The sequence below is a fragment of the Streptomyces sp. NPDC051963 genome (assembly GCF_044593495.1).
GTDB lineage: Bacteria > Actinomycetota > Actinomycetes > Streptomycetales > Streptomycetaceae > Streptomyces.
In genome coordinates this window covers 344,276-457,438 of sequence record NZ_JBIUCC010000003.1, presented here as the reverse complement: position 1 = coordinate 457,438, position 113,163 = coordinate 344,276, and the positions used below count along the sequence as shown (strand labels likewise).

Genomic DNA, 113,163 nt, shown 5'->3' with positions numbered 1-113,163 from the left:
GGGAGGGGACGTACACGGTGTCGAACTGCTCCAGCTCGGTCACCTCACCGTCCACCCACACCTCCGCCTCCCCGTCGAGGATCGTCACGTGCTCATCGCAGTTGTGCGAGTGCAGGGGCGCCCCGGAACCCACCGGATACACACTCATCCCGCTGGTGATCCGGTTCTCCCCGCCCGCCGAGGGCGTGGTGATCAGCGGTGTCGTCACGACGGACCCGCCCCGGTCGAGCGGGGGCACGGACGCGACCTTGATGATCGTGGTCATCCGGAAAATCCTCTCCACGTCAGGGTGATGCGTCGAACGACGTTAGGTCGCGCCCCGGCGAATGGGTGCCCTCCGGCGTGCAGGTTTACCTTGCAATCCAGGCGGGGGTGAGCACCTCGCACCCGGCTGTACCGTCGGCACGCATCGCACGGCGTCCCGTTCCGTGCCCGCAACGCGCCGGAAAGAAAAGGCAGGTACGGCCAGATGAGGCTCCCCGTTCTCAGCGATGAGGAAATGACCCCGCGGCAGCAGGAGCTGGCCGCTCGTATCGCCGGCCGGCGCGGTGCCGTCCGTGGTCCGTTCCGGGTCTGGCTGCACAGCCCGGAGATGTGCGAACGGGCCGAGTCCCTCGGTGCGTTCGCCCGCTTCGACTGCTCCCTGCCGAAGCACCTGCGCGAACTCGCGCTGCTGATGGCCGCCCGGAACTGGGACGCGCAGTACTCGTGGAACGCCCATGTGCACCAGGCCGTCGAGGCCGGTGTCCCGCAGGCCGCGGTCGACGCCGTCGCCGAGAAGCGCGAGGCCGTCCTCGACAGCGAGCCGGACCAGGCCTTCTACCAGTTCTGCCGCGAGGTCCTCGACGACCACTTCGTCTCGGACGAGACCTTCGCCCGCGCCCACGAGCACTTCGGCGCCAAGGGACTCGTCGACACCATCGGCGCTCTCGGCAACTTCACCATGCTCGGCATGTGCCTGAACGCCTTCCAGGTGGACCTCCAGGCCGACAAGGAACCGCCCTTCCCCGACGTCCGTGGCTTCGCGCGGGTGGCCGTCGACGACGATCGGGTGCGGTCGTGACACCGCTGGTCCGAGTGCGCGGCGTCAGCAAGAGCTTCGGCGGAGCGGCCGCCCTCAAAGGCGTCGACCTCGACGTCCACCCCGGTGAGGTGCACGCCCTCATGGGCATGAACGGCGCCGGCAAGTCGACACTGGTGCAGGTCCTCTCCGGCATCCACCAGCCCGACGCCGGCACGGTCGACGTCGACGGCCGGGAGCACTCGGGGCTGACCGTGCGCAGGGCCCGCAAGCTCGGCATCTCCTCCGTGCCGCAGCGCCGCGAGCTGGCGATGGGACTGACCGTCGCCGAGAACGTCATGCTGGGCGATCTGCCCACCCGGCGCGGCACGGTGGACTGGACCGCGGTCCGGGACCGGGCCCGCGAGGCGCTGCACGACCTCGGCATCGACATCGACGTCCAACGCGTCGCGGGCTCCCTCACCGTCGCCGAGCAGACCATGGTCGAGGTGGCGCGCGAGGTCCGCCGCGGCGGCCGGATCCTGATCCTCGACGAGCCGACCGCCTGTCTGAGCGCCGGGGACGCGGACCGGATCCGGGCGCTGGTACGGCTGTTGCGCGACGAGGGCGTCGCCGTCGTCTACATCTCGCACTACATCGACGAGGTCATGGCCGTCGCCGACCGCCTCACCGTGCTGCGGGACGGCGCCGTCGTGCGCACCGCACCCGCCGCGGAGCTCGACCCGGCGTCGCTGGTCCGCAGCATGGTCGGCCGGGACGTCGTCTCGCACCGGCCCGAACGCCCCGGCCCGAAGGACGAACTCGGCCTGGCCGTACGCGGACTGAGCCAGGGCCGGGCCGTCCAGGACTTCACCGTCGAGGTGCGCAAGGGCGAGATCGTCGCCGTCCTCGGCCCCGCCGGCGACGCCCAGTCCCGGCTGTTCGACCTGCTGTCCGGGCGGCAGCGCCCCGACTCGGGCGAACTGCACGTCGACGGCCGCCCGGTGCCCTTCGGCCGCGTCACCGCCTCGCTCGCCAGCGGCCTGCGCTGCGTCACCGGCGACCGACGCACCCTCGGCCTGGTCCCCGGGCTGTCCCTCGACGAGAACCTGATGCTGGCCGACGACCGCTTCGCCCGCCGCCGACTGCACCGCCGTACCGAACTCGCCCGTCGCGCCCGATCGCGGCGACAGAGCTACGGCGTGGTCGCGCTCGCCGGAAACCCGCCGGTGAGCGCGCTGTCCGGCGGCAACCAGCAGAAGGTGCTGCTCGCCAAGTGGCTGGAGACCCAGCCCGTCGCCTGCTTCCTCGAAGACCCCACCAACGGCGTGGACGTCGCGGCCATGGCCGACATCCACAGCCTCGTCGACGACCTCGCCTCGCGCGGCGTGGCCGTACTGCTCGCCTCCTCGTCCGCCGAGGAGGTCATGCGGCTCGCCGACCGGGTCGTCGTCGTCAGCGCCGGCCGCACGGTCGCCGAGCACCTCATCACCGCCATCACCCGCGACGAGCTCGTCGCCACCGCTCTCGGAGGTCGACCCCAGTGAGCCTCAAGACCCCCTCCGCCTCCCCGGACGCCGTGGCCCGCTCGTCCGAGGGCGGCGTATCCCGGCTGACACCACGGGCGCTGTTGCGGATGCCCCACGGTGGACTGATCGTCGTCCTCGTCCTGGTGTGCGTGTTCACCGCCCTCAACGCGGACGCCTTCACCACCCAGCAGAACCTGCTCAACGTGCTGCGGCAGATCAGCGTGACCGCCGTCATCGCGGCCGGGCTGACCCTGCTGATGACCGCGGGCGGCATGGACTTCTCCATGGGCAGCAACGCGGCCGTCACGGTGTCGGTGGGCGCCGTCCTGCTCTCCGACGGCCACTCCACAGCCGTGACGGTGGTCCTCACCCTGCTGCTCGCCACCCTGATCGGCCTGGTGAACGGCCTGGTGGTGACGTTCACCAGGGTCGCCCCCTTCGTCGCCACGCTGGCCTCCGCGATGCTGCTGGACGGCGTCGCCCTGCTCGTCCTCAACGGGGAGAGCATCACCATCGGGGACAAGCTGTTCGCCCTCGGCAACTCCAAGTTGCTCGGTATTCCGTACCTGTTGATCGTCGCGATCCTCGTGCTCGCGGTCATCGGTCTGGCGATGCGGTTCACCACGTTCGGCCGCGACGCCTTCGCGATGGGCGGCAACGAGCAGGTGGCCCGGCTCAGCGGCATCAACGTCCCCGCGCGCAAGCTCGCCCTGTACGCCCTCGCCGGCGGCCTCGCGGGTCTGGCCGGGCTGATGCTGCTGTCCCGGCTCGGCGCCGCCGCCCCCAACACCGGTGGGCTGCAGACCCAGTTGACCGCGGTCGCCGCGGTGGTCATCGGCGGCACCTCGCTGGCCGGCGGTCACGGCACGATCTTCGGCACGGTCCTCGGCTGTGTGCTGCTCGGGGTGGTCGCCAATGCCCTCAACCTGCTCCAGGTCAACAGCTATTACCAATACGTCGTGACGGGCGGAGTGCTGCTGATCGCCGCCGTCGTCAATGAATTCCAGCGCACATCCGCGCCGCCCGGACATTGAGGCACCGCTCCCGAATTGCGTATATGCACCTTCTCTTCGATGACGCAGGAAAGGCGTAATCCATGATGCCCACCACCCGATCCGCCCGCGTTTGTGCGGCCGCGCTCGTCAGCACCGCAGCCCTGGTGCTCTCCGGTTGCGGCTCGGCGAACGGCGCCGGCTCAGCCGACTCCGTTTCCCTCGGGTTCGTCAACGGGGCCAACACTCACTTCCACACCTGTCTGCTCAAGGCGATCGAGCAGACGGCCAAATCGGACGGGGCCACGGTCTACTCAGCCAACTCCAAGCAGGACGCCGGGACCGAGCTGTCCAACATCGAGGACATGATCGCCCGGAGCGTGGACGCCCTGATCGTGCAGACGGTCAACGTCGATGCCCTGGAGGGCGACATAGCCAAGGCCAAGGCCGCGGGCATCCCGATCTATCTGACCTCCGTGGCCACCGACGACATGTCGGACGTCCTCGGCGTGGCCAAGGTCGACCTGAAGAAGGTCGGTGCACTGGACGCCGGGTGGATCGAGAAGGACGCGGCCGGCAAGGACGTGACGGTCGGCATCGTCGCGGGAGCCCCCGGCGCCGCCTCCGACCTGCTGGTGGGCGGCTTCACCGACGCCCTGCCGGACACCGCGAAGGTGGTCGCGAACCAGCCCGGCATGTTCAACCCCGTCAAGGCCCAGGACGTCGCCGAGAACATGATCCAGGCCCATCCGGACCTGGACTACGCCTTCGTCGCCAACGAGGAGATGGCCTTCGCGGTCCGCAAGGCGTTCGACGCGGCGGGCGCCGAGGACGTCAGGATCGTGTCCGTCAACGGCACCGAGGAGGGCGTCGCCGCGGTCAAGGACGGCCGGCTCTCCGCCACCGTGGCCAACTCGGCGATGACCATCGGACAGACCGCGGTCAAGAACACGATCGGCCTGCTCGACGACGACAAGACCGTTGACAAGATTGCCAACATTCCTCTTGTCTTGGTCGACAAGAACAACGTGAGCGAAGCACCCCAGTACTGCCCCAAGTAAGGGGCCCCCACCGGGAACCGGTGCTGCCCGGAGGAAAACATGGATCGTCTGCTCCTCATGCACAGCTTCGTCACAGTCGCCCAGGTGGGCAGTTTCAGCGGAGCCGCCAAGAAGCTGGGCTCATCGGGCTCACTGGTGTCACGGCACGTCGCCGAACTGGAACGGCAGGTCGGCGTCCGTCTCGTCAACCGCACCGCCCGCTCCGTGAGTCTCACCGAACCGGGCCAGCGATACGCCGAATTCGCCGCCCGCATTCTCGACGAGATCGAGGCCGAGGACGCGGGCATAGCCCAGCTCCACGACCGTGCCGAGGGAACCCTCAGCATCATCTGCCCGAAATGGATCGGCAGCCTGGATCTCGGTGACGCCATCGCCGCATTCTCGGCGGCCCATCCGAAAATCCAGGTCAGATTCGAACTCGGCGGAATGTCCGACCGTACCTACGACTTCCTGGACGGCGGATTCGACATCGCCTTCCACACCCGGGACCTGCGGGACTCCAGCGTCCGGCTCAAGAAGATCGCCTCACTGCCCTTCGTGCTCTGCGCATCGGAGGAGTACATCAAGAACCGGGGCTCGCTCGCCCACCCCAACGACATCGCCGCCCACGACTGCCTGGTGCACGTCAACGACCCGGTCTGGCGCATCGGTCACGGTCACGCCAGCACCCTGCACAAGATCCGCAACATCGCCTTCTCGTCCAACTCCTACCTCGCGCTGCAGAAAGCGGCCGTTCACGGGCGGGGCCTGGCGCTGCTGCCGCAGCGTCCGGCATACGACGACCTGGTCTCCGGTGCCCTTCAGGTGCTGCTGCCCGAACTGGCGGTGCCCGACCGCCCGCTCTATGCCATCTACGGGCCGGGGGCGGACACCCCGCGTAAGATCAGCGTCTTTCTGGACTTCCTCGCCGAATGGTTCTCGCAGAATCCCATTCCCGCGATCCGACCGTCGACGAAAGAAACGATTGCGTAGTAAGAAATGAGGAACCATGGGAATCCAGAGAATCGAATCGGTAACCTATGGCATCAACGACCTCGATCAATGTGTCAGGTTCTTCGACGACTTCGGTCTGTTCCTGGTGGAACGCACCGACGAGCACGCGGTGTTCGAGACACTCACCGGCCAGACCCTCCATCTGGACACCGACCCCGGCTCACTGCTGCCACCCCCCGTGGAAAGCGGCCCCACCCTGCGCGAGGTCGTATGGGGTGTCGACACTCCGCAGGCACTGCACCGCCTCGCGGCCGAGGCGGGCCGTGACCGCAAGGTCATGGCGAGCGTCGACGGCGTCCACCACACCGTCGACGAGACCGGCTTCGGCGTCGGCCTGACCCTGGCCCGTCCGAAGCCCGCACCCGTCACGCCCCGCCCGGCCAACGCGCTGGGCAGCGTGAACCGCTGGAACACCGCTCTGGAGGCGATCACCCGGGTCCGTCCGCTGCGCATGTGCCATGTGGCACTCAACATCCCCAAGGACGGCAAGGACGAGGCCGTCGCCTTCTACACCGACCGCCTCGGTTTCCGCCCGACCGACGTCGTCGAGCCCATGGGCGTCTTCATGCAGGCACCGGGCGACGACGACCAGCACACCATGCTGCTCTGCCACCGCCCCGACAGCGCCGGCGTCAACCACATCGCCTACGAGGTCCCCGGCTTCGACGACGTGGTGGAAGGCGGCAACCACATGATCGAGCACGGCTGGCGGGAGGCCCGCAGGCTCGGCCGCCACACCATCGGCTCGAACGTCTTCCGCTTTCTGCACGCGCCCTGCGGCGGCCGGGTCGAGTACGCCGCCGACATGGACCGGGTCGACGACCGCTACGAGACCCGCGTCCACGAGACGACCCCGCCCCACCACATCTGGGCCCTGCGCACCAACCGCGACCAGGAAGCCCCTGCCCGGTCCTGACCCTGAGAGGGCACCCATCCATGACCACCGACCACGGCTACCCCGCCGTCCGCATGTACATCGCGGGCGAGTGGTGCCAGGGCGGCACCGGACGTACCGCCCCGATCGTGAACCCGGCCACCGAGCGGGTGATCGGAGAAGTCCCGCTCGCCGACACCGCCGACCTCGACCGCGCGCTCGCCGCCGCCGAACAGGGCTTCAGGGCCTGGCGTGACACGCCCATAGCCAGGCGTACGGCGATCCTGCACACCGCCGCCGACCTGCTCACCGAACGCGCCGCCGAAGTCGGCCGGATCATGACGACGGAGCAGGGCAAGCCCCTCGCGGAGGCCGCCGGTGAGGCCCGCCGGGTCGCCGACACCCTGCGCTGGCACGCCGACGACGCCCGGCGCGCGTACGGCCGTATCGTCCCGTCCGCGCCCGGCACCCTGCTGACCGTGCGCCGCGAACCGATCGGCCCCGTCGCCTCGTTCGTGCCGTGGAACTTCCCGGCGGGCGGACCGATGCGCAAGATCTCCTCGGCCCTGGCCGCCGGCTGCTCGATCATCATCAAGGCCTCCGAGGAGACCCCGGCGACCGCCTGTGCTCTGGTGCGTTGCTTCGCCGACGCCGGTGTCCCGGCCGGGGCGCTCAACCTCGTCTTCGGTGAACCCGCGGAAGTCTCCGCCCACTTGATCGCCTCGCCGGTCACCCGTCTGGTCGCCTTCACCGGCTCGGTCCCCGTCGGCAAACTCCTCGCCGCCGCGGCCGGCCAGGTCATGAAGCCCTCGCTGATGGAGCTGGGCGGCCACGCCCCGGTCATCGTGTGCGCGGACGCCGACCCGGCCACGGCCGCCCGCCGCGCCGCCCGGGCCAAGTTCGTCAACGCCGGCCAGGTGTGCACCTCCCCGAGCCGCTTCCTGGTCCACGAGAGCCTGGTCGAGGACTTCACCGCCGAGTTCGTGCAGGCCGCCGAGGCGGTCGTCGTCGGGGACGGGCTCCACGAGGGCACGACCATGGGGCCGTTGGCCAACGAGCGCCGGCTGACAGCCATGGAGCGCCTCACCGCCGATGCCGTGTCCCGTGGCGCCAAGGTGCTCACCGGCGGCGAACGCCCGGACCGCGCCGGGTACTTCTTCGCGCCGACCGTCCTGACCGACGTACCGGCGGACGCGGAGCTGATGCGCGAGGAGCCGTTCGGGCCACTCGCGCCGATCGTCCCCTTCACCGACCTCGACGAGGCGCTGCGGACGGCGAACGAGCTGCCGTACGGCCTGGCCGCCTATGGCTTCACCGAGTCCGCCGCGACCGCCGAACGGCTGGTGAGCGGGCTGGAGGCCGGGATCCTCTCCGTCAACCACTGCGGTGGCTCCGTGCACGAGGCACCCTCGGGTGGCGTCAAGGACAGCGGATACGGCAGGGAGGGCGGGCCCGAGGCACTGGACGCCTACCTCGTCACCAAGCGCGTCTCCCACCTGCTGGCGTCATGAGGTACACGCGCGTATCGGTCGACGGCCGTCCGACGTGGGGGCGGGTGGGGGAGGAGGACATCGAGCTGCTGTCCGGCTCCCCGCTCGAAGGCGAACCGACCGCCGTCGGAACGGTCCCGCAGGCCACCGCCCGCTGGCTGCCGGTCGTCGTCCCGCCCGTGTTCTACGCGGTCGGCATGAACTACCGGCGGCACATCGAGCACGCGGGCGCCGAGATGCCGAGCCGCCCCGAGGTCGGCTACCGGGCCAACAACGCGCTCACCGGCCACCGTTCACCCATCGTCAAGCCGCGCGAGGTCGAGGGCCGCTTCGAGGCCGAGCCGGAACTCGTCGCCGTCATCGGCAGCACGGTCCGGCACGCGTCGTACGGCGAGGCGCGCGAGTGCGTCTTCGGCTGGACGATCGGCAACGACATCAGCGCCCGCACCTGGCAGCACCAGGACCGCACGTTCTGGCGCAGCAAGAACAGCGACACGTTCAAGCCCATGGGCCCCTGGATCGAGACCGACGTCGACGCGCTCGCCCAGACCACCACGCTCCGCGTCAACGGCGAGGTGCGCGCAACCTTCCCGACCGGCGACATGGTCTTCGACCCCTTCACCTACATCGTCGAGATGACCAAGCACCTCACCCTGCACCCCGGTGACGTGCTGTGGATGGGCGCCGAGGCCACCTGCCGGCTTCAGCCCGGGGACACCGTGGACGTCGAGATCAGCGGCATCGGGGTGCTGTCCAACCCCGTACGACTCGAAGGGAATCAGTGATGAGCAACGCACCCCGCTACATCCACCACGTCAACTTCCCCACCACGGACCCCGATCGCACCGCCGAGTGGTATACGAAGGTCTTCGGCATGAAGCGGATCATGCCCAAGTCCAACACCCGAGTGGTGCTGATGACGCGCGGCAACTTCGACCTGCACTTCACGCCGGTCGAGGAGATGGAGCGCATGGCGCCCTACCACTTCGCCGTCGAGGTCGACGACTGGGACGACTTCCTCGCCCACCTCCAGGACCTGGGCATCCGCCACACCCGGCCGATCGAACGGCCCGAGAACCAGTCCAAGTTCTGCTACATCCACGACCCGGACCACACCATGATCGAGCTGGTGTACCACGGCCGCCGCCCCAACTGAGCGCCGAGATACGGGAGTTCACCCTCATGCCCTTTGCCGACTCCGACGGCACCTCCATCTACTACGAACGCCACGGCAGCGGTCCGGCCATCCTCCTCGTGCACGGCAGCGGCGGACATCACGCCGCCTGGTGGCAGCAAGTGGCCGCGCTGCGCGAGGAGTTCACCGTCATCACGCTGGACCTGCGCGGCTTCGGCAAGTCCGACACCCCTGCCCGTCCGCACTCCTCGAAGCCCGAGTTCGACAGCCAGGACTTCCCCGGCGACGTCGTGGCCGTCATCGAGGCCGAGGACCTCACCGACGTCATGCTGGTGGGCCAGTCCATCGGCTCCGTCGCCGCCCTGCGCGCCGGACTGCTCCGCCCCCAGCGGGTCTCGTCCGTCGTCCTCGGCCACTCCCTCGGCGGCATCAGCCACCCCGAGGTGAAGGAACTGGCCGCCGCCGACCGCGCGGAGGCCGTCAAACTCCCCGTCATCGACCGCCTGTTGACCAAGCGGTTCCAGCAGGAGCGCGCCGACCTCACCTTCCTCTTCCAGCAGATGGGCACCTTCAACGTCGCCAAGATGGCCGACCTGCGCAACCTCGACACCGACGGCCCCTCGCTGGAGGACATCCGGAAGTCGGGCGTCAAGGTCGCGTTCCTGGCGGGAGAGAAGGACGCGGTGCTCAGCGTCAAGACCGTGACCCGCGCCCACGAACTGCTGCCCGGCTCCCATCTGGAGATCGTCCCGGACGCCCCGCACTCCATGTACTGGGAGACGCCCGAGCCGTACAACGCGGCGGTCGCCCGGCTGCGCCGCACCCTCAGCACACCGAAGGAAGCCGTATGAAGCTCGATGCCGCCGAAGAGATCATCGATGCCGCCGTCAAGCGTGCCCGGTCCGTCGGCAAGGCGGTGAGCGTCGCGGTCGTGGACGCCGGCGGCTTCCCGGTCGCCATCCGCCGCTCGGACGGGGCCCGTCCGCTCACACCGGACATCGCGCGCGCCAAGGCCTACACCGCGGCCGTGATGCAGCGCCCCGGCAAGATGCTGAAGAAGTGGCAGGAGAGCCAGCCCGTCTTCTTCGCCCAGCTCTCCCAACTCCCCGGCGCGGCCCTGCCGATCATGGCCACCGAGGGCAGCGTCACGATCAAGAAGGACGGCGAGATCATCGGCGGTCTCGGCATCGCCGGCGGCACCGCTGACGAGGACCAGCAGATCGCCGACGACGTCCTTCAATCCCTGGGCTACGAGCTGGAGTTCGCCGCCTGGGGCGTCGCGGGCAAGCCGGCCACGTCCGGAGAGGACTGATCACCATGGCGGACACGTTCAACTACCGCATCGACCACCACGGCAGCCTGGTCCGGCCCGTCGGCCTGTCCCTCGACGACCCCGAGGCCGTGGAGACGGCCGTACGAGACGCGGTCGCATACCAGCGCAAGCTGCGCTCCACCGTCGTCACCGACGGGGACTTCCCCCGCGACGACTTCCGCAGCGCCGTACTCGACTCCGTATCCGGTTTCCGTCGCACCGACGCCTCCGTCGACGGCCTTCCGCGCTGGGTCGCCGAGGCCCTCCCCAAGGCGAGCGGCCCGCTGCTGGCCGACCGGGCCACCCTGCTCGCCCAACTCACCGTGATCGCCCCCAAGGTCGCCCTGCCGTCCCCGGCATACCTCGCGGCCACCACCTTCGAGCCGGGCCTCGGCCCCGCCTCGGCCCGCGAACTCGGCGAGGCCCTCGCGGAGATCGTCCACACGGAGATCGAGCTGCTGGTGTCCCAAGGCGTCCGCCTCATCCAGCTCAACAACCCGCTGCTCCTCGACCCGCCCGCCGACAGCCCGCTCTCCTTCGAGGACGCCCTGGCCGTCGAGGCGTTGGCGGTACGGCTGGACGAGCGCCCGGAAGGGGTACGCATCGGCGTCTGCCCGGGCTGGGCGGCGCCCGCCACCGTGGACCGCGCACGCGTGGAACGCCTGTACGCCGATGTCCCCGCCGACCGCTGGATCCTCCCGTACGACCAAGGAACCGACGCCGAACGCGACCTGCTCAAGGCGCTGCCCGAGGACCGAGACGTCTGCCTGGGCGTGGTGGACGCGACCGTCCCTGAACTGGAGGACATCGACACGGTGCTGGCGAGGATCGACGCGGCAACCGAGATCAAGGACATCGAGGACATGGCCGTATCCCCGTCGAGGGGCTTCGCGGACCAGGCGAACAGGCCCCTGCTCACATCCGAGGAGCAACGACAGAAGCTGATCTTGGTAGAGACAATCGCCCGCTACTGCTGGGGCAACGAGTTCTAAACCCACCCAGGGGCGCGGGGAACTGCGCGACCAGCCACAATGCACCCGCACCCGCCAACGCACACAAACCCCGCAGACGCTACAGCACCTCGCAAAACGTAACCGTACGTTCGACCAGCAGCGGCCGCACAGTCTCCACAACCAGCTCGACGAAGTAGCCCGCGGCAGCGTGTGCATCGAACCCGGCACGGTCGACGTACTGCTCGTACAGCACGAACCCTCCGGGCTCGCCCTCCTCGGCGTGAACCTCGTACACAAGGTTCCCCGCCTCGGCACGGGTGTGCTCGCGCATCTTCAGCAGCGCGGCACGCACCGTGCCCTCATCGGCGGGCGCGCAGCGGTAGTGGGCGACGACTGCATAGGGCATGGCGTGTCTCCTCGCTGGATCTCGGCCTGCCGATTCCAGCATGGATCACTCCACCGCCCACCCGCGCACGGCGCAATCAATGCCTGCCGCCGATGGACTGGTGGCCCCTTCCCACATGGTGTGTTCTCGCATCCGGCCCGCACGGCCACCCCCTGAACAACTCGCGGCCAGCGGACCGCGGACGAAGGAAGTGATCTTGATGCGTTCCCTGGAAACCCTCTCCGGCGGGGGCTGGGTGACGACCGGCGAGTGGATCGACGTCCATGACCCCTCCGATCTGCGCACCCCCGTCGCCCGCGTCCCCGCGCTGAGCGCCGCGGACGTCACCCGCGCCTACGATCACGCCGAGCAGGGCTTCACCGTCTGGAAGCGCACCAGCCCCTTCGAGCGGGCGCGGATCATGACCGAGGCGGCCCGGCTGCTGCGGGAGCGTGCCGGGGACATCGCCGTGGACGTCACCACCGAGATGGGCAAGACCCGTGCGGAGGCCACCGGCGAGGCGCTCAAGGCCGCCGACTTCCTGGAGTACTACGCGGGCATCGCACGGCAGGGCTACGGCACGCTCGTGCACGACGTACGCCCCGACACCCGCACCAGCCACCACCGTGAGCCGATCGGCGTGGTCCTCGCGATCACCCCGTGGAACGACCCGCTGATCACCCCGGCGCGGAAGCTGGCGCCGTGCCTCGCGGCGGGCAACGCGGCCCTGCTCAAGCCGGCCACCGACACCCCGCAGTCCGCCCTGCACTTCGCCCGCGCCCTGCATGACGCGGGCCTGCCCGCCGGGGTACTGAACGTGGTCACCGGCCGGGGTGCGGAGATCTCCGAGGCACTGATCACCGACCCGCGCCTCGCCGCGCTCACGTTCACCGGCAGCAACGAGGTCGGCGAGGCGCTGCGTGGCCGGCTCGCCGCCCGCAACGCCCGTTTCCAGGGCGAGCTGGGCGGCAAGAACGCCACCGTCGTCCTCGCGGACGCCGAGCTGTCCGCCGCCGCGAAGGCCGTCGCCGCGGCGGGCTTCGCGCAGGCCGGGCAGCGTTGCACCGCCACCAGCCGGGTGATCGTGGAGCGGTCGGTGTACGAGGAGTTCACGTCGCTGCTGCTGACGGAGGCCGCGGCCCTGCGGGTCGGCCCCGGTCTCGCCGCGGGTACGACGATGGGGCCGCTGGTCAGTGCCCGACAGCGGGACGGCGTCCTCTCCGACATCGAGCGCGCCGTCAAGCAGGGCGCGCGCGTGCTCATCGGCGGCGACCAGCCGCGTGACGAGGCGCTGAGCCACGGCTGCTACGTCAATCCGACCGTGCTCGGCGAGGTGACGGCCGAGATGGACATCTGGTACGAGGAGGTCTTCGGCCCGGTCGTCGCGCTGCTCGCCGTGGATTCCTTCGAGGAGGCCGTCGCGGCCGTCAACGACTCCGACTTCGGGCTCGCGGCCGCCGTGTTCACCCAGAACCTGGGTGCCGCGTACCGCTTCGCCGACGAGGCCGAGTGCGGGCAGATCGCGGTCAACACCACCACCTCCGGCTGGGACGTCCACCACCCCTTCGGCGGCTTCCGGGACTCCGGGTCGCCGTTCAAGGAGCAGGGCGAGGAGGCCCTTCGCTTCTACACGCGCGTGAAGACCGTCGCGATCCACTTCGGCTGACGGCCCGAAGCAAGGAAAGGAGGCCGCCGATGGCAGACGAGACGATCGGCATCGTCGGCGCCGGCATCGTGGGCCTGGCCACGGCTCGCGAGATCGCCCTGCGCCGCCCCGGCACCCGGGTCGTGGTGCTGGAGAAGGAGCGGCAGGTCGCCGTCCACCAGACCGGCCACAACTCCGGTGTGGTGCACGCCGGGATCTACTACACGCCGGGCAGCCTCAAGGCGCGGCTGTGCACCCGGGGCATGGGACTGATCCGTGAGTACTGCCAGGACCGGCACCTGCCCTACGACGAGTGCGGCAAGCTCGTCCTCGCGGTCGACGACGCCGAAGTCCCGCGTATGGAGGCGCTGTTCGCCAGGTCCCTGGAGAACAAGGTGCCCGGCGTGCGCCGTGTCTCCGCGAGCGAGATCCGCGAGATCGAACCGCACGCCATGGGCAGGGCGGCCGTCCACTCCCCGCGCACCGCCATCACCGACTACACCGCGATCGCGCAGTCCTTCGCGAAGGACATCGAGGAGGCCGGCGGCGAGGTACGGCTCGGCTTCCCCGTCACCCGGATCACCCGGCTCACCGGCGGCGGCATCGAGGTCGCCGCCGGCGACGAAACGCTCACCGTCGACCGGCTCGTCCTCTGCGCCGGACTCCACAGCGACCAGGTCGCCCGCCTCGCCGACGACGGCGACGAACCGCGGATCGTGCCCTTCCGCGGCGAGTACATGACGGTCTCCGCGGAGAAGGCGCACATGGTGCGCGGCCTCATCTACCCGGTGCCCGACCCGCGTTACCCCTTCCTGGGCGTGCACTTCACCCGTCGGGTCGGCGGCGAGGTCGAGGTCGGCCCCAACGCCGTCCTCGCCTTCGCCCGCGAGGGATACCGCCTCTCCACCATCGACCCGCGCGAGCTGCGCCGTATCGCCGCCTTCCCCGGCATGTGGCAACTGGCGAAACGGCACTGGCGCACCGGCATCAAGGAGATGCGCGGCTCGCTGTCGGTGAGGTCCTACATGAAGGACGCCATGGCGTACGTCCCCGGCATCCACGCCTTGGACGTCGTACGCGGCGGAGCCGGTGTACGGGCCCAGGCGCTGGGCCGGGACGGCTCGCTCGTGGACGACTTCGCCATCCACCGCATGGGCGCCGTCACCGCTGTCCGCAACGCCCCCTCGCCCGCGGCGACTTCGTCGATGGCGATCGCGGAGCACATCGTGGACGCCGCCTTCCGAACCACCTCCGAAGAACTCTGAACCACCTCAACGAAAGCGAGCTCACGGCATGTTCGTCGTCGACACCCAGATCCATATCTGGAAGGAAGAGACCCCGGACCGCCCCTGGGTCCCGGGCGCCCGCGAGCGGATCCGTCTGAACGGCCACCGCGAGGACCCCTTCTCCTACGAAGAGGCCCTGGAGCTCATGGACGAGGCCGGCGTCAACCGGGCCCTGATCCTGCCCCCGTCCTGGGAGGGCAACCGCATCGACTACGCCCTTGAGGCCTGCGAGGCCCACCCGGACCGCTTCGGCATCATGGCCCGCGTCCCGCAGGACGACGAGGCCGAGGGCACGGCCATGCTGAAGGACTTCGCCGAGAACCCGCACATCAAGGGCACCCGGCTCACCTTCCACCGTCCGCAGGACCGCAACTGGATGATCGACGGCACCAACGACTGGTACTGGCCGATCGCTGAGGAACTCTCCATTCCCACCATGGTCCACGCCCCGATCTGGAAGCGTGAGCTCGGCCAGATCGCCGCCGGGCACCCCGGCCTGAAGATCATCATCGACCATATGGGCATCATGGCCCGCTGTGTCGACGACGCGATCGGCTACTGGGTCCAGGAGACCGCCGACCTGCACGTCCACCCGAACATCTACGTCAAGGTCTCGGCGCTCCCGGGCTACTCCACGCAGCCCTTCCCGAACAAGAACATCGAGAAGTACGTGCGGGAGATGGTCGACAGGATGGGCCCGCAGCGCTGCTTCTACGGCACCGACATCACCCGCCTGCTCGGCCACGGCATCACCTACACCGACACCATCGAACAGTTCACCAAGCACTGGGACTTCACCCCCGAGGAGCTCGAGTGGATCATGGGCCGCGGTATCTCCGAGGTCCTGAACTGGCCGATCGAGGGCTGAGATGACCGACAACGACACGTCCTACGGCGACGGCGGCGATGCCTTCGTATCCGCCTTCAACGCCGTCGGCGCGGACTACGTCTTCTGCGCATCGGGGTCCGAATGGGCTCCGGTGTGGGAGTCCCTGGCGCGCCGTCACCGGGACGGCGCACCGGCGCCGGAGTACCTGGATCTGACCCACGAGACGGTGGCGGTCGGCATGGCCACCGGCTACGGTCTCGTCGAGCGCCGCCCCCAGGGTGTCGTGCTGCACGCGGCGCCGGGCCTGCTCCAGGGCTCCATGGCCGTCCACGGGGCGCTGCTCGCCGGTGTCCCGATGGTGGTCACGTCCTCCGAGTCCACCACCTACGGCGACGGGCCCGGCCCCGACCCGGGCGGCCAGTGGTACCGCAACCTGTCCGTCGTGGGCGGCCCGCACGGCGTGGCGCAGCCGTTCACCAAGTGGTCCACCGAGGCGGCGAGCGTGCACACGCTGCCCACGATGATCACGCGGGCGGCGGAACTGGCCTGGCGCGCCCCGGCCGGTCCGGCGTATCTGAACATCCCGCTGGAGATCCTCCTTGCGGAGTGGGACGGCCGCGAGGCCAAGGCGATCGTCCCGCCGGGCTCCACGCACAGCTCGCCCGAAGAGGTCGACGCCGTCGCCCGGATGATCCGCGAGGCCGTACGCCCCGTGATCGTCACCGAGACCGCGGGCCGCGAGAGGGGCGGCTTCGAGGCACTGGTCGCCTTCGCGGAGGCCTGGAGCATCCCGGTCGTCGAGCCCGAATCGGCGGTCTGCGGCAACTTCCCGCGCACCCATCCGCTGCACGCCGGCAGCGACATCGGCCCCTGGATCGACGAGGCGGACCTGATCCTCCTCGTCAACTGCCGGGCGCCCTTCTACCCGCCGTCGCGCCGCCCCGCCAAGGCGAGGATCGTCGTCATCGACGAGGTGCCGCAGCGCCCGCACGTCGTCTACCAAGTCCTGTTCGCGGACCGGTACTTGGAGGGCAACGTCACCAACACCCTGCGCCAGCTGGCCAAGCGGGCGAAGGGCCTCGACGAGGCGGCGGTGACGACGCGGTACGCGGAGCAGGCGCAGCACCATGCCGAGGAGCAGACCGCCGTCGCCGCCGCCGAAGCCAAGGCCGAGCAGGCCGAGGGCATCGATCCGGTACTCGTCGCCGCGACCCTGCGCACCCTGCTCGACGGCAACGACGCGATCGTCGTCGACGAGACCATCACCCACAGCCGGGTCCTCAAGCGGCACCTCCGGACCGACGCACCCGACTCGTACTTCTACGTACAGGGCGGTCTGGGCCAGGGCATCGCCGTCGCCCTCGGCGTCAAACTCGCCGCCCGGGAACGCCCGGTGGTGCTCACCATCGGCGACGGCGCCTTCGCGTACAACCCGGTCATCCCGTCGTACGACGCCTCCAAGACCTACGAACTCCCGTTGCTGATCGTGGTGTTCAACAACCGCGCCTACAAGTCCATGAACCTCAACCACCGCAGGTTCTATCCCGACGGGGCGGCCGCCGAGACCGGCGAGTGGCTCGGTACCGATCTGCACCGGCTGCCCCGACTGGACCGGTTCGCCGAGCCGTTCGGGATGCACACCGAGTGCGTCGACACGCCCGGGGCGCTGGCGCCCGCGCTGGAGCGTGCCCTCAAGGCCGTGACGGAGGGCACCACGGCCGTCGTCGACGTCCTCGTCACCCGATGAACCAGGAGGCATCCGCCACCATGTCCGACACCCCCAAGAAGGTCCTGGTACCCGCCGACGACCTGCGGACCTTCTCCGCCGCACTGCTTCAGCAGGGCGGCCTGAGCCCCGAGCACGCCCGCACCACCGCCGATGTGTTCGTGTGGGCCGCGCTGCGTGGCGTCGACTCCCATGGCATAGCGCGCGTCCCGGCGTACCTGGAGCTGCTGGCCAAGGGCGTGGCCAACGCCCGGGCCGAGATCACGGTCGAGTCCACCACCCCGGCCGCCGCCGTCCTGGACGCCGACCGCGCGCCCGGTCCGGTCGCGCTCAGCGCCGCCGCCGACGAAGCCGTCAAGCGGGCCAAGGCGACCGGCATCGCGTCGGTCGGCGTACGCCGTACCGTGCACACCGGAGCCATCGGCTACTACGTGTCGAGGATCGCCGAACAGGGCCTGGTAGGGCTCGGGTTCGTCGCCGGCATGCCCAACATGGGCTACACCGGCGTCAAGGGCGCCGCGGTGGCGACCAGCCCGCTCGCCATCGCCGTACCGGCACAGAGCCACGCCCCCCTTGTCCTCGACATGGCCACCGCCACGATCGCCCTCGGCAAGATCCGCCAGGCCAGGGCGAGCGGCACCGCGCTGCCCGAGGGCGCGGCCGCCACCGAGGACGGCACGCCCACCACCGACCCGGAGCAGGCCGTGATGCCGCTGCCGCTGGGCGGCGCCAAGGGCTCCGGCATGTCCCTCGCGTTCGAGCTGCTGACCAGCGTGCTGGTCGGCGCGCCGATCTTCTCCGCGTTCCATTCGGACGATCCGCAGGGCCGCGGGCACCGCCAGAACGCCCTTCTCATCGCCGTCGACCCGGCGGCGTTCGGAGACCCGTCCGCGTTCACCGCCGCCGTCGACACGACCCTGGGCACGCTCAAGTCCCTGCCGGTGACGGACGGGGCGGACGGGGTGTTCTACCCCGGTGAGCGGAGTGCGGCGGTGGCCGTGGAGCGGGGGGAGAAGGGGGTGCCGGTGACGCCGAAGGTGTGGCGCGAACTGACGGAGAGCGCGGCGAAGTTCGGCGTCGAGGTGCCGTCCGTCTGAGGTTTCAGATGCCGACGGCCTGGCGTATGTGACGGGCCATCAGGGAGTAGGTGTCCTTGGCCCGTCGGTCGTCCTGGTCGTCGTATCCGTGGTCGGCGCCCGGCACGTCGTGATGGCCGGCCAGGGCGCCCGCCGTACGCAGGCGGTCGGCGTAGGCCACGGCCTCGGACTTCAGGAGGTCGTACTCGGCCGTGACGATCAGCGCCGGGGCGATGCCCTTCAGGTCCGTGGTGTCCGACGGATGGGCTGGGGAGGCGAGCCGGTCGGTGCGCAGCCGCGGGTCCGGGACGTACGACGAGTTGAAGACGTCCGCCATCCACGGTCGTAGCATCGGCCGGTCGATCGCGGCCCGCTTGTTGCGTGCGCCGGTCGCCAGATCGAGCGGGGGATAGTGCAGGACCTGGAGGGCGATCGGGGGGTCGCCCTCCTCCAGCGCCTGGCGGGCCACCGCCGCCGCAAGCCCGCCGCCCGCGCTCTGCCCGCCCACGGTGAGCCGCCCGCCGTCCCAGCCCTGCTCGGCCCCGTGCCCCGCGACCCAGCGCGCGACCTCGAAGGCCTGGCGGGGCGGCGCGGGAAACGGGTGCTGCGGGGCGACGGCATAGTCCACGTTCACCACGGCCACGCCCGCCTCGGCGGCGAGGAAACGGCACAGCGGATCGTCGATCTCCGTCACCGCCATGACGAAGCCGCCGCCGTGGAAGTTGATGTGCACGGGAGGAGTCCGGTCGGCCGACGGCAGGTACACCACGGCGCGGGCCGGTCCGACCGAGGTGGGGATGGTCAACTCGCGGACCTTGCGGGGGTATTCGGGGAAGCGGGCGTGCCAGGCGGCGTCGGAGCCACGGCCGCCCGAGCGCCGGGCCGCCGCCCGGGTCGCGCGCTGCATGGTCTTGGCGACGAGTGCGGCCACCGCGGGCCGGGCCAGGAGGGACATGCGGCTCCGTTCGCATCGACTGAGGGGACCGGGCCCGACAGAGACGATTACTTGAGTAACGCAATCGTACGACAGGGTGGCCTGGTCGGGGGAGTGCTTCAGTCCCTGGCGCGCACACCGTCGAGCGCGACGGTCAGCACCCGGTCGCGCTGGGCCTCGTCGAGGAAGTTCGTCGCGGAGATGCCGGAGATCATCCGCAGCAGGTCGTCGAAGTCCAGGTCCTTGCGCGCCTCGCCCGCCTCCTGCGCCCGCGCGAACAGCGGGCCGCCCGCCGCGAACATCGACTCCCGGCAGGCCAGGAAGATGTCCGACTCGTCGTTGAGGGCCTCGCGGATGGCCCGCTTGGTGACCGTGTAGTCGACGAACCGCCGCAGCCACGAGGTGAGCGCCCCCCACGGCTCCTGGTCCGCCACCTCCTCGGCGGCCCGGCACAGCTCGTTCACCTCGGTCGCGTACACGCTCTCGAACAGATGGCGGCGGGTCGGGAAGTTCCGGTACAGCGTGCCGATGCCGACGCCCGCCCGCCGTGCGATGTCCTCCAGCGAGGCCTCCGCGCCGTGCTCGGCGAACGCCTCACGGGCGGCCGCCAGCAGTGCGTCGTAGTTGCGCGCGGCGTCCTTACGGTGCGGCCGGCGCGACGCGACGATCTCGCTGACGGGGTACGGCTGGGCCGTCACTGGTGCCTCCCGGGTGGGCGCGGTTGAAGCGGAGGGTGGCCTCCGCTAAAGTGGATGGATACCTCCACTTTAGCAGTGCGGGGTCCGTTCGCCGTGGACGCGTGACGTCACCGGCGCGAAGCCCCCACATGCCCGTCCGCGACCGACGCTGTCGGCCGCACCCTGCTCGAATTCGGAGAGGCTCTCCATGCCCCGCAACTCCACCCGTCTCACCTTCGCGGTCCTCGCGAGCGGAGCCGGTGTGTTCTCGATGCTCCAGTCGCTGATCGCGCCGGCCCTGCCGACCGTTCAGCACGCGCTCAACACCTCGCAGTCCACCGCGACCTGGGTGATGACGGCGTATCTGCTCTCTGCCTCGATCTTCACGCCGATCCTGGGCCGCGTCGGCGACCTGATCGGCAAGAAGCGCACACTCGTCGCCGTCCTCTTCGTCGTGGCGGTCGGCTGTCTGGTGGCCGCGCTCGCACCGACCATCGGCGTACTGATCGCCGCGCGAGTCATACAGGGCGTCGGCGGCGCGCTGTTCCCGCTCTCCTTCGGCATCATCCGGGACGAGTTCGCCGCCTCCCAGGTCAGCGGCAGCATCAGCAACCTGTCGGCCGTGATCGCCGCGGGCGGTGGCGTCGGTATCGTCGCGGCCGGACCGATCGTGTCCGCGCTCGACTACCGCTGGCTGTTCTGGATCCCCGTCGCGATCGTCGCCGTCACCACACTCATAGCCCTGCGCTATGTGCCCGAGTCGCCCAACCGGGCAGCGGGCAACGTCAATTGGCTCGGTGCCGGTCTGCTCTCGGCCTGGCTCGTTGCGCTGCTGCTGCCGCTCAGCCAGGCGAGCGTCTGGGGCTGGGGCTCGGCCCGGGTGATCGGCCTGTTCGCCGCCGCCGTCGTACTGTTCGCGCTGTGGTTGCTGACGGAGGCCCGCTCCCGCACGCCACTGATCGACCTGCGGGTGATGCGGCTGCCCGCCGTGTGGACCACCAACACCGCCGCGTTGCTGTTCGGCGCGGGCATGTACGCGATCTGGTCCTTCCTCCCCGGATTCGTACAGACCCCCAGCTCCGCCGGATACGGCTTCGGATCGAGCGTCACCGCCGCCGGACTGCTCATGCTGCCGATGCTCGTCGCGATGTTCTTCTCGGGTGTGCTGAGCGGCCGCCTGGAACCCGTCCTGGGCGCCAAGACACTCCTCACGACCGGTGCGGCGCTCGGCGCGCTCGCCTGTGGCTTCCTCGCCCTGTGGCATGACGAGCAGTGGCAAGTGGCCTTCGTGGCAGGCGTGTTCGGTCTCGGCATCGGACTGGCCTTCGCCTCCATGGCCAACCTGATCGTGGGCAGCGTCCCCGCCGACCAGACCGGCGCCGCGACCGGCATGAACGCCAACATCCGCACCATCGGCGGATCCATCGGCGCCGCGATCACCAGCGTCCTGGTCACCGGCCACCTCCAGCCGTCCGGCCTGCCCCACGAGTCCGGCTACACCCACGGTTTCGCCCTGCTGGCCGCACTCCTCCTGGCCGCGGCACTGGCGGCACTGCTGGTCCCCGCCCGGCGGGCCACGGCCCTGACCGCCCGCGCACGCGCCGCCTCCACGGACCCGGCAACAGAACCCGTCCGCGTGCGTTAGGGTTGACCTGCGTGTTCTCGCGGGTCACCGCGGGGCGCGCGCCGGGACGTGGCGCAGCTTGGTAGCGCACTTGACTGGGGGTCAAGGGGTCGCAGGTTCAAATCCTGTCGTCCCGACTGAAGACAGTCGCAGATCAGGGCCGGTTTCGGAGGCATCCGAAACCGGCCCTTGATCGTGATCGCGACGGCCGAGAGCCACTTCCCGCACCGGATCGACTTCTCGGACGCCGAGTTCGAACCGCGCGACTCCGCAACGGCCCTGCGCCGGTACCTGCCATGCTGAACGGGTTCGGTTCGATCCGCACACCTCGGAGGTTCTGATGCGTGCAGGTGTCGTCGTCGCCGCGCAGCCCGGTGTGGAGGAACTCGCCGTGCGGGCCGAGGAGTTGGGCCTGCACAGCTTCTGGATCAACGACACCCCGATGGTCCACGGCGACCCCTTCGTCGCCTTGGGCCTGTGTGCGAAGGCCACCAGCCGCATCAGGCTCGGCATCGGTGTAACCTCACCGGCGCTGCGCTCGGCCCCGGCCGCCGCGAACGGGCTCGCCAGCCTCAACGCCCTGGCACCGGGCCGGATCATCTGCGGAGTCGGCACCGGGAACACCGCCCGGCGCACCCTGGGCATGCGGCCGACCACGGCGGCCAGGTTGGAGAACTTCACCGTCGCACTCCAGGACCTGTGCGCCGGACGTTCGACCGAGTACCGCGAAGGCGACCGGGTCCGCGACATCCGGTTCCTGCACGCCGGGGCGCAGGTGAACACCGCCGACCCGATCGAGTTCGTCGTGGCCGCGCTGCTCGGACCGAAGGCCGCCTCCGTCGCCGGCCGCCGCGGCACCGGCCTCATCTCCTTCGGCCTGCTGGACCCCACCGCCTGGCGCGCACTGCACGACACCCGCCGCCACGCCGCCCAGGGCACACCCCGCGACCCCGACTCCTACGTGGTCACCTCGCTCCACCTGCTCGACGAGGACGAGGACCCCCACGGCGAGGCGGCCCGGGACGCGACGGGCCATCTCGTCCTGTCGCTGCTGGCCTTCGCCGCCGACACAGCCGCCGACACACACGCCTTCGCCGAGCAACTCGGCCCCGAGGAACGCGAGGCGGTGCGGCGGCTTCTCGACCGGCGTGGCACCACCGCCACCGCGCCGGACCGGCACACCAAGCTCTACCCCAACTACCTCGGACGCATCGCACCGCAGGACCGGGACCTGGTCCTGCCCTCGCTGATGAACACCCTGGCCCTGGTCGGCACCCGCGACGACCTCCTCGCCCGCATCACCACCCTGGAACAGGCCGGCGTCGACGAACTCCTCATCCAGCCGGTGATCGACCCGCCCACCGAGATGGCCCGGCTCGCGAAACTCCTTACCTGAGCCGACCCGAACGGATCGGTTGGGATCCCGCTATGCGGTGCGCAGCGCGCCGATGCCGCGGAGCTGCCAGTTGTGACGGGCCTTGGGGTCCACGGCGGTGGCGGCGCCCGGGGCCTGCGGGCGCTGGAGGTAGCCCTCGCGGACGACGCTGCGTTCGGTGTAGGCGTCCTGGGTCCACGGGATGAACTCGACGAGCGGCGGTGCCGCAGACAGGCCGACGCCGACGAGGTGCTGATGGAGTTGCATCATGTCGCCGGCGTGCGGTGCGACGCGCAGGCCACGGGCGGTGGCGAGCCCGGTCACCTGAAGCCATTCGGTCACGCCGCCGAGCCGGGTGGCGTCGGGCTGGACGACACGGATGGCGTCGTGGGTGATGAAGCCGTTGAACTGCTGGTAGCTGTAGATGCTTTCACCGGCGGCGATGTCCAGGCCGGTCGACCGTTGCAGGGCGGTATGGCCGTCGAGGTCGTCGGCGTGCAGCGGTTCCTCCACCCAGTCCATGCGGGTCTCCTCGAGAACGGGCATGATCCGGTTCGCGGTCGACAGGTCCCAGCGCTGGTTGGCGTCGCACATCAGGGTCACGTCGTCGCCGAGTGCCGCGCGCACCGCCCTGAGCCGGGCGGCGTCCTCCCGCCAGTCCGGCTTGCCCACCTTGACCTTCACCCGCCGCCAGCCCTGGTCGAGGAGAGCGGTCAGACCGCGGATGAGCTCGTCGACGGGGGCGTTGAGCCACCCGCCGTCGGTGTTGTACGCCTCGATGGGATCGGCGGTGCCGCCGAGGAGCCGCCACAGCGGGACGCCGGCGCGCTGTGCGGCGAGGTCCCAGAGCGCGATGTCGACCATGCCGAGCGCCATGTGCACGGGGCCGGCCCGGCCTATCCAGTGGGTGGGCAGCCAGTACAGGCGGTTCCAGGTGCCGAGGATGTCCTCGGAGGAGGCGTCGAGCAGGGTGGGGGCGTAGTAGTCGTCGATGACGGAACACAGCAGTTCGGAACCGGTGTGGACACCGGAGATGCCGGTGCCGATCAGGCCGTCACGGGTGCGGATCTCGACGACGGGGACTGTCCAGTGGTCCATGGCCACGGTGGCATCCGCGATGGTCCGCGCGAGTGGCACGGCGAGCGCGTACGTCTCCACCGAGACGATGTCGGCGCCTGCGTCGCCGTGGATCAGGTCGCTGAGACCGGGCGACAGCACACCGAGTATCTGCGGAGCATCGTCGGGCATGGGGTGTTCTTCTCCTTCGCTGTGGGGCGGAACGGCCTGCGGCGAGTTCATTGCAGCCAGCACCCTTGTCGCCGGGCAATAGTGGATCGCGGATGGCGGCCATCCGTGATCCGAGGGACGCCCGGCTATGCGCTCGGCGGGACCGGCATCGTGCCCGCCGGCAGCGGTGCCGCCACGACCAGGTCGATGAACGCCTTGGAGGCGCGGGGGAGCGGCCGTTCGCCGTGCCACCAGACACCGACGTCGCGATGGCGGTGCAGGTCGCGGATCGGACGGTGCTCGAGCCCGTCCTGTCGGACCATCGACGCGGCCAGCAGGTTGACGACGCCGACACCGAGCCCGGCGCGGACCATGGCCGCGAGCGTGGCGGGCTGTTGTGAGACCTGCCCCATCGGTACCTCCACGTAGCTGGCGTGCAGTGCGGCCTCGGCCTCGTAACCGAGGTAGGAGTCGAGCAGGGGGTTTCCGATGGTGATGATCCGGGAGCCGGTGAGCTGTTCCAGCGCGACCGTCTTCTCGGCCAGCAGAGGATGGCCGGTGGGGAGGAGGACGACGAACGGTTCGCGCCACAGCGGGAGACAGGTGAGGGCGCGGTCCACGGGTTCGGGGCGCAACGGCCGTAGTGCGACGGTGACACGGCGGTCGGTCAGCGCGGTCTCGATGGACTGGACGTCGCCGTCGAAAATGCCGACCTCCAGTCCCGGATGGTCCGTTCGCAGGTGCCGTACGACGGTCGGCAGGAAGGCGTCGCTCGCGCTGGCGAAGCTGGCGACCTTGAGCAGGCCGGTCAGCTGGTCCTGACCGTGACGGTGGGCGGTGAGGTCGTCCACCGCGGCGAGCACGGCCCGCGCCTTGGGCAGCAGGGCGCGCCCGTCCTCGGTGAGGGCGAGCGGCCGGACCCGGCGCTCGATCAGTGTGCAGCCGAGCGCCCGCTCCAGGTTCGCCACATGCGCGGAGACACGCGGCTGGGAGAGGGGTATGGCTTCGGCGGCTCTGGCGAAGCTGCCGGTGTCGACGACGTCGAGCCAGGTCTTCAGCCAGACCAGCTCTATGCCCATGGTGATCTCCGAATCAGGACTGTGCGGCCAGCTTCCCCTTGACCAACGCCTGGATCGCCGAGGCCGCGGAGCCGCGCGCCCAGTCCTCGAAGGTGTGGGATTTCGCGACGATGGTGCAGGCGCCGGCCGAGCCGAAGACGTGCGCTTCGAAGGCCTCGCGCAGCCGCAGGTCGAAGAGGTCGTAGTTGGCGACGGACTCGCCGGCCACCAGGATGCTGCTCGGGCCGACCAGGTTCGCCACGGTGGCCAGCGCGAGTCCCAGCACGGATCCGGCGCGCTCGAATGCGCCACGGGCCACTTCGTCGCCGCCGCGCGCCAGTGCGACGGCCTCCCGCATGGTGAGCAGCGGATCCTGCCGGGCGGTGCGGATGGCGTGGACGATGGCGCTCGTCGAGGCGACCGTCTCGACGCAGCCGTGCCGCCCGCAGGTGCACAGCAGGTCGCTCGGGCCGAGCGGCAGATGGCCGATCTCGCCGGCCACCCCGTGATCGCCCGTGACGATGTCGCCGTTGACGTACAGTCCGCAGCCGATTCCGGCGCCGATGGTCAGGATGGCGAACGAGTTCGCGTCGACGCCGATGCCGAACCACTCCTCGGCGACGGACAGTGCCCGGACGTCGTTGTCGACCAGGACAGGCAGATCCCGGCGTTCGCGGACGAGGTCACGCAGAGGTACGTCCGTCCAGTTGAGCCTCGGTGAGTTGCGGACGATCCCCAGCTCGCTGTCGACCTCGCCGGACACCGCGACACCGGCGCCGAGCACCCGCTCGGCGTCGGGGCCGAGTTCCGCGAGGAGCAGGTCGATCACGGTGGCCACGCTGTCGGCGACCGCCGCCGGAACCGTGCTGGGGAGCGGACGGTGGATCGAGTGCCGTACGTCGGCGCGGAGCGTGGTGACCACGCCGAAGATCGCGTCGACGCGGACCGTGATGCCGATCGCAAGGGCCGCCTCCTCGTGCACGCTCAGCGGCTGCACCGGACGACCGGGTGCCGACGAACGGCGGTGGTCGTGGGCGGAGATCAGACCGTGTTCGGCGAGGCGGGCGACCGCCTTGGTCACGGCGGTCTGGGACAGTCCGGCCCGCCGGGCGACCTCGATGCGCGGGATCGGGCCGCGCTTGAGGATCTCGGTCAGGACCGTCGTCACGGCGGGGGCCGTGGGCAGCCGGCCCCACTTGAGGGCCGGGGGGACGGTGGCGTCGTCGCCGGTCGTCGCGTCGTTGTCGCGGGCTGCTGGCACATCGCTCATGGTTCATCCCCGGTGTCCGCTACGGCAACGTCCTGCCCCGGACACCTTAGTTTCGTTTGCCAAGTAATACAACGGATTACTTCCAGCATCGAGCAACACAATTACTGGACAGGGGAATGTATTGAACCTATGGTCGCCACACGTCGGTGAGCCGCCGACGTGCTGCCCAGGGGTGGCTGCTCAAGGGAGAGTTCATGGCAACGACGCTGAGAACCCGGCCGGGAGGGCGTGAACGTGCCATCCGGCGTGGACAGTTGCGCAACCCGACGCACCGCAACGACTGGCGGCCGGCCCTGCTGCTGATAGCGCCGGCCGTACTGGGCTTCGCGGTGTTCGCGGTCTATCCGACGCTGCGGGGCGTCTACCTCAGCTTCACGGACTTCAAGATCCTCAGCCCGCCGGTCTGGACCGGACTGGACAACATCAGGACGCTGATCGGCGACGAGAAGTTCTGGCACTCGCTGCGGGTGACCCTGTACTTCGTCGTCCTCTCCGTCGGGGTCGGCCTCACGGTCTCGCTGCTCACCGCGGTCGTACTGCACCGGCTGACCGGATCGACGGTGGTCCGCGGGCTGGTCATCCTGCCGTTCCTCATCTCCGGAGTGGTCGCGGGGCTGGTGTGGCAGTGGATGCTCGACCCGCAGCTCGGGATCATCAACGTCCTCATCGAGAAGTTCGGGGCCGAACCGATCCAGTTCCTCGGCTCGCCGGGCTGGGCGATCCCGTCGCTGGCGCTGATCAGCGTGTGGAAGTCGATGGGCTACAGCACCATCCTCATCGTCGCGGGCCTTCAGACCATCCCGGACGACGTCTACGAAGCGGGCCGCCTCGACGGCGCCAGTGAGATCCAGATGTTCTGGCGGCTGACCCTGCCGCTGCTGCGACCGATCATGGCGATGGTCGTCGTCCTCAGCGTCATCAGCTCGTTCCAGGTCTTCGACATCGTCCAGGTCACCACCCAGGGCGGACCGGCGGACGCGACGAACGTGCTTCAGATGTACATCTACGACAAGGCGTTCGGCCAGTTCGACTTCGGCTACGCGGCCACGATGTCGCTCGCCCTCTTCGCGATGCTCATCGCCATCACCTTCATCCAGCTGCGCCTGCTGCGCGCCAACGAATCCGACACGAAGTGAGGCCGGCCATGACCACCACCGCCGTCATCGCTCCGGAAGGCCGGACCTCGAAGGGCGCCGTCGTGCCCCGGCGCAGTCGGCGCCTGCCGGTGGGCCGGGCCGTGGCCTGGGCCTACATCATCGGATTCCTGCTGGTCACGATCTTTCCGTTCTACTGGATCCTGCGCACCTCGCTGTCGGACAACTACGCGCTGAGCACTGATCCGACGTCCATGCTGCCGCCCGGCTTCTCGTTCAACGCCTTCGAGCGCGTCTTCGGCATGACCGGCCAGGCCGAGGCGATCGCGCAGGGCGGATCGGGCGCCTCCCTCGACATCCCGCTCTTCCTGCGCAACTCGGTGATCTACGCGGGCCTGCTCACGGTCGCCGTCGTCACCTGCTCCGCGTTCGCCGCCTACGCCTTCGCGCGACTCCAGTGGCGGGGCCGCAACGTCGTGTTCTCCATCCTGCTCTCCGGGCTGATGGTGCCGGGCATTCTGATGCTGCTGCCCAACTTCGTGCTGATCAACGACCTCGGTCTGATCAACACCTTCGCCGGACTCGTCCTGCCCGGCGCGCTGTTCTCCGCCTTCAACATCTTCTTCCTCCGCCAGTTCATGCTCGGGCTGAGCACCGAGGTGGAGGAGGCCGCGCTCATCGACGGCGCCGGTCCACTGAAGATCATGTTCCGGATCACCTTCCCGATGACGTCGGGCCCAATCGTCACGCTGTCCATCCTGACGTTCATCGGGGCCTGGAACGACTACTTCTGGCCCCTGCTCGTCGCCAACGACCCGCAGGTCAGGCCCCTCACGCTGGCGCTCGGCGTCTTCCAGCAGGCGAACCCGGAGGAGCATCCCGACTTCGCCGGTCTGATGGCCGCGACGCTCGTCGCGGCGGTCCCCATGCTGCTGCTCTTCGTCGCTTTCGGTAAGCGGATCGTCAACTCCATCGGCTTCAGCGGGATCAAGTGACCCCGTCCGACACCCACAAGAGGCAACCCATGCAAACCAGAAGGATCGCCGCCACCGCCGCCGGCGTCGCCGCCCTGCTCACCCTCACCGCCTGCGGCGGGGGAAACGGCAGCACCGAGGGTGCGGGAGCCACCGTCGACTGGTGGACCTGGTCCCCCGACCAGGCCGCCGCGTACAGCAAGTGCATACCGGGGTTCGAGAAGGCGAACCCGGGCAGCAAGGTCAAGATCACGAACTACAACGTGAACGACTACTTCACCAAACTGACCGCCGGTTTCGTCGCCAAGGACGCACCCGACGCCTTCCAGAACAGCGTGACGTACTTCCAGTCCTATGCGAGCCAGGGCCAGATCCTCGCCCTGGACGACCTGATCAAGGAGAACGACTACGACCTCGGCGTCTTCGCCGACGGTGTCGACCTGTGGAAGTTCACCGACGGCAAGCAGTACGCACTGCCGCTGGACTGGGCCGCCAGCGCCCTCTACTTCAACCAGGACATGGTGAAGGAAGCAGGGCTGAAGGCGGAGGACCTCCAGAACCTCACCTGGAACCCGGAGGACGGCGGCACCTTTCTGAAGGTCGTCAAGCGGCTCACCGTCGACAGCAAGGGCGTCCGCGGTGACGAGCCGGGCTTCGACAAGACGAAGATCAAGGTCTACGGCATCGGATCGGTGGCCTCCGACGACAACATCGGCCAGACGACATGGGGCCCCTTCGCCGGCAGCACGGGCTTCGAACTCACCGACAAGCCCAACTGGCCCACCCGGTTCAACTACGGCGACCAGCGGTTCATCGACACGATGGACTTCATGCGCGGCCTGGTCGACGACGGCTACGCCCCCAAGCTCGACGAGTTCACCACCGGCAACGCGGACCAGATCGGATCCGGCTCGGTCGCCATGGTCATGGGCGGATCCTGGGACGCGCCCCCGCTGGCGAAGCTGCCCGGCGTGAACGTCGGCACCGCACCCGTGGTGTCCTCGCCCGACGGTACGCGTTCCGTGCTCAGCAACATGAACGGGAACAACATCTGGGCCGGCACCGACAACCCCGAGCAGACCTGGAAGTGGGTCTCCTACATGGGTTCCGAGGAGTGCCAGACGGCGGCCGCCGTCTCCAACGGCTCCTTCTTCCCGTCGATCAGCGCATCGATGAAGAAGCTCGTCGACTCCACCGCCAAGGACGGCCCCGACCTGTCCGTCTTCGGCAAGTACCAGTCCGACGGCGAACTCTTCCCGGCCCCGGCCTACAACAACGGCTCCGCGATGGAGGCCGAGATCAGGCCGCAGTTCGAGGCGTACTTCCTGCACCAGAAGAACGACAGTCTCTGGCCGACGCTGCAGAAGCAGACGAAGACGATCATCGCCGAGTGACTCCGGCACCGTCCCGACGTCCGGCCGGCGGGCACCGCCCCCGTCCGGCCGGCGTCACGTCACGACCGACGCGAGGAACCTTGTTCGACACCGACCACTCCGCACCCGTGATCCAGCTGCGGGGAGGATCCACCAGCTTCGTCGTCGAGCTCGGCGCCCCGCTGCCGCGTGTCCTGCACTGGGGCGTCGACCTCGGTGAGCTCTCGGCGGCCGAGCTCGACGCCGTCCGCATCACCGCGACACCGAGCGTGACCCACAACTCCACCGACACACCCCGCCTGTTGACGGTGCTGCCCACCGAGGCGGACGCCTGGTCGGGCACGCCCGGCATCGAGGGCCGGATGCGCTCGACCGGAATGCCGTACCCGCGCTTCCGACTCGGCGGCCACACCCATGACGAGCCGGAATCGACGCTCACCCTCCGGCTCCACTGCGATCTCGGCCTGGAGCTGTCGCTGCGCTACCGGCTCGACGAGCACGGCATCCTCACTGTCGACGGCCGGCTCCGCCGCACCGGCGGCACTCCCGACGAGGGCGACGTCTTCGACCTCGGCGCCCTCACCCTCCTGCTGCCCCTGCCCGAACGGGCCACCGAGATCGTCGACTTCACCGGCAAGTGGTCGCGTGAACGCAGCCCTCAGCGTGTCCCCGTCCCGTTCGGCACCCATCTGCGCGAGATCCGGCGCGGTCGGCCCTCGCTCGACTCGCCGTACCTGCTCATGGCGGGCACCGAAGGGTTCGGCTTCCGCACCGGCGAGGTGTGGGCCATGCACGTCGCCTGGAGCGGCAACCAGCGCTATCTCGTCGAACAGCTCCCCGAGGGCGCCGGCGTACACCGGTCGGTCGTCGGCGGGGGAGAGCTCCTGCTGCCGGGCGAGGTCGCCCTCGGGGAGGGCGACACGTACGACAGCCCGACGCTCCACTTCGCCTGGTCCGACGGCGGTATGGACGGCGTCGCCGACCGATTCCACGAGCTGCTCAGATCCCGGCCGCACCACCCGGCGGGCCCCCGGCCGCTGGTGCTCAACACCTGGGAAGCGGTCTACTTCGACCACGACCTGGAGACCCTGTCGGAACTCGTCGACCGGGCGGCCTCGGTCGGGGTGGAGCGCGTCGTCCTCGACGACGGCTGGTTCCTCGGCCGCCGCAACGACCGCACCGGCCTCGGCGACTGGTTCGTCGACCCCGAGGTCTGGCCGGACGGTCTGTCCCCGCTGGTCGAGCGGGTCCGGCGACACGGCATGGAGTTCGGCCTCTGGTTCGAACCCGAGATGATCAACCTCGGCTCCCGGCCGGCACAGCAACACCCCGACTGGATCCTCGCCCCCGAGACCGGAGCGGGCCCCTCGGTCCGACACCAGCACGTCCTCAACATCGCCCACGAGGACGCCTGGAAGTTCGTGTACGACCGCATCGACGCCCTGGTGTCGGAGTACCGGATCGACTACATCAAGTGGGACCACAACCGCGAGCTCCACGAGGCCAGCCGCCGCGACGACGGCGGCCGGGCCGGCGTCCGGGCCCAGACCGAGGCGCTCTACCGGATGCTCGACGCCCTGCACACCAGGCACCGAGGGCTGGAGATCGAATCCTGCGCCGCCGGCGGCGGCCGTATCGACCTGGGCATCCTCCGGCACACCGAGCGTGTCTGGGCCTCCGACTGCAACGACCCCGTCGAGCGCCAGCAGATCCAGCGGTGGACCGGTCAGCTCCTCCCGCCCGAGCTGGTGGGCACCCATGTCGGCGCGGCCGAGGCGCACTCGACGCGCCGTGTCACCGCACTGCCGTTCCGGCTCGCCACCGCGCTGTTCGGGCACGCCGGAATCGAGCTGAACCTGAACGCCTGCGACAGCGGGGAACTGAGCGCGATCCGTGCCTGGGCCGGGCTCTACAAGGAGCTGCGACCACTCCTGCACAGCGGGCGGGTCGTCCGGGCCGACCTCGCGGACGAGCAGACCCTGCTGCACGGCGTCGTCGCCGCCGACCGGACATCCGCGCTCTACTCCTGGGTGCGGCTCGGCACCTCCCCGGCGATCACCTCCGGCCGTATCCCGCTGCCCGGCCTCGACCCGGACCGCCGCTACCGGCTGCGTCCGCGTACCGAGATCGGCCGGCCCGAGCTGAACGAACACCCGCCCGGCTGGCTGCCCGCGGCAGAGCAGGACTCGCTGATCCTCGGCGGCCGAACCCTGTCCGGGCTCGGACTGCCCATGCCGACCCTCCAGCCCCAGCAGGCGCTGCTCCTGCAACTCGACGCCATCTGACCGGCCCGCACCGAAGGCAGGCACATGCCGCTCCACAGCACCGACAGCACCGACCAGAACGACACCACCGCGTCCGTACCCGCCGGCTCGCTCTGGTACAGCGCGCCGGCCACCAGGTGGTTCGAGGCCCTCCCCATCGGCAACGGCAGGCTCGGTGGGATGGTCCACGGCGGCACCGACGTCGACCGCATCCGGCTGTCGGAATCCACCGCCTGGTCCGGCGCACCGTCCGAGACGGACGTCAGCGAGAGCGGCCGTGAGCAACTCGCCCACATCCGAGCCCTGCTGTTCGCCGGCGACCACGCCAAGGCGCAGGAACTGGCCGAGGAACACCTGCTGGGCCGCCCGTCGTCCTACGGCACCAACCTGCCGCTCCCCGAGGTACTGATCGAGCACCGCGCCACCGGCCCCGTCCGGGACTACCGGCGCGGCCTCGACCTCGACGACGGCGTCGTCCGGTCCACGTTCACCCGCTCCGGCGTCGCCTACGCCACCGAGGTGCTCTCCTCGCATCCCGCCGGTGTCATCGCGTACCGGATCACGGCTTCCGCACCCGGATCCCTCAGCTTCCAAGTCGACGTATCCGAAGCCGTCTTCCCGCTCGGGCGCCGGATCGTGGACGGTGACCTGGTGCTCTCGGGCCGGGCCGTCGAGACGCTGCACAGCAACGGCCGGGACGGAGTCGACCTCACCCTTCGGATCCGTCTGCTGCCCGACACCGGCAGCCGACACGCGGACGGCGACACCGTGCACGTCACCGGTGCGGACGCCGCGACCGTCCTCGTCGCCGTCGGGACCGGCTGGCGAGGCGGCGACCCGGAGGCCGACGCGGCAGCGGCGCTGGACGCCGCGGAGCGGCAGGGATGGCCCGAGCTGTACGCCGGACACATCGCCGACGTGTCCGCGCTGATGGGACGTGTGGCCATCGACCTGGGCCGCACGGACCCCGCCGTCCGCGCGCTGCCCACCGACGAACGCCGTGACCTGCTGGCCCGCGGCGGCGAGGACCCCGAACTGGTCGCGCTCTACTTCCAGTACGGCCGATATCTCACCGTCGCCGGATCCCGGCACGACTCGCCGCTGCCGCTCGCGCTCCAGGGGCTGTGGAACGACGGCCTGGCCAGCAGCGCTTCATGGACCAACGACTTCCACCTCGACATGAATACCCAGCAGAACTACTGGGCGGCCGAGCCGACCGCACTCCCGGAATGCCAGGAACCCCTGCTGCGCCTCGTCGAGAACCTGCGCCCTTCTGGTCGGGTCACGGCGTCGCGGCTCTACGGCGCTCGCGGCTGGGTCGCCCACACGGTCACCAACGCCTGGGGCTACACCGCCCCCGGCTGGGGCATGGGCTGGGGCCTCAACGTGACCGGCGGCGCCTGGATCGCGCTACAGCACTGGGAGCGGTGGGAGTACGGGCAGGACGAGGACTTCCTCCGGCAACGCGCCTACCCCGTCCTGAAGGAGGCCGCCGAGTTCTTCCTCGACTACCTCGTCCCCGAGCCCGAGCACGGACGGCTGGTCACCGGACCCTCCGACTCACCGGAGAACTGGTACATCGCACCGTCCGGCGCCGAATGCTCGGTGTCCATGGGGCCGACCTCCGACCGTGTCTTCGTCGAGGCGGTCTTCCGGATGTGCGAGGAGGCGGGCGAGCGACTGGACGTCGACCCCGAGTTCCGGGACCGCGTCGCCGACGCCCGCCGCGGACTCGCCCCGTTCCGGATCGGACGCCACGGTCAACTGCGGGAGTGGCTCGACGACTTCGACGAAGCCGTACCGAGCCACCGCCACACCTCGCACCTCATGGCGCTCTACCCCGAGCGGCAGATCTCCCCACGCACCACACCCGAGCTGGCCGCCGCGGCACGTGTGACCATCGGCCGGCGCGAGGCCGCACCCGGCTGGGAGCAGACCGAGTGGGCCGAGGCGAACTTCATCGCCTACTACGCACGGCTCCTCGACGGCGACGCGGCACTCCGCCACGTCCGCAGCCTCATCGCGGACGCCAGCGAGGCCAATCTGCTGTCCTTCTCGCGCGGGGGAGTGGCCGGCGCGGCCCAGAACATCTACTCCTTCGACGGCAACGCGGGCGGCACCGGAGGCATCGCCGAAATGCTGCTCCAGTCCGATGGCGAGGAGATCGAGCTGCTCCCCGCCCTGCCGGCCGCCTGGCCGGACGGACAGGTGCGCGGGCTGCGCGCCCGGGGCGGCGTCGAGGTCGACCTCGCCTGGTCCGGCGGCCGGCTGCGGCGGGCCGGACTCCGCGCCGCGGCGCCGCGACAGGTCCGGGTCCGCCACCGCGGGGACAGCCTCGACCTGCGACTGGTCCCGGAGCAATCCTGCGAGGTCACGCCGGATCGTTGAACCCGTGCGTCGATTCCTTTCGCGAATGTCGGTCATCCGAACTTCGGTGTTGTCCGGAACGGCTGGGAGTGGCTGAATCCTGTCCGTACCGTCCGCCCACTGAAGGAGGGAGACAGCGTGCCGAACACCCCCCGCGACGTCGCTGGCACTCCGCGTGTCGAGATCGGCGACCATGGCCTGCGGCTGCCGCGCATCGGACTCGGGACCGCGTCCCTCGGGAACTTCCTCGGTGCCATCACCGACGAACAGGCCGTCGACACGATCCGCCGCGCCCACGACGCGGGCATCCGCTATATCGACACGGCGCCGCTGTACGGCCACGGCCTGGCCGAACAGCGCGTCGGCAGCGCCCTGAGGGACAAGCCGCGCGGGGACCTCGTCATCTCCTCCAAGGCCGGCCGGCTGCTGCGGGCCGACGCGCCCCCCGACGAGAGCCAGTACGTCGACGGGGAACCCTTCTACACCGACGTACCCGCCACCGGCCCCGTCTGGGACTTCTCCTACGACGGGGTGCGCACCTCCCTGGCGGAGAGCCTCGACCGGCTCGGCCTGGACAGCGTCGACATCCTGCATCTGCACGACCCCGACGACCACTACGAGCAGGCCGCCTCGACCGCCTACGCGGCACTGCGCGACCTCCGCGCCGAGGGAACGGTCAAGGCGATCGGCGCCGGAATGAACCGCACACCCGTGCTGACCAGGCTGGTGGAGAACTGCGACCTCGACGTCGTCCTGCTCGCCGGCCGGTACACCCTGCTCGACCAGAGCTCCATGGCGGACCTGCTCCCCGCGTGCCGTGAACACGGCACAAAGGTCGTCGTCGGCGGCGTGTTCAACAGCGGCATCCTGCTGGATCCATCGCCACGGGCCCGATACGACTACGCTCCCGCCGCCGCTGACGTCGTGGAGAAGGCGCAGCGCATCCGGACGGTCTGCGACCGCTACGACGTCCCGCTGGCGGCCGCCGCCCTCCAGTTCCCGCTCGCCCATCCGCAGGTCGCCGCCGTCCTGGTCGGCGCCAGATCCGTCGCGGAGCTGGACATGGACCTCGACCTGCTGGACGTGGTCGTCCCGGACGCGCTCTGGCACGACCTGCGGACGAGCGGACTGCTGCCCGACGACGCCCCCGTCCCGTCCGGCCCCCTGAACACGGGCCTGGAGAGGAGTGTCCGGTGACCGCCCGGCACGCCGTGCGCATCGACGCGCACCAGCACTTCTGGGACCCCCGCCGGTTCCACTACCCCTGGATGGACAGCCCGGCACTCGACCCGGTGCGCCGCCCTTTCGCGCCCGACGACCTCGCCCCGGAACTCGCCGCCAACCGCATGGACGGCACGGTTCTCGTGCAGACCGTGTCCGACCTCGCCGAGACCCGGATGTTCCTGGACATCGCCTACGAGACCCCGTTCGTCCACGGCGTCGTGGGCTGGGTCGACCTCACCGCCCCGGACGTCGGCGAGGTGCTCGACGAACTGCGCGACGAATACGGCCCGTTGCTCGTCGGCATCCGTCACCAGGTCCACGACGAGGACGACGCGCACTGGCTGGAGCGTCCGGACGTACGGCGCGGACTCGGCGAGATCGCGGCCCGCGACCTCGTCTACGACCTGCTGGTGCGCACCCGCGAACTACCGGCGGCCATCTCCACCGTGGCCGCCCTTCCCGACCTGCGTTTCGTGCTAGACCACATCGCCAAACCAGCCATCGCCGACGGATGGGACGGCCCGTGGGCGAAGGCCGTAGCCCGTTTCGCGGACCTGCCCAACGTCGATGCCAAGCTCTCCGGCATGGTCACCGAGGCCGACTGGAAGGACTGGTCGCCGAAAACGCTGCGGCCGTTCGTCGACCACGTCCTCGATGTCTTCACCGTCCAGCGCGTGATGTTCGGCTCGGACTGGCCCGTCTGCCTGCTCGCCGCCGACCGCTACGGCGACGTCGTCGACGCTCTCGCCACCGTCGTCAGTGGCCTGAGCACCACCGAGACCGAGCAGGTCTTCGGCCGCAACGCGCAGCGGTGCTACCGGCTGCCGGGTGTGTAGAGCACGTCCGTCGTGCGGTGAGCGGGGTGGGGTGCGCGGGTGCGCCGCACCCCGTCCGACTGCCCGGGACGTCCTGGCGAATCGCGAATGCGCGACATTCCCTATCCGGATGTCCGGTCCCTTGAGCCCCTGGTTTCCCGGGCTTAGGTTCCTCCTGCGTTTCCGAGTTGTGTCGTGAGCCGCCCACGGAAATCCAGGAGACAAACACACCATGCAGGCACCCGGCTCCACCGATTCCACGTCTCCGAGCCGCCGGAACTTTCTCACGCTGACCGGCGGCGCGGTCGCCGGAACTCTCGCCGCCCTCGGTGGAATTCCGCCGTTCCGGGCCGCCGCAGCGGAGCCGAAGCGGCCCGCCGCCGACCCCCGGGTGCCCGAGGACGAGGCCGTACGGATCTGGTACACATCGCCGGCTTCCGAGCAGTCGATGATCCAGCAGGCCCTGCCCGTGGGGAACGGCCGGCTCGGCGCCCTGGCCGGCGGCGATCCCGCCAGGGAGACCCTCTTCATCACCGACGCCTCCATGTGGTCGGGCGGCCCCAACACCGGCCTCAGCGACGACGGTCAGTTCCCCTACGACCGCGCCGCCTTCGGTTCCCTGACCCAACTCGCCCACCTCACCGTCGACATACCCGACCACGCCCTCGGCGTCGTCACCGACTACCGGCGCGCCCTGGACCTCAGCAACGGCCTGCAGACGACCACTTACGTGCACCAGGACGTCACCTACCGACGCGAGATCTACGCGAGCCGCCCGGACGACGCCGTGGTCGTCTCCTTCACACAGAGCGGCGGCGGCGCATACACCGGACGGATTCTCCTCGCCGGCACGCACGGCGAGACCGTCACGCCGGACACCGACGACGCGCTCGCCTCCTTCGGCGCCGCCCTGGCCAACGGCCGACGCTACGGCGCCGCCGTCACCGCCGTCAGCCGCACCGGGAAGGTCCGGGTCGGCGAGGAGTCCCTGGAATTCACCGACTGCGCCGACCTGACCGTCACGTTCAGCGGCGGCACCGACTACGCACCCGACTTCGCACAGAACTACCGCGACTCCTCGATCGATCCACAGCCCCTGGCCCGGTCCAAGGCCTCCGCCGCGGCCGCTCTCGCCCCCGGTGTCCTGCGCGACACCCACGTCGCCGACTACCAAAAGCTCTTCTCCACCATGGAGATCTCGCTGGGAGTCTCGACCGAGGCGCAGCGGCAGTCCGACACCTGGACCCGGCTGCACACCCGCGCCCTGCCCGGAGCCGCCCCCGACCCCGAACTGGAGGCGTCCTACCTGCAATACGGCCGCTATCTGATGATCTGCGGCTCCCGCGACGGACTGCCCATGGGTCTCCAGGGCTCCTGGATCGACACCAACGAGCCCGGCTGGATGGGCGACTACCACACCGACGTCAACATCCAGATGAACTACTGGATGGCCGACCGCGCCGGGCTGCCGGGCTGCTTCGACGCCCTCACCGACTACTGCCTCGCCCAACTCCCCTCCTGGACCGAGAACACCCGGCGCCTTTTCAACGACCCCCGCAATCGTTTCCGTAATTCCTCGGAAAGGGTCGCCGGCTGGACGGTCGGCATCTCCACGAACATCGACGGCGGCTCCGGCTGGCAATGGCACCCGGCCGGCAGCGCCTGGCTCGCCAACAGCCTTTTCGAGCACTACGAATACCGCAACGACCCCGAATTGCTCGCCCGCATCTACCCCTTGATCAAGGGCGCCTGCGAATTCTGGGAGGCGCGGCTCATCCCCTACCAGGTCACCGACCACACGACCGGCGAGACGCGCGAAGCGCTGGTCGCGGACAAGGACTGGTCACCCGAACACGGTCCCCAGGACGCCCTCGGCATCACCTACGCCCAAGAGCTGGTGTGGACGCTCTTCACCAACTACCGCACGGCGACCCGGGTTCTCGGCCGGGACGCCCGCTACCGCAGGACCATCGACGGCCTTCGCCGACGCCTGTACCTCCCGCAGGTCAGCCCCACGACCGGCCGGCTGGAGGAGTGGATGAGCCCGGACAACCTCGGGGAGGTCGAGCACCGTCATCTCTCGCCCCTGATGGGCCTGTTCCCCGGTGACCGCATCGACCCCGACACCTCACCGGCCGCCCTCGTCGCGGGAGCGCGCAAGCTCCTCGAAGCGAGGGGCACCAGCATGTACGGCTGGGCCAACGCCTGGCGCGCCCTGTGCTGGGCCAGGTTCGGGGAGGGCGACACCGCCTACGAGAAGGTCATGAAGAATCTGGTGCCCTTCGACGGACGGACCCCAGGCGCCGCCCTCAACCTCTTCGACACCTGGCCCCTCGACGCCGACAGCAGCATCTGCCAGGTCGACTCGAACTTCGGCACACCGTCGGCGATGGTCGACATGCTCGTCCACTCCCGCCCCGGCCGCATCGAACTGCTGCCCGCGCTCCCCACCGCCTGGGCCGGGCGGGGCCGGATCACCGGGGTCGGTGCCCGGGGCGGCTTCACGGTGGACCTGTCCTGGCGCGACGGCGTGGTGGACAAGGCAGTGATCCGCAGCGTCGGCGGTCGCCGCACCGAGGTTGTCGCCGACGGCAGGGCACGCACCGTGCGGCTCGTACGCGGCGAGTCCATGACGCTCCGCTGGTAGCGGCCCGCTCCATCAACTTCCCCATGAAGCATGAAAGGTGATCCATCATGACCACAGCTCGTCGCCTCCGCCGCGGACTCTCCGTGGCGGCCGTCGTGACCACGACCCTGATGTGCACCACCGTCCCCGCCCAGGCCAAGAGCGACTTCAGCGTCAAGCCGTTCATGGGCTGGAGCAGTTGGAGCGTCCAGTCCTCCAGCAACCCGGACTACGGGACGAAGTGGCTCACCGAGGAACACATCAAGCAGACCACCGACGCCATGGCGTCGAAGCTGAAGCGTTCCGGGTACACCAACATCAACCTGGACGCCGGCTGGAGCGCCAACTGGGACTGGCAGTTCCGCTTCGACGCCAACGGCATCCCCGAGGCCGACCCCGAGCGCTTCCCGAACGGCATCGCGAACCTGGCCGACTACATCCACGGCAAGGGGCTCAGAATGGGCCTCTACGGAGGTGCCGGTCTGCCCCCGGCCGTCTACGACCGGAACGCCCCGATCCGCGGTACCGACTGCACGACCCAGGACATCGCGGTGCAGCCGCTGACGCCGACGAACATGTGGGGCGGCGACTGGAAGATCGACTACACCGAGCCCTGCGCTCAGGCGTACATCGACTCCATCGCCGACCAGTTCGCCTCCTGGGGCGTCGACTTCGTCAAGATCGACGGCGTCACGACCGACAACGTCGCAGACATCGCTGCCTGGTCGAAGGCGATCGACCGGAGCGGCCGCAGGATGTGGCTGACCGCCAGCGCCTGGCCCGTCCCCCGCGAGGCGGGCGAGGGCCTGCGACCGTGGGCGAACAGCGTCCGCGTCGACACCGACGTCGAGTGCTACTGCAACACCGTCTCCAGCTGGCAGGCATCGGTCGACAACAGGTGGGAGGACCTGCCGAAATGGCTCGACGTCGTCGAGCCGAACTACTGGCCGGACCTTGACTCCATGCCCATCTCCAACAACACAGGCAACGGCATCCAGGACGGCATCAACGACACCGAACGCCAGAGCGTCATGACGTTCTGGTCGATGGCCTCGTCCCCGCTCTACGTCGGCGGAGACCTCTCCAAGCTCGACGCCAAGGCCACGTCGATCCTCACCAACCGCGAGGTGATCGCCGTCGACCAGGCAGGCGTCCTCCCCACCCGGGTCACCGACGGATCCCTCCAGGTGTGGAAGAAGCTCCTGCCCGACGGCCGACTCGCCGTCGCCGTCTACAACCTCGGCGACACGCCCGCCGACATCACCACGACCTGGGACCAGCTCGGCATCGACGGCAAGCACGAGGTCCGCGACCTGGTGAGCCGGCGGAACATCGGCAAGGCCCACAACTCCTGGACCGCAAAGGCGGTTCCCCCGCACGGCTCCCGGCTGATCGCCCTGTCGCAGCGCTGAGGTGCGCGCGAGAGAGTGTCCCTGTCGACTGGTAAGCGATCGGGCGGTGGTGGACATTGCTGGGCCATGGATGCGGATGAACGCAATGAGCGGCTGGAGCAGCTGTTCCGGCAGACGTTCCGCCGGGTGATGGCGTACTGCCTGCGCCGGACCGGTGAGACGGCGGCACACGACGCCGTGGCCGAGGTGTACGCGGTGGCCTGGCGCCGACGACGTCATCTGCCCGACGACGGCGAAGAGGCGGTGCTGTGGCTGCTGGGGATCGCCCGACGGGTGCTGGCCAACCAAGCCCGCAGCCAGCGACGTTGGTCGCGGCTGCTGCTGAGAGTGGCGGAGCAGCCGGATCCCCCGCAGCCACGCCATCACCTGGATGACGCCGGCGACGAGCTTGCGGCCGCGCTGGCGCAGGCTTCGGCCGCCGACCGGGAACTGCTGCGCCTGGCCTACTGGGACGACCTGTCCCGACAGGAGATCGCGACGGTCCTCGGCATCTCCGTCGGTGCCGTCGACACCCGCCTTCACCGGGCCAAGCAGCGGTTGAAGGAACGGCTCGCCGCATCGAGCTCCGCAGTGCCTGCGACCAAGGAGAAGGATCATGCTGAGCGATGACGAACTCGTCCGGATGCTCCGGGCCGGCGATCCGCACCCCGACCCGTCGGACCTCGATCCGGACTCCCCGGCCGCCGACCGGATGCTCGCCCGGGTGCGTCAGCGCACCATCCGGCGGCGCAAGCGCACGATGGTCGTGGTCCCGGTGGTGGCCCTGGCCCTGGCCGGCGGCACTGCCGCGACCTATGCGTGGGTCGCGGGCGACGGTGAGGGTCACACACTCGACTCCAGCGGCCTCAACTGCGTGGGATCCGAGCGGTCCGACGCCAGTATCGGCTTCGATCCCGTCGCCGACGACCCGGTCAAGGTGTGCCGAGGGCTGTGGCAGGAGGCCTTCGGCGAGCCGGCGCCCGAGACGCTCACCGCCTGCGTCGACAGCTCCGAGCAGGGCTCGATCGAGGTCTACGCCGGCGGTCGGGACGTGTGTGCACGCCACCGCGCGGATCCCTACCGCGGTCCGACCCGCGAGCAGGTGAACCTCGCTCACTTCCGCGCCGACATCAGGGAGCGCTTCGCCGACCGGAACTGCGTCGGCTACACCGAGTTCCGGAAGGTGATCGGCAAGCTCCTCACCGAACACGACCTCACCGAGTGGTCGGCGGGCCACTTCCAGACCGCGGACAAGGAGCCGGAAGGCCCCTGCGCGGAGATCGTCTACTACGACGAGCCGCAGCGGAAGATCTGGCTCGGGGACGGCATTGCCGGCAACCCGATCAACCTGCCGTAGATGAATTCCCTGAAGCGGCGGTGGGCTGCGAGGCGGCGCTGCTGGGCCGGCTCGCTACTCCTCGGCCGCTTCAGGCCTGACGAATCCCATGACCTGCTCCACCGTCTCATCGCTCAGGCTCGGGGTCGTCAGCGGAAGGTTGTCGGGTCGCTGCCGCAGGCCGTTCAGGACGATCTCGGTGTAGCGACGCCAGATCTCCGGCTGCTTGCCCTGCGTGAACTGGGTGGCCGCGCTCAGCATGTGCTGGATGACGGGGATGTCGGAAGGGGTTACCTCCGCGCGGAGTTGCCCGCTCTCCTGAGCACGGCGGATCAAGGCGTCGAGGAAGGGGAGCAGACCGCCGCGTGCCGTCTCGATGGGCCCTGAGCTGTGGCTGCCGAGCATGATCACTTCGTAGAGCCCGCGGTTCTCGGCGAGGTCGCCCGTCATTTCCATGACGAAGTCGACGAAGCCCTGCCAGGGATCGGGGTGAGCCAGGGCCTTCTCGGCCGCTTCCTGCCGTATCGCGAGGTCCTGCTCGAACAGGGCGCGTACGAGGGCCTCTTTGGTGGGGAAACGGCGATAGACGGTACCGACGCCGACTCCCGCATGGCGGGCCACGTCATCGAGCGTGACCCCCAGTCCGTGTTGGCCGAAGATCTCCCGCGCGGCATGCAGAATTCGTTCCCGGTTGAGGGCGGCGTCTCGCCTCAGCGGGCGACCGCCGTCCGTGGAAGCGCTGCTCCGGGACCTGTCAGCCATGACCCCATGATAACCCTGTTGATCACACTCCCAGGGTCGGCCGGTCGCCCACGGAACGCGTTGACGAAAAGGACTTCGTGATCGGGCGGGCGCCGGCGCAGGGGCGCCGCGCCGCGTTGACCACGGTTGTGGGCACGCTGCGATCACGGTGGGTGTGTATGGCGTCGGCGGTGACGACGGAGGGGCGGGGAGGTCGGCTCTGGGCGGTGGGCCGGACGACGATCTCGTTCACGTCGACCCCTCGGCGAAGGCGGTCGCCGTCATACCGGGCGAGACGGTGGTCACACGCAGACAGTCGCCGGCTTCCTGGCGCAGTCCTTCACAGATGGCCCGGATTGACGTCGACCATCTCGTCCCACTCGTGGACGCGCAGATCGTCGAGAGGCGAGATCGTACCGACTCCGGCATTGCCGACGAGGACGTCGAGCCGGCCGAATCGCTCACCGGCCAGCGAGACCAGGGCCCGCAGGTCCTCCCGCCCTCTCGATCCGGGCCACCAGCTCGTCCAGGCGCTCGGACCGCGCGCGGCGGTTCCGTACGTTCCTGCACGGCCTTTTTCGTCTGCCACCGAGCGGCGTTGAACCAGATCGGCTCCAGCCCCGTCGTGACGCGGAGGGCCGGCAGCCGCACGGGCCACCGGTCGACGGCGCCCGACGCCCAGCCGGTGGGCGGAATCAATCGCTGTATATCTGCCCTCACCAACGCCGTCACGGCACCAGGGGCCGGGCGGCCTGAGAGGGAATGCGCAGGTCAGCGGCGGATACGCCAAGGAATGTCTGATTCCGCTCCCGCGCCGCGCGCCCTCTCCGGCGGCGGGATCCGCGGTTGAAGCGTCAATCACGCGTCAATTCGGCGTGGACTCCCGCTCGCAAGACTCCCCGTATCCGAGGCCACTGGGCCCGGGGCTGACTCGCACGCAGTCATGGAACGAGGGAATAGTGAGCTGGACCGTAATGGGCTCCTCGGGGGCGATGAGTGACCGGGAACGCGCGCTGCGCGCGCTCTACGAAGAGCAGGCGGGCCCCTTGTACACCTACACGGTCCGGCTGCTGGGAGGCGACCACTACAGAGCCGAGGACCTGGTGCAGGAGGCGCTGCTGCGCTGCTGGCGCACCCAGGATCTGACGTCTGGTCAGCCGCTGAGGCCGTGGCTGTTCAGGGTGGCTCGCAACCTCGTCGTGGACGACTACCGGCTGCGCAAGGCCCGCCCTCAGGAGGTCGACGGCAGCGCCTGGCTGGAGGGCCAGCTGACGAGCACGGACGAGGTGGGCTGGCTGCTCTCCTCGATGGTGCTCAAGGAAGCGTTCCAGCACCTGTCGACCAACCACCGGGAAGCGCTGTACGAGACGTTCTTCTCCGGCAGGTCGATGCGCGAGGCCGGGCAGGTGCTCGGTGTCCCGTTGGGCACCGTCAAGTCGCGGGTGCACCACGCGATACGTGCGCTGCGCATGGTCATGGGTGTCGTTGAGAACGCTGACGACGGGGCTGGCGAGGAGCCCGCGGTGCGGTACCCGTCCGCGGCGTGACGCCATGGACACCGTGGAGAGCCGGGCTGTGATCCGGTCGCGGTGGTGCGGCGACTTCGCGTACAGCCAGTCCGCCAGCACGCTCTCGTACGCCCCAGCGTGGAACAGCCGTTGCTCCGCGGCGTACTCCTTGTCGCGCGCGGCTTCCTCCACCCGTCGGCAGCTCGCGACGCTGCCGTCCTCGTTCGTCACGGCCTGGAGATACGAGCGGTCGGCGTCAATGTGATACTTCCGTGCGGCCTCCGACAGGCTGCGCATACAGCGCTCGTTCGTCGTATGCGGCAGCCCTCAGCCGTTGTGCCGTGCCGGAATCCTCCTGCTGACCGGACATCTGCAGCACCTTCCCCTCCCGTGCTGGTGACAACGGCTCACCGCACGAGACGGTTCAATCGGGATATGCCGTCCATGCGGCTCGGGCCCGAATCCGGACCCGGGTCCGGCTCGTGTGCGTCCAGGCGGCGAAGCCTTTCCCGGATCGCCTCGGTGTCCGGATGGGCGGACTCCTTCATAACCGCCACGGCCTCCCGCCACCGGGCGCGAGCCGCGTCCGGCCGGCCCGCGTCAAGGAGGACGTCGCCGAGGTGGCCGAGGGTGTCGCCCTCGCCCCAGCTGTTGCCGACATCCCGCAGTATCTCGAGCGCCTCGTGGTAGCACTCGATGGCCTCGTCATGGCGCTGCCGCCTGTGCAGGGCGACGCCGAGGCTGTCGAGCGTGACCGCTTCGATCCAGCGGTAGCCGGTGGCGTGCACGATCGTCAGCCCGTTGCGCAGGTGGTGGATGGCCTCGTCGAACCGGCCCAGTCGCCGAAAGGCGTCTCCCAGCTGGGACAGAGCGATGCCCTCGGCCCATTCGTCGCCGCAGGCCCGGGAGAGAGCCAGCGCGCGATCGAGGTGGTCGACGGCCTCGTCGTTCTGCCCCGACTGCAGATAGGCGACGCCCAGGCTGTTCACGACCCGGGAGCTGCCGTACGTGTCGCCGAGCTGCCGGTACAGCTCCTTCGCCTCCCGCAAGTACTCGATGGCCTCGTCGGATCGGCGCACCGCGATGAGTGCGACGGCCACTTCATTGAGGCTCCAGGCCTCGCCCCTCCGGTTGCCGGACTCACGGGCGCACTCGAGACAGGTCCGTGCGGTGTTGAGCCAGTCCTGCAGAGTGCCGTGCAGGCTGTAAAACCCCCAGAGCGCCACGGTCAGCCGCCACGCGAGGTCGGGCCGGTGCGATGCGGCGGCCTGGTGCACCGTGGCGACGAAGTTGGGTCGCTCACGCTCGCACCACTGCAGGGCCTGGTCGCGCGAGTCGAACGTCATGGGCTCGACCTGCGGGGGCAGGGGTTCGAGGGGGAGCGGGCGGCGGCGCGGCGTGAGCTGGGCGTAGACGGCGTCGGTCGCGTGCAGGTACCAGCACAGGAGCCGCTCCACGGTCCGGTCCCGCTCGTGTTGCTCTTCCGCGGCGGCGCGTTCCGCGGCGTAGACCCGCAGCAGGTCGTGCAGGGCGTAGCGGCCGGGTGCGTACTCGTTGAGGAGGCTGAGCCTGGTGATCTCGGCGAGCAGACCGCGGGTCTCGCGTCGGGGCAGCCCGGCGAGAGCTGCCGCCGCGGGCGCGGAGATGTCGGGTCCGGAGTGCAGGCCCAGCAGCCGGAACAGCCGCGCGGCCGGCGCGGACAGCGCGTCGTAGGACCAGGAGAAGACGGTGCGTACGTCCGAGGTGGGGTCGCCGCCCGTGAGTGCGTCGAGGTTGCCCTGGCTCTCGCGCAGTTCCCTGGCGACGGTGCCGAGCGCGAAGCCGGGGTTGGTCGCGGCACGGGCCGCGACGATGGCGAGGGCCAGGGGCAGTCGGCCGCAGAACTCGACGATCTCGTTGGCGACCTCGGGTTCCGCTGCCAGCCATGCGGCACCGACGCGGCGTGCCAGGAAGCCGTGTGACTCGGCAGTGGTCATCGGGCTGAGCGTCAGCGGTTGTGCCCCCTCGCCCGCGATCAGGCCGGTGAGCTGACTGCGGCTGGTCACGATGGTCAGGCAGCCGGGTGAGCCGGGCAGCAGGGGACGGATCTGCTCGGCGTCGCGGGCGTTGTCGAGGAGCACCAACATCCGGCGACCGGCGAGCAGGCTGCGGTACAGGGCGGCCTGGGCGTCCAGTGAGGCCGGAATGGCCTCCGGGGGGACGCCGAGTGCGTTGAGGAAGGTCCGGACGGCCTTCGCCGACGAGACGACCGCACCGGTCGGGTCGAATCCGCGCAGATTGATGTAAAGCTGTCCGTCGGGGTAGTGGTGGGCGACCCGGTGGGCCCAGTGCACGGCCAGCGTGGTCTTGCCGATGCCCGCCATGCCGCTGATCACCGTGAGGGACGGGGGCGTCACGCTGTCCGGCGCGAGGGAGAGGACCTGCCGGAGTTCGTCCTGGCGCCCGGTGAAGACCGGGAGGTCGGCGGGGAGCTGCGCGGGCGTGGCCGTGTGGCTGACGGCCTCGGGCTCCTGCGGTGCGGCCTCCCGCTCCGGGGCCAGGGGTTCCAGCGAGGCGTCGGCCGCGAGGATGCGGTGGTGCAGCTCCCGCAGTGACCCGCCCGGTTCGACGCCCAGCTCGGCCACCAGGGTGCTGCGCGTCCTGCGGTACGCCGCCAGCGCCTCGGCCTGCCGTCCGGACCGGTACAGCGCGAGCATCAGGAGCCGGCTCAGCTGTTCCCGCAGCGGGTGCTCGCTGGTCAGCGTGATCAGTGTGGGGATGACCTCGCTCAGGCGGCCGAGTTCGACGTCGATCTCCAGGCAGGTCTCCAGCGTGCTCAGCCGCTCCTCGGCCAGCCGGGAGCGCTCGACCTCGGCCAGCGGGCCGGGAAGTCCGGCCAGCGGCGCCCCCTCCCACTCGTCCAGCGCGGTGTGCAGCAGCTTCGTAGCCGCCGGGAGTTCGCCCTCGGCACGCCGCTTCTGCGCCCGGGCGACCCGCTGCTCGAAGACGTCCAGGTCCAGGGAGCCGTCCGGGAGACGGACCAGATATCCGTCCGTGACCGAGACCACCGGCTGCGGGGATTCATGGGCCTCAGGGGATCTGGCAGCGTCGGGTCCGGGGTTCAGCGTCTTGCGCAGCCGCGACACATAGGTGCGCAGCACAGACACGGCGGCGGTCGGCGGCTCGTCGCCCCATATGGCGTCGACCAGTTCGGCCACCGTGACCGGACGCCCGCGCCGCAGCAGCAGTGCGGCCAGCACCACTCTCTGCTGCGGCGAGCCCAGATTCAGCTCCGTGGCGCCGCGCCATGCTCTGACGCGTCCCAGCACCGCGAAACGCAGTGGAGCGGTTGCTCGGTCTGATATGTCCATATGGTCCAGGCTCCTGGTACTCGGATGCCTGCGGCAGTGTGGCCGCACACGCATTGCATTGGCAAATGTAAACTAAAGAGGTTTTGTCCCTCGTCAGGCGGGGTGCTTGTCCCCGGCGAGAGGGGGGATTGCCCGTCGGGTGTGATCCTGTTGGGGGTCGAGGGCGATCGTGGACGGGGCGGCCGTGTGGGGGACGCAGGGCGGGAGTTGGGGCTCGTGGGGAGGATCCGAGTGATGCATGACGCCTGTCGAATGAGCGGCGAAGTTGTCCACCGTGCGTCGGCCTGCCTGTGAAGCGGGGGTGTCGTTCCGTCACTGCTTGCCGGTGCCGACAGGGTCGACCGTGACGCCCGCCACGTAGCCGGGCTCGGTGACGGCGGGGAGGTTGAGGGTGATCGGCAGGGTCTTGGAGTGGGTCTCGTTGGGCGGGGTGACGACGATCTGGGTGATCTTGAGCCCGGAGCCGCCGGTGTCGTTGCGCGGGGTGTGCAGGGTGAAGCGGGTCGTCTCGCCGTTCTGGAGGACGACGGTCGGGGTGGCGAGCTCGGTGCGCTCGGCGCTGATGCCGCCGGGGCCGCTGTCGGTCTTGAGGTCGACGCCCGGGAAGCCCTTGAGGGAGCAGGCGTCGGCGGTGTTGCTGAGGCTGACCAGGACGTCGCCCTCGGCCATGCCGTGGGCGGCGCCGAAGGTGAGGTTCGCGGTCTCGCAGGGGCCGGTGTTGATCTGGCCGCCGCCGCTGCCGTCGGTGGAGTCACCGGCGGTCGTGGCGTTCCCGTCGGAGGTGCTGCTGCCGCCGGAGTTCTCGGAGGACGACGAGGAGGAGGGCGGGGCGGACGAGGACGACGAGGCGGGCGAGGAGGAGGGCGACGACCCGGCTGCGGAGTCGACGTCGTTTCCGCTTGCGGAGGAGTCGTCGTTGCCCTGGCAGGCGGTGAGTGAGAGACCCGCGACGAGGGCGAGGGTGGCGAGGGCGGTATTCGTGGCGCGGATGGTTGCTTCCCTTGCGATCGGTGCCGTCTGCTGGGCACGAGTGAGCGTTTCTGATCACTGAGATCCGCTCGGGCCGGGGGACGTTCCGTTCACCCGGCCTCTCATACACGGCTGTTACATGCGGTTGTGGGGTGGGTGTGGTGACGGGGCGCTGTGTGTGCTGCGGTGCGGCTGGAACGGCGTTTCCGCGGCCTCCGTGGTGGACATGCCGGTGCGTCGGCCGCTGTGACTGATCACCACGCTATTGACGCGGCGGTCCGGAATCGTCACCTTGCGGTGGACACTTGCCCGTAGCTCACGAGGGGGACGTGAGCGCGTACGTGGCGCGCGAGGTTGGTGGTTTTGCGCGCATCGAGGCGGGTGGCACCAGCGGCAAGGCTGTCACTGGCACTTGGGCCGGTACGGTCTCGTACATGGCTCCGGGCGCGTGCGTGGTCAGTGACATGACGGGCATGGGGCAGGCGTTCTTCACCTCGACGACCATCCGACCGCGTGAGGATGGGAAGTCCTCACGGTGTTCGCTGTCCGGCGCGGCCGGTCTGTCATCCCGGCATGCTGTCGGCCCGGACGTCGCCGATGGATTCCGAAAACACGCCGGGATGACGGTTCGGCTCAGCGCATGAAGAGACGGTTCGACATCACCGTGTGCACAACCGGTCCAGTGCTGCCTGGCTCTCATCGTCCGCAGGGCGGTAGATCAGCAACCGCTGGTCCGGATCTTGAAGTGGCATGAGCACTTCGAAATGCACTGCGATCGCACCGACTTCAGGATGCCGCAGCACCTTGCGCCCCCGGCCGTTGACCTTGACGTCTCGCTCGGCCCACAGGCGAGCGAACTCCTCGTCATGAGTGGTGAATTCGGTGATGAGGTCGGTCAACGCCTGGTCTTCCGGATGCGCGGCCCACGCAGCGCGCAGGTGGGCGATCCCCTCCCGCACGGCGTGCTCGCGGTCGACATAGAACTCACGCATCTCCGGATGCATCAGGCACAGCCACATCGCATTGCGCTGCGACGGCGGCAGCGCGTCGAAGTCCAGTAGCAGCTTCGCCATTTCGCTGTTCCAGGCCAGGATGTCGTAGCGGTGGTTCATCAGCATGGCCGGCAGTGGAGACAGATCGGTGACCAGCCGGGCCAGTGGCGGTGCTGCCATGGTGGCGGGCTTGCCGGCGTGGCGGGGGCGCTGCTGGGCCAGGCCGAAGAGGTAGGCGCGTTCGTCGGGGGCCAGGCGCAGCGCCCGGGCCAGCGCCTCCACCACGTCCGCTGAGGGCCGCAGCCCGCGGGCCTGTTCCAGCCGCACGATGTAGTCGACGCTGACCCCGGCCAGTTCGGCGACCTCTTCGCGGCGCAATCCCGGGGTCCGCCGGGCCTGCCGACGCGGCGGCAGACCGACATCGTGCGGGGCCAGGCGCTCGCGGCGGGTCCTGAGGAACGCGGCCAGCTCCTGCGTCGTGTCCACGGTGCGGGTCGTCATGCCTGCACAACAGTCAGGGTAGGACCGGTGTTCCCAGGAACCTCTTTCCCTTACCCCCGGCTCGCGGCGGTCACAGGCTTGCTCTCGACGACGGATCACAAGCGCAGGAGGACTCTTATGTCGCTCACCCTCGACACCTATCGGCTGCTGGGCCGCTCCGGGCTGCGGGTCTCACCGCTGGCGCTGGGCGCGGCGACCTTCGGCACCGAATGGGGCTGGGGCGCCGAGCAGGACGAGGCCCGCAAGCTCTTCGACCTCTACGTCGAGCGCGGCGGCAACTTCATCGACACCGCCAACACCTACACCAACGGCAGCTCCGAGCGCCTGCTGGGCGAATTCGCCCGCGACAACCGCGAAAGCCTGGTGCTGGCAACGAAATACACGACACTGCGCCGGCCCGGCGACCCGAACTCCGGGGGCCCTCACCGCAAGAGCCTGTTCGCGTCGGTGGAAGCCAGTCTGCGACAGCTGAACACGGACTACATCGATCTGCTCTACCTGCACGTCTGGGATTTCACGACACCGGTCGAGGAGATCCTGCGCGGCATGGACGATCTGGTCCGGCAGGGCAAGGTCCTGTACGTGGCGATCTCCAATACCCCGGCCTGGCAGGTGTCGCGCATGCAGGCGATCGCCGACCTCCGCGGCTGGTCGCCGCTGGTCGCGCTGCAGATCGAATACAACCTGATCGAACGTTCCGGGGAACGTGACCTCATCCCCATGGCACGTGAGATGGGGCTGGGTGTCATCCCGTATTCACCCCTGGCCGGCGGAGTGCTCACCGGTAAGTACACCCGCGACGACCTGACCGCGACGAACGGCTCATCCGACGACGGCACCCGCAAGAGCTTCAACCGCGCCTTGGGCACGCTGACCGAACGCAACCTCGCCATCGCCGATGTCGTGAAGGAGGTCGCCAGGGAGCTGGGCCGCACACCCGCCCAGGTCGGGCTGGCCTGGACCCTGCAGAACCCGGGCGTGACGGCACCGATCATCGGCGCCCGCACCCCCGCGCAACTGGAGGACAATCTGGGTGCCCTGGAAGTCGGCTTCACCGCCGCCCAACTGGCCCGCCTCCACGAGGCCAGCGCGATCGGACTCGGCTTCCCGCACGACATGCTCGCCAGTGACCACATCCGCAAGGTGACTGCGGGGGACCTGAAGATCGACACCCGCCGCTGATACCACCCCGTTCAGGTCTACTTCGGGCACGGCCGACTCCCGCCCGACACGTTCCCGCCGGATCGGCCACCCAGAGCCCGGCAGTGAGCTTGAGTCTTGACATCTGACTGGTTGTCCATTGAACCCTTGGCCATGCGCTGACGTCGTGTTGCCGATAGGCGGGCTCTGGGCATGCCATGCCCGGGGCTGCACCGTACGGACAGTTCGCCGACGCCGCATCTTCTGCGGTTGGCAAGGATCGTCGGCAAGAAGGACATTGACGTGAACAAGCGCATGCAGGCTGGAATGATCGCGGCTCTCGCCGCCACGGCAACACTGGCGGGCGTCGCCACGGCCGAGGCGACACCGGCTGGTCCCGGTGTGAAGGGCGAGATCATTTCGCAGACAACGGTGGGCGGTAAGGACTACATATTGCGCCAGATCACCATCCCTGCCGGTCAGAGCACCGGCTGGCACTTCCATGACGGCCCTCTGTACGCCTACGTCGAGAAGGGAACGCTCAGCCACTTCGATTCCACTTGCAAGTCCGACGGTGTCTACAAGTCGGGCAGTTCGGTGACTGAGCCTTCCGGCCCCCAGCAGGTTCACATCGGGCGCAACCTCGGCACCACGCCAGTCGTCCTGGACGTGCTGTATGTCCTCCCTCATGGTGCACCGCTGTCGCAGGATGCCCCCAACCCTGGCTGCGACTTCCAGTAGCCGAACGGCTTCGGCGCACGTGAGGCTGCCGCTGCCCCGGCTCTCCGGGACAGCGGCACGCTGAAGCTGCAGGATGGTTTCGGAACATCGGCCACACCCGAGGCCGTCCCAGCGGGATGGTGAGCCGGTGGTTGCGGCGTTCCGGACTCGATGTGGCCCATCGTCACTTCTCCAGTGGCGACAGCGGCACGGGATCGTCCACGTGCCGTTCGTGTTGTGCCGCCTCACCGTCCCCGAGGGCCCCTCCGGCGCCGCCGCGGGTCGAAGTTGAACTCGGCGAAGCTGGTGGGCTGTTGGCCGGTGGAGCAGTGGTCGGCGTAGGGTCCGCAGTCGCCGACCGCACAGTGGACGGTGCTGTCATTGTCGCCGGAGCAGCCCTGCCGCGCGAAGAACGTGCCGCGCCAGTGCCCGCCGCCTGCGTGCGCGGGGCCGCTGATGGTGGCGGACTGGCCCGGGTCGAGGGCCGGAAGTCCGGTCAGCGCGGCTGAGCCGGCCGCGTTGACGTTGCGCCGTTGATGCCTGCGGCGTCGCTGTGCCGGCTGAGGAGCACGGTGGTCGTGGTCGTCGCACCGACGATGATCAGTAACAGAACGAGCAGCAGTGAGCGTCTGCGCATGAAACGCATGAAACACACCTCTCGGATCGCGCCTGCGCCGGATCGGGAGATCAGGTGTCGCCTACCCGGGCACGACGGATGCGCCCGGGGCGCTGTTCAGCTCGAACCCCGGCGGCAACGGCAGCAGGGCGGACGGCAGTCGGGTGCCGGGAAGCTCCGGGGCACGGCCGCCGGATGGTGCCTGCGGTGCCGGCCGGGACGAGGCCCCGTTCGCGTCCGGCACGACCCTGCGCCGGCTCAGCAGCCCGTACGGGCCGAGCCGGGCACGGCAGGAGGGGCGGGACGGAACGGAGGGAGCGGAGGGGATGTTCGAGCCGGACGGCTTCGGTGACGTGAACAGCGGCGCGGGCATGGACGACCTCCCAGACTCGATGACCGGCCGCCGACGCCGGTCCTGATCGCACAACGGCTGTGGGGCCTTGATGGTTCAGACCCGCGGCGGTCCGATCCCCTGACCATGGCGGCCATGGCGGCCATGGCGGTCACCGTGGTCTCCGTCTCGGCCACCGCGCCTCTTACCGTCGCCTCGGCCCCACCTCTCGCTCCGCACTTCGCGGCCTTCACGACGAGCACATGGCTCACCACGGTCGCCGGATGACGTGTGAGCGCCGATACGGCCGTCCCGGAGCGTGCAGTGCGCTCCGGCGGACCGGAAAGCCGAAGTAGGAGTCGGGGAAGGGCTCTTCGGCGAGGGTGAAGTGCCACCACTCCTCGGGAAGGTTCACGAAACCCGCGCTCGCCATGGCCTCGGTGAGCCGGCGGCGGTTCTCGCGCGGCACGGGTTCGGTGTCCGGGTGGAGGGTGTGGGAGCGGGGGTCGAAGAAGTCGAACTCGGTCCCCATGTCCAGCACTTCACCGTCGCTCGTGGTCAGCGTGACATCGACCGTGCTGCCCCGGCTGTGCCCCGACCGTGCCGCCACATAGCCGTCCGCGAACAGCCGCTCTTTGTCGACGTACGGGTAGAAGACGGACTTCATGTGCTGCGCCTCGGGATCCCGGGACCAGTGCACCATGTGGTCGACGGCCACCTGGGGCCGGTATCCGTCGTAGACCTTCAGCGCGAGGCCGTCGCGCAGGAGGATCTGCTGGGCCCGGCTCAGGGCCCCGGCGGCCGGCCGGGTCAGGACGCAGCACGGGTCGTCGTAGCCGTCGAGCTGTGTGCCGACGAAGTTGTGGGCCGTGGCGTAGCGCATCTCCTGGCGGATCGTGGGGTCGATGTCGGCGAGCGCGACGAAGTCGGCGGGCGCGGTCGGTTCAGCCCGCTCGGTCCGCTCGGCAGGGGGCGATATCTCAGTCATGGTGCTCCCCGCCCCGCGTCACCGAGTTCCAGCAGTGCCGTGGCGACGCTCTCCACCTTCGTGGCGTGCGATCCCTTGATCAGGACGACGTCGCCGGGGAGGAGGTAGCCGCGGAACAGGTCGAGGGCCGCGTTCCGGTCGGGTACGAGGCTCGCGTTGATCCCTGCCGTGACCGCTGCCTCGTAGAGCGCGGCCGCGTCCCTGCCGCCGACCGCGATGAGGTCGGTGACGCCGGCGGCCGCCACCCGCTCCCCGAGCCGGTGGTGGAACCGCTCGGAGTCCGGCCCGAGTTCGCGCATCTCTCCCAGTACGGCGATGGACCGCTGCCCCGGCCCGGTGAGGGTCATCAGCGCGTCCAGGGCCACGCCCATCGCCTCGGGGTTGGCGTTGAAGGCGTCGTTGACGACGGTCACGCCGCCGGGGGTGCGGGTGATCTGCATACGGCTGGGGGTCAGGCGCCGTGCCTCCTTCAGGGCACGCGCGACGTCCTGAAGCTCCAGGCCGGCCGCGAGGGCCGCCGCGGCGGCGGCAGCGGCGTTGGTCGCCTGGTGGGCTCCGTGCAGGGCGAGGCTCACGCGCTCCCGCTCGCCGGCGTAGGACAGCTCGAACGACGGCCGGGCCTCGGCGTCCAGCTCCATGCCGTGCACCTGGACGTCACCGCGGCCGTGCCCGAATGTCAGCACCGTGGCCGCCGTGCGCCGCGCCATGGTCATCACGGCCGGATCGTCCGCGTTGAGCACGGCCGTCCCGTCGTCGGGCAGGGCCTCGACGAGTTCGCCCTTGCCGACGCAGGTCGCCTCCCGGCTGCCGAACTCGCCGAGGTGGGCGCTGCCCACATTGGTCACCACGCCGACCGACGGCCGTGCGATACCGGCCAGGTAGGCGATCTGACCGAGCCCTCGGGCGCCCATCTCCGTGACCAGGAACCTGGTCCGTTCGTCCGCGGTCAGCACGGTGAGCGGGAGGCCGATCTCGTTGTTGAAGGACAGCGGGTTCGCCACGGTCTCAGCTCGGGAGGCCAGGACCTGCGCCAGCAGGTCCTTGGTGCCGGTCTTGCCGGCCGAGCCCGTCACGCCGATCACCGTGGTGTCCTTGAGTTCGTTCACCACGGCCAGGGCCAGGTCTCCCAGCGCCCGCTGTACGTCCGGGACGACGACGGCCGGTACGCCGACGGGTCGCGCGGCCAGCACGGCCACCGCGCCCCGGGCCACCGCGGCCTCGGCGTGCAGATGGCCGTCGGTGTGCTCCCCGGGCAGGGCGGCGAAGAGACTGCCGGGCTCCGCCAGCCGTGAGTCGATCACCGTGGGGCGGTCCACCATGATCTCCGGGTCGGGGGCGTCGTGCAGGGTTCCGCCCACCAACTCGGCGATCTGCCGCGCGGACGTCGGGATCATCGGGACTGTTCCCTCTCACCGGCGCGGTCGCGGGGGCGGGTGACCAGAGTGGTCTGGATGAGCCGGTCCACGAGGTCGCCCACGGACATCCCGGCCGCTTCCCAGATGGCCGGATACTGCGAGGCGGGGGTGAAGCCGGGGAACGTGTTCACCTCGTTGACGAACAACTCGTCGCCCTCGCACAGGAAGAAGTCCACCCGCAGGAGGCCCGAGCAGCCGAGCGTGTGGAAGACGTCGACGGCTATGTCCCGCATTGTGTCCGCGAGTTCGAGGGGAAGGCTCGCGGGGCATTCCAGGACGGTGGCCCTGTCACGGTATTTGGCGTCGTAGCCGAAGAAACCATGACCGGCGTTGAAACGGATCTCCAGCGGTGGCCCGGTCCGCACCTGGCCGTCGGGGAGCTGCAGGACGCCGACCTCCACCTCGCGCGCGGTCACCGACCGCTCGACGAGCACCTTGTCGTCGACCGCGCGCGCCACGGCCAGAGCGGCGTCGAGTTCCTCCCACTCGCGCACCGGTCCCGCTCCGATGCTGGAGCCGCTGCGGGCGGGCTTCACGAACAGGGGGAGCCCCAGAGCCTCGCGGTCCGCCTGCGCCATCTTCTCGCCGGCCCCGAGCACAATGCCCGGCACCAGGGGTATGCCGCGCGCGGCGAGCAGCTGCTTGGTGATCTCCTTGTCCATCCCGGCGGCGCCGGCGATCACCCCATTGCCGACGTACGGCACGTCCAGCAGCTCCAGCATTCCCTGCAAGGTGCCGTCCTCGCCGTACGGGCCGTGCAGCACGGGTATCACCACGTCGGCCGCGTCCAGCACCGGCAGGACCCGGGCGAGGCTCGCCGCCATGCCGGCCCCGGTCATCGGCGTCAGCTGCTCGAGCTCGGCCACTCCCAGCGCCTGCGCCGTGAGGTCCTCGGGACCGGCCGCCCACTCGCCGGCGGTGCTGATGCGCACCGGCTGGACCTGGTAGCGGGTCCGGTCCAGCGCGCTGACCGTCCGCGCCGCGGAGGCGCAGGAGACGTCGTGCTCGGCGCTGCGTCCCCCGAAAAGGACCACGACACGAAGGCGATCCGTTGTGTTCCGTCCCTCTTCCTCGTCGGTGTGGCGGCCGTCGTTCGTCTCACGACCGGAGAGCACGTTTTCCGTCATTGGTTCACATTCTGTTGAGTGGAATTCGTGATTCCGTCACGGAGTACGTCGTCGCGGTACGTGTCACCAGACACCGGGCTGCACCGGGACGGAATGAATGCCCCTGCGCCGCAGGCGTCGGTCTATGGCGTCAGGGACTTCAGGGCGATGGTCCGGGTCGTTCTCGTACATCTCGCGGAGCGCCGGGGCCAGTTGACCGATGGCGTGGTTGTCCTTGACGTTGCTCCACTCGTGGAAGGCGCGGTCGAGGCACGCCCGCCTCTCGTGGAGGTCCGGCCGTGGCAAAGAGGAGTAGAACCGGGCGGCGGCCAACCACAGCCGGGCGGCGAGCCCCGGGTCCCCGGCGATACGGGCGACGACGGCTCGTACCTCGATCCAGTGCGTGGCCTCGGGAGACTTGGCGCCGTGGACGCGGACGGCGTGGTTCTCCGAGTTCCGTATGGCGGCTTCGACTTCCTCGAACCGTCCCGCATGCGCCAAGCGCCACAGAAAGGCGTGGGCGTCGCCACCGGGTGCGGAGTCCAGGGTGAGCAGCGGATGCTGCGGAAGCATGAGGGAACCGATCGTCCCGCCGGGGCCGATGGGGCCAGCGGGGCCGTCCGTCGTCGGATCCGCGCGCCGCGCATCCGCCACCACGACCACGGCCACGCCCAGCATGATCAGCAGCAGTCCCGGCCACGCACTCCCGGGGGGAAGCTCATCGAGCCACAACCAGGCGATGACGGCCGCCACGGGTGCCTCCAGCAGCAGCATCACACTCACCGCTGTGGCCGGCGCCCGGCCCAGGGCGAAGTTGAGCGAGAACAGGCCCAGCAGCTGAGGGAAGATGAGCAGGCCCAGCAGCGCGAGCCAGGTGTCACCGGTGAAGGAGAAGAGCGGAGTTCCGGTGACCAGGCAGAGGATCAGCAGCTCCACCGTGCACACCGCGAAGCACAGCACCGAGTACATCGGAGTACTCACGTCAGGACGGGCCTGTTCGCTGAGCGCCGTGTAGCCGGCGAGCGCGACCGCGCCCGCGAGGGCGAGAAGGTCACCGACCACAGCCTCCGTGCCCGCGCGCATGTCCATGCCGCTCGCGACCACCGCGCCCACCACCGAAACGGCCAGACCCACCCACGTCACACGCGGGAGCGGGTTTTTCTGCAGAGATGCGATGACGGCCTGCCACACAGGCTGAGTTGCGACCAGCGCGGTTGCCATGGCGACACTCGTCAGCCGTGTGCTGGACATGAACGTGGCGAAGTGAACGGCCAACGCCGTGCCGGCGAGAACGCCGAAGAAGACAGCACGGCGCTGTTCCTTCCTGAACAAGGAACGCTCTCCGCTGAAAGTCCTCCGCACCTCGCGCCGCCGGATCAGCAGGAAAACCGGTCCCAGCGTGAGGAGTCCCAGCGCATTGCGCCCCAGGGCCAGCGCGAGCACGGGGCCGGTGGCATACGCGGTCAACGGCGCGGTCGCGGAGAACGCACCGACCGTCACGAGTACGGCGACGATGGAGACGGCATCAAGTTTCGTGCGCATGGAGAGGAGCAACCTTCATAACCGCAGGACTGATAGAGCTGACGTAACTGGCGAATTGACGGAATCGAGTCGGTGCCTCCGCTTCGATGCGCGGGCGGCGAACCTGCGCTCGCACGGGTTGTCCTCTTCTCAAGGCCACGATGTCGACGTGGGACACAACGGGCTGCCGGGACAACGGGTTCAATGCCGCGTCGCGGCAGAACGTTTCCGGCCCGGTGCATGCGGGCCGGCGGGCGACGTGCATGTCTTGCGTCGATGACCGGCCTACCGGGCACCGACGTCAGGCTCCGCGCCTGCCAGGCCCCGGCCGCCCAGGACTACGGCGTCACACTCGACGTGCCCCTGACCCAGCGCGCTCCCGGCCGTTGCGCACATCGATCGCAGCGCGGGAGGGCTGAAGGACGGAAGGGCCGGAACCGAGGACCAGCCTCCCAGTGAACCGTTCGCGGCGCGCATACGTCGTGCGGGCGCAGGCGAAGCCTGATCGTCGATCCGACACACTCCCCGATCGTCGATCCGACACGAGTCCGACGTGAGAGTCCTCTATGCGCAGACGACCACTTCTCCCAACTCTCCTACCGGCATCGAGGTGAGGTCCGCATAGACGTACAGCCACCGGCTGATCTTCGAGTTTTGGCCATCATCCGCCGGCAGCCCCGCCGCCAAGCCGACCGTTCCACCCATGTTCCGCTCTGGGTCTGCCCCGGTGAGCGGGGAACCCAGACACTCGATCGCCCTATGGAGAACCAATGCCCACTATTCCGGTCAGCGACGTCGACCTCTACACAGAGCAGGCGCGCATCGACCCGTACACGATCTACTCCGATCTTCGGGCTCTCGGGCCGGTGGTTCACCTGTCCCGGTACGACCTCTACGCACTGCCCCGCTACACCGAGGTACGCACGGCCTTGATGAACTGGCAGATATTCTCCTCGGCGCGCGGGGTGTTCGTGGATCCGGCGGTGAACGCCCAGCTCGAAGGCATCACCCTGTGCAGCGACCCGCCCGAGCACACGGCGATGCGCTCAGTGCTCAGCCGTCCGCTGCGCCAGGACCGTATGCGTGACGTCACACCGCGGATCGAAGCCGAGGCCGACCGGGTCGTCGCCGAACTGGTGGGCCGGGGCCGGTTCGAGGTCGTCACCGAGCTGGCCGAGCACCTGCCGATGACCGTCGTGTCCGATCTGGTTGGGCTTCCCGATCACGGGCGGACGAAGATGCTGGAGTGGGCCGCAGCCATCTGGGACACCCAGGGTCCCGCCGACGACCGGGCCGCCGCCGCGATGCCTGCCGTCGAGGAGTTCCTCGCGTTCGCCACGAACGACGCCGTGCCGGGCAAGCTCCACCCCGACGGGTGGGCCGCCCACCTCTACCAGGCCGCCGAGCGTGGTGAGATCCCGCTCGACAAGTGCCCGATGATGATGCTCGACTACGTCACACCGAGCCTCGACACGACGATCCTCGCGATCACCAACGCGGTCGCGCTGTTCGCCGAGAACCCTGACCAGTGGGACCTGCTGCGCAGGGACCGGTCGTTGATCCCGCACGCGATCAACGAGTCGTTGCGTGTGGAGTCCCCGGTACCCCAGTTCAGCCGGGTGCTCACCGAGGACCACGAGATCGGCGGGGTCTCGCTGGCTGCGGGCTCACGGGTCGCGCTGCTCTACGGCTCCGCCAACCGCGACGAGCGCCGCTACCCGGACCCGGAGCGGTTCGACATCACCCGGCGCCCGTCGGACCACCTCGCATTCGGGCGGGGCGAGCACGTGTGCCCCGGGATGCACCTGGCTCGCCTGGAGATCGGCGTGCTGCTGGAACGGCTGGCCGACCGGGTGGCCCGTTTCGAGATCCAGGAGTCACGGCCGATGATCAACAACGGGTTGCGCGGTCTTGAGTATCTGCAAGTCACAGTCGAGCCTGTGACCGGCACCGGCTGAATCCCGGCACCGGCAGCCGGGCCCGGGGGGACGTGGGATTGCGGGTGTGACACAGCGCTCGAAGTTTCGCTGCGATCCCACGCGCGGTCCAACGGCCCGTCGCGGCGCCTTGCGCGCCGCACTGCCCGAAGACGACCTTCAGCAGCGCGGAGCAACATCCGCGACCGGATGCTGCTGACCGGGCCCGACAACCTCAGGGCCGAGCAACACCGGCTCCTCACCAAGCTCACCACCGCCTGCCCCGAGGCGACCCAACTGGCAGTCGGCATCGGGGACTTCGCCCCGCTCCTTACGCCGCATGCCGACAACGCCGACGCGCTCACGGGCTGGATCGCCCAAGTCCGAGCAGTGGGCACAGGTCCCGGTGAACGTGCAATTGCGACGGTCTGTGACCGGTGGAGAGAGGCCTGTCGGCGTCTTTCGTTTCAGGTCGCCTGCCTGGCCAGCCTGTGCAGGGCCCGCACGGTAGGTGATCCGGGGTCGGCCGTGATCAGGACGACTTCCTGGTCATCCTCGGGCACGAGCAGGACGTCGCAGTTCAACCGCAGCGTGCCGGCTTCCGGGTGGTCCAGGGTCTTGGTGCGGTGCCCGGGAGCGTGGACCGGACGTGTCTGCCAGATCTGCCTGAACTCCTCGCTGCCGGCGTGCAGTTCGGCCAGCAGGGCGGTCACCTGCGGGTCGTGCGGGTAGCGGTCGGCGGCCCGGCGAAGCCGCGCCACCACGATGTGCCCGAACTCCTCGGCGCTGGAGCTCTCATACATCCGTCCCTGGCCCAGGAAGCGGCGCCGGGCCAGGTTCGTCGTCCCGCGTGCGAGGTCGCCGCCGAACAGTGCCCGGGCCAGGGGGTTCCAGGCGACGACGCCGTACGCCGCGTCAGTGACGATGGCAGCGGTCTCCGGCAGCCGCTCCAGCATCCGGGCCACGTGCGGGCGTACCCGCCGCACGGCGTTGCTGCCGGGCGGCGCGTCCGATCCCGCCAGGCGGAACAGGTGGCTGCGCTCGGCCGGCGTGAGCCGCAGGACCTGGGCCAGCGCGTCCAGGATCCGGGGCGATGGCCGCGGTCCCCGGGCCTGCTCCAGCCGTGTGTAGTAGTCGACCGACATGTGGGCGAGCTCCGCCACCTCCTCGCGGCGCAGGCCCGGTGTGCGGCGGGCGGTGCCCGTCGTGGTCAGCCCGGCCTCGTGCGGACGCAGGCCCGCCCGGCGGTCCCGCAGGAAGCGGGCCAGCTCCTGCCGAGCCATGCCACCTCCTGCCGCTTGCCTGGTACAGGCTGTCCCTGGCAGGGCGCCCACTGCCAGGGGATCGTAGTCTCCATGAACGATCGCACAGCTCTGGTCACCGGTGCCAACAAGGGCATCGGCAAGCACATCGCCCGGCTGCTCGCGGCCGAGGGCCTCACCGTGTACGTGGGCGCCCGCGACCCGGGGCGCGGACAGCGGGCCGTCGAGGAGATCGGTCCCGGCGCCCGGCTGCTGGTCCTCGACGTGACGGATCCCGACGGCATCGCACAAGCCGCGGCTCAGGTGGAACGCCTGGACGTGCTGGTCAACAACGCCGGCATCTCACCGTCACTCGCCTCGCCGGCCGACACGCTCGTCGAGGAATACCGGCGCACGTACGAGACCAACGTGTTGGGAGTGGTGGCGGTGACCAATGCGTTCCTGCCCGCCCTGCGCCGGTCCCCGCACCCGCGCATCGTCAACATCTCCAGTGGCACCGCGTCGCTGACCTGGAGCACAAACCCCAACCCCCAATTCACCCCGGGAAGCGGTGGCGCTGCCGCCTACCGGTCGTCCAAGGCCGCCCTCAACGCCCTCACCGTCTTCTACGCCCAGACGCTGGCCGAGGACGGCTTCAAGGTCAACTCGCTCGCCCCCGGCCTGCGGTCTACCGATCTCAACCCCCGGGCCGCCGCTGCCGGCGGCGACCCGGCCGAGGCTGCGCAGGGTGCCGTCCGCCTGGCCCTGCTGCCGGACGACGGCCCCACCGGTGGCTTCTTCTCCTGGGACGGAACGCCCGTGCCCTGGTGATCGGTGCGGATCAGGCTACGTACGGTGCTGACAGCGTCGGCGAGGCGGTGGAAGGCGTTCTGCCAGGCATGGGTGCGCTCCACGTGCCACCTCTGACTCGGTGATCGAGCCGTGGACGGCAATCTGGTCCAGGACGAGGCCGACGGTCCGGTCGCCGATGCGTGGCCGGTGGCAGCCCAGCGGATGGTCCGGGTGGTACTCCGACCGCTCGGGCACGAGAGCCGCGAATTGACGCCAGGACCTGTGCCTGTCTCGCTGCCGGGGTACACAACCCCGACCATGCAACTCTGCCTCCCCTGATCAGCCCCGACACAGCCTGCCCGGCTTCGTACGTGAGTAGCGTCACCTCCGCACGGCGAACTTGCTGGATCACGCGTAGAACCGTTCGCCGGTGGCGCCCGTTGTGTTCCGTGATCGGAGCTTCCAGGCCGGTGCCCTTCCGGACACGTACGGAGGGATGACCCACATCTGTGCCGCGCTCCGAGGCCAATGCACGACAATGAGGGGAATACCAAACAATGCGTTCACGGCCCATCGCAACGGCGGCCATAGCCGCTGCCTTCGTCATGGTCCCGGCAGGCAGTGCCCTCGCGGGCAGCGGACCGGCTCCGGCACCGTCCGAGCGTTCCGCGTCGGTGTCCACGGCTCCCACGCCCGAGGGCAATCCCTTGAGCGCGAAGGCACAGGCCAGCGACGTCTGTGACGACGCCTACCAGATCGGCAAGACCGGCTACGTCAAGCGGGACGGCGTGACCATCGCCTCGGTGAAGCAGTTCTACTCGCCCGAGTGCAAGGAGAACTACGGTTACGTCTGGCTCTGGAAGGACTTCGTCGACAAGGAAGACACCTACACCGTCAGCACCGGTGTCTACAGCTACACGCAGGACAAGGAACTCGGCACCCAGAACTTCCCGGCGGACAAGGGCCAGGAGTACTGGTCCGCCGGCACCGACACGGTCGACGAGTGCACCTCCGCGGTCGGCACCGTGATCCCCAAGGGGTCCCCGGACAAGTTCTCGGCATCCAGCGACAAGCGCTGCTGACTGTTCCCACCAGAGCGCCCCGGCTGTCTGCCAGACAGCCGGGGCGCTGCGCTGTGCGGCCCGTGCCGGTGCTCGGCCGGCATGAGCAGGCAGAGACCTGGCTGACGGTCTGGACGGATCTCGGATCTCTGAGAGAGTTCGGTCGCGTTCCGTCTTGGCGCCGAATTTCCCCGACGACGTCAAGTGGAGGTATCTTCTCCACATGGTCGGCGTGGTTGCGTGAACCGGTCGGAGGTCTCGCGCCGGGAGGAGAACGTCATGGCAGTATCCCGACAGGTCGGGCCACCGGCCCGGGCGCTGGGGGCGTTGTACGGGAAGGCGCTGGGTCTGCCCTCGGTGCGCACGCGGTACAGCATCCGCCCGGGGATTCGGGTGCCGACGCGTGACGGCGCCGAACTGCTCACCGACCACTACCTCCCCGAGCGGAACCCGCGGGGCACGGTACTGATCCGCTCGCCCTACGGCCGTGGTGTGCCGCTGAACTGGACGCACGGCCGGATGCTCGCCGCCCGCGGCTACCACGTACTGGTGCAGAGCGTCCGCGGCACGGCCGGATCGACGGGGACGTTCCGGCCGATCGTCCAGGAGAGCCAGGACGGGCAGGACACCCTGGCGTGGCTACGCGAACAGGAGTGGTTCGACGGGCGACTGGCCACGATCGGCGGGTCGTATCTCGGTTGGGCCCAGTGGGCGCTGCTCCAGGACCCGCCGCCGGAACTGCGCGCTGCCGTCGTCCTGGTCGGCCCGCACGACTTCCAACAGGTGATGTACGGAACCGGCGCTCTCGCGCTGGGCGACCTTCTCTCCTGGAGCGCGATGGTCGGGGCTCAGGGCGACGGCGGTCTGCGGGGGCTGCGCGCCTTGGTCGCCGCCCGGCGCCGACTCGCGGCCGCGTGGGCGGAGCGGACATCCGCGGAGGCAGCCGCATCGGTGCTCGACGGCACGGCAGCGGACTGGTTCGGCGACTGGCTCGACCACACCGCTGCGGACGACCCTTTCTGGGCCGGATACCGGGCCGATTCGGCTCTGGAGAAGGCCGACGTCCCGGTGTTGCTGCTGGGCGGCTGGCAGGACGTCTTCCTCGACCAGACCCTCCATCAGTACCGGACGCTGCGCCGCCGCAACCCATCGGTCGCGTTGACGATCGGGCCATGGACACACAGGGACATCGCCGCGAAAGCGGGGCGAGTCGTCGACCCGCAACTGGTGCGCTGGCTCGACCGGCACCTGGGCGGCGACACCGCCACGGCCGAAGCCCCCGTGCGGATCTACCAGACCGGAGCCCGAAGGTGGCTCGACCTTCCCGACTGGCCGCCGGCCGGAACCGAGCGCGTCCTGTGGTTGCAGCCGGACGGCGGCCTGGGACGTCATGCGGCCGAGGGGACCGTCGGATTCCGCTACGACCCGGCAGATCCCACGCCCTCCCTGGGCGGCCGGCACATGTCCGCCAAGGCGGGCGAGGTCGACAACCGGAGCCTCGAACGCCGCGCGGACGTCCTCACCTTCACCACGGAAGCCCTCACAGAACCCGTCGACGTCATCGGCGAGCCCATCGTGGAACTCGAGTTCGCCGCCGACAACCCGCACGCGGACGTGTTCGTCCGGCTGTGCGACGTCGACAGCCGAAGCCGCTCGCGCGTCATCACCGAACGGTTCGTCCGGCTGAGCCCGGCGCCGCTGGAGGCGGCCAAGATCCGGCTCGAACTGGGAGCGTGCGCACACCGATTCGCCACCGGTCACCGGATGAGGCTTCAGATCAGCGGCGGCGCCTATCCGCGCTTCGCCCGCAACCCGGGAACCGACGAGCCCGGTACCTTCGTCGCTGTCGCTGTCCGTATCGGCCTCGCCGCTTCGACCCTTGCTCTCCCCGTGCCGGGGACCTCGGCCGCACCCTCAACCGAAGGTGTTCCGTCGACCATGCACGGTGACGCATGACCCGCCCCGACTCCCCACCAGCACACGGTTCGTGACAGATCGCCTCGGAGGCGTGCAGACATGGCACCACCCCTCACCCCGCCCACGGACGAGGAACTCACCCGCAGGGCCCAGGCCGGCGAGACCGGAGCCCTCGGTCTGCTGCTGACCCGGCACCAGGCGCCGATGCGCGCGGTGGCCCTGAGCCTGCTCGGCTACGGCCCCGACGCCGAGGACGCGGTACAGGACGCCGCACTCACCGCGCTGCGCCGCATCGGCGACGTACGCGAACCCGCCGCCGTCGGCGCGTGGTTGAAGGCGGTTGTGCGCAACGCCGCCCGCACGCGCCTGCGGGCCACACGGGAGATTCCCGGCCTGGACGGTCTGGACCATCTGCACCTGCGGGACCACGAACCCTCGCACCCCGAGCGGCTCATCGAGCAGCACGCGATGCGGGACTGGATCTGGAACGCGGTGGAGGAACTGCCGCCGAAACTGCGGCTGGTGCTGATGCTGCGCCACTTCACCGGGATCACCTCCTACGAGGAGATAGCCGAAGCGTGCGAGGTGCCGGTGGGCACGGTACGCAGCCGGCTCAACCAGGCCAGGGCCAAACTGGCCCGGGAGCTGCTGTCGACCGCGACGCAGTCGCACGACGCCGCCTCCGCTCTCACGGACGAGAGCAGGCACGAGGCGGTGGCGACCCTGGAGGCGTGGAAATCCGGTTCCCTGCCGCGGGAGATCTCCGAGTTGTGGCCGGCGGAGTCCGAGATGATCGGCAGACTCGGCCGGCCGGACCGGCGCGTCCATCCCGTTCCCGTCATGCGCGAGTACGTGGAAGACGGGGTGCGGCAGCACGTACGCCATGTGGTGGCCAGCCGCGACATCGCCGTCTGGGAGATGGATGTCACCCACCACGGTGCCGTCCACCGCTGCCCACCGACCTTGGCCTGGCTGATGTTCCGCCGCAACGGACGGGTCGACAAGCTCCGGGTGGTCTTCCCCCGGCCGAGCGCCTAGAGCGCCGCGTCGAGGATCCCGAGGATCTGCTCCTCGGTCGGCTGCCGCGGCGTGTTGCGGGTCACAGCGTCGGCGAGGGCGCCGGAGGCGATGGGGCGGAGCATGTCCGGGCGGACGCCGAGTTCGCGCAGGGGCCGCTTGATGTCGAGTGCGCCGGAGATCTCGCGTACGGCGTCGATGGCGGCCCGTGTCCAGTCGCCGTCGGCGGGCGGGGCGAGGCGGAGTGCACGGGCGGTCTGCTCGTAGGCGTCCTGGGCGGCCGGGGCGCCGAACTCCAGGACCTCCTCCAGTACGGCGGCCAGCGCGACGCCGTGCGGGGTGCCGGTGTGGGCGGTCAGGGCGTGGCCGATGCCGTGGACCAGGCCCAGGCCGGAGATGGTCAGCGCCTGGCCCGCCAGATGGGCGCCGAGCATCAGTTGCCCGCGTGCCTCCAGGTCCGAGCCGTCACGGTGGGCGGCCGGCAGCCAGCGCCCGACCATGGACACGGCCTGGGTCGCATACGCCACGGAGACCGGGTTGGCGCCGCGCGAGGCCAGGGACTCGATGCCGTGGACGAGGGCGTCGATGCCGGTCGCGGCCGTGATCCTGGCGGGCAGCCCGAGCGTCAGCTCCGGGTCCAGGAGCGCGATCCGCGGCTTGACCGAGGGGTGGCCGATGTAGACCTTGCGGCAGGCGGCGGTGTCCTCGATGACGCCGAAGCCGTTGGTCTCCGCGCCCGTGCCCGAGGTGGTGGGGACGGCGATCAGCGGCAGGCCGTCGAGCGCATCCCACAGGGCGTCCGCGTCGGCCGCCGCCGCGTCGGCGTTGCCGACCAGCAGCGAGATGCCCTTGGCGGCGTCGAGGACCGAGCCCCCGCCGAGGGCGACGACGGCCGCGGGACCGAAGGCCCGCGCCCGGGCGGCACCCTCGTCGACGTTGCCCGTGGAGGGGTTGGCGCCGACCCCGTCGTACACGCCGTGCTCCACGCCCGCCGCGTCCAGAGTCTTGAGGACCTGGTCGACGATGCCGGCGGCGCGCAGACCGCGGTCGGTGACCACGAACGCGCGGTGCATACCGAGGGAGGAGATGAGCTCCGGGAGGTGCTCGATGCGGCCGGGGCCGTACTCGATGCGGCAGGTCGGGTCGATGGTCAGCTGGTCGGTGCGGGACTCGCCCATGGCGTACGGCTCCTGGAGACGCGGTGGGGACGGGGGAGGGGTGGGTCCGCCGGGCGGCCGGGCACCCTGACCGGCCCGGCGGACACGACGGAACGGATCAGACAGGGCTCAGCGCGGCGTCGTCGTGGGCGGCGGCCGGGTTCGGGAGGCGGAACTCCCGTCCGGCCAGGGCCTCGTAGAGACGGACCGGGCTCATCTCTCCGGCCAGGTCGCCGTGCTGGGCCTTGGAGCGGCGGTAGATCTGCTCCACGAGCGCGGACAGTTCCGTGGAGACGCCCACCTCGCGGCCGAGGTCGACGGCGAGTCCGAGGTCCTTGCAGGCGAGGACCATGGCGAAGGAGTCGTCGTAGTCGCCGTCGGCCAGCACGGACAGCAGGTCGTTCTCCAGGAAGGACGAGGCGGCCGGGCTGGCCAGCAGCGAACTGCGCAGCACACCCAGGTCCACGCCCGCCTTCACGCCCATGGCCAGCACCTCGGACGTGGCGACGAGGTGACTGAACCACAGCAGGTTGATCATCAACTTGACCGTGTAGCCGGCGCCGAGCGGGCCCACGTGCAGCACCTTGTCGGGGTCGCCGACGGTCTCGAACACGGGCAGACACATACGGAAGTCGTCCGCCGAACCGCCGACGAATATCTGTAGCCGCCCGGCCTCGGCACCGTGCGCCATACCGCTGACGGGAGCGTCGAGGCGGCGCACGCCACGCCGGTCGAGCACCTCGGCGGCGACCCGCTCCGCGGCAGCCGGGGTTGAGGTCGACATGTCGATCCACAGGGCGCCCTCGGACAGCGCCTCGGCGGCTCCGCCGCGCAGCAGCACGTCCTCGACGATGCGCGGATTCGGCAGCATCGTGATCAGCACTTCGGCGTCGGTCGCGCACGCCGCCGGCGTCTCGGCCCAGCGCGCGCCGAGCGCCAGGTGTTCGACGGCGGCATCGGGCCGGGTGTCGTGCACGGTGACCAGGTGTCCTGCGTGGATCAGGTGGCGGGCCATGTGACGTCCCATGTTGCCCAGGCCGATGAAACCGATCCTCATCGATGTCCTCGCTGCAGTTCGGAGGGAAAAGGGTGACTCGCCGTTCAGGCGAGGTTGATCCAGGTGGTCTTGAGCGCGGTGTACGCGTCCAGCGCGTGCAGGGACTTGTCGCGTCCCGCGCCGGTGGCCTTGAAGCCGCCGAAGGGGGTGATGACGTCACTGGCGTCGAAGGTGTTGATCCACACCGTGCCGGCCCGCAGCCGCCTGGCGGTGCGATGGGCGACCGTCACGTCCCGGGTCCAGACGGAGGCGACGAGCCCGAAGTCGCTCTGGTTCGCCAGCCGTACGCCGTCGTCGACATCGCCGTCGTACGACACCACGGCCAGGACCGGGCCGAAGATCTCCTCCTGGCCGACGACGGACGTGTTCACCACACCGTCGAGGACGGTCGGTTCGACGAAGGTGCCGCCGGTCTCGGTGAGCGTGCGTCCGCCGCCCAGCAGGACGCGTGCCCCGTCCTCCTTGCCGCGCTCGATGTAGCCGAGAATCTTGGCCAGTTGGTCCTCGTCGACGATCGGCCCCATGACGGTGGCCGGGTCGAGCGGGTCGCCGACATGGAAGGTCTCGGCGGTGATCCGCGCTACGGCGTCGAGGAGTCGGTCCTTGACCGACGCGTGGACGACGACCCGCGAACCCGCGTTGCAGGTCTGTCCCGCGTTGTAGAAGATGCCCCACGCCACGGCGGACGCGGCGGCCTCGATGTCGGCGTCGGCCAGCACCAGCTGCGGCGACTTGCCGCCCGCCTCGACGGCGACCTGCTTGCCGTTGGACTCGCCCGCGTACACCTGGAAGATCCGGGCCACCTCCGCCGAGCCGGTGAAGGCGATCTTGTCGACGTCGGGGTGACGGCCGAGGGCCTGCCCTGCGACCTCGCCGCGCCCGGGGACCACGTTGAGCACGCCGTCGGGCAGGCCCGCCTCGGTGGCGAGCGCGGCCAGCCGGAGGGCGGCGAGCGAGGTCTGCTCGGCGGGCTTGAGGACGACGCTGTTTCCGGTGGCGAGCGCCGGGCCCAGCTTCCAACTGGCGATCAGCAGCGCGTAGTTCCACGGCACCACCGCGCCGACGACACCCAGCGGCTCCCGGGTGATCAGGGCCAGTGCGTCGCCGGGGGTCGGGGCCACCTCGTCGTACGTCTTGTCGATGGTCTCGGCGTACCAGGCGATGGTCTCGGCGGCCTTGTCCACGTCGATGCGCACCGATTCGGTGATCGGCTTGCCCATCTCCAGTGTGTCGAGGAGGGCGAGTTCCTCCGCGTTCGCCCGGATCAGCTCGGCCCAGCGCAGCAGGACGCCCTTGCGCTCCTTCGGCGCGAGGTCACGCCAGCGGCCGTCGTCGAAGGCGGTACGGGCGGAACGTACCGCCCGGTCGACGTCCTCGGCCCCCGCTGCCTGCACCTCGGCGAACACCGAGCCGTCGCGCGGCGAGACGCTGGTGAAGCTGTCGCCGGAGGTGGCCTCGGTGAAGGCGCCGTCGATGAACAGGCGCGTCTCGACGGTGAGTTTGCTCGCCGCGGCCAGCCACTCGCCGTGACTGCGCTTCAGCAACTCCTCGATCGTGTAAGTCACTTGATCCTCCAGCGGTCGATCGCGTCCTCGTCCAGCTCGACCCCGAGTCCGGGCCTGCCCGGGACTTCGAGATCGCCCTCGGCGTTCACCCGGACCGGTTCGGCGAGCATGAAGTCGCGGCGCTCGGGGGTCCAGCCTGGCGGGTCGTAGGGGAACTCGAAGTAGGGGCCGCCGCCGACGCCTGCCGCGACGTGCAGATTGGCGAGCACGCCGATGCCGTTGGTCCAGCTGTGCGGGGTGAACTGACGGTGCTTCAGCTGTGCCAGCTCGGCCAGGGTGCGGGCGCGCTGCATGCCGATCGCGAGCACCACGTCCATCTGGTAGATGTCCAGGGCGTCCTCTTCGAGGTAGCGCAGCAGCTCGGTGGGGGAGTGGTGCATCTCGCCCGCGGCGATCCGGACCCCCGGGTTCTCGGCGCGCAGCCGCTTGAAGCCGTCCAGGTCCGCGTAGGGCAGCGGCTCCTCGACCCAGAACACGTCGAGCTCGGCGAGACGGGCGATGGTCTTGCGGGTCCTCGCGAGGTCGGAGGCGTTCGCCGTGTCGCCCGCCATCCGCCAGGACTGGTTGAGGTCGACCATGATCTCGAAGCCGGCCCCGAGCTCCTCGCGCACGGCGCGCACCGCCGCGATGCCCTCGTCGACCCGGTTGCGGTCGATACGGATCTTCATGGCGCGGAAGCCGGCCTCGCGCACCTTCAGGGCGGTGGCGACCCGCTCCTCGGGGGACTTGAGCTCGCCGGAGGACGCGTACGCGGGCAGTCTCTTCGCCGTGTTGCCGAAGAGCTCCGAGACCGGGCGGCCGTGCACCTTGCCGATGACGTCCCACAGCGCGGCCTCCAGGGGCCAGTAGTGCGCGCCGTGGAAGTTGGCGGTCTCGATCGCCTTGACGTGGCGGGTGATGTCGAGCGGGTCCTCGCCGACGAACAGGTGCTTGTACGTCTCGAAACCGTCCATGAGGTCGCCGGAGCCGATGCCGGTGATGCCCTCGTCGGTATGGACCCGGACGATCGTGGCGTCGAAGTGCCGGCGCGGCTCGGGGTCCCAGGCGGCGCGGAACGGCGGGTCCAGCTCCAGGCGCAGCCGGTCCAGGGTGATGTCGGTGATCTTCATCGGGCGAGCACCTCGGCGGTAGGTGTGTAGAACGGGTTCGTCGGCCCCTCCTTGGCGGCCGCCTGCACATCGGAGACGGTGGGCGTCCCGGTCACGGCGGCCCGCACCGCTCCGTACGCGGCGGCGCGCTGGTTGCGGAAGGAGACGTCCAGGTCGTCGACCGCCGGGTTGACCCACATGGCGGCGATGATCAGCAGGTCGTCGGTGTCCTCGGCGGGGATCAGCCCTTCGTCGACCGCGTCCGCGACCCCCTGCGCAAGCCCGGCCTGCGCCGAACCCCAGGTGGCGCGCTGGTGCAGCTCACCCTCCGCGGCGGCCTTGTTCACGAACAGGGTCATCGGCTTCACCGGGACGGACGGCCGTACGACCGTCATGAACGGAACATGCCCGGCGCTCGGGGTGGCCAGCGCCGTCGCCCAGGCGGTCTCGACGGGGCCGCCCTTGCGTCCGATCACGACGTTCGTGTGCGCGGCGTTGGCGCCCTCACCGACGAAGGACTCGCCGATGAGCGCGGTCGGGGCAAAGGGCGAAGACATGGAATCTCCTGGATCTCCGGGAGCGGGAAGCGGCGACGGGCCGGGAAGCGGTGGGCTGAGGAACCCTGCCGTGCGGGCAAAGCTCGCATACCTCGCACTTCATCCGGTCCGATGCGGCGAATCTAGGTCTGCCGCCACCCCCTCGCAAGGCGGTCGCGGGAATCGAAATGCCGGTTGCTCTCCTGACAACTCGCTGGCTGACCTGGGGGTTCGTTCGGTGTCCCGGTGCCTAGGATGGTTCGAGTGACGGACACCCCCTCGGCCTCCCGCGGACACGGCCTGCGCCGCGACATAGACCTGCTGGAGGCGCTCTCCTCCGACGAGGCCCAGAACGCCGGCGGCCTCGGCGTCGTACGCCTCGCCCAGCTGGTGGGCCGGGAGAAGACCCAGGTCTCGCGGGCGCTGAAAGCCCTGGCCGTCGAGGGCATCGTCGAGCGTGACCCCGACACACTGGAGTACCGCCTCGGCTGGCGGCTGTTCTCCCTCGTCGCCCGGACCTCGGAGAGCAGGCTGGTGCGCATGGCCGAGCCGGTCATGCACGCGCTGTCGGCCGACCTGGAGGAGACCAGCCATCTGTGCGTCCTGAGCGACCGCGACGTCCTCACCCTGCTCTCGGTCTCCGGCCACTCGTTCCGCGTCCATGGCTGGGAGGGGCGCGGGGTGCCCGCCTGGCGGCTGTCCGCCGGGCGCGTCCTGCTCGCCGACGCGACCCCCGACGAGCTGTACGTCCGCTTCGGCACGAGCAGCGAGATGCCGGTCCAGGAGCTGTGGGCCCTCATCCAGGACGCCAAACGGCAGGGCTACGCGCGCGTGAGCGAGGAGTTCGAGGAGGGGCTGGTCGGTGTGTCGGCACCGGTGCGGGACTTCCGGGGCCGGGTCGTCGCGGCCATCAACATCTCCGCTCCCAAGGCCCGGCTCGGTGACCGTCTCGACGAGGCGGGGCGTACGACGGCCCGGGCGGCGGCGCGGGTGTCGTCGCTGCTGGGCTGGGAGCCCCGGCGGACGCCGCTGCTGCGGGCCCGGCTGACCTGATCGCCGTACACCCGCCCATGATCGGCGAGTTGCCCTCACAGCAACCACGGTTGCGATCTGCCGGGGCTGCCTTGTCGGCCGTATGACGCGCTCGTAAGTTCACCGCGAACCGGACCAGCCACCCCTCGTCCCCGGTCCGGCACGGAGAAATGAGCAGCTCATGACCCTCGTCGACATCGACACCCTCGCCAAGGCGCCGCCCGCCGAAGGCGATGTGTACGTCGGCGGCCGCTGGTGCGCGGCCGAGGACGAACGCACCTTCCCCGTGTACGACCCGGCCACCGGCGAGCTGGTCCGCGAGGTGTCCGCGGCCGGCCCGCGCGACGCCCTGGCCGCCGTCGACGCGGCTGCCGCGGCGGCCGCCGGGTGGCGTGCCACGCCGGCCCGCCGCCGCTCGGAGATCCTGCACGACGCGTTCACGCTGATGCGCGAGCACCACGACACCCTGGCCCGTCTGATCGTCCTGGAGAACGGCAAGGCCTACCGGGACGCGGCGGCCGAAGTCGGTTACGCCGCCGAGTTCTTCCGCTGGTTCGCCGAGGAGGCGGTGCGGATCGGCTCCTCCTTCGGGGACGCCCCGGCCGGCGGCTACCGGCATGTCGTCCGCAAGCACCCCGTCGGCGTCACCGCCTTCGTCACCCCCTGGAACTTCCCGGCCGCCATGGCCACCCGGAAGATCGCCCCGGCGCTCGCGGCGGGCTGCCCCGTCCTGCTCAAGCCCGCGCCGGAGACCCCGCTCACCGCCCTCGCGGTCGCCGCCCTGCTGACCGAAGCCGGCCTGCCCGACGGCCTGTTGAACGTCCTGCCGACCGACCGCGCCCCCGAGGTCGTCTCGGCCTGGCTCGGCGACGAACGGGTCCGCAAGTTCTCCTTCACCGGCTCCACCGCCACCGGCAGGCTGCTCCTGGAGCAGGCCGCGGCGAACGTCGTCAACGTCACCATGGAGCTCGGCGGCAACGCCCCCTTCGTCGTCTGCGAGGACGCCGACATCGACGCCGCCGTGCACGGCGCGATGGACGCCAAGATGCGCGGCGGCGGCGAAGTCTGCATCGCCGCCAACCGGTTCTACGTCCATGAGTCCGTGGCCGCCGAGTTCACCGAGAAGTTCGGCGCCGCCATGACCGCCGTACGCACCGGACCCGGCCTGGCCGAGGACGTCACCCTCGGGCCGATGGTCAACGGAGCGGCCGTCGACAAGATCCGCTCCCTCGTCGACGACGCCCTCGCACGCGGCGCGAAAATCGCCGCACAGGGCACCGCACCCGACGGACCCGGCCACTTCCACCCCGCGACCGTCCTGGTCGACGTACCCGACGACGCCCGGATCCTGCACGAGGAGGTCTTCGGACCCGTCGCGCCCCTCACCACCTTCACGGACGAGGACGAGATGCTGGCGCGGGCCAACGCGACGGTGCACGGCCTCGCCTCGTACGTGTACTCACGCGACGTCGCCCGTGCGCTGCGCCTGGCGGAGCGTCTCGAGGCCGGCATGGTCGGCCTCAACCGCGGCGTGCTGTCCGACCCGGCCGCGCCGTTCGGCGGCGTCAAGCAGTCAGGGCTGGGCAGGGAAGGCGGCCGTGAGGGCATCGAGGCCTTCCTGGAGACGCAGTACATCGCCCTGGACTGGCCCAACTGACCTTCTCCCCGTCCCCCTTTCCGCTCACGCCGCTCATGACAAGGACCGCCCATGGCAATGACGCCTGCGACCCAACATCAGCCCAGTACACCGGCAGTCCCCGCCACCGAGCGCGAACGCCGCCGTCTGCACACCAAGTTGAAGCTCGCCACGCAGATCGGGCAGGGCATCGACGGCTACATCATCGGCGGCATCGGCATGGCGATGGCCGCGCTCACCACCGACCTGCACCTCTCCACCCTCATGCAGGGACTGGTCGGAGCCTCGCCGCTGATCGGCATCTTCGTCGGCGGACCGCTCTTCGGGCGGCTCGCCGACCGGATGGGCCGGCGGCCGGTGTTCCTGTTCGACATGATGATCTTCCTGGTCGGCTCGGTCCTCCAGTTCTTCGTCGCCGACGGACTCCAGCTCTTCCTCATCCGTCTGCTGATGGGGGTGGCGATCGGCGGTGAGTACGCGATCGGCGCGCCGCTGCTGTCCGAGTACGCGCCCCGACAGGGCCGCGGCCGGCTGCTGGCCAGCCTGGAGATCAGCTGGTACGTCGGATACGCGCTGGCGACCGTCGTCGGCGCCCTGTTCGCGAACGTCGACGGCGGCTGGCGGTGGTCCCTGGCCAGCAGCGCGGTCATAGCCGTGGTGTGCGTCGCGCTGCGAGGCGGCATCCCGGAATCGGCGCGCTGGCTGCTGAGCAAGGGGCGCCGCGAGGAGGCCGAGGCGCTGATCCAGAAGTACGGCATCGAAGTCGACATCGACGCCGAACTCGACGAGTGCAACGCGCCCGCGAAGGAAGGATTCCGGGCGCTGTTCAACCGACGGCACCTGCGCAGCACGGTGTTCGCGAGCGTCTTCTGGGCCGCGCTCGTCCTGCCGTACTTCGCCATCGGCACGTTCTGGACCCAGGTGTTCGAGGCCCTGAACATGGGGGACAACGCGGTCGCGGCGCTGCTCGTCTACTCCTTCACCGCGGTGGCGGGCGTGACGGCGGGCTGTCTCGTCGTCGACAGGATCGGCCGCCGCAGGCTGCTCATCCCGCCGTTCTGGATCACCGCCGGCTGTCTGGCCCTGGTCGCGGTGTGGCCGACGTCCACCCCGGTCATCGTCGGCGGCTTCCTGTTCTTCATCTTCCTCAACGCCGCCTCCAGCGCACTGACCGCCGTCTACCCGCTGGAGGTCTTCCCGACCTCCCTGCGCACCACGGGCGTCGGCTTCGCCACCGCGATGAGCCGGGTCGGCGCGGCCATCGGCACCTTCCTGCTGCCGATGGGGCTCGACCGGTTCGGGGCGGAGTTCGTGCTCCTGATCGGTGCCGGGGTGCTCGCCGTAGGTGGCCTGGTCTCGCAGTTCCTCGCCCCTGAGACCACGGACATGGACCTCGCCAGGGCGGCGCGCGAGGCACGCGCAAGCCAGGCATGACGCCTTCTGTTCCGACGACGGGGACGGCCCCCGCAGGCGATTGCCTGCGGGGGCCGTCTTCGGCACACCGTCAGCGGACCTGGCAGGCCGGGCGTCAGGCGTACGGGTCGAAGGGGATTCCGGCCGGGCTCGTGTAGTCGAGAGCCCACTGGAAGTCGCCGTCGTCGATCTTGAAGGTGGCCGAGCCGAAGTCGGCGCTGCTGAGCTTGTCGCGGTAACCGGCCGGGTAACCATTCCAGCCGACGAGCCGCGGGTAGAACCAGTTGCCCGTGGCGTTCTCCGCCGGTTCGTCGTTGCCGTTGGCGAAGCGGAAGCAGTGGCTCCCTATGCCGTCCTTGTGGTACACGATCTTCGGATGGGTGCCGTCGAAGCGGATGTCCGACCGCGGCAGCGTCTGGTACGAACTGTGCTGGGACGCCGACACGTACTGGACCTCGTTGTTGTTGATCCACACGATGACGTGTTCCCAGTCGTGGGTGTGCCCGATGGCTGCCGGGCCGAGCGTCACCTGGTCCTTCTCGAAGTAGCTGGCGTACATGACCGCGCACCAGCCGTTGTTGCACTTCGCGCGCGAGTACGTGTTGGAGTTGTTCAGCTGGGCGGGGTCGTGGCACTTGCCGTTGACGTCGCCGCCGAGCTTCAGGCCGGGGTTGATGGTGCCGTCGGCACCGATGGCGGCGGTGGCGTAGCAGCCGTCGCCGTCGTAGTCGTAGGCGGGGGAGTAGGTCTGCTCCAGGCCGTCGGCGTTCTGCGGCAGCAGGGTCAGGACGTTCGCGTGGGCGGTCGCCGGGATCGCGACGACGAGCGTCATCGCGCCGAGGGTGCCTAGGAGGACATTGGCGAGGGATCTCAACTTGCGCATGGTGACTCCTGGTTGAGCTGAGCGGTCGTCGTCAGCAGTACAGGTTGCTGCCCGGCGACACGCCGAGGATCGAGGTGAACCGGTTGTAGGCGTCCACGCGGCTCTGCACCTGCGCGGGGTTCTTGCCGTCGCACTCCAGGGAGCCGTTGATGGAGCGGATCGTCTGGCCGAAGCCGGCCTGGTTGACCATGGCGTTGTGCGGGGTCATGGTGCCGGGGCCCGACTGGGTGTTCCAGTACCAAAGACCGGTCTTCCAGGCCACGGCGGAGTCGTTCTGCACCAGCCACGGATTGTTGAGCAGATCGATGCCGAGCGCGTCACCGGCGGCCTTGTAGTTGAAGTTCCACGACAGCTGGATGGGGCCACGCCCGTAGTAGGCGGCCTGGCCGGCCGGGCAGCCGTACGACTGGCTCCAGTCGCAGTAGTGGGGGTAGTTGGCGGTGTTCTGCTCGACGATGTGGACGAGCCCGCCGGTCTCGTGATTGACGTTGGCGAGGAAGGCGGCGGCCTCCTGCTTCTTCACCGTGTCGCTGCCGGTGTTCGCGAAGCCCGGGTAGGCGCTCAGCGCGGCGGTCAGACCGCTGTACGTGTAGAAGGAGTTCCGGCTCGGGAACATCTGGTTGAACTGCGCCTCGGTGACGACGAATCCGGACGGGGTGCCGCCACCACCGCTCGCGGGCGCGTTCCACTTCTGGTTCGCGCCGCCCGAGCAGGTCCAGATCTGCAGCCGGGTGCCGTTGGCGCTGTTGTTCCCGGTGACGTCCAGGCACTTGTTGGCGGCCGGGTTGACGATGTCCCTCGCGCCGCTGACCACCCACTGCTGGTTGGTCCCGCCGGAGCAGTCCCACAGCTGGACCGCCGCGCCGTCCGCGGTGCTCCGTTCGACGACGTCCAGACACTTGCCGAGCGCACGCAGGGTTCCGTCACCGGGGTTGGACCAGACTTGCGCGCCGGTTCCGTTGCAGTCGTAGAGCTGTACGGCGGTGCCGTTGGCGCTGCCGGCACCCGCGACGTCCACGCACTTGCCGGCGAGCCCGGTGATCGAGCCGCTGGCCGCCTGGGCGGGCGTCACGGTGAACAGGGCGGTCAGGACCGCGGAGAGAACGGCGAGGACGGCGAACCGGCCGAGGAAACGGGGTCTGTGCATGGTTGAGGACGCTCCTTGGGTAGGGGGTGGAACGGCCGTCCCCTGAACGGGGACGGCCGTCGGCGGAGCTGGTGTGCTTAGGGGAAGCTGGTCAGATTGGCCACGTTGGTCGTGGAGTTGGACGGGCCGCCCGAACCGTTGACGACGTGCCGGATGGTGCCCACTCCACCGAGGGAGACCGTCACCATGCTGGTGAAGCGCACATTGGAGTTGTTCGGCGCCTCGATGGCCCGCTCGGCGGCCACACCCGGGTTGACGTTGAAGTAGCAGTAGCTGCCGAGGCCGTACGCCTGATGGCTGGTGACGGAGTCGGCGACCTTGTAGGCGGCGTAGCCCTGTGTGGAACCGTTCATCCACGACGCCTGGTTCGGCGGGTCGTACGGCATCTCGTTCTGGTAGAAGTACGTCCGGCCGCCATTGCCGTTCCAGATGGTCTGGTACTTCTGGTAGTGCTCGACGAACAGGCCGTACGCGGTGACGTTGTCGCCGTTGACGATCAGGCCGGTGTCGCCGGTGTTGGTGTTCCAGCCGACGCCGCTGCCGTGGTCGGCGCGCCAGATCCAGGTGTGGTCGGCGATGACGTTGTCGCTGTTGATCACCAGGCTGGTGGTCGCCTTGCCGACGGCGGCGCCGCCGACGCGGAAGTACACGTCGTGCAGGGACGTCGGGTTGGCCGCGTGGGAGGCGGACGAGCCCGTCGGGCCGACCTCCATCAGGGTGGGCGAGTTGGTGGTGCCCGCGTCGAACAGGACCCCGGCGACCTTCACTCCGTCGACGTCGGCCACCTTCATCGCGGTGATGCCGTTGTCGGGGATGAACGTGGCGAGGCCCAGACCGAGCACGACCGTGTCGGCGCGGTTCACCTGGAGCGTCTGGTTGAGGTGGTAGACGCCCGGGGTGACCAGGAGGTTCTTGCCCGCCGCCAGCGCCGCGTTGATGTCCGACGCGGTCGCGCCCGGCTTCACGATGTAGAAGGTGTCGAGGGACAGCGAGCTGCCGGACGGAGATCCGTTCGCCCAGCTGGTGCCGGTGGAGTTGGACCGTGTCGAGGGCACGAACACCTGGTAGGCGCCGTTGCCGTCGACGTACAGGGACGGCTTCTCCCGGCTGACCGGGGTCTGCGCGACCGTGGTGTAGGGCGGGTTGGGGAAGCTGGTGCCGGGGACGCCCTGGCTGCCGACGAAGACCATGTTCCAGTTGGAGCCGGTCCAGCTGCCGAGCTGGGAGTTGCGGGTCAGCCACTGCTGCTGGCTGCCGGAGTTGACCTGCCCGTCGATCTTGCTGTCGGCGAGGAGACCGCCGCTGGACCAGCCGCTGTCGTCGAGAGCGATGTTGCCGCGCAGGTGCATCCGGCGGTACGAGGCCGCCTGCGAGACCGCCCAACGGTCGCTGCCGCCGGTCGGGTTGACGGACAGGTTCTCGGCGCCGCGCCAGAAGTTCTGGGTCGCGTTGCCCTGGAACCAGTCGGCCTCGGCGTGCACCGCACCGTTGATCGTGACGGCGTCCGGGGTCAGGCCGAGGCCCGCGACCTGGGTGTAGAAGCCGACGTTGACGTCGGCGTCGTAGGAGCCCGGCTTGAACAGGACGGAGTAGCGCTGGGAGCCGAACTGGTTGGTCTGCTGCTGCTGGAAGATCGAGTTCAGCCTGGTCTGGATCGTCGAGGCCGACATGGACGGGTCGAAGACGACGACGTTCGGGCCGAAGTCCGGATTCGTGCCGGACTGGGTCACGGGGACCACCTGGAAGCGCTGGGCGGTGCTGCCGTTGCAGGTGTACTGCACGAACTGCACGCTGTCCGCGGTCGAGGCGCCGGGGTCGTCCAGGCACTTGCCGCTGTTGCGGTTGACGAAGTGGTAGGCGCCGCCGCCCTCGTCGACCGGTAGCCACTGCTGGTTGGTGCCGCCGCCGTAGGCCCACAGGTGGACGGGCGCGTTGTCGGCCGTGGACGTATCGGCGACGTCCACGACCTGGCCGGTGCTGTTGCCGTTGTTGATACGGACGTAGCCGTCGCTGGTGGCGGTGAAGCTCCACTGCTGGGCCGTGGTGCCGTTGCACTTGTACTGCTGCACGACGGTGCCGTTGGCGGTGCCGGCCGCATAGGCGTCGAGACACCGGCCGCTCGCGGCGTTCATGACGGTGGCGAAGCCGGTGGGCAGTGCCGCGGCCGCGTTCGCCGCCGCGCTCGCGGGCGCGGGGACGGAGGTGAGCACGGAGGCGACGGTTGCGGTGACCAGGGCGGCGACAGTGGATCTGCGGCGGCGCTTGAGCGCGGTGCGCAAGTGGGTGAGCACGGATTCTCCTTGCCGGGCGAAGCGAGACAGGGGGTCCCTCGGGCCGAGAGCCGAGAGCCGAGAGCCGGGGAGGTCGGCGGTCGGTGGGGGTGGCTGGGTCAGCCGGTGTACGCGGCGAAGACCCGGGTGTAGTCCCAGTCGGACTGGCCCACACCGGAGCAGCTGTCGGCGGGGCCGCCGGTGCACGGGCGGTCACGGTTGACGGACCAGAAGGTCAGCCGGGCCAGGTGGTGTTGCTGGGCGTAGGCGAGCATGGTCCGGAAGTCGTTCACCGTGACGGTCTCGTTCTGGTCGGTGATGCCGTTCATCGACGAGATGCCCATGAGCCGGTAGGCCTGGTCGTCGCTGTAGCCGTAGGCGTTCTTCAGCGCGTTCTTGAGGCCTTCGGCGGCCTGTGTACTGAGGTTGCCCATGTTCTGGCCTACGCCGCCGAAGTTGAACGGCATGATCGTCCAGGCGTCCACGGTCAGACCGGAGGCGGCGGCCCGGTTGATCAGGCTGGTGTCGGGCCCGCTCGTGCCGGTGCCGATGGTGACGTAGACCTTCAGGCCGGCGTTGTTGGCCTTCACGGTCTTCAGGGCGTCCACGGTGCGCTGCTGCACGGTCGGGCTGTTGTAGGCGTCGGCTTCGAGGTCGATGTCGATGGCCTTGAGCCCGTACGCGCTGATGACCCGCTGGTACGCGGCGGCGAGTTCGCCCGCGGTGGAGCAGGAGCTCTCCAGCTTGTTGCCGCTCCAGCCGCCGAAGGACGGGACGACGTCGCCGCCGGCTGCACGCACGGTGTTGATCGTCTGCTGGTCCACGCCGCCGGTCAGCGCCCGGCCGCCGTCCCACTGGGGGTTGCAGTAGCCGTTGCTGAGCACGAAGGCGAGCGTGAAGTACTTGACGCCGGTGGCGTTGGTGACCGTGGTGGGGTTCGGCGGGCTGCCCCAGCCGTTGTAGAGGTATGGCGCCACGGCCATCGGCGTCGACGGGGTGCCGCCGTCGCCGGGGGCGGGCGCGGTCCACTTCTGGTTGGCGCCGCCGCCGCAGCTCCAGATCTGTATGCGGGTGCCGTTTGCGGAGCTGTTGCCGGTGACGTCGAGGCACTTGTTCGCCTGCGGGTTCACGATGTCGCGCGCGGCGGTGGTGGTCCACTTCTGATTGGCGGCGCCGGTACAGCTCCACAGCTGCACCGTGGCGCCGTCGGCCGTGGAATTGCCGGTGACGTCGAGGCACTTGCCGAGGGCGCGGATGGTGCCGTCGGTGCCGACCGTCCACTGCTGGGCGGCGGTGCCGTTGCAGTCGTAGAGCTGGACGGCCGTCCCGTCGGCGGAGTTCGCGCCGGCGACGTCCAGGCACTTGCCGGCCAGGCCGGTGACGGTGCCGGTGGCCGCCTGCGCGGGGGACGCGGTCAGCAGGCCGGTGGCCAGGGAGAGTGCGGCGAGGGAGACAACTGCGGGGAGAGGTCTGGGCATGAGCGCAGAGGGCCCTTCGTGGGGGATGGGCGACCGAGGCCGCGTTCACCTCATGAACAGTGGATGCGTCACACGGTGCGATGCTGAGCCGTGAACCTAAAGGTCTGGACCGCTTTCGTCAAGAAGTGAAGTAAGTTGTGAAGGAAGCGAGTTGCAGCTTCCGGCCAGCCGTGGTCCGCACGCGGGCGGGGGACGCATGCCCGGCGCTCGTCCCGCGTTGGTGCACCCGCAAACCAGTGACCCTGCGTGCGCACAGAACAGCCACGCGAGCTACCCCGGTCGTACAGCCCGACGTGGTACCTCTTGCCTTCCCGGCCGGTCGGCCGTCCTCAGCCCGTCAACGAACCCCCTGGTGCCACCGACATGACGAACCTCCCCTTCGGCCTGCTGCGCCGTGAAGCCGTCGTAGGTCCCGAACGCCTCCTGGCCCTCGGCGACGCCGTGTTCTCGATCGCGATGACATTGCTCGCCCTCGAGATCACCGTCGCGGAGGGCCTGCCCGACGACGAAGTCCCCCACGCTGTCCGGGAAGCCGTGCCGATGATCGGCGCCTACCTGCTCAGCTTCGCCGTCATCGGTGCCCTCTGGCTGGCCCAGCACGCCCTGTTCCGCTCGATCAAGACGGTCGACCGCTGGCTGCTCTACCTCTACTTCGCGCTCCTGGCAGTCGTCGCCGCACTGCCCTTCCCGACCCGGCTGATCAGCGAATACGGCGACACCGCCACGGCAACCGCCTGCTACGGAGCGGCGATCACCCTGGCCATCGCCCTGGTCTGCGGGATGTACCTGCGCCTCCTGGCGAACCCCGCGTCGGCGGTACCGGACACCTCCCCGGCAGTGCTGAGGGAAGCGGTGCGCCGCGGCGTCCTGCTGGTCCTGGTCTTCGCCAGCTCGGTCCCGGTGGCCTTCTTCTCGCCGTCCCTCGCCAAGTACTGGTGGCTGCTGGCGATCCCGGCCCGGCTGCTGTTCCGCGGGTCGCCCGACACCGCCGGGGTGCCGGCCGGGGAAGCCCGCTAGACCGTCGCCAGATCGAACTGTTCCCAGTTCCCGATCGCATCGCGGTTGGCGATCAGCGGGTCGGCGCCGCCGTTGTCGGCCGTCACGTATTTGGTGTTGGCGGCGGCGAGCAGGCTGACCGTGCCGTTGGAGTTGTTCACCAGCCGGAAGGTCTCCCAGGGGCCGATGGCGGTGCGGTCGGCGATCAGTGGGGAGGCGCCCGCGTCGGCGGCGGTGACGATACGGCCGTTGGCGCGGGAGCGCAGGGCGATGTTGCCGCTCCCCAGGTCGATCCGGTCGAACCGTTCCCATGAACCGGCCGCGTCATGGCCCGCGATCAGCGGCTTGGCGCCGGCGCTCTGAGCCGTCACGAACCTGCTGTTGGCCCGCGCCTTGAGGGTGATCGTGGCGGCGGCCGGGGTGCCCGCGGAGGTGCCGTTGACGTACGGCTGGGTGGGGCGGGTGGCGGTCAGCGCGAGCTCACCCTTGAGCATGCGGCCGCCGTCGCCCGTGAGGCGCAGATAGTAGTCGGCGGAGCAGGCGGTGCCGTCCTCGTCGAGGCCGAGCAGACCGGAGTCGGTGGGGATCCAGCTCTGCGACTCGGCGGTCTTGGCGATCTGGTTGCCCTCGTTGTACTCGTCGTACATCGAGATGTAGATGCCCCGCGACCCGGCCCGTACCACGTTGTAGAACTGCCGCCACATGAAGTCGCCGTGGGCCCGCTGGCGTTCGGCGACGTCGCCGGGCAGGACGCATGGCTGGTAGTCGATGCCGTGCGCTGCGCAGTCCGCGAGGTCGGGGACGGTCGCCACGTTGGAGAAGTCGTCGGAGTCGGCGGCCTTGCCGATCCGGCCGACCATCCACGGGGAGAGCATGTTGAAGGCGTGGTAGACGTCGCCGAAGCCGGGGCGGGAGTCGCTGGTGCCGGTGCGCCACCAGGTGGGGACGCCACCGATGACGTAACAGCCCTGGTTCTTGAACCAGTTGACGACGTCGAGACAGGCCGCGGCGGTGAAGTCGCGCTTGTCGTCGGTGAAGCCGAAGCCCCAGACGCACACGACCGGCTTGCCGTTCTGCATGGCGTAGGCCGGACTCGACGTGTACGCCGACATCTTGTTCGTCCAGTCGGTCTTGATCTCCGACTGCATGTTCGTCCAGCCGGAGACGTCGTACATGACGTAGAACTTCCGGCCGTACGCCTCCGCCGCGCTGCGCACCTTGGCCGTCATCTGGTCACGGGTGGGTCCTTCGCCGCCCGTGGGGTTGAAGCGCTGGAGGGCCGCCGTGTCGATGCCGTACTGCTGCATCCACAGGAAGTGGGCGTCGACCGTCTGCTGGTCGTAGGAGGAGAACAGGTTGGGTGTGCGGCCGTTGCCGAGGCCGGCGTAGGCCGTCGGGTAGGTCTTGGTGTAGTCACGGACGTCCGGCCACGAGGTGATGCCGTGGTTGGAGGGGGACGGCGGCTGGGCGCTGTTGGGGCTCCAGTGCCGCCACGCGTTGATCGGTGCGTTGTCGCCCTTGCAGGCGAACCAGCCCTGGTAGCCGACGGTGACCTTGCCGACGACGTCGCCGGGGCCGCCGGCGGTGACGCTCGTGTCGGCCGCCGAGGCGGCCCGCGCCACGGCGAACGCCCCGAGGCCGGCGGCCGCGGTGCCGCCGGCCGTCGCACCCAGCACTCTGCTGCGCGTCCAGACCGGTGTGCGGTGGGACTTCGGCATGGGGTGCTCCGAGGGGGAGGAACCGAGCTGTGCCCGGCGAGAAAAGGGGGAGGGGAACTTGGATAGTTCAAGGCGTGAGTTAAGTGAGGGCGCCGGGGGGGCGTCAAGGTGCGCGTGCCCTGTATGGGGAGGCAATGAGCGGAATGGACGGGTCCGCCGGCGCTCTTTGTCAGGAGTTATTAAGGATCGGCTGAGCCGGTTCACAAGAACGGTCACCAGGCTCGGATGCAGTTGCCCCAGCGAAGGGAGCTCCATCATGAGCGACCACGACCCGGCCGCCCCGGAGACGACGACCTTGCGGGCCCCCCGGTCGTTCGTGCGGCGGATGATCCTGAGGAAGGGGGGATGGATCGTGATCGCCGGGCTGACCTGTGCGGCGCTCGGAACCACCCTCGGTGTCACCTCCGCCGCAGCGGACCCCTCGTCGTCCGCTGCCGCCGAGGCCACCTCCTCGCCGGCGCCCGGACCCACCGGTGGCGGACCCGTGGCCGACCCGTCCGACGGGGGTGCGACCGGCATCGTCGACGCCACGTCCAGGACGGGCTTCACCATGACGACGGCGACGGGCGTGCAGGTGACGGTGACCGTGACCTCCGCCACGAAGACCGTCGGAGCCCCGGCCAAGGCGGTGAAGGAGGGCGCGAGCGTCCTCGTCCTCGGGACGGTGGACAGCGCGACCGTCGACGCGACGCGCGTCGTCGTGCAACGCGGAGGCGACGGTGGAGCCGCGGCCGTCGAAGCGGCCGGAGTGATCCCCTTCCAGCAGGGCACACCGTCACCGGACAAGTCGGTGGGCCGGATCCCCGACTACACCGAGGGCGAGGGGACGATCATCAACGGAACGACCGCGTACAAGGCGATCCAGGCCGCACAGGCCGTCGTCCCCGGAGGCATCAACGACCGCGTCGTCCAGCTGGAGAACGGCGAGTACGAGGTCCACAACATCAGCGTCAACTGGCCGCACCACACCTTCGTCGGCAAGGACTTCAAGGTCCTCGGCTACGAGTAGGCGCTAGGGGCGACCGGTGAACAGGCCGTGGAACCCCAGCGGGACGATATGGGGCGCCTGCGCCCGTGCCAGGACGTCCAGTGTCCCGGCGTCCAGCACCAGGAGCGACGACGACTGTGCGGCCGCGTCGAGTACGACGGACAGCAGCACGCCCTCGTCCTCGGCGGTGGCGTCCGGGGCGGGGACGAAGACGGGCTCGCCGGGGTAGCAGTCCTCCTCGCACCACGTCCGCGTTCCGCCCGTCATGACGTCGACCTTGACGAGCTGGTTGATGAAGTCGTCGTCCCGGCCGCCACGGGCGCTGACGCCATAGGCGTACCGGTAGGGGCGTCCGTTGCATCGCGTGTAGTCGATGCGCGGCAGGTCCATGGTCTCGTCGGCCAGCCGTTCGGTCCCGACGCGACCGGAGCGCAGGCCGATCCGGTAGCGGGTGGGGTACGAGACCGGCACGCCCCGCCCGGCACGGAGCCGGTCCAGGTAGAGCGCGTCGATCACCGAGGCGTCGTCGTAGGCGCACAGGTCGAGGATCAGGTGTCCGCGGTCCTCCTCGTCCTCCCAGGCGTTGATGTGGTGGAACGCGAAGCACGCCGCGGTCTCGTACACCCCGCGTACGGTCCCTTCGCGCCGGTCGAAGACGATGAAGCGCGTGCCCTGTGCCGGCTCCCAGCGGTAGTTCTCGATGAACGGACGGCCGCTCAGGAGCAGGCTCATGGGGTTCACGGTGAGCGGGAACTCGGCCAGGACGACATACCGGCCGGTGATGGCGAAGCTGTGCATGTAGCCGGGCCGGGCCACCGGATGCCGGGCGATCAGCTCGCGGCGCGTGCCGGGGGAGGGCTGTCGGTAGACGCGGTACTCGCTGCGGCGCGAGAAGTGCGTCATGAAGTTGACGAGGTCGCCGGTAGCCGGGTCCTGGTGCGGATGCGCGGTGGTGAGGTGGCCCTTGAGGGCGTCCTCGTAGTCGACGACACCGGCGGTGGCGAGCGTCTCCGGGTCGAACTCCACCGGCAGCGGTGTCTCGGTCATGGCCACGAAACGGTCGCCGAAGCGGGTCACATTGACGTTGGTGTTCACGACGTCGCGCCGGGCGAAGACGCTGAAGAAGCGCCCGAACAGGGAACGGCACGGGTCGGTCGCGAACTCGGGGTACTCGATCCGTCCCGCCTCACGTGCGGTCCGGCTGCTCGGCGTGTCCACATACCTGTTGCTGTACGAGACGTGGCCGTCGCCGAAGGAGAAGCGGTGCAGCATCGCCTGACCGTCGAACCAGTGCCGGAAGGCCCTGCCTCCCGTGCCGCTCCCCGCCTCGAAGCGGGCCGGGCCGTTGCGCAGCAGGCTCCCCTGGAGCCAGCCCGGCAGTTCGCCCTTGACCGGCAGCTCCCGGTCGGCGACCTCGGTGTCCAGCGTACGGAACCCGGCTGTGAAGCCCTTCGACGTGCTCATGTGCTCCACCCCACATGACGTCATGGACTTGCGTCAGGGTCATTCACCCAACGGGCCGAGGGACTGTCAAGGCCGGTCGGCCATGAGACCGGCCGGTGGCCCCTCCGGTTCGTGGGCTGGACACCCTCTTGACGGCGGGACGCAGTGGATCGACACTCCAGAAAGGAATCCTAGTGAACTGGTAGGGAACCATGGCGCGCCTCGAGTCGGTCATCAGCCCGGTGTGCCGTACGCCTGCGCAGTCGCCGCTTCTGACTTCCCGCCGTCACATCGATCTGCTGCGCGTCTGCAGCGCGATCGGACCGCTGGGCTGAGTCGCGCCGCCGCCCGTTGCCCACTGCCCGCTGCCTGCCGCCCGTGTCCGACGACGTCTGCGCCGTACGTCCGTCCGTGCGCCCATCCCCGGGGAGACTCATGTCCGTCACACCGCTCGCCGCTGTCCCCTCCGTGCCGTTCGCCCCCGGGTTCCGGGGGCGGATCGGGCGGGATGCGCGCAGTGGGCACTACGCCGTGCCGCGCCGCTATCGCCTGCATCTGTCGCCCGCCTGTCCGGACGGGCTGCGGATCGCCGTCGTGCACAGCCTGCTCGGGCTCGACGACAGCTGTCCGGTGACCTTCCTGGCCGATGTGCCGGACTCTCCCGACGGCGGTCACTCCGCGCTGCGTCCGCTGTACGAGGCGAGTGCGCACCGGTATGCGGGCGCGGCCGTCGGCCCGGTGCTCAGCGACGACTGGTCGGGGCGGATCGTCAGCACTCATGCCGCCGACATCACGCGCGACCTGGCCCGGCACTTCGGCACGGGCCGCGCCGCGCTCTACCCGTGCGGTGCGGAGGGGGAGATCGAAGCCGTGGAGCGACTGTGCTCCCAGCGCATCGACGCGACCGCCCAGCGGGCCGGACGCGCCGGCGCCGATGCGGAGGAGCGCGCCACCGCGCTCCGCTCGCTGCTCGCGACCCTGAACTCGCTGGAGCACCGGCTCGCCGCCGACGAGTTCCTGGTCGGTCATCAACTCACCGCTGCCGACGTCGAGTTGTGGGTCACCCTGGTGCAGCTCGACACCGTCCACCGCAATCACCTGGACGCCGCAGCCGTGCACCGCATCGCCGACCATCCGGCCCTGTGGTCCTACGCCCGCCGACTGGCCGCCCACCCGTCCTTCGGCCGCCACCTCGACCTCGCCGGCATCGCCCGCCGGCACCAGGCCCACTGCCGGGGACTGGAGGCGGCCGGTGCGGCCGTGCAGATCCTGGACTGGGCCGTCCACACGGGTCGCGGCTGAGCGACCGGCGTCAGTCCGCCCAGTCGAGCTGATGCTCGGGCGTCCCCAGCGACCGGCCGTACGCGACCGCTTCGGCGCGGCCCGCCTCGTCGCCGATCCGATAGCGGAACACCTTGCCCGCGAAGACGACGACACGCTCCTCGCCCACGATGAAGTCCGCATACCAGCCGCTCTCCGCCTCCAGTGCGGAGGCGAGGGCGTCGGTGACGCCGGTGATGTCCTCGGCGTCCGCCTCCCACTCGACAAACGTCCACAGGCTCGGCTGTGCGCCGGTCGCGGTCGCCGAGACATCCATGCGGCTCATCCCGCGCAGACGAAGGCCCTGCGGCTGGAACACGGCGCCCGGGCGCAGGCTCTCTCCGATGACGTATCCGGTGATCGTGCGCAGCGATGAACTCATGCACCGAAGCTAGCCGTTGCCACTGACAGTGGCGTGGTGGCGGGACGTCACCCTCCCCCGAAGGTGGCGTCCCGCCACCGCTCCCCCGGTGCCGGACAGTGGTCCGACCGACCGTGGCGGGCGGTCATGTGCCGTCACCAGCACATGACCGCCGTGTCCCCCGATCCCCACGTCGAGTGGAGGCGCACACGGACGAAGTAGCGGCGGCCCTTGACGAGCCTGGCCCTGACGGCTGCGTTGTGCGGTGTGCCCCCGTCGTCCTGGCCCGAAAGGTAGCGGGGTTCGCCGTCCCGTTCCTCGAAGACCACGACGACGGTGTCGCTGTCGCCGAAGGTGCCCAGGCAGTACTCCCGGGTCTCCGGCGGCTCGACGACGAAGTCGGCCTGCTCGCCGGGGCCGAGGCGCAGCGTCGCCGAACGGAAGGGCACCAGCTCGGCCGGCCCCGGCACCTCGGCCGGCGGATACCAGCGCAGGACGAACTCCTTGTCGGCCGGGGAGAGGGTGCCGGGCGGGTTCAGACCCGCGCGGTACTGCTCCGGCTCCAGGATCAGCCCGTCCGAGAACGGATACTCCATGATCGACTGCGGGTCCCAGACGGAGCCGTTGACCTCGTCCGGGTCGAGCTTGCGCAGGATGTTGAAGTGCGTCTTGTCGCGGCTCCAGAAGTTCGGCGGGCCCGCCAGGTCGGCGTAGACGGCCTCGTCGTCCCAGTGGATGCCGGCGAACGGGTTCTGGTGCTCGTGCAGCATGCCGAGCGCGTGCCCCACCTCGTGCAGGGCCGTCCCGCGCTCCCCGGGCGCGGTCAGGTCCCAGCCGAAGTTCATGGTCCGCTCACCCCGGCCGACCCGCAGGGCGTCCTTGCCGACGGTCGACCAGGAGCCGTCGCCGAGCTGGAACCCGATCCGCAGCTCGGCCTCCGAGCGGTCGCCGACCTCCACGAAGTGGAGACCGACCCCCAGGTCCCGCCACTCCTGGAAGCACTCCCGCACAACGTCCCGCTGCTCCTTGGAGCCGACCCACGACACCCGGCGGGTCTCCCCGGTCCCCGGTACGGATATCACGGATCCGTCGGAGTCGCCGTCGAAGAAGTAGTAGTGCAGCACGGTGCCGTTGACCCACATCTGGCGGCCGCCGATGAGCGCACTGAGCCGCTCGGCGGTCAGCCCCGGTGCGAAGACGGGGGCCGACTGCTGCGAGAGGGCGCAGTAGCGAGCGGTCATGCGATCAGAGTGCCGTCCACCGGCCCCGGGCGCCTGAGTCGGGGGCTACTCAAGTCGCCGTGTATCAAGTGTGAGTAACCCTGCTCTTGTTGATGTGATGACCTACGAAGGTGACGCGAAGACCCTGGAACTGCCCTGGCCGTTCACCGGCCGGGAGAACGAACTGGAACTGATCCGCCAGACCTTGACCGCGGGCCGGCACGGCATCGTGGTGACGGGCCCGGCGGGCTGCGGCAAGACCCGGCTCGTCACGGAGGCGGTCCGCGGCACCGACTGCGCCAAGGCGGCCGGGACCCCCGAGACCCGGCACATCCCCTTCGCCGCGTTCGCGCATCTGCTGCCCGAGACGGTCACCCTGCACAAGGCGGTCCAACTGCTGTCCGCCGTACGGACGTTGCTGGTGGACGACGCACATCTGCTCGACGACGCCTCGGCCGCGCTGGTCCACCAGCTGGCATTCCAGGGCCGCACCCGGCTGCTGGTCGTGGCCAGGGACGGCGTCCCGGTGCCCGGCGCGGTGTCGCGGCTGTGGACCGCTGAGCTGCTGCCGCGCCTCACCCTGGATCCGCTGCCGCGCGAGGAGACGGCCCAGCTGTCGGCCGCGGGCTCCGGCGGCCGGCTGGAGCCGCTCACCGTGACCCGGCTGCACCGACTGTGCCGTGGCGATCTACGGCTGCTGCGCGACCTGTCGGGCGCGCTGCGCGAGCGCGGGTTGCTCACCGGGATCCCGGGCTCGGACGAACGGGCCTGGCGCGGCCCTGTGCCGCTGACCCCGACCGTGCGGGAACGGACCGCTTCGGTCGTCGACCGCGTAGACCCCGATGAGCGCGAGACCCTCGAACTCCTCGCCTTCGCCGAGCCTCTGCCGCCGACCGCCGACGACTTCGATCTGCGGGTCCTCGAACGCCTGGAGACCGACGGGCTGATCGGCATCGACGACCACGGCGCCGTCCGTCTCGCCCACCCCCTGCACGGCCCGGTGCTGCGGGCCGCGGCCGGCCGGCTGCGGGCCCGCAGGCTCGCCCGTACACCGGACCAGTGCGGACCCGCCCTCAAGGACGAGGCCGCCGAGCTGGTACGGCGGATCGACGAGGCCGACGTACGAGAGCTGCGGGCACCCGTGGGGGAGTGGCTCGTCGAGGTGGGGGAGCCGGTCCCCGCCGAGTACGCCGCCGTACGCGCGCGTGCCGTGCGGCTCCGCGGCGAGTTGCGCGAGGCCGCGGCCTGGGCGCGGGAGGGCCTGCGGGAGTCACCCGACGATTCCGCCTGCCTCCTCGAACTCGCCCTCGCCGCCGCCCAGTCGGGCGACGTGACGACGGTCCACGAGGTCCTGGCCGGACGTCCGGCGGAGGGTGAGGCGGCGATCTGGCTGGCGGCGGCACGCGGCGACTACGACTCCGCGGTCCAGCCGGTCGCCGGGGACGGCATGTTCGCCCAGTACGACGCCGTCCGTCTCGGCGCTCCCGGAAAGGCCGCCGCCCGGCTTCCGGTGGGCAGCGTGTTCGCCGCCCACGCGGACGCGCTCGCCCTTGGCGACGGACCGGGTCTGGACCGGGCGGCCGAACGGCTCCAGGAACGCGGTTTCCTGCTCTTCGCGGCCGAGGCGCACGCCCAGGCCGCACGGGTCCACCGCGACCCACGCGCCGCCCGCACCTCCCGCACTCGCGCCGTCGCCCTGGCCCGCCGCTGCCAGGGCGCCCGCACCCCGGCCCTCTCCGGTCTCGTCCTCGGCGAACTCACCACCCGCCAACGCCAGATCGTCACCCTCGCCGCCGCCGGCCTCAGCAACCGCCAGATCGCCGAACAACTCACCCTGTCCATCCGCACAGTCGGCAACCACCTCTACAGCGCGTACGCCCGCCTCGGCGCCAGCGACCGGACAGCCCTGCCGTGGCTGATGGAACTCCCCGACACACAACCGGCGTGAGACAAGCGCCCCAAAGGGGCGCGGGGAACTGCGCACCAGCCCCCACCGGCCTGCAGCCAAAGACGGCGCAACCAGCGGAGCTAAGCCGCTCCGAACGCCGAGAACGCCCACCCCGTGGCCTGGTGCACCGCATCCCCCGGCAGGGCGGCGCGGGCGTCGCGCAGGGCCTCGGCCAAGGACAGGCCGGCGCTCAGTCCCTTGTGCAGGGCGAGCATCAGTGGGACCACCGCGGCGTCGTTGACGGGGGCGCTGCTCGCCAGGACGCCCGCCGTCCCGAGGGGCAGCAACGCGGTGACGAGGCCGAGGAGTTCGTCGGCGCCGACGGAGGCGAGCCGGGCGGTGTCGCAGCTGGAGAGGATGATCCGGTACGGGCTGCGGTCGAGGCGCTCGAAGTCGTGCACGATGAGCGGTCCGTCCGCCATCCGCAGCGACGAGAACAGCGGACTGTCCGCGCGGAAGGTGCCGTGCGCGGCGATATGGGCCAGCGCCGCGCCGTCGAGCGCCTCCAACACGCGCGGCACGCTCGCGTCGTCGTGTTCCAGGACCGTCGGCCTGCCGTACCGGTCGGCCACTTCCGGCACTTCCGCGCCACCGGTCGCCAGCCCCGGGCCGCGTACGAGCACATGGCGGCCACCCGGCGACGGCTCGGTCTCCCTCGCGCGCAGCCAACTGCTCGCCGACGGCGACACGCTGAGCACCCGCTCCCGCAGCGACGGCAGCAGCGCCCACGGCACACGGTGCAGCCGGCCCGGCGGCACCACCACGACCGGACCGGAGCCCAGATGCGCGGCCGCCGGGCCGAGCAGCAACTCCTCCAGGCGCCGCCCCGCCGCCTCCACCACCGGCAGCCGGCCCTCCGCCCCGGGATGCGCCAGCCGCCGCAGCCCCGCCTGCACATGCTCGGCCTCGACGACCGCGTCCGCGAGCAACCCGGCCTCGAACCGCCTGACCCGGCCCTGCCCGCACAGCAGCACATGGACGCGTCCGTCGAGCACCGCGAGTTCGACCAGCCGCACCTCACCGAGGCGCTCCAGCAGTCGGGCCGGGTCGAAGGCGGCCCCGTCGCCGGGCGAGTCGCCGCGGATGTGCAGGGTGCGGGAGCGGATCTCCCGTTCCAGACGCCGCTGTTCACGTTCCAGTGCGGGCACCGGACGGCCGTCCATGCGCGCATGTTCCGCGCGCGCGGCGATCTCGCGGTAGGCGGTGAGGCTTGTCTGCAGCGCCGGGTCGGCGGGCGGCCGGGTGGGCGGCGTGGACAGAGCGGTGGCCCGCCAGCGTTCGCTCCACACCAGCAACTGCCGCGGCCCGCCGGAGACCAGACTCGCCTGCTGGGCCAGCGCGGCCAGTTCGGCGCCCTGTTCGGTGGCGCGGGCGCGCAACTCCGAGGCGCCGAGCGTCATCCGGTGGTCGTCGAGCACGTCGAGACCGTGCCGGCACGCCTCCAGGACCCGTCGGCCGGAACCGGCGGCCTGCGCGCGCAGCGCCTGCGCCGCCCAGCCCGTCAGCCGCGCCAGTGGCGGCCCGCTGTGCCGGCTGCGCGCGGCGACGGTCAAGTGCCGTTCCGCGTCGGTACGCCAGCCCAGTGCGAGCGCGATCCGGCCGGCGAGCAGCGACGCCTCGGGCGCGGCCGGCGCGCCGAACGCGGCCAGCCGGTCCGCAATCCCGGCCGCGTCCGCGACCAGCCGGCCCGAGGTGCGCCCGGCGGCGACCCGCGCCTCGATCAGCACCAGCCTGGCGTGCGTCTCCCACCAGGTGCGCCGCTGCGCCGCGAACAGCCGTACGGCGAGATCCGCGCGGGCGATCGCGGTCTGCGGATCGCCCGCGAGACGCGCCGCACGGGCGGCGGCCAGCAGCAGCTCCGCCTTGCGGGTGGACTGTCCGCCGATGCCGTCGAGCACTCCGGTCGCCGTGTCGGCCTCGGCGAGCGCCTCGGGAGCGAGGCCCGCCGCCATCAGCACCTCGCAGCGCCGGATGCTGAGCATGAACGTCGGTGTGTCGAGCTTGGCGTACCGCTCCTCGGCCTCGTCGAGGAGCCGCAGCGCGGCAGGGACGTCCCCCGACCGGAACGCGGCGAGCCCCCGGCTCTCCACCACGTCGGCCTTGTCGTGGTCCTGGCCGGTGGTGTCCCACAGCGCCTCGGCGGCGGTGAAGTCGGCCTCGGCGCGCTCCACCGCACCCAGCGCCAGATGCACCGTGGCCCGCAGGGTCAACGCCCGCGCCGTCCAGATGACGTCGTCGGCCTGCCGTAGCACGGGTATGGCCCGGCGCACGTCCTCCAGCGCCTCCCGGTGATGGCCCAGCACCCACCAGACATAGGCGCGCCGAAACAGGACACGCGCCCGGGTCAGGCCCGTACCGCGTGCGACACCCCGCTCGAACGCCTCCAGGCCCTGCCGGGTGCTGCCCGCGTGGACCAGCGCCACGCCGAGGGTGCCCAGGACGTCCGCCTCCCGGTCGGCCGACTCCGCGCGTGCCGCCAGATCGCGGGCGCGCCGCAGATGCCGCAGGGCGATCCGCAGGTCGCCGAAGTCCCGCTGCCAGATGCCGATCACCTGGTGGGCGACACTGGCGTGCAGCGGTGAGGGATCGTCGGCGAGCACCTGTTCCGCCCGCGCCAGAGCCTCTTTCGGTGAGGCGAACACCATCGGCAGCAGTTCGAGAACCGAGTCGCTTCCCGCTGTCACCCCAAGGATGGTAGTAGCCGCAGGTACACGCCACACGGGTTTGTTGCTGTATCAAGCGACGGCTCAGTGACTCTGACTGACGACCGAAGCCTCAGTGGGAGGGGACACGCGATGGCACCTCAGCGATTCCATGAGCAGTTCGATCAGATCCAGCGCTCCATGCCGGACGTGCCTCTGGCGATGGGGCCGGACGACTCCGCCGAGTTCTTCTACGAGAAAGGCGTCGTCCTCGCCCGCGACGGCGAGGAGGCCCGGGTCGTCGAGGAAGCCGTGCGCACGCACTTCACCGAGTTCACCGGCCTCACCTCGGACCGGGTGCGCCGGGCGGGTCCGGAGACCAACCGCTCGGGCATCACCCGTATCCAGGTCGGCGACCCCGGCCACGGGGACCGCAGCGGCGACCGTGCCGTGGCGGGGGCCCTGCGCGCCCTGCGGGAGACGGAGGGCCGCGCGGGACGCCGGCTGGTCAGCCGCAACCACGTGGTGTCCACGACGGTCAACGCCTGCAACCCGGCGGAGCCCGTCCCGGCCCTGCTCACACAGACGCCCAACCCGGCCCCGACAGAGGCGACGTACGACCCCGACACGGCCGTCGGCGTGCTGGTCATCGACACCGGCCTGGTGCACGACTACCGCTCCTACCCGCTCATGGCGCATGTGCAGGGGGACGCGCAGATCAAGGAGTGCGACGGCGACGGAATCCTCCAGCAGTACGTCGGACACGGCACGTTCATCGCCGGACTCGTCGCGGCCCTCTCGCCCAACACGGACATCGACGTCAGCAACACGCTGAACGACGCGGGCGCCATCCTGGAGTCCGAGTTCGGCGAGAAGCTCTTCGACGCCGTCGACCGGCACGGCTGGCCCGACATCATCAGCCTCTCCGCGGGCACACCCAACGGCAGCGCCGACGGACTGCTCGGTGTGGAGGGCTTCATGCAGGCGCTGCGCGCCCAGCCGCGCACCCTCCTCGTCGCGGCCGCCGGCAACAACGCCAGCGCCACACCCTTCTGGCCCGCTGCCTACGCGGACCTGCCCGACTACGCGAACGTCGTGCTGTCGGTCGGCGCACTGCGCAGCGACGGCGAGTTCGGCGCCTGCTTCACCAACCACGGCCCCTGGGTGAAGGTCTACGCCCCCGGCGAGCAGCTGACGAGCCCCCTCATCGGCTTCGACGCCCCCGTCCCGTACGTGTACCAGCACACCACGTACGACGCCTGCCGGTTCGGCTTCTCCTACCTGTGCACCTGCCAACACCCCGGCCACACCGGCGTGTTGACCTCCGGTTCGGCCAAGCCGGACCAGGTGATGTTCGAAGGGTTCGCGCACTGGAGCGGGACATCGTTCGCCACCCCCGTCGCCGCCGGTCTGGTCGCCGCCCACATGACCGCGCACAAGGAGTCCGACGCCCGTGCCGCCCGGCAGCAACTCCTCTCGGCGAACACCGAGTTCGCGGAGGTGCGCGGGGCGCACGTACCGGCGCTGCGCCCGAGCACCTGGCGTCCGGTGCCGGTGGTGCAGCGCTCCGTCGGCGCATGAGGGCCGGAGTCGCCTCTTCCACGGCGTACGATGACTTGCCGTACACGAGGGGTGGGGCCGTGGACCGTGCAGATGTCGGCGTGCTCGTCCAATCCGCCGTCGACGGCGATGCGGCGGCCTGGAAGGCGCTGGTGGAAGGGCTGAGCCCACTGGTCTGGTCCGTCGTGCGCGCGCACCGGCTCTCCGACGCCGACGCGCACGAGGTGTACCAGACCGTGTGGTTCCGTTTCGCCCAGCACCTGGGACGTATCCGAGAGCCCCAGAAGGCAGGGGCGTGGCTGGCCAGTACCGCACGGCACGAGTGCCTGAAGGTGCTGAAGAGCTTAAGGCGGCTGACTCCGACGGACGACGCCCAACTGCTGGACCGGGTCAGCGAGGACCGTACGCCCGAGCAGTACCTGATCGACTCCGAGGAGGCGGCCGCGCAGACCGAGCGCATCCGGCGGCTGTGGGAGGAGTTCGAGGAACTCGGCGACCGCTGCCGCCAGTTGCTGCGGGTGCTGATGGCCACGCCGCCGCCCAGCTATCAGGAGGTGTCCGCCGCACTGGGTATCGCCGTGGGCAGCATCGGGCCGTCGCGCCAGCGCTGTCTGCGACGTCTCAGGGCCCGACTCGACGCACGAGGAGCGCTGTGAACGAGATCAACGACGACGGGCTCTTCGCCGACGAGGCGTGGGCCGAGGAGCTGGACGAGGACATGGCCGACGGCCTGCTGGACGAGCTCCGCCAGGCCGCCGCCATCCTCGACCCGGTCCCGGCGGAACTGCGGCGCTCCGCTGTCGAGGCCTACGCGCTGCGCGACCTCGACTCCCGGCTGGCCGAGCTGACGTTCGACTCACTGGTCGACGCGATCCCGGTCAGAGGGGTCACGGACGCGCCGCGGATGCTGACCTTCCGCTCGGGGGACGTGACCGTCGACGTCGAGGTGTCCGGGCAGGGTCTGATGGGGCAGGTGCTGCCGCCGCAGCCGGCGAGCATCGAGGTGCTCGGTGGGCCGCAGCCGGCCTCGCGCACCATGCTCACGGCCGACGACATGGGCCGCTTCACCTCCGACGCGCCTCCGGCCGGTCCGTTCGCGCTCCGGCTGCGGACCGGCGGGGACGTGGTGGTCACGGAGTGGCTGCGGGCCTGACGCACCCCTGCCCGTACGTGCTTCGGATCGCCTGACTCACCAGGCGCACGGCAGGGTCTGCGGCCCGCGGATCATCGTCTTCCGTCGCCAGACGACCTGGTCGGCGGGGACGGCGAGCCGCAGCCCCGGCAGCCGTTCCAGCAGCGTGCCGATGAGCAGTTCCGTCTGGAGCCGGGCCAGGACGGCACCGGTGCAGTAGTGCGATCCGTTGCCGAAGGCCAGGTGCGGGTTGGGGGCACGGTCGAGGTCGATCCGGTCCGGGTCGGGGAAGACCTCCGGGTCACGGTTGGCGGCCAGATAGGAGACGTAGACGGCGTCCCCGGCGGCGATGCGCTGCCCGCGCAGTTCGACGTCCTCCAGGGCGATACGGGCCAGGCCGACCGAGGTGCGGTGCGGGATGAAGCGCAGCAGTTCGTCCAGGGCGGCGTCCCGCACCTCGGGCCGGTTGCGCACACCCTCCATCAGCTCGGGCCGGGTGAGCAGCAGATACAGCATCTGGCCGCAGTTGTGGGTGACGGCCTCGCCGCCGATCTGGAGTGGACCGGCGAGGCCCACCGCCTCCGTCTCGCTGATCTCACCGCGCCCGACGGCGGCGCCCAGCATCGAGTACACGTCGTCACCCCCGCTGCCACCACCGCGGATCGTCTCCGTGATCCAGGTGTACATACCGTTCTTCGCACGGTCGGCGGCCTCGGCGCCGCCGGACGTGGAGATGATCTGCCGCGTCCAGGCGTGCACCTGCTCCCGGTCGCAGGCGGGCACGCCCATGACCTCGCTGACCAGGTTGATCGGGAAGGGCTCCAGCACCCGCTCGATGAGGTCCGCGGGAGGTCCGTCCCGTACGACGCCGTCGACCAGGTCGTCGAGCATCTCCTGTGCCCGGGGCCGCAGTCGCTTCATCGCGCCCACGGTGAAGGCACCGGCGACGGCCTTGCGCAGCCGGTTGTGGTCGGGCTGGTCGGCGAAGGCGAGCGAACCGGGCCTGGGCTTGAAGTGCGGTGCCAGCCGGGTGATCTGACGTTGCGTCACCTCGGCGCGGCCGAACCGCGGATCGTTGGTGATCATCTTCACGTCGTCGTAGCGGGTGGCCAGCCACGCCCACCCCTCGCCGTGCGGCAGCCGGATCCGGGTCAGCGGGCCCTCGCGCATGAGATCCGCGAGGAACGGGTCGAACTCCGTTCCGTCCAGGTCGAGCGCGGGCCAGTCCCGTACCGGCGGCGGGGCCTGGTCGGTCAGCGTGGTGGTCTCCTCGGTCATGCCCCCACCCTCACCTGCCCCCGGCCCGGCTGTCGCGCGGGAGTGCTCCAGCCGGAGGTCAGTGCGGCAGGGCGTCCACCAGCCGGGCCAGCGCCGAGGCGAGCCGGGACAGTCCCACCCCGGCGGGCCCGCCCGGCTCGGTCATGTAGGTGTCCCGGCGGATCTCCACCATCAGGGCGCTCACCCGCGGCTCGCTCCGGTAGAACTCCAGCGGCACATACGTACCGCTGAACGGGCTGTCGACGCCCGTCCGACCGAATGCCTCCCGCGCGGCCGCCAACAGCCCGGGCGGCGTGTGAAAGGAGTCGGTGCCCAGACAGACCGGCGGCCGGGGCCCCGCACCGTGCAGTTCGTAGGGCAGCGCGGCGCTGGGATAGGAGTGCACGTCGACGATCACGGCCCGGCCGGTCGCGGAGAGCCGATCCGCCACCGCGTCTTTCATGGCCTTCGCGTACGGCCGGAAGAAGCGGTCGATCAACGGCTCGGGGTCGGTGTCCGCGGGCCGCAGCACGCCCCGGTGCGTGGTCCGCGTGTACACCGCGCCCATCCCTACGGCGAGCATCTCCTCCCGCTCGTCCGGGAACCGCTCCGGGTCGACGACCAGCCGGGAGAGCCGGTTGACGAACCGCCAGGGGGTGACGGCGGACAACTCGGCCGCCGCGTGGGCGAGTTCAGCCGTGTGCGCGTCGGTGATGTGGTCGAGCTCCCGTTCCAGTGCCTCGTCGTTCAGCACGATGCCGGAGCGGACGTCGGCCGGGATGTCCCGCGCCGAGTGCGGAACATGCAGGATCACCGGCGAGTCGGTGGCACCGGGGAGGAGTTCGAAGGCAGGCGGTGCGGACTGGGGCATCGGGCGGCTCCTGGTGAGGACGTCGGGCTGCCGGCAACGAAACATGGCTCCGCCCCGGCCGGGCAACGCCGACCGGGGCGGAACACACAAGCGGGCCGCGAAGCCCCCGGGTCAGCTGAGCGACGCGAGCGCCTCGTTCCACGTGGTGGACGGACGCATGACCGCGGCGGCCTTCGCCGGGTCGGGCTGGTAGTAGCCGCCGATGTCGGCCGGCTTGCCCTGGACGGCGTTCAGCTCGTCGACGATCTTCTGCTCGTTCGCGGAGAGCGTCTCGGCGAGCGGGGCGAAGGCCTTGGCCAGCTCCGCGTCGTCGGTCTGCCTGGCCAGCTCCTGCGCCCAGTACAGGGACAGGAAGAAGTGGCTGCCGCGGTTGTCGATGCCGCCGACGCGGCGGGTCGGGGACTTGTCCTCGTTGAGGAAGGTCGCCGTGGCGCGGTCGAGGGTGTCGGCGAGGACCTGGGCGCGCGGGTTGTCCGTGGCCTTCGCGTACTGCTCCAGGGACGGAACCAGCGCGAAGAACTCACCGAGCGAGTCCCAGCGCAGGTAGTTCTCCTTGACCAGCTGCTGGACGTGCTTCGGCGCGGAGCCGCCGGCGCCCGTCTCGAACAGGCCGCCGCCCGCCATCAGCGGCACGACCGACAGCATCTTGGCGCTGGTGCCCAGCTCCAGGATCGGGAACAGGTCGGTGAGGTAGTCACGCAGCACGTTGCCGGTGACCGAGATGGTGTTCTCGCCGCGCCGGATGCGCTCCACCGACAGCTTGGTGGCCTCCACCGGGGCGAGGACCTTGATCTCCAGGCCCTCGGTGTCGTGCTCCGGCAGGTAGGCGTTGACCTTGGCGATCAGGTTGGCGTCGTGCGCGCGGGTCTCGTCCAGCCAGAACACCGCCGGGTCGCCGGTGGCGCGGGCGCGGGTGACGGCCAGCTTCACCCAGTCCTTGATCGGGGCGTCCTTGGTCTGGCAGGCGCGGAAGATGTCGCCGGCGGAGACGGTCTGCTCCAGGACGGCGTCGCCGTTCTGGTCGACGAGGCGGACGGTGCCCGTGGTCGGGATCTCGAAGGTCTTGTCGTGGCTGCCGTACTCCTCGGCCTTCTGCGCCATGAGGCCGACGTTCGGGACCGAGCCCATGGTCGACGGGTCGTAGGCGCCGTTGGCGCGGCAGTCGTCGAGCACGGCCTGGTAGACGCCGGAGTAGCTGGAGTCCGGCAGCACCGCGAGGGTGTCGGACTCCTGGCCGTCCGGGCCCCACATGTGGCCGGAGGTGCGGATCATGGCCGGCATGGAGGCGTCGACGATGACGTCGGAGGGGACGTGCAGGTTGGTGATGCCCTTGTCGGAGTCGACCATCGCCAGCTCCGGGCCCTCGGCGAGCTCGGCGTCGAAGGAGGCCTTGATCGCGGTTCCCTCCGGGAGGCCCTCCAGGCCCTTGTAGATGCCGCCCAGACCGTCGTTCGGGGACAGACCGGCGGCGGCGAGCTTGTCGCCGTACTGCGCGAACGTCTTCGGGAAGAAGGCGCGCACCACATGGCCGAAGACGATCGGGTCGGAGACCTTCATCATCGTGGCCTTGAGGTGCACGGAGAACAGCACGCCCTCGGCCTTGGCCCTGGCGACCTGCGCGGTCAGGAACTCGCGCAGCGCGGCGACACGCATCACGGAGGCGTCGACGACCTCGCCCTCGAGGACGGGTACGGACTCCCGCAGGACCGTGGTGGAGCCGTCGTCGCCCTTGAGCTCGATACGGAGCGAGCCGGCCTCGGAGATCACGACGGACTTCTCGGTGGACCGGAAGTCGTCGACGCCCATCGTCGCCACGTTCGTCCTGGAGTCGGAGCTCCAGGCGCCCATGCGGTGCGGGTGGGTCTTGGCGTAGTTCTTGACCGAGGCGGGGGCGCGGCGGTCGGAGTTGCCCTCACGCAGGACCGGGTTGACCGCGGAGCCCTTGATCTTGTCGTAGCGGGCCTGGATCTCCCGCTCCTCGTCGGCCTTCGGGTCGTCCGGGTAGGCCGGCAGCGCGTAGCCCTGGGCCTGGAGCTCGGCGACCGCGGCCTTGAGCTGCGGGATGGACGCCGAGACGTTCGGCAGCTTGATGATGTTGGCCTCGGGCGTCTTGGCCAGCTCGCCCAGCTCGTGCAGGGCGTCCGGGATGCGCTGGTCCTCGGTGAGGTACTCCGGGAACACCGCGATGATGCGGCCGGCCAGCGAGATGTCCCGCGTCTGGACGGCGACACCCGCCTGCGAGGCGTACGCCTGGACCACCGGCAGGAAGGAATACGTTGCCAGGGCCGGGGCCTCGTCAGTGTGCGTATAGATGATGGTCGAGTCAGTCACCGGGTGCTCCGCTCCACGTCTGCAACATTGCTCGACATCAAGATATCTCGTGATCGACCCGGGCTCGACAGGGGTCCTCGTACGGCTTCTCGAATCCTGTGCATCTTCTGAGAGATTTCAAGCGTCTGATCTTGTGGTCATGCACCTTGATCCCACTGCATCCGACGGCCGGACCTGACCACCCGGCCGCCCGAGCGAAAGCGGACCATGAGATATCGCACCAGACTGACGGCCCCGGCCGCGCTGATCGGCACCGCCGCGGCACTGTCCGTCGGTACCCAGGCGCACGCGGCTCCGGCGACCGGCACCAGGACCGGCACCCCCGGCCCGGAGACCCTGGGGGACTCCGTCTACCCGAGCCTCGGCAACGACGGCTACCGCGTGGCCGCCTACCACCTCGACCTCGCGTACGACGCCACGACCAAGCTCGTCGACGCCACGGCCACCCTGAAGATCACCACCACCCAGGAGTTGACCCGCTTCTCCCTGGACGCCCTCGGCCTGGACATACACACCGTCACGGTGGCCGGCCGCGCGGCCGCGTTCGAGCAGGCCGGCGAGAAGCTGCGGATCACGCCCGCCCGGTGCCTGCCCGCGGGCAGGAAGGCCGATGTCGTCGTGACGTACACGGCGGACCCGCGCCGCACCCTCGCGCACACGGCGTGGGTCCCCACCCCGGACGGCTTCGCCGTCTGCCCCCAGCCGGATGCGGCACACACCGTCTTCCCGTGCAACGACCACCCCTCGGACAAGGCCGACTTCGCCTTCCGCATCACCGTCCCGGACGGGCTGCGCGGTGTGGCGAGCGGCCGGCTCGTCCGTACCGAGAAGCTCGCCGGCGACCGGACCGCGTACACGTACCGCTCCCGCTCGCCCATCGCCACCGAGGTCGTCCAGATCACCGTCGGCGACTATGTGATCAAGGAGCGGCAGGGGCCGCACGGGCTGCCCCTGCGGGACGTCGTGCCGGTCTCGCGGGCCGCCGCCCTGGAACCGGCGCTCGCACTCACGCCCAACCTGGTCGGCTGGCTCGAGGCACGCCTCGGCGCCTACCCCTTCGAGACCTACGGCCTGCTGCCCGCCAACACCGACGCCGAATTCCCCGGCGAGTTCACCGGACTGGAGACCCAGACCCTCACCCTGTACAAGCCGAACTACCTCCTCCAGGCGGAGCCCAAGATCGGCTCGCACATGATGCACGAGCTGGTCCACTCCTACTTCGGCAACCTGGTCTCACCGGCCACCTGGGCGGACCTGTGGATCAACGAGGGCCACGCCGACTTCTACGGGCTGCTCTACCGCTACGAGCGCGGCTGGCCGGACTCCATCGGCATGACCACGATGGAGGCGCGGATGAAGAACACCTACGCGCAGGGCGACCAGTGGCGCCGCACCTCGGGCCCGGTCGCGGCCTCGAACGCGGTGAACCTCTTCGACAGCCAGCGCTACCTCGGCGGCGTCCTGGTGCTCTACGCCCTGCGCAACGAGATCGGCGAGAGCGCGTTCAACGCCGTGGAGCGCACCTTCCTGGACCGCTTCCGCAACGCCTCGGCGTCGACGGACGACTACATCGCCGTCGCCTCGGAGGTCTCCGGCCGCGACCTGTCCGGCTTCCTGCGGGACTGGCTCTACGGCACGAAGACCCCGCGGATGCCCGGCCACCCGGACTGGACCGTGACGCCGCCGAGCTCGGCACTGCGGCAGCCGGAGAGCCGGACGGACGGGCACCACGACAACTCGGCCACCCTGTAGGGGATCAGTTGAGCCGGGTGGAGGGGACTTCGCCCGGCTCGACCTCGATCTCCGCCCCGCGCTGCTGCGGAATCGACACCGAGCCCTGTTGCAGCGCCACGGTGCGGGTCGGGGAGGGGATGCGGATGCCCTCCTGGTGGTAGCGCTTGTGCAGGCGCTTGACGAACTCGTGCTTGATGCGGAACTGGTCGCTGAACTCGCCGACGCCCAGGATGATCGTGAAGCCGATGCGCGAGTCGCCGAAGGTGTGGAAGCGCACGGCCGGTTCATGGTCCGGCATGGCACCGGTGATCTCGGTCATCACCTCGGCGATCACCTCCATGGTGACCCGCTCCACGTGCTCCAGGTCGCTGTCGTAGGCGACCCCCGCCTGGAGCAGGATGGTGAGGTCCTGTTCGGGGCGGTTGTAGTTGGTCATGTTCGTCCCCGCCAGTTGGCCGTTGGGGATGATGACCAGGTTGTTGGAGAGGTTGCGGACGGTGGTCTGCCGCCAGTTGATGTCGGTGACATAGCCCTCCTCGCCGCTGCTGAGCCGGATGTAGTCACCGGGCTGCACGGTCTTCGAGGCGAGGATGTGGATGCCCGCGAAGAGGTTGGCGAGGGTGTCCTGAAGAGCCAGGGCCACCGCGAGACCGCCGACGCCCAGGGCGGTCAGCAGCGGGGCTATGGAGATGCCCAGCGTCTGAAGCACCACCAGACAGCCGATCGCGAGGACCACGACCCGGGTGATGTTGACGAAGATCGTCGCCGACCCGGCGACCCCGGAACGGGACTGGGTGACCGTGCGGATCAGGCCGGCGATCATCCGGGCCGCCGCGACCGTCACGACGAGGATGAGCAGGACGGTCAGGCTCTGGTTGACGTTGTGATGAACCGTGCCGGTGAGCGGCAGCGCCGCGCCCGCGGCCGCCGCGCCGCCCACCACCGCGGCCCAGGGCACCACGGTCCGCAGCGCGGCGACGATGACCTCGTCGCCGGTCCAGCGGGTCCGGTCCGCGTGCTTGCCCAGCCAGCGCAGCAGCATGCGCAGCAGAAACGCCGCCAGCAGGCCCGCGGCCACGGCGATGCCGGCGATGACCAGGTCGTGCATGGTGAGTTCGCGGTTCACCGGTCACCTCCGGGGAGAAGATCCGCGGGGACATTCCTCGCCGACGGCCGGATGTGAAGTCTCGTCACGTGGTCACCTGCTCGCTTCCGTGATGTGCGCCTCGCGCCGGACAGCCACTTCGCAGTCCGGCGCGACCGCTCATCCTGCCGTATCGGGCACAGGAGTTCGTACCTCGACCGGTGTGCGGATCGCGCAGCTCAGACGATTCCCTCCGCCAGTTCGGCCTGGTCCCGGTCGTCGCCGTAGGCCGCTGTGGTGGGCGTTCCGTACGAACGGCGGGCCACGAACCACCACACCGTGGCGAGGACGAGTACGACGGCGAGGGCGATCGAGGCGTAGTTCATTGTGTCGACCGTCACCGGAGAGGACTGGGGCAGGCAGAACAGCACCGTGACACAGGCCACCCACCCGACCGCGATCCAGCCGATCGGCTTGCTCCACCGGCCCAGGTTCCAGGGGCCGGGCTGGAAACGGTCGCCGGCCCGCAGGCGCAGGAACACGGGGATCGCGTACGCGGGTGTGATGCCGATGACGTTGATGGCGGTGACCGCGCCGTACGCCGTCGTCGAGTACAGGGACGGCAGGGCGAGGACACCGGCGACCACCACCGACAGCCAGACGGCGGCGAGGGGTGTCTGGGTGCGACTGCTGACCTTGCGCCAGAGGTGGGAGCCCGGCAGGGCCCGGTCGCGGCTGAACGCGAACACCATGCGGCTGGCCGCGGCCACCTCCGCGTTGCCGCAGAACAGTTGGGCGACGATCACCACGAGCAGCAGGGCGCTCGCGCCGTCCGTGCCCAGACCGTCGAGCAGGATCTGGGCCGGCGGCACCCCGGTCTCGCTGGCGCGGGTCGCGTCGTAGTCCTGGATCGCGAAGGTGAGACCGGCGAGCAGCACGAAGCCCGCCAGCCAGGAGACCCAGATGGAGCGCACGATGCCGCGGGACGCCGACACCGAGGCGTTGGAGGTCTCCTCGGAGAGGTGGGCCGAGGCGTCGTAGCCGGAGAACGTGTACTGGGCGAGCAGCAGGCCGATCGCGGCCACGTAGACGGGGTTGGACCAGCCGGTGTCGTTGACGAACTCGGTGAACACGAAGGACGGCGACTGATGGTGGTCGGGGACGATCGCCAGCGCGCCGACGATGACGGCGACGCCCGCCAGGTGCCACCACACGCTGATCGAGTTGAGGAGACTGACCAGCCGGACGCCGAAGAGGTTCAGCGTGGCGTGCAGCAGCAGGATCACCATGAAGATCAGGAACGTCTTCTCCGGCGTCGGCTCGAAGCCCCACTGGAGGTTCAGGAAGGCGCCGGTGAACAGGGCGGCCCCGTAGTCGATTCCGGCGATCGCGCCGAGCAGACCGAGCAGATTCAGCCAGCCCGTGTACCAGCCCCAGCGGCGGCCGCCGAGCCGGTCGGCCATGTAGTAGAGGGCGCCGGACGTGGGATAGGCGCTGGTGACCTCGGCCAGCGCGAGACCCACGCACAGCACGAACAGGCCGACGCCGGCCCAGCCCCACAGCATCACGGCGGGACCGCCGGCGCCCATGCCGAAGCCGTACAGGGTCATGCAGCCGGACAGGATCGAGATCACCGAGAAGCTGATGGCGAAGTTGCCGAAGCCGCCCATACGGCGGGCGAGCACCGGGCGGTAGCCGAGTTCGCGCAGGCGCTGTTCCTCGTCGTGGGGCGGGACGCCGGGCGGAGCGGGGGTGCGGGACATGCGGAACCTACCTCCGGGAGAGGACGGGGTCAGGGGCGTGGGCGTAAGTCGTCCGCGGCCGACCGGCTGCGGGTGCGCGCCTGGAGGAAGATCTCCACCGCCTGGGTGCGGTCGCCCGGATCGAGGGTGCGGTAGGACCAGGGGACGGGTGTCCAGTACGGGCCGAGCGCGTCGAACACCCGGGCGGCCTCGGGGAAATGGAGGGCGCCCCACAGCGCGTGGGCGAGGTGGTTGAGGTCCAGCAGGGAGCGTTCGTCGGGAGGGGTGAGCTCCAGCCAGGAGTGGAACGCCTGGCGTGCCTCGCGGGTGGCGTCCTCCGCCACCCAGTGCAGATCGAGCGCGGCGTCCCGCCCGCCCGAGCGGCGGTAGCGCTCCACCCGCACATACAGCGGCAGGACATGCAGCGCGGAGCCCGGCGGCGCCGAGTCCGAGGCCCAGTGCGCGTACCCGGACGCCTCCGCCAGCCGCCCGGACGCGCCGCGCCCGTAGAGGAACTGGAGCATCCGGTGGTGGGCCTCACGGTTGTACGGGTCGCGTTTGTCGGCCTCCGCGAGCAGCCCCCAGGGGCCCGGCGGCAGCATCGGCTCGGGAGGTCCCCACCGGTGTTCGGACCAGCGCTGGTCCCGGTCCAGCTGCGCCAGCGCCAGCAGGCACACCCAGGGGACCGGGTCCTGCGGTGCGCTGCGCGCCACCGTCTCGCACGCCCGCCAGGCCTCCTGCCACAGCTCGTGCGTACGGTGATGGTCCTCCCGGTGGGCCCGCAGGGTGCGTTCCACGGTGACCCGGGCGTGCATCACCGCGGCCGGGACGCTGTGCGGTTCCTCGGACAGCCAGGCCCGCACCACGTCGGTGCCGGCCGCCGCGGTGGCGAGGACCTGGGTGCGCTGTGTCCACTGCCACCACTCCTTGGTGTCCAGGAGGAGACCGCGCATCGACATCCAGCGGCCGGTGCGCAGCTCCTGGAGGGTGGCGCGCAGTGCGGAGTCATGGCCGGCGGGATCGTAGGCGGGACGGGTCTCTTCTTTGGCCATCAGCCGCCTGCCCCTGGATCGGGGCAGGTCGGAGCGGCACGGTGGACTAACAACAGCCCTCCTCTGGGCGGCAGTTGAGGAGTCGCGCGGTCGGCGGTCACTATAGAGGCGGAGCTTCCGCATCACCCGCCGGTTCCCTGATCCTTTCGAACTCCTTTGCGTGCCGAGCCGGTTGGCCGGGAGAGTCGGCCCTGCTTGACGGGGTGTGCCGCGCGGCGGCAGGCTGGCGCACGGTGATCGCCCACGGGCGTCGACGGGAGAGGTCCGATGACAGGTGCGGTGCTCGCCGTCGACCAGGGCACGTCCGGCACCAAGGCCCTGGTGATCTGCCCCGAACGAGGCGTCATCGGCACCGGATTCGCCGCCGTACGGCCCCGCCGGCTGCCCGGCGGGCTCGTCGAGGTCGACCCCGGTGAGCTGTACGCCTCCGTCGTCGAGGCCGGAGGGCGCGCCCTGGCCGAGGCGCGGGAACCGGTCGTCGCGCTGGGCCTCGCCAACCAGGGCGAGACCGTGCTCGCCTGGGACCCGGACACGGGCCGGCCGCTGACCGACGCGCTCGTCTGGCACGATCGCCGAGCCGAGAGCGTGTGCGCCGAACTCGCCGACCACGACGAGGAGTTGCGGGAGCTGACCGGGCTGCCGCTCGACCCGTACTTCGCCGCGCCCAAGATGGCCTGGATACGACGCCACCTGACCGCCGAGGGGGTCGTCACCACCTCCGACGCCTGGCTGGTGCACCGACTCACCGGCGCGTACGTCACCGACGCGGCGACCGCCGGCCGCACCCAGCTGCTCGACCTCGACCGTGCGGCCTGGTCCCCGCGCGCCCTGGACCTCTACGGACTGTCGGGCGAACGGCTCCCCGAGGTCGTCGACGTCGCCGGACCGGTGGGCACGACCACCGCCTTCGGCGACGACATCCCGCTCACCGGCCTCGTCGTCGACCAGCAGGCCGCTCTGCTGGCCCAGCGCATCACCGAGCCCGGCGGCGCCAAGTGCACCTACGGAACAGGCGCGTTCCTGCTCGCCCACACCGGCGACACACCCCGGCGCGGCACCTCCGGACTGGTCAGCTGTGTCGCCTGGCGACTCGGCGGACACACCAGCTACTGCCTCGACGGCCAGGTCTACACGGCCGCGTCCGCCGTACGGTGGCTCACCGACCTCGGCGTCATCACGGGCGCCGCGGACCTCGACCCCGTCGGCGGCTCGGTGTCCGACAGCGGCGGCGTCACCTTCGTCCCGGCGCTGGCCGGACTGGCCGCCCCCTGGTGGCGCGGCGACCTGCGCGGCTCACTCACCGGACTCGGCCTCGACACCACCGCCGGGCACCTGGTGCGGGCGCTGTGCGAGGGCATCGCCGCGCAGGTCACGGAACTCGCCGAAGCCGCCGCCCTCGACCTGGGCCAGTCGCTCTCGGCGCTGCGCGTCGACGGCGGCCTGACCCGCTCAGCCCTCCTCATGCAGACCCAGGCCGACCTGCTGCAACGCCCCGTCGAGGTGTCCGCACTGCCCGACACGACCGCGCTCGGCGTCGGCGCGCTGGCCCGGATCGGCGCCGAGCCGGGACTGACCGTCGCCGAAGCCCTCCCCGACGGGAAGCCGGCGGTCGTGTACGAGCCGCGGATCGGCGCGGACGAGGCGGCCGTACGTCTTGCCGGGTTCCGGAGGGAAGTTGCCGCACTGGTCGAGAGGGGGCCTGGATGACCGGGCCGCTGCCTTCGGTGATGTACGACGGCGTGATCGTCGGCGCGCTGGCCCGGATCGGCGCCGAGCCGGGACTGACCGTCACCGAAGCCCTCCCCGACGGGAAACCGGCGGTCGTGTACGAGCCGCGGATCAGCGCGGACGAGGCGGCCGTACGTCTTGCCGGGTTCCGGAGGGAAGTCGCCGGACTGGTCGAGAGGGGGCCCGCATGACCGGGTCGCTGCCTTCCATGACGTACGACGTCGTGATCGTCGGTGCCGGTGTCGTCGGCTGTGCGATCGCCCGCGAACTCGCCTGCCACCCCGGCCTCCGCGTCGCCCTCGTCGAGGAGCGGGACGACGTCGGCGATGCCACCTCGAAGGCCAACACGGCGATCCTGCACACCGGGTTCGACGCGGTGCCCGGCTCGCTGGAAGCGCGGCTCGTGCGGGAGGGATCCAGGCAACTCGCCGCGTACGCCGCCGAGTCCGGCATCCCCGTCGAGACGGTCGGCGCGCTGCTCGTCGCCTGGGACCAGGAACAGCTCGCCGCGCTGCCCCGGCTCGTGGAGAAGGCCGAGCGCAACGACTACCACGACACCCGCATCCTCGGCCCGGCAGAACTCCACGAGCGCGAGCCGCACCTCGGCCCCGGAGCACTCGGCGCGCTGCACGTGCCCGGCGAGAGCATCATCTGCCCCTGGACGACGACGCTCGCCTACGCCACCCAGGCCGTCCGGCACGGAGTCGACCTGCACCTCGACTGCCGTGTGGAGGAGGTGAGCCGGCAGGACGACATCCATGTCCTCGGCACCGGCCGGGGCACACTGCGGGCCCGTTGGCTGGTCAACGCGGCCGGACTGCACGCCGACACACTCGACCGGCGGCTCGGCCACGACGACTTCACCGTCACCCCGCGCCGCGGCCAGCTCATCGTCTTCGACAAGTTCGCCCGCGCCCTGGTGCGCCACATCCTGCTGCCCGTCCCCACCGCACTGGGCAAGGGCGTGCTGGTCGCCCCCACCGTGTACGGCAATGTGCTGCTCGGCCCCACCGCAGAGGACCTGGACGACAAACAGGCCACGCACTCCACCGCGGACGGGCTCACGCTCCTGCGCGACAAGGGCCGCCGCATCCTGCCCGAGTTGCTCGACGAGGATGTCACCGCCGTCTACGCCGGACTGCGCGCCGCCACCGAGCACGACGACTACCGCATCACCGCCCACCCCGGGCAGGCCAGTGTCACCGTCGGCTCCATCCGCTCCACCGGCCTCACCGCCTCGCTCGCCATCGCCGCCCATGTCACCGCACTGCTCACCGACCTCGGCCTCGACCCGGGCCCGGCACGGGAGTTGGAGCCGGTGCGCATGCCCAACCTCGGCGAGGCGTTCCCACGCCCGCACCAGCGGCCCGAACTCATCGCCGCCGACCCGGAGTACGGCACCCTCGTCTGCCACTGCGAGCGCGTCTCCCGCGGAGAGATCCGCGACGCCCTCGCCGCCACGATCCCGCCACGCACCGTGGAGGGACTGCGCCGCCGGACCCGGGCGAGGGCGGGCCGCTGCCAGGGCTTCTACTGCGGTCCGGCCGTGCGTGCGCTGTTCGAGGGAGCCGGGACGTGACGCCCGAGCGCCGGGTCGACGTCCTGGTCGTCGGCGCGGGGCCCGCCGGACTTGCGGCAGCCGCCCGTCTCGCCCTCGGCGGCGCGGGCCGCGTCGAGGTGCTGGAGCGCGAGCAGCAGGCGGGAGGTGTGCCCCGGCACTGCGCGCACGGCGGCTTCGGCACCTGGCTGCACCCGTTGACCGGACCGGCGTACGCCCGTCTGCTCGCCGACGCGGCGACAGCGTCCGGAGCCGTCGTACGGACCGGGGTGACCGCCCTCGACTGGGCCGGCCCGCGCACGCTCACCGCGGTCGGCCCAGGGGGCCCGGAGACCATCACGGCAGGGGCGGTCGTCCTGGCCACCGGCGCCCGCGAACGTCCGCGCAGCGCACGCCTGGTCCCCGGCACGCGCCCCGCCGGCGTCCACACCACGGGCGAACTCCAGCAGGCCGTCCACCTGTTCCGGCAGCGGATCGGCAGCCGGGCCGTAGTGATCGGCGCCGAGGACGTCTCGTACGCCGCAGCCGACACCGTACGAGCCGCGGGAGCCGACGTCGTCGCCATGGTCACGGAGCTGCCGCGCGCCCAGACGGCACCCGCCCGGGCCCTGGACGCCCGGCTCCGGCGCGGCATCCCGCTGCTCACCGACACCACGGTCACCGAAGTCCTCGGCCAGGGACGGCTGTCGGGTGTCCGCGTCCGCCACCGCGACGGGCGTACGGCCGTGCTGTCGTGCGACACGGTCGTGTTCACCGGCGACTTCGTGCCCGACCACGAACTCGCGCGGCGAGGTGGGGTGCCGCTCGATCCCGGCACGCGCGGGCCGGCCGTCGACGGGGCGCTGCGCACGGCACATCCGGGCGTGTTCGCCGTCGGCAGTGTCCTGCACGCCGTGGAGAGCGCGGGTACGGCGGCCCGCGAGGGTGCGCATGTGGCCGTTGCCGTCCGGGCGTGGCTTGCGGGGGAGGTGTGGTCCGAAGGCGTCCCGCTGGTGGTCGACCCGCCCCTGCGCTGGATCGCACCGAACCGCGTCACGCCGACCGACCAACTCCCGTACGTACTGCGCGCGCAGGTTCCGCTCACCCACCCCGTCCTGCACGTCTTTCAGGACGGCAGGCTCCTGCACCGCGCGCGCCAGGGCATGGTCCTGCCGAACCGCCCGCTGCCGCTGACGGCACGCTGGACGCATCGCATCGATCCGAAGGGCGGGCCGGTGCGCGTCAGAGTTCTGTGAACGAGCCGTGCCGTCCGGCGCCGGAAGCGAACCGCGCGGCTCCTTCCAGACTCTCCGCCAGCACACCCATGCCGTGGCGGAGTTCGCCGCGCAGCGCCGCCGGTTCGTCCAGCCCCTCCTGCTCCAGCACGGAGGCGCGGTCGGCGCGCAGACAGGCCTGTGGGAACCCGGCGACGGCGGCGGCCAGTTCCTCGGCGGCGGCGCGGGCGGTGCCGGTGGGCACGACGCGGTTGGCGAGCCCCATGTCGTACGCCTCCCGGGCCGGCACCGGCCGTCCCGTGAGGATCATGTCCAGGGCGCGGCTCGTGCCGATCAGCCGGGGCAGCCGTACCGTGCCGCCGTCGATGAGAGGCACGCCCCAGCGACGGCAGAACACCCCGAAGACGGCGTCCTCCTCGGCCACCCGCAGGTCGCACCAGAGGGCCAGCTCCAGTCCGCCGGCGACGGCGTGGCCCGCCACGGCCGCGATCACCGGCTTGGACAGCCGCAGCCGGGTCGGCCCCATCGGGCCGTCGCCGTCCTCCGTGACCGCGTTGCCGCGCTCGGTGCCGAGCGCCTTCAGATCGGCGCCCGCGCAGAACGTGCCGGCCTCACCCCACAGCACCGCCACCCGGGCCGTGTCGTCGGCGTCGAACTCACGGAAGGCGGCGGCGAGGTCGCGGGCGGTCGGGCCGTCGACCGCGTTGCGGGCCTCGGGGCGGGAGAGGACGACGGTGGTGACGTATCCCTGACGTTCGATCCGGACAGACCTGAACATACGCAGCCCACCTCGTAGTCGGTCGAGGGGAGCCAGAGTACGTCTTGGGCGCCTCAGATGACCTTCATCCGAACCAGCGCGCCCAGCGTCAACGCGCCCGGCAGGATCGGCACCCAGACGGTGATGATCCGGTAGGCGAGCACCACGGCGGTGGCCACGGCGACGGGTCCGCCCGCGGCGACCAGGGCGACGATCAGCGCCGCCTCGACGGAACCGATGCCGCCGGGCGTCGGGATCAGCGCGACCGCGACGGTCGCCGCGAGATACGCCACCACCATGTGCACGGGCGGCACCGGCAGCCCCAACGCCAGCCCCACCGCGACCAGTCCGGCCGCCTGGAGGGCCGGGAAGGCGAACGAACCGCCCCACAGGGCGAGCGCCCGCCAGGGCCGGGTGTGCACGGCGCGGGCCTCGCCCAGTGCGGTCCGCAGGAAGGTGAGGACGACGGTACGGAGCTTCCGTACGAGAAGCAGCACCAGTACCGCGACGGCGGCCACCACGCCGATGCCGATCAGCAGCGGGCCCATCGCGCCCTCCGGGAGGAGCGAGCCGAGCCGTAGCGCGTGCGGGAAGGCCAGCAGCAGCGCGACCAGCAAACCCACCCGGGCGATCGACTCCGCCAGGAGATAGAGGGCGACCGCGGCCGACGAGCGGGCCAGCGGAACCCCGCACACCGCCATGAACCGCAGATTGACCGCGCTGGCACCGAGGCCGGTCGGAAGCAGGTGGTTGGCGGCGCCCGCCGCGAACTGCGTGGCGAGCAGCCGCCGTACGGGCAGCCGCTCGACGAGCGCGCCCTGCCGGGCGGCGGACGCGGCGACCCAGGTGCCGCAGGTGGCCGCGGCGGCGGCCAGCAGCCACGGCCATTCGGCGTGGCGCAGGTGTCCGAAGCCCTCCACGAGCACGGACCAGTGGCGCACGGCGACCCACAGCACGAGCGCGAGCGGGACCAGCATGAGTATCTGCCGGTACGGGAGGCGCTTGAGGCCTCGGGGAAGACGCACGACCATCACATCGTGAGAGGTTTTCCGCGCCAGATCAACGGCAGGTTGCGGGAGGGGGGACGGAGGCTGTCACGCCGGGCACGGCCTCGCGTCCGTCGTGTGCCCGGACGGTGCCGATTATGCGTTGACCTCAAGGACGGTTGAGGCTCTACGGTCCCTCTCATGAGCATGGAGACCACAGCCTGGACACAGCTTCAGAGTGTCATGAGCGCCCAGCAGGAGCGCCGTCCTTTCGCCCGCGCGACGTTGCGCCGCATAGGCGCCTTCGCCCGTCCGCACCGTGCACGCATCGCGCGTTTCGTGGCGCTCGGGGTGGCGACGGCCCTCCTCGCGGTCGCCACCCCCGTCCTGGCCGGCCGCGTCGTCGACGCGATCGTGACGGGCGGCGAGGAGGGGACCGTCGTACGTCTCGCCCTGCTGATCGCCCTCATCGCGGTCGTCGAGGCGGCACTCGGCATCCTCG

At 70.3% G+C, this 113,163-nt stretch carries 99 protein-coding genes, 1 tRNA gene and 2 pseudogenes (2 of these 102 only partly in view); 59 read left to right on the top strand and 43 right to left on the bottom strand.

Annotation, left to right across the window (positions count from 1 at the left end; translation table 11 throughout):
* A protein-coding gene (locus ACIHFB_RS14335) for a cupin domain-containing protein (protein ID WP_365280521.1) crosses the window boundary here: on the bottom strand, positions 1–265 show its 5' portion. Its footprint begins 146 nt before the window's first position; the window shows 265 of its 411 coding nt (coding positions 1–265); its start codon is at positions 263–265; its stop codon lies beyond the left edge, outside the window.
* 234 nt (positions 266–499) lie between these two features.
* Here ACIHFB_RS14335 and ACIHFB_RS14330 point away from each other — a divergent pair, with 234 nt between their 5' ends.
* The 12 genes from ACIHFB_RS14330 (at position 500) to ACIHFB_RS14275 (ending at position 11,378) form a co-directional block, all read left to right on the top strand.
* Positions 500–1,063 (top strand): carboxymuconolactone decarboxylase family protein, encoded by a 564-nt coding sequence (locus ACIHFB_RS14330; protein ID WP_365280563.1) that lies wholly within the window; start codon positions 500–502, stop codon positions 1,061–1,063.
* Positions 1,060–2,547, top strand: coding sequence for a sugar ABC transporter ATP-binding protein (locus ACIHFB_RS14325; RefSeq protein ID WP_400126916.1), 1,488 nt, complete (start codon positions 1,060–1,062; stop codon positions 2,545–2,547). Before ACIHFB_RS14330 ends, ACIHFB_RS14325 begins: the two co-directional genes overlap by 4 nt.
* Complete coding sequence (locus ACIHFB_RS14320) at positions 2,544–3,563, top strand: ABC transporter permease (RefSeq protein WP_365280517.1); 1,020 nt, start codon at positions 2,544–2,546, stop codon at positions 3,561–3,563. Before ACIHFB_RS14325 ends, ACIHFB_RS14320 begins: the two co-directional genes overlap by 4 nt.
* A 62-nt stretch (positions 3,564–3,625) precedes the next feature.
* Complete coding sequence (locus tag ACIHFB_RS14315) at positions 3,626–4,582, top strand: sugar ABC transporter substrate-binding protein (protein ID WP_400126915.1); 957 nt, start codon at positions 3,626–3,628, stop codon at positions 4,580–4,582.
* Positions 4,583–4,621: 39 nt separating this feature from the next.
* Positions 4,622–5,554: a LysR family transcriptional regulator gene (locus tag ACIHFB_RS14310; protein WP_365280514.1), complete on the top strand. Its 933-nt coding sequence runs from the start codon at positions 4,622–4,624 to the stop codon at positions 5,552–5,554.
* A 16-nt stretch (positions 5,555–5,570) separates the two neighbouring features.
* Positions 5,571–6,491 carry a VOC family protein gene (locus ACIHFB_RS14305; RefSeq protein WP_400126914.1) on the top strand — a complete coding sequence of 307 codons (921 nt, stop codon included), beginning with the start codon at positions 5,571–5,573 and terminating at the stop codon, positions 6,489–6,491.
* Positions 6,492–6,511: 20 nt separating this feature from the next.
* Entirely contained in the window at positions 6,512–7,960 is a 1,449-nt protein-coding gene (locus ACIHFB_RS14300; RefSeq protein WP_365280508.1) for an NAD-dependent succinate-semialdehyde dehydrogenase, read from the top strand.
* The gene (locus ACIHFB_RS14295; protein ID WP_365280505.1) at positions 7,957–8,724 is read left to right on the top strand and encodes a fumarylacetoacetate hydrolase family protein; all 768 of its coding nucleotides are present in this window, start codon (positions 7,957–7,959) and stop codon (positions 8,722–8,724) included. The genes ACIHFB_RS14300 and ACIHFB_RS14295 overlap by 4 nt, the downstream gene beginning before the upstream one ends.
* A complete protein-coding gene (locus tag ACIHFB_RS14290; protein WP_365280502.1) occupies positions 8,724–9,095 on the top strand; it encodes a VOC family protein in 372 nt (123 codons plus the stop codon). The genes ACIHFB_RS14295 and ACIHFB_RS14290 overlap by 1 nt, the downstream gene beginning before the upstream one ends.
* Before the next feature lie 26 nt (positions 9,096–9,121).
* Positions 9,122–9,925, top strand: coding sequence for an alpha/beta fold hydrolase (locus tag ACIHFB_RS14285; protein WP_400126913.1), 804 nt, complete (start codon positions 9,122–9,124; stop codon positions 9,923–9,925).
* Positions 9,922–10,386: a heme-binding protein gene (locus tag ACIHFB_RS14280; protein WP_400126912.1), complete on the top strand. Its 465-nt coding sequence runs from the start codon at positions 9,922–9,924 to the stop codon at positions 10,384–10,386. The genes ACIHFB_RS14285 and ACIHFB_RS14280 overlap by 4 nt, the downstream gene beginning before the upstream one ends.
* A 5-nt stretch (positions 10,387–10,391) precedes the next feature.
* Positions 10,392–11,378, top strand: a complete 987-nt coding sequence (locus tag ACIHFB_RS14275; RefSeq protein WP_400126911.1) for a methionine synthase II (cobalamin-independent)-like protein — start codon at positions 10,392–10,394, stop codon at positions 11,376–11,378.
* Between the two features lie 79 nt (positions 11,379–11,457).
* Here ACIHFB_RS14275 and ACIHFB_RS14270 read toward each other — a convergent pair whose 3' ends face one another.
* Positions 11,458–11,745 carry a putative quinol monooxygenase gene (locus ACIHFB_RS14270; protein WP_365280490.1) on the bottom strand — a complete coding sequence of 96 codons (288 nt, stop codon included), beginning with the start codon at positions 11,743–11,745 and terminating at the stop codon, positions 11,458–11,460.
* A 199-nt stretch (positions 11,746–11,944) separates the two neighbouring features.
* Here ACIHFB_RS14270 and ACIHFB_RS14265 point away from each other — a divergent pair, with 199 nt between their 5' ends.
* From ACIHFB_RS14265 to ACIHFB_RS14245, 5 genes are read left to right on the top strand one after another with little or no spacing between them, the layout of a single operon-like run.
* Positions 11,945–13,390: an aldehyde dehydrogenase family protein gene (locus ACIHFB_RS14265; protein ID WP_400126910.1), complete on the top strand. Its 1,446-nt coding sequence runs from the start codon at positions 11,945–11,947 to the stop codon at positions 13,388–13,390.
* Positions 13,391–13,419: 29 nt separating this feature from the next.
* Complete coding sequence (gene lhgO / locus ACIHFB_RS14260) at positions 13,420–14,634, top strand: L-2-hydroxyglutarate oxidase (protein ID WP_400126909.1); 1,215 nt, start codon at positions 13,420–13,422, stop codon at positions 14,632–14,634.
* 28 nt (positions 14,635–14,662) lie between these two features.
* Positions 14,663–15,523, top strand: coding sequence for an amidohydrolase family protein (locus ACIHFB_RS14255; protein WP_400126908.1), 861 nt, complete (start codon positions 14,663–14,665; stop codon positions 15,521–15,523).
* A 1-nt stretch (position 15,524) separates the two neighbouring features.
* Positions 15,525–17,231, top strand: coding sequence for a thiamine pyrophosphate-dependent enzyme (locus ACIHFB_RS14250; protein ID WP_365280479.1), 1,707 nt, complete (start codon positions 15,525–15,527; stop codon positions 17,229–17,231).
* Positions 17,232–17,251: 20 nt separating this feature from the next.
* Complete coding sequence (locus ACIHFB_RS14245) at positions 17,252–18,307, top strand: Ldh family oxidoreductase (protein ID WP_400126907.1); 1,056 nt, start codon at positions 17,252–17,254, stop codon at positions 18,305–18,307.
* 4 nt (positions 18,308–18,311) lie between these two features.
* Here the strand turns inward: ACIHFB_RS14245 and ACIHFB_RS14240 are convergent, their stop codons facing one another.
* Together ACIHFB_RS14240 and ACIHFB_RS14235 are read right to left on the bottom strand one after the other, a co-directional pair.
* On the bottom strand, positions 18,312–19,241 hold the full coding sequence (locus ACIHFB_RS14240) for an alpha/beta hydrolase (RefSeq protein WP_400126906.1): 930 nt from the start codon (positions 19,239–19,241) through the stop codon (positions 18,312–18,314).
* Positions 19,242–19,339: 98 nt separating this feature from the next.
* Positions 19,340–19,918 carry a helix-turn-helix domain-containing protein gene (locus tag ACIHFB_RS14235; RefSeq protein WP_365280470.1) on the bottom strand — a complete coding sequence of 193 codons (579 nt, stop codon included), beginning with the start codon at positions 19,916–19,918 and terminating at the stop codon, positions 19,340–19,342.
* 187 nt (positions 19,919–20,105) lie between these two features.
* On the opposite strand from ACIHFB_RS14235, the gene ACIHFB_RS14230 reads away from it, so the two are divergent.
* The 3 genes from ACIHFB_RS14230 (at position 20,106) to ACIHFB_RS14220 (ending at position 22,917) form a co-directional block, all read left to right on the top strand.
* A complete protein-coding gene (locus tag ACIHFB_RS14230) occupies positions 20,106–21,542 on the top strand; it encodes an MFS transporter (RefSeq protein WP_365280467.1) in 1,437 nt (478 codons plus the stop codon).
* Positions 21,543–21,584: 42 nt separating this feature from the next.
* A tRNA-Pro gene (locus ACIHFB_RS14225) sits at positions 21,585–21,658 on the top strand.
* Positions 21,659–21,861: 203 nt separating this feature from the next.
* Complete coding sequence (locus ACIHFB_RS14220; protein WP_365280465.1) at positions 21,862–22,917, top strand: LLM class flavin-dependent oxidoreductase; 1,056 nt, start codon at positions 21,862–21,864, stop codon at positions 22,915–22,917.
* A gap of 30 nt (positions 22,918–22,947) precedes the next feature.
* Here the strand turns inward: ACIHFB_RS14220 and ACIHFB_RS14215 are convergent, their stop codons facing one another.
* The 3 genes from ACIHFB_RS14215 to ACIHFB_RS14205 form a co-directional block, all read right to left on the bottom strand.
* Positions 22,948–24,144, bottom strand: a complete 1,197-nt coding sequence (locus ACIHFB_RS14215; RefSeq protein WP_365280462.1) for a mandelate racemase/muconate lactonizing enzyme family protein — start codon at positions 24,142–24,144, stop codon at positions 22,948–22,950.
* A gap of 125 nt (positions 24,145–24,269) precedes the next feature.
* Entirely contained in the window at positions 24,270–25,202 is a 933-nt protein-coding gene (locus ACIHFB_RS14210) for a LysR family transcriptional regulator (protein WP_365280460.1), read from the bottom strand.
* 13 nt (positions 25,203–25,215) lie between these two features.
* The gene (locus tag ACIHFB_RS14205; RefSeq protein WP_365280457.1) at positions 25,216–26,451 is read right to left on the bottom strand and encodes an ROK family transcriptional regulator; all 1,236 of its coding nucleotides are present in this window, start codon (positions 26,449–26,451) and stop codon (positions 25,216–25,218) included.
* 194 nt (positions 26,452–26,645) lie between these two features.
* Between ACIHFB_RS14205 and ACIHFB_RS14200 the strand changes: the two genes are divergently transcribed.
* From ACIHFB_RS14200 to ACIHFB_RS14150, 11 genes are all read left to right on the top strand, one after another.
* Entirely contained in the window at positions 26,646–27,587 is a 942-nt protein-coding gene (locus ACIHFB_RS14200; RefSeq protein WP_365280454.1) for a sugar ABC transporter permease, read from the top strand.
* A gap of 8 nt (positions 27,588–27,595) precedes the next feature.
* Positions 27,596–28,540 carry a carbohydrate ABC transporter permease gene (locus ACIHFB_RS14195; RefSeq protein WP_365280451.1) on the top strand — a complete coding sequence of 315 codons (945 nt, stop codon included), beginning with the start codon at positions 27,596–27,598 and terminating at the stop codon, positions 28,538–28,540.
* A 29-nt stretch (positions 28,541–28,569) separates the two neighbouring features.
* Positions 28,570–29,913, top strand: coding sequence for a sugar ABC transporter substrate-binding protein (locus ACIHFB_RS14190; RefSeq protein ID WP_365280449.1), 1,344 nt, complete (start codon positions 28,570–28,572; stop codon positions 29,911–29,913).
* Between the two features lie 80 nt (positions 29,914–29,993).
* A complete protein-coding gene (locus tag ACIHFB_RS14185; protein WP_365280446.1) occupies positions 29,994–32,177 on the top strand; it encodes an alpha-galactosidase in 2,184 nt (727 codons plus the stop codon).
* Between the two features lie 24 nt (positions 32,178–32,201).
* Positions 32,202–34,544, top strand: coding sequence for a glycosyl hydrolase family 95 catalytic domain-containing protein (locus tag ACIHFB_RS14180; protein ID WP_365280443.1), 2,343 nt, complete (start codon positions 32,202–32,204; stop codon positions 34,542–34,544).
* Between the two features lie 117 nt (positions 34,545–34,661).
* Positions 34,662–35,720, top strand: coding sequence for an aldo/keto reductase (locus ACIHFB_RS14175; protein ID WP_365280440.1), 1,059 nt, complete (start codon positions 34,662–34,664; stop codon positions 35,718–35,720).
* Positions 35,717–36,583 carry an amidohydrolase family protein gene (locus ACIHFB_RS14170; RefSeq protein WP_365280437.1) on the top strand — a complete coding sequence of 289 codons (867 nt, stop codon included), beginning with the start codon at positions 35,717–35,719 and terminating at the stop codon, positions 36,581–36,583. Before ACIHFB_RS14175 ends, ACIHFB_RS14170 begins: the two co-directional genes overlap by 4 nt.
* A gap of 211 nt (positions 36,584–36,794) precedes the next feature.
* Positions 36,795–39,209: a glycosyl hydrolase family 95 catalytic domain-containing protein gene (locus ACIHFB_RS14165; protein WP_365280435.1), complete on the top strand. Its 2,415-nt coding sequence runs from the start codon at positions 36,795–36,797 to the stop codon at positions 39,207–39,209.
* Positions 39,210–39,256: 47 nt separating this feature from the next.
* Positions 39,257–40,600 (top strand): glycoside hydrolase family 27 protein, encoded by a 1,344-nt coding sequence (locus ACIHFB_RS14160; RefSeq protein ID WP_365280432.1) that lies wholly within the window; start codon positions 39,257–39,259, stop codon positions 40,598–40,600.
* Between the two features lie 66 nt (positions 40,601–40,666).
* Positions 40,667–41,209 (top strand): sigma-70 family RNA polymerase sigma factor, encoded by a 543-nt coding sequence (locus ACIHFB_RS14155; protein ID WP_365280429.1) that lies wholly within the window; start codon positions 40,667–40,669, stop codon positions 41,207–41,209.
* Positions 41,196–41,936 (top strand): hypothetical protein, encoded by a 741-nt coding sequence (locus ACIHFB_RS14150; RefSeq protein WP_365280427.1) that lies wholly within the window; start codon positions 41,196–41,198, stop codon positions 41,934–41,936. The genes ACIHFB_RS14155 and ACIHFB_RS14150 overlap by 14 nt, the downstream gene beginning before the upstream one ends.
* Positions 41,937–41,990: 54 nt before the next feature.
* Here the strand turns inward: ACIHFB_RS14150 and ACIHFB_RS14145 are convergent, their stop codons facing one another.
* Entirely contained in the window at positions 41,991–42,677 is a 687-nt protein-coding gene (locus ACIHFB_RS14145) for a TetR/AcrR family transcriptional regulator (protein WP_365280424.1), read from the bottom strand.
* A gap of 231 nt (positions 42,678–42,908) precedes the next feature.
* Positions 42,909–43,198: pseudogene (locus tag ACIHFB_RS14140) on the bottom strand (SDR family NAD(P)-dependent oxidoreductase); the annotation flags it as partial.
* 417 nt (positions 43,199–43,615) lie between these two features.
* Here ACIHFB_RS14140 and ACIHFB_RS14135 point away from each other — a divergent pair.
* Positions 43,616–44,203: a sigma-70 family RNA polymerase sigma factor gene (locus ACIHFB_RS14135; protein ID WP_365280422.1), complete on the top strand. Its 588-nt coding sequence runs from the start codon at positions 43,616–43,618 to the stop codon at positions 44,201–44,203.
* A 368-nt stretch (positions 44,204–44,571) separates the two neighbouring features.
* On the opposite strand, the gene ACIHFB_RS14130 is transcribed toward ACIHFB_RS14135, so the two are convergent.
* Positions 44,572–47,514 (bottom strand): BTAD domain-containing putative transcriptional regulator, encoded by a 2,943-nt coding sequence (locus ACIHFB_RS14130; RefSeq protein ID WP_365280419.1) that lies wholly within the window; start codon positions 47,512–47,514, stop codon positions 44,572–44,574.
* Between the two features lie 312 nt (positions 47,515–47,826).
* Positions 47,827–48,183, bottom strand: a complete 357-nt coding sequence (locus ACIHFB_RS14125) for a DUF4232 domain-containing protein (protein ID WP_365280417.1) — start codon at positions 48,181–48,183, stop codon at positions 47,827–47,829.
* On the opposite strand from ACIHFB_RS14125, the gene ACIHFB_RS14120 reads away from it, so the two are divergent.
* Together ACIHFB_RS14120 and ACIHFB_RS14115 are read left to right on the top strand one after the other, a co-directional pair.
* Positions 48,182–48,565 carry a hypothetical protein gene (locus ACIHFB_RS14120; RefSeq protein ID WP_365280415.1) on the top strand — a complete coding sequence of 128 codons (384 nt, stop codon included), beginning with the start codon at positions 48,182–48,184 and terminating at the stop codon, positions 48,563–48,565. The two genes, ACIHFB_RS14125 and ACIHFB_RS14120, sit on opposite strands and share 2 nt — an antisense overlap.
* A 247-nt stretch (positions 48,566–48,812) precedes the next feature.
* Positions 48,813–49,127: a hypothetical protein gene (locus tag ACIHFB_RS14115; RefSeq protein WP_365280413.1), complete on the top strand. Its 315-nt coding sequence runs from the start codon at positions 48,813–48,815 to the stop codon at positions 49,125–49,127.
* A 15-nt stretch (positions 49,128–49,142) separates the two neighbouring features.
* Here ACIHFB_RS14115 and ACIHFB_RS14110 read toward each other — a convergent pair whose 3' ends face one another.
* Complete coding sequence (locus ACIHFB_RS14110; RefSeq protein ID WP_365280410.1) at positions 49,143–49,976, bottom strand: helix-turn-helix transcriptional regulator; 834 nt, start codon at positions 49,974–49,976, stop codon at positions 49,143–49,145.
* Between the two features lie 117 nt (positions 49,977–50,093).
* Between ACIHFB_RS14110 and ACIHFB_RS14105 the strand changes: the two genes are divergently transcribed.
* Positions 50,094–51,158: an aldo/keto reductase gene (locus tag ACIHFB_RS14105; protein WP_365280557.1), complete on the top strand. Its 1,065-nt coding sequence runs from the start codon at positions 50,094–50,096 to the stop codon at positions 51,156–51,158.
* 273 nt (positions 51,159–51,431) lie between these two features.
* Positions 51,432–51,857 (top strand): cupin domain-containing protein, encoded by a 426-nt coding sequence (locus tag ACIHFB_RS14100; RefSeq protein WP_365280554.1) that lies wholly within the window; start codon positions 51,432–51,434, stop codon positions 51,855–51,857.
* Positions 51,858–52,081: 224 nt separating this feature from the next.
* On the opposite strand, the gene ACIHFB_RS14095 is transcribed toward ACIHFB_RS14100, so the two are convergent.
* Genes ACIHFB_RS14095 through ACIHFB_RS14085 form a run of 3 tightly spaced genes read right to left on the bottom strand, consistent with a single transcriptional unit; the run spans position 52,082 to position 52,825 of the window.
* Positions 52,082–52,294 carry a thaumatin family protein gene (locus ACIHFB_RS14095; RefSeq protein ID WP_400127155.1) on the bottom strand — a complete coding sequence of 71 codons (213 nt, stop codon included), beginning with the start codon at positions 52,292–52,294 and terminating at the stop codon, positions 52,082–52,084.
* A 38-nt stretch (positions 52,295–52,332) separates the two neighbouring features.
* Positions 52,333–52,482 (bottom strand): hypothetical protein, encoded by a 150-nt coding sequence (locus ACIHFB_RS14090; protein ID WP_365280566.1) that lies wholly within the window; start codon positions 52,480–52,482, stop codon positions 52,333–52,335.
* A gap of 52 nt (positions 52,483–52,534) precedes the next feature.
* Positions 52,535–52,825, bottom strand: a complete 291-nt coding sequence (locus tag ACIHFB_RS14085; protein ID WP_365280408.1) for a hypothetical protein — start codon at positions 52,823–52,825, stop codon at positions 52,535–52,537.
* A 114-nt stretch (positions 52,826–52,939) separates the two neighbouring features.
* Here ACIHFB_RS14085 and ACIHFB_RS14080 point away from each other — a divergent pair, with 114 nt between their 5' ends.
* Positions 52,940–53,071: a hypothetical protein gene (locus ACIHFB_RS14080; RefSeq protein ID WP_365280405.1), complete on the top strand. Its 132-nt coding sequence runs from the start codon at positions 52,940–52,942 to the stop codon at positions 53,069–53,071.
* Here the strand turns inward: ACIHFB_RS14080 and ACIHFB_RS14075 are convergent.
* The 4 genes from ACIHFB_RS14075 to ACIHFB_RS14060 all read right to left on the bottom strand — a co-directional run bounded on the left by ACIHFB_RS14075 (position 53,052) and on the right by ACIHFB_RS14060 (position 57,834).
* Complete coding sequence (locus tag ACIHFB_RS14075) at positions 53,052–53,771, bottom strand: M15 family metallopeptidase (protein ID WP_365280402.1); 720 nt, start codon at positions 53,769–53,771, stop codon at positions 53,052–53,054. The two genes, ACIHFB_RS14080 and ACIHFB_RS14075, sit on opposite strands and share 20 nt — an antisense overlap.
* Complete coding sequence (gene murF / locus ACIHFB_RS14070) at positions 53,768–55,165, bottom strand: UDP-N-acetylmuramoyl-tripeptide--D-alanyl-D-alanine ligase (RefSeq protein WP_365280399.1); 1,398 nt, start codon at positions 55,163–55,165, stop codon at positions 53,768–53,770. The genes ACIHFB_RS14075 and murF overlap by 4 nt, the downstream gene beginning before the upstream one ends.
* Positions 55,162–56,313, bottom strand: a complete 1,152-nt coding sequence (locus ACIHFB_RS14065; RefSeq protein WP_365280396.1) for a D-alanine--D-alanine ligase family protein — start codon at positions 56,311–56,313, stop codon at positions 55,162–55,164. Before ACIHFB_RS14065 ends, murF begins: the two co-directional genes overlap by 4 nt.
* 63 nt (positions 56,314–56,376) lie before the next feature.
* Positions 56,377–57,834, bottom strand: a complete 1,458-nt coding sequence (locus ACIHFB_RS14060; protein ID WP_365280393.1) for a DMT family transporter — start codon at positions 57,832–57,834, stop codon at positions 56,377–56,379.
* A 749-nt stretch (positions 57,835–58,583) separates the two neighbouring features.
* On the opposite strand from ACIHFB_RS14060, the gene ACIHFB_RS14055 reads away from it, so the two are divergent.
* A complete protein-coding gene (locus ACIHFB_RS14055; protein WP_365280391.1) occupies positions 58,584–59,771 on the top strand; it encodes a cytochrome P450 in 1,188 nt (395 codons plus the stop codon).
* A 425-nt stretch (positions 59,772–60,196) separates the two neighbouring features.
* Here the strand turns inward: ACIHFB_RS14055 and ACIHFB_RS14050 are convergent, their stop codons facing one another.
* Positions 60,197–61,012, bottom strand: a complete 816-nt coding sequence (locus ACIHFB_RS14050; RefSeq protein ID WP_365280389.1) for a helix-turn-helix transcriptional regulator — start codon at positions 61,010–61,012, stop codon at positions 60,197–60,199.
* A 72-nt stretch (positions 61,013–61,084) separates the two neighbouring features.
* Between ACIHFB_RS14050 and ACIHFB_RS14045 the strand changes: the two genes are divergently transcribed.
* On the top strand, positions 61,085–61,801 hold the full coding sequence (locus ACIHFB_RS14045) for an SDR family oxidoreductase (protein ID WP_365280386.1): 717 nt from the start codon (positions 61,085–61,087) through the stop codon (positions 61,799–61,801).
* Here ACIHFB_RS14045 and ACIHFB_RS14040 read toward each other — a convergent pair.
* Positions 61,774–61,893 (bottom strand): annotated as a pseudogene (locus tag ACIHFB_RS14040) (IS5/IS1182 family transposase); the annotation flags it as partial. The gene ACIHFB_RS14045 and the pseudogene ACIHFB_RS14040 sit on opposite strands and share 28 nt — an antisense overlap.
* 426 nt (positions 61,894–62,319) lie before the next feature.
* Between ACIHFB_RS14040 and ACIHFB_RS14035 the strand changes: the two are divergent.
* The 3 genes from ACIHFB_RS14035 (at position 62,320) to ACIHFB_RS14025 (ending at position 65,778) form a co-directional block, all read left to right on the top strand.
* Positions 62,320–62,844 (top strand): hypothetical protein, encoded by a 525-nt coding sequence (locus ACIHFB_RS14035; RefSeq protein ID WP_365280384.1) that lies wholly within the window; start codon positions 62,320–62,322, stop codon positions 62,842–62,844.
* 258 nt (positions 62,845–63,102) lie between these two features.
* A complete protein-coding gene (locus tag ACIHFB_RS14030) occupies positions 63,103–64,779 on the top strand; it encodes a CocE/NonD family hydrolase (protein ID WP_400126905.1) in 1,677 nt (558 codons plus the stop codon).
* A 60-nt stretch (positions 64,780–64,839) separates the two neighbouring features.
* On the top strand, positions 64,840–65,778 hold the full coding sequence (locus ACIHFB_RS14025; protein WP_400126904.1) for an RNA polymerase sigma factor: 939 nt from the start codon (positions 64,840–64,842) through the stop codon (positions 65,776–65,778).
* Here ACIHFB_RS14025 and ACIHFB_RS14020 read toward each other — a convergent pair.
* From ACIHFB_RS14020 to fae, 5 genes are all read right to left on the bottom strand, one after another.
* On the bottom strand, positions 65,775–66,935 hold the full coding sequence (locus ACIHFB_RS14020; RefSeq protein ID WP_400126903.1) for an iron-containing alcohol dehydrogenase family protein: 1,161 nt from the start codon (positions 66,933–66,935) through the stop codon (positions 65,775–65,777). The two genes, ACIHFB_RS14025 and ACIHFB_RS14020, sit on opposite strands and share 4 nt — an antisense overlap.
* Positions 66,936–67,032: 97 nt before the next feature.
* Entirely contained in the window at positions 67,033–67,971 is a 939-nt protein-coding gene (locus ACIHFB_RS14015; RefSeq protein ID WP_365280374.1) for an NAD(P)-dependent oxidoreductase, read from the bottom strand.
* A gap of 44 nt (positions 67,972–68,015) precedes the next feature.
* Entirely contained in the window at positions 68,016–69,536 is a 1,521-nt protein-coding gene (locus tag ACIHFB_RS14010; RefSeq protein WP_400126902.1) for an aldehyde dehydrogenase, read from the bottom strand.
* Positions 69,533–70,645 (bottom strand): mandelate racemase/muconate lactonizing enzyme family protein, encoded by a 1,113-nt coding sequence (locus ACIHFB_RS14005; protein ID WP_400126901.1) that lies wholly within the window; start codon positions 70,643–70,645, stop codon positions 69,533–69,535. Before ACIHFB_RS14005 ends, ACIHFB_RS14010 begins: the two co-directional genes overlap by 4 nt.
* The gene (gene fae / locus ACIHFB_RS14000; RefSeq protein ID WP_400126900.1) at positions 70,642–71,181 is read right to left on the bottom strand and encodes a formaldehyde-activating enzyme; all 540 of its coding nucleotides are present in this window, start codon (positions 71,179–71,181) and stop codon (positions 70,642–70,644) included. The genes ACIHFB_RS14005 and fae overlap by 4 nt, the downstream gene beginning before the upstream one ends.
* 243 nt (positions 71,182–71,424) lie before the next feature.
* Between fae and ACIHFB_RS13995 the strand changes: the two genes are divergently transcribed.
* From ACIHFB_RS13995 to ACIHFB_RS13985, 3 genes are all read left to right on the top strand, one after another.
* The gene (locus ACIHFB_RS13995) at positions 71,425–72,213 is read left to right on the top strand and encodes an IclR family transcriptional regulator (protein WP_400126899.1); all 789 of its coding nucleotides are present in this window, start codon (positions 71,425–71,427) and stop codon (positions 72,211–72,213) included.
* 160 nt (positions 72,214–72,373) lie between these two features.
* Complete coding sequence (locus tag ACIHFB_RS13990; RefSeq protein WP_365280359.1) at positions 72,374–73,849, top strand: NAD-dependent succinate-semialdehyde dehydrogenase; 1,476 nt, start codon at positions 72,374–72,376, stop codon at positions 73,847–73,849.
* Positions 73,850–73,900: 51 nt separating this feature from the next.
* Complete coding sequence (locus ACIHFB_RS13985; protein ID WP_365280356.1) at positions 73,901–75,262, top strand: MFS transporter; 1,362 nt, start codon at positions 73,901–73,903, stop codon at positions 75,260–75,262.
* A gap of 94 nt (positions 75,263–75,356) precedes the next feature.
* Here the strand turns inward: ACIHFB_RS13985 and ACIHFB_RS13980 are convergent, their stop codons facing one another.
* From ACIHFB_RS13980 to ACIHFB_RS13965, 4 genes are all read right to left on the bottom strand, one after another.
* Positions 75,357–76,124, bottom strand: a complete 768-nt coding sequence (locus ACIHFB_RS13980; protein ID WP_365280354.1) for an NPP1 family protein — start codon at positions 76,122–76,124, stop codon at positions 75,357–75,359.
* 31 nt (positions 76,125–76,155) lie between these two features.
* Complete coding sequence (locus ACIHFB_RS13975; protein WP_365280351.1) at positions 76,156–77,271, bottom strand: glycoside hydrolase family 19 protein; 1,116 nt, start codon at positions 77,269–77,271, stop codon at positions 76,156–76,158.
* 77 nt (positions 77,272–77,348) lie between these two features.
* Positions 77,349–79,481: an RICIN domain-containing protein gene (locus ACIHFB_RS13970; RefSeq protein WP_400127154.1), complete on the bottom strand. Its 2,133-nt coding sequence runs from the start codon at positions 79,479–79,481 to the stop codon at positions 77,349–77,351.
* 179 nt (positions 79,482–79,660) lie between these two features.
* Positions 79,661–81,019, bottom strand: a complete 1,359-nt coding sequence (locus tag ACIHFB_RS13965; protein WP_400126898.1) for a lectin — start codon at positions 81,017–81,019, stop codon at positions 79,661–79,663.
* 363 nt (positions 81,020–81,382) lie between these two features.
* Here ACIHFB_RS13965 and ACIHFB_RS13960 point away from each other — a divergent pair, with 363 nt between their 5' ends.
* Entirely contained in the window at positions 81,383–82,036 is a 654-nt protein-coding gene (locus tag ACIHFB_RS13960; protein ID WP_400126897.1) for a TMEM175 family protein, read from the top strand.
* Here ACIHFB_RS13960 and ACIHFB_RS13955 read toward each other — a convergent pair.
* Positions 82,033–83,733: a xylosidase gene (locus ACIHFB_RS13955; RefSeq protein WP_400126896.1), complete on the bottom strand. Its 1,701-nt coding sequence runs from the start codon at positions 83,731–83,733 to the stop codon at positions 82,033–82,035. The two genes, ACIHFB_RS13960 and ACIHFB_RS13955, sit on opposite strands and share 4 nt — an antisense overlap.
* A gap of 256 nt (positions 83,734–83,989) precedes the next feature.
* Here ACIHFB_RS13955 and ACIHFB_RS13950 point away from each other — a divergent pair, with 256 nt between their 5' ends.
* Positions 83,990–84,742, top strand: coding sequence for a hypothetical protein (locus tag ACIHFB_RS13950; protein ID WP_400126895.1), 753 nt, complete (start codon positions 83,990–83,992; stop codon positions 84,740–84,742).
* Between the two features lie 3 nt (positions 84,743–84,745).
* Here ACIHFB_RS13950 and ACIHFB_RS13945 read toward each other — a convergent pair whose 3' ends face one another.
* The gene (locus ACIHFB_RS13945) at positions 84,746–86,185 is read right to left on the bottom strand and encodes a carotenoid oxygenase family protein (RefSeq protein WP_400126894.1); all 1,440 of its coding nucleotides are present in this window, start codon (positions 86,183–86,185) and stop codon (positions 84,746–84,748) included.
* A gap of 191 nt (positions 86,186–86,376) precedes the next feature.
* Here ACIHFB_RS13945 and ACIHFB_RS13940 point away from each other — a divergent pair, with 191 nt between their 5' ends.
* Together ACIHFB_RS13940 and ACIHFB_RS13935 are read left to right on the top strand one after the other, a co-directional pair.
* Complete coding sequence (locus ACIHFB_RS13940; RefSeq protein WP_400126893.1) at positions 86,377–86,499, top strand: putative leader peptide; 123 nt, start codon at positions 86,377–86,379, stop codon at positions 86,497–86,499.
* A gap of 100 nt (positions 86,500–86,599) precedes the next feature.
* Positions 86,600–87,466 carry a glutathione S-transferase C-terminal domain-containing protein gene (locus ACIHFB_RS13935; RefSeq protein ID WP_365280331.1) on the top strand — a complete coding sequence of 289 codons (867 nt, stop codon included), beginning with the start codon at positions 86,600–86,602 and terminating at the stop codon, positions 87,464–87,466.
* Positions 87,467–87,476: 10 nt separating this feature from the next.
* Here the strand turns inward: ACIHFB_RS13935 and ACIHFB_RS13930 are convergent, their stop codons facing one another.
* Both ACIHFB_RS13930 and ACIHFB_RS13925 read right to left on the bottom strand, forming a co-directional pair.
* Positions 87,477–87,866: a hypothetical protein gene (locus tag ACIHFB_RS13930; protein WP_365280328.1), complete on the bottom strand. Its 390-nt coding sequence runs from the start codon at positions 87,864–87,866 to the stop codon at positions 87,477–87,479.
* A gap of 134 nt (positions 87,867–88,000) precedes the next feature.
* On the bottom strand, positions 88,001–89,086 hold the full coding sequence (locus ACIHFB_RS13925; RefSeq protein ID WP_400126892.1) for a M12 family metallopeptidase: 1,086 nt from the start codon (positions 89,084–89,086) through the stop codon (positions 88,001–88,003).
* 97 nt (positions 89,087–89,183) lie between these two features.
* On the opposite strand from ACIHFB_RS13925, the gene ACIHFB_RS13920 reads away from it, so the two are divergent.
* A complete protein-coding gene (locus tag ACIHFB_RS13920; RefSeq protein WP_365280322.1) occupies positions 89,184–91,013 on the top strand; it encodes a LuxR C-terminal-related transcriptional regulator in 1,830 nt (609 codons plus the stop codon).
* Between the two features lie 80 nt (positions 91,014–91,093).
* Here the strand turns inward: ACIHFB_RS13920 and ACIHFB_RS13915 are convergent, their stop codons facing one another.
* The gene (locus ACIHFB_RS13915) at positions 91,094–93,697 is read right to left on the bottom strand and encodes a CHAT domain-containing protein (protein ID WP_400126891.1); all 2,604 of its coding nucleotides are present in this window, start codon (positions 93,695–93,697) and stop codon (positions 91,094–91,096) included.
* A gap of 111 nt (positions 93,698–93,808) precedes the next feature.
* On the opposite strand from ACIHFB_RS13915, the gene ACIHFB_RS13910 reads away from it, so the two are divergent.
* The 3 genes from ACIHFB_RS13910 to ACIHFB_RS13900 are packed head-to-tail and all read left to right on the top strand — an operon-like array spanning position 93,809 to position 96,368.
* Positions 93,809–95,236, top strand: coding sequence for a S8/S53 family peptidase (locus tag ACIHFB_RS13910; RefSeq protein WP_365280317.1), 1,428 nt, complete (start codon positions 93,809–93,811; stop codon positions 95,234–95,236).
* Between the two features lie 59 nt (positions 95,237–95,295).
* Entirely contained in the window at positions 95,296–95,871 is a 576-nt protein-coding gene (locus tag ACIHFB_RS13905) for a sigma-70 family RNA polymerase sigma factor (protein WP_365280314.1), read from the top strand.
* Positions 95,868–96,368 carry a hypothetical protein gene (locus tag ACIHFB_RS13900; RefSeq protein ID WP_365280311.1) on the top strand — a complete coding sequence of 167 codons (501 nt, stop codon included), beginning with the start codon at positions 95,868–95,870 and terminating at the stop codon, positions 96,366–96,368. Before ACIHFB_RS13905 ends, ACIHFB_RS13900 begins: the two co-directional genes overlap by 4 nt.
* 36 nt (positions 96,369–96,404) lie before the next feature.
* On the opposite strand, the gene ACIHFB_RS13895 is transcribed toward ACIHFB_RS13900, so the two are convergent.
* From ACIHFB_RS13895 to ACIHFB_RS13885, 3 genes are all read right to left on the bottom strand, one after another.
* On the bottom strand, positions 96,405–97,625 hold the full coding sequence (locus ACIHFB_RS13895) for a cytochrome P450 (protein WP_400126890.1): 1,221 nt from the start codon (positions 97,623–97,625) through the stop codon (positions 96,405–96,407).
* 58 nt (positions 97,626–97,683) lie between these two features.
* A complete protein-coding gene (locus tag ACIHFB_RS13890) occupies positions 97,684–98,475 on the bottom strand; it encodes an N-formylglutamate amidohydrolase (RefSeq protein WP_365280305.1) in 792 nt (263 codons plus the stop codon).
* Between the two features lie 111 nt (positions 98,476–98,586).
* Positions 98,587–100,806: an NADP-dependent isocitrate dehydrogenase gene (locus ACIHFB_RS13885; RefSeq protein ID WP_400126889.1), complete on the bottom strand. Its 2,220-nt coding sequence runs from the start codon at positions 100,804–100,806 to the stop codon at positions 98,587–98,589.
* A 207-nt stretch (positions 100,807–101,013) separates the two neighbouring features.
* Here ACIHFB_RS13885 and ACIHFB_RS13880 point away from each other — a divergent pair, with 207 nt between their 5' ends.
* Positions 101,014–102,558: a M1 family metallopeptidase gene (locus tag ACIHFB_RS13880; protein ID WP_400126888.1), complete on the top strand. Its 1,545-nt coding sequence runs from the start codon at positions 101,014–101,016 to the stop codon at positions 102,556–102,558.
* Positions 102,559–102,562: 4 nt separating this feature from the next.
* On the opposite strand, the gene ACIHFB_RS13875 is transcribed toward ACIHFB_RS13880, so the two are convergent.
* From ACIHFB_RS13875 to ACIHFB_RS13865, 3 genes are all read right to left on the bottom strand, one after another.
* A complete protein-coding gene (locus ACIHFB_RS13875) occupies positions 102,563–103,666 on the bottom strand; it encodes a mechanosensitive ion channel family protein (RefSeq protein ID WP_365280297.1) in 1,104 nt (367 codons plus the stop codon).
* 197 nt (positions 103,667–103,863) lie between these two features.
* A complete protein-coding gene (locus ACIHFB_RS13870) occupies positions 103,864–105,387 on the bottom strand; it encodes an amino acid permease (RefSeq protein ID WP_400126887.1) in 1,524 nt (507 codons plus the stop codon).
* A 29-nt stretch (positions 105,388–105,416) separates the two neighbouring features.
* Positions 105,417–106,418, bottom strand: coding sequence for a hypothetical protein (locus ACIHFB_RS13865; protein WP_365280291.1), 1,002 nt, complete (start codon positions 106,416–106,418; stop codon positions 105,417–105,419).
* 267 nt (positions 106,419–106,685) lie between these two features.
* On the opposite strand from ACIHFB_RS13865, the gene ACIHFB_RS13860 reads away from it, so the two are divergent.
* The 4 genes from ACIHFB_RS13860 to ACIHFB_RS13845 are packed head-to-tail and all read left to right on the top strand — an operon-like array spanning position 106,686 to position 110,939.
* Entirely contained in the window at positions 106,686–108,125 is a 1,440-nt protein-coding gene (locus tag ACIHFB_RS13860) for an FGGY family carbohydrate kinase (RefSeq protein ID WP_400126886.1), read from the top strand.
* A complete protein-coding gene (locus ACIHFB_RS13855) occupies positions 108,122–108,337 on the top strand; it encodes a hypothetical protein (protein ID WP_400126885.1) in 216 nt (71 codons plus the stop codon). Before ACIHFB_RS13860 ends, ACIHFB_RS13855 begins: the two co-directional genes overlap by 4 nt.
* Positions 108,334–109,725, top strand: coding sequence for an FAD-dependent oxidoreductase (locus ACIHFB_RS13850; protein WP_365280285.1), 1,392 nt, complete (start codon positions 108,334–108,336; stop codon positions 109,723–109,725). Before ACIHFB_RS13855 ends, ACIHFB_RS13850 begins: the two co-directional genes overlap by 4 nt.
* Positions 109,722–110,939 (top strand): NAD(P)/FAD-dependent oxidoreductase, encoded by a 1,218-nt coding sequence (locus ACIHFB_RS13845; RefSeq protein WP_400126884.1) that lies wholly within the window; start codon positions 109,722–109,724, stop codon positions 110,937–110,939. The genes ACIHFB_RS13850 and ACIHFB_RS13845 overlap by 4 nt, the downstream gene beginning before the upstream one ends.
* Here the strand turns inward: ACIHFB_RS13845 and ACIHFB_RS13840 are convergent.
* Positions 110,926–111,696: a crotonase/enoyl-CoA hydratase family protein gene (locus ACIHFB_RS13840; protein WP_365280280.1), complete on the bottom strand. Its 771-nt coding sequence runs from the start codon at positions 111,694–111,696 to the stop codon at positions 110,926–110,928. The two genes, ACIHFB_RS13845 and ACIHFB_RS13840, sit on opposite strands and share 14 nt — an antisense overlap.
* A gap of 53 nt (positions 111,697–111,749) precedes the next feature.
* On the bottom strand, positions 111,750–112,706 hold the full coding sequence (locus ACIHFB_RS13835; protein WP_365280277.1) for a lysylphosphatidylglycerol synthase transmembrane domain-containing protein: 957 nt from the start codon (positions 112,704–112,706) through the stop codon (positions 111,750–111,752).
* Between the two features lie 162 nt (positions 112,707–112,868).
* On the opposite strand from ACIHFB_RS13835, the gene ACIHFB_RS13830 reads away from it, so the two are divergent.
* On the top strand, positions 112,869–113,163 hold the start of the coding sequence (locus ACIHFB_RS13830) for an ABC transporter ATP-binding protein (RefSeq protein ID WP_400127152.1). The gene runs 1,586 nt beyond the window's last position; 295 of the gene's 1,881 nt are visible here — the first part of the coding sequence; the start codon lies at positions 112,869–112,871; its stop codon lies beyond the right edge, outside the window.

Excerpts from the sequence above, each read along its gene's own strand:
- ACIHFB_RS14330 (WP_365280563.1), top strand. The coding sequence starts at position 500 with ATGACCCCGCGGCAGCAGGAGCTGGCCGCTCGTATCGCCGGCCGGCGC.
- ACIHFB_RS14315 (WP_400126915.1), top strand. The coding sequence starts at position 3,626 with ATGATGCCCACCACCCGATCCGCCCGCGTTTGTGCGGCCGCGCTCGTC.
- ACIHFB_RS14310 (WP_365280514.1), top strand. The coding sequence starts at position 4,622 with ATGGATCGTCTGCTCCTCATGCACAGCTTCGTCACAGTCGCCCAGGTG.
- ACIHFB_RS14305 (WP_400126914.1), top strand. The coding sequence starts at position 5,571 with ATGGGAATCCAGAGAATCGAATCGGTAACCTATGGCATCAACGACCTC.
- ACIHFB_RS14300 (WP_365280508.1), top strand. The coding sequence starts at position 6,512 with ATGACCACCGACCACGGCTACCCCGCCGTCCGCATGTACATCGCGGGC.
- ACIHFB_RS14295 (WP_365280505.1), top strand. The coding sequence starts at position 7,957 with ATGAGGTACACGCGCGTATCGGTCGACGGCCGTCCGACGTGGGGGCGG.
- ACIHFB_RS14290 (WP_365280502.1), top strand. The coding sequence starts at position 8,724 with ATGAGCAACGCACCCCGCTACATCCACCACGTCAACTTCCCCACCACG.
- ACIHFB_RS14285 (WP_400126913.1), top strand. The coding sequence starts at position 9,122 with ATGCCCTTTGCCGACTCCGACGGCACCTCCATCTACTACGAACGCCAC.
- ACIHFB_RS14280 (WP_400126912.1), top strand. The coding sequence starts at position 9,922 with ATGAAGCTCGATGCCGCCGAAGAGATCATCGATGCCGCCGTCAAGCGT.
- ACIHFB_RS14275 (WP_400126911.1), top strand. The coding sequence starts at position 10,392 with ATGGCGGACACGTTCAACTACCGCATCGACCACCACGGCAGCCTGGTC.
- ACIHFB_RS14270 (WP_365280490.1), bottom strand. The coding sequence starts at position 11,745 with ATGCCCTATGCAGTCGTCGCCCACTACCGCTGCGCGCCCGCCGATGAG.
- ACIHFB_RS14265 (WP_400126910.1), top strand. The coding sequence starts at position 11,945 with ATGCGTTCCCTGGAAACCCTCTCCGGCGGGGGCTGGGTGACGACCGGC.
- lhgO (WP_400126909.1), top strand. The coding sequence starts at position 13,420 with ATGGCAGACGAGACGATCGGCATCGTCGGCGCCGGCATCGTGGGCCTG.
- ACIHFB_RS14255 (WP_400126908.1), top strand. The coding sequence starts at position 14,663 with ATGTTCGTCGTCGACACCCAGATCCATATCTGGAAGGAAGAGACCCCG.
- ACIHFB_RS14250 (WP_365280479.1), top strand. The coding sequence starts at position 15,525 with ATGACCGACAACGACACGTCCTACGGCGACGGCGGCGATGCCTTCGTA.
- ACIHFB_RS14245 (WP_400126907.1), top strand. The coding sequence starts at position 17,252 with ATGTCCGACACCCCCAAGAAGGTCCTGGTACCCGCCGACGACCTGCGG.
- ACIHFB_RS14240 (WP_400126906.1), bottom strand. The coding sequence starts at position 19,241 with ATGTCCCTCCTGGCCCGGCCCGCGGTGGCCGCACTCGTCGCCAAGACC.
- ACIHFB_RS14230 (WP_365280467.1), top strand. The coding sequence starts at position 20,106 with ATGCCCCGCAACTCCACCCGTCTCACCTTCGCGGTCCTCGCGAGCGGA.
- ACIHFB_RS14220 (WP_365280465.1), top strand. The coding sequence starts at position 21,862 with ATGCGTGCAGGTGTCGTCGTCGCCGCGCAGCCCGGTGTGGAGGAACTC.
- ACIHFB_RS14215 (WP_365280462.1), bottom strand. The coding sequence starts at position 24,144 with ATGCCCGACGATGCTCCGCAGATACTCGGTGTGCTGTCGCCCGGTCTC.
- ACIHFB_RS14210 (WP_365280460.1), bottom strand. The coding sequence starts at position 25,202 with ATGGGCATAGAGCTGGTCTGGCTGAAGACCTGGCTCGACGTCGTCGAC.
- ACIHFB_RS14205 (WP_365280457.1), bottom strand. The coding sequence starts at position 26,451 with ATGAGCGATGTGCCAGCAGCCCGCGACAACGACGCGACGACCGGCGAC.
- ACIHFB_RS14200 (WP_365280454.1), top strand. The coding sequence starts at position 26,646 with ATGGCAACGACGCTGAGAACCCGGCCGGGAGGGCGTGAACGTGCCATC.
- ACIHFB_RS14195 (WP_365280451.1), top strand. The coding sequence starts at position 27,596 with ATGACCACCACCGCCGTCATCGCTCCGGAAGGCCGGACCTCGAAGGGC.
- ACIHFB_RS14190 (WP_365280449.1), top strand. The coding sequence starts at position 28,570 with ATGCAAACCAGAAGGATCGCCGCCACCGCCGCCGGCGTCGCCGCCCTG.
- ACIHFB_RS14180 (WP_365280443.1), top strand. The coding sequence starts at position 32,202 with ATGCCGCTCCACAGCACCGACAGCACCGACCAGAACGACACCACCGCG.
- ACIHFB_RS14165 (WP_365280435.1), top strand. The coding sequence starts at position 36,795 with ATGCAGGCACCCGGCTCCACCGATTCCACGTCTCCGAGCCGCCGGAAC.
- ACIHFB_RS14160 (WP_365280432.1), top strand. The coding sequence starts at position 39,257 with ATGACCACAGCTCGTCGCCTCCGCCGCGGACTCTCCGTGGCGGCCGTC.
- ACIHFB_RS14155 (WP_365280429.1), top strand. The coding sequence starts at position 40,667 with ATGGATGCGGATGAACGCAATGAGCGGCTGGAGCAGCTGTTCCGGCAG.
- ACIHFB_RS14150 (WP_365280427.1), top strand. The coding sequence starts at position 41,196 with ATGCTGAGCGATGACGAACTCGTCCGGATGCTCCGGGCCGGCGATCCG.
- ACIHFB_RS14145 (WP_365280424.1), bottom strand. The coding sequence starts at position 42,677 with ATGGCTGACAGGTCCCGGAGCAGCGCTTCCACGGACGGCGGTCGCCCG.
- ACIHFB_RS14130 (WP_365280419.1), bottom strand. The coding sequence starts at position 47,514 with ATGGACATATCAGACCGAGCAACCGCTCCACTGCGTTTCGCGGTGCTG.
- ACIHFB_RS14120 (WP_365280415.1), top strand. The coding sequence starts at position 48,182 with ATGCCGTGGGCGGCGCCGAAGGTGAGGTTCGCGGTCTCGCAGGGGCCG.
- ACIHFB_RS14125 (WP_365280417.1), bottom strand. The coding sequence starts at position 48,183 with ATGGCCGAGGGCGACGTCCTGGTCAGCCTCAGCAACACCGCCGACGCC.
- ACIHFB_RS14110 (WP_365280410.1), bottom strand. The coding sequence starts at position 49,976 with ATGACGACCCGCACCGTGGACACGACGCAGGAGCTGGCCGCGTTCCTC.
- ACIHFB_RS14105 (WP_365280557.1), top strand. The coding sequence starts at position 50,094 with ATGTCGCTCACCCTCGACACCTATCGGCTGCTGGGCCGCTCCGGGCTG.
- ACIHFB_RS14100 (WP_365280554.1), top strand. The coding sequence starts at position 51,432 with ATGCAGGCTGGAATGATCGCGGCTCTCGCCGCCACGGCAACACTGGCG.
- ACIHFB_RS14090 (WP_365280566.1), bottom strand. The coding sequence starts at position 52,482 with ATGCGTTTCATGCGCAGACGCTCACTGCTGCTCGTTCTGTTACTGATC.
- ACIHFB_RS14085 (WP_365280408.1), bottom strand. The coding sequence starts at position 52,825 with ATGCCCGCGCCGCTGTTCACGTCACCGAAGCCGTCCGGCTCGAACATC.
- ACIHFB_RS14080 (WP_365280405.1), top strand. The coding sequence starts at position 52,940 with ATGGCGGCCATGGCGGTCACCGTGGTCTCCGTCTCGGCCACCGCGCCT.
- ACIHFB_RS14075 (WP_365280402.1), bottom strand. The coding sequence starts at position 53,771 with ATGACTGAGATATCGCCCCCTGCCGAGCGGACCGAGCGGGCTGAACCG.
- murF (WP_365280399.1), bottom strand. The coding sequence starts at position 55,165 with ATGATCCCGACGTCCGCGCGGCAGATCGCCGAGTTGGTGGGCGGAACC.
- ACIHFB_RS14065 (WP_365280396.1), bottom strand. The coding sequence starts at position 56,313 with ATGACGGAAAACGTGCTCTCCGGTCGTGAGACGAACGACGGCCGCCAC.
- ACIHFB_RS14060 (WP_365280393.1), bottom strand. The coding sequence starts at position 57,834 with ATGCGCACGAAACTTGATGCCGTCTCCATCGTCGCCGTACTCGTGACG.
- ACIHFB_RS14055 (WP_365280391.1), top strand. The coding sequence starts at position 58,584 with ATGCCCACTATTCCGGTCAGCGACGTCGACCTCTACACAGAGCAGGCG.
- ACIHFB_RS14050 (WP_365280389.1), bottom strand. The coding sequence starts at position 61,012 with ATGGCTCGGCAGGAGCTGGCCCGCTTCCTGCGGGACCGCCGGGCGGGC.
- ACIHFB_RS14045 (WP_365280386.1), top strand. The coding sequence starts at position 61,085 with ATGAACGATCGCACAGCTCTGGTCACCGGTGCCAACAAGGGCATCGGC.
- ACIHFB_RS14035 (WP_365280384.1), top strand. The coding sequence starts at position 62,320 with ATGCGTTCACGGCCCATCGCAACGGCGGCCATAGCCGCTGCCTTCGTC.
- ACIHFB_RS14030 (WP_400126905.1), top strand. The coding sequence starts at position 63,103 with ATGGCAGTATCCCGACAGGTCGGGCCACCGGCCCGGGCGCTGGGGGCG.
- ACIHFB_RS14025 (WP_400126904.1), top strand. The coding sequence starts at position 64,840 with ATGGCACCACCCCTCACCCCGCCCACGGACGAGGAACTCACCCGCAGG.
- ACIHFB_RS14020 (WP_400126903.1), bottom strand. The coding sequence starts at position 66,935 with ATGGGCGAGTCCCGCACCGACCAGCTGACCATCGACCCGACCTGCCGC.
- ACIHFB_RS14015 (WP_365280374.1), bottom strand. The coding sequence starts at position 67,971 with ATGAGGATCGGTTTCATCGGCCTGGGCAACATGGGACGTCACATGGCC.
- ACIHFB_RS14005 (WP_400126901.1), bottom strand. The coding sequence starts at position 70,645 with ATGAAGATCACCGACATCACCCTGGACCGGCTGCGCCTGGAGCTGGAC.
- fae (WP_400126900.1), bottom strand. The coding sequence starts at position 71,181 with ATGTCTTCGCCCTTTGCCCCGACCGCGCTCATCGGCGAGTCCTTCGTC.
- ACIHFB_RS13990 (WP_365280359.1), top strand. The coding sequence starts at position 72,374 with ATGACCCTCGTCGACATCGACACCCTCGCCAAGGCGCCGCCCGCCGAA.
- ACIHFB_RS13985 (WP_365280356.1), top strand. The coding sequence starts at position 73,901 with ATGGCAATGACGCCTGCGACCCAACATCAGCCCAGTACACCGGCAGTC.
- ACIHFB_RS13980 (WP_365280354.1), bottom strand. The coding sequence starts at position 76,124 with ATGCGCAAGTTGAGATCCCTCGCCAATGTCCTCCTAGGCACCCTCGGC.
- ACIHFB_RS13975 (WP_365280351.1), bottom strand. The coding sequence starts at position 77,271 with ATGCACAGACCCCGTTTCCTCGGCCGGTTCGCCGTCCTCGCCGTTCTC.
- ACIHFB_RS13965 (WP_400126898.1), bottom strand. The coding sequence starts at position 81,019 with ATGCCCAGACCTCTCCCCGCAGTTGTCTCCCTCGCCGCACTCTCCCTG.
- ACIHFB_RS13960 (WP_400126897.1), top strand. The coding sequence starts at position 81,383 with ATGACGAACCTCCCCTTCGGCCTGCTGCGCCGTGAAGCCGTCGTAGGT.
- ACIHFB_RS13955 (WP_400126896.1), bottom strand. The coding sequence starts at position 83,733 with ATGCCGAAGTCCCACCGCACACCGGTCTGGACGCGCAGCAGAGTGCTG.
- ACIHFB_RS13950 (WP_400126895.1), top strand. The coding sequence starts at position 83,990 with ATGAGCGACCACGACCCGGCCGCCCCGGAGACGACGACCTTGCGGGCC.
- ACIHFB_RS13945 (WP_400126894.1), bottom strand. The coding sequence starts at position 86,185 with ATGAGCACGTCGAAGGGCTTCACAGCCGGGTTCCGTACGCTGGACACC.
- ACIHFB_RS13940 (WP_400126893.1), top strand. The coding sequence starts at position 86,377 with ATGGCGCGCCTCGAGTCGGTCATCAGCCCGGTGTGCCGTACGCCTGCG.
- ACIHFB_RS13935 (WP_365280331.1), top strand. The coding sequence starts at position 86,600 with ATGTCCGTCACACCGCTCGCCGCTGTCCCCTCCGTGCCGTTCGCCCCC.
- ACIHFB_RS13930 (WP_365280328.1), bottom strand. The coding sequence starts at position 87,866 with ATGAGTTCATCGCTGCGCACGATCACCGGATACGTCATCGGAGAGAGC.
- ACIHFB_RS13925 (WP_400126892.1), bottom strand. The coding sequence starts at position 89,086 with ATGACCGCTCGCTACTGCGCCCTCTCGCAGCAGTCGGCCCCCGTCTTC.
- ACIHFB_RS13920 (WP_365280322.1), top strand. The coding sequence starts at position 89,184 with ATGACCTACGAAGGTGACGCGAAGACCCTGGAACTGCCCTGGCCGTTC.
- ACIHFB_RS13910 (WP_365280317.1), top strand. The coding sequence starts at position 93,809 with ATGGCACCTCAGCGATTCCATGAGCAGTTCGATCAGATCCAGCGCTCC.
- ACIHFB_RS13895 (WP_400126890.1), bottom strand. The coding sequence starts at position 97,625 with ATGACCGAGGAGACCACCACGCTGACCGACCAGGCCCCGCCGCCGGTA.
- ACIHFB_RS13890 (WP_365280305.1), bottom strand. The coding sequence starts at position 98,475 with ATGCCCCAGTCCGCACCGCCTGCCTTCGAACTCCTCCCCGGTGCCACC.
- ACIHFB_RS13880 (WP_400126888.1), top strand. The coding sequence starts at position 101,014 with ATGAGATATCGCACCAGACTGACGGCCCCGGCCGCGCTGATCGGCACC.
- ACIHFB_RS13870 (WP_400126887.1), bottom strand. The coding sequence starts at position 105,387 with ATGTCCCGCACCCCCGCTCCGCCCGGCGTCCCGCCCCACGACGAGGAA.
- ACIHFB_RS13865 (WP_365280291.1), bottom strand. The coding sequence starts at position 106,418 with ATGGCCAAAGAAGAGACCCGTCCCGCCTACGATCCCGCCGGCCATGAC.
- ACIHFB_RS13860 (WP_400126886.1), top strand. The coding sequence starts at position 106,686 with ATGACAGGTGCGGTGCTCGCCGTCGACCAGGGCACGTCCGGCACCAAG.
- ACIHFB_RS13855 (WP_400126885.1), top strand. The coding sequence starts at position 108,122 with ATGACCGGGCCGCTGCCTTCGGTGATGTACGACGGCGTGATCGTCGGC.
- ACIHFB_RS13850 (WP_365280285.1), top strand. The coding sequence starts at position 108,334 with ATGACCGGGTCGCTGCCTTCCATGACGTACGACGTCGTGATCGTCGGT.
- ACIHFB_RS13840 (WP_365280280.1), bottom strand. The coding sequence starts at position 111,696 with ATGTTCAGGTCTGTCCGGATCGAACGTCAGGGATACGTCACCACCGTC.
- ACIHFB_RS13835 (WP_365280277.1), bottom strand. The coding sequence starts at position 112,706 with ATGGTCGTGCGTCTTCCCCGAGGCCTCAAGCGCCTCCCGTACCGGCAG.